General features: G+C 63.1%; 98 protein-coding genes, 1 pseudogene and 1 riboswitch. Of the genes and pseudogenes, 45 read left to right on the forward strand and 54 right to left on the reverse strand.

Features of this window, described 5'->3' with window-relative positions:
- Positions 1-507 precede the first annotated feature (507 nt).
- Positions 508-852: a RidA family protein gene (locus NKI38_RS16955; RefSeq protein ID WP_352659390.1), complete on the reverse strand. Its 345-nt coding sequence runs from the start codon at positions 850-852 to the stop codon at positions 508-510.
- 240 nt (positions 853-1,092) lie between these two features.
- Between NKI38_RS16955 and aztA the strand changes: the two genes are divergently transcribed.
- The 4 genes from aztA to NKI38_RS16975 all read left to right on the forward strand — a co-directional run bounded on the left by aztA (position 1,093) and on the right by NKI38_RS16975 (position 4,233).
- Entirely contained in the window at positions 1,093-1,899 is an 807-nt protein-coding gene (gene aztA, locus NKI38_RS16960) for a zinc ABC transporter ATP-binding protein AztA (protein WP_352659391.1), read from the forward strand.
- Positions 1,899-2,774, forward strand: coding sequence for a zinc ABC transporter permease AztB (aztB, locus tag NKI38_RS16965; RefSeq protein WP_352659392.1), 876 nt, complete (start codon positions 1,899-1,901; stop codon positions 2,772-2,774). Before aztA ends, aztB begins: the two co-directional genes overlap by 1 nt.
- A 29-nt stretch (positions 2,775-2,803) precedes the next feature.
- Entirely contained in the window at positions 2,804-3,745 is a 942-nt protein-coding gene (gene aztC, locus NKI38_RS16970) for a zinc ABC transporter substrate-binding protein AztC (RefSeq protein WP_352659393.1), read from the forward strand.
- 149 nt (positions 3,746-3,894) lie between these two features.
- Positions 3,895-4,233 carry a protein tyrosine phosphatase family protein gene (locus tag NKI38_RS16975; protein WP_352659394.1) on the forward strand — a complete coding sequence of 113 codons (339 nt, stop codon included), beginning with the start codon at positions 3,895-3,897 and terminating at the stop codon, positions 4,231-4,233.
- 20 nt (positions 4,234-4,253) lie between these two features.
- Here the strand turns inward: NKI38_RS16975 and NKI38_RS16980 are convergent, their stop codons facing one another.
- Positions 4,254-4,721: an Lrp/AsnC family transcriptional regulator gene (locus NKI38_RS16980; RefSeq protein WP_023762149.1), complete on the reverse strand. Its 468-nt coding sequence runs from the start codon at positions 4,719-4,721 to the stop codon at positions 4,254-4,256.
- 137 nt (positions 4,722-4,858) lie between these two features.
- Between NKI38_RS16980 and hppD the strand changes: the two genes are divergently transcribed.
- The 3 genes from hppD to NKI38_RS16995 all read left to right on the forward strand — a co-directional run bounded on the left by hppD (position 4,859) and on the right by NKI38_RS16995 (position 6,636).
- Positions 4,859-5,971 carry a 4-hydroxyphenylpyruvate dioxygenase gene (hppD, locus tag NKI38_RS16985; RefSeq protein WP_352659395.1) on the forward strand — a complete coding sequence of 371 codons (1,113 nt, stop codon included), beginning with the start codon at positions 4,859-4,861 and terminating at the stop codon, positions 5,969-5,971.
- Between the two features lie 66 nt (positions 5,972-6,037).
- Positions 6,038-6,262: a type II toxin-antitoxin system Phd/YefM family antitoxin gene (locus NKI38_RS16990; protein WP_352659396.1), complete on the forward strand. Its 225-nt coding sequence runs from the start codon at positions 6,038-6,040 to the stop codon at positions 6,260-6,262.
- Entirely contained in the window at positions 6,259-6,636 is a 378-nt protein-coding gene (locus NKI38_RS16995) for a type II toxin-antitoxin system VapC family toxin (protein WP_352659397.1), read from the forward strand. Before NKI38_RS16990 ends, NKI38_RS16995 begins: the two co-directional genes overlap by 4 nt.
- 234 nt (positions 6,637-6,870) lie before the next feature.
- Here NKI38_RS16995 and NKI38_RS17000 read toward each other — a convergent pair whose 3' ends face one another.
- From NKI38_RS17000 to hmgA, 3 genes are read right to left on the reverse strand one after another with little or no spacing between them, the layout of a single operon-like run.
- The gene (locus tag NKI38_RS17000; protein ID WP_352659398.1) at positions 6,871-7,884 is read right to left on the reverse strand and encodes a fumarylacetoacetate hydrolase family protein; all 1,014 of its coding nucleotides are present in this window, start codon (positions 7,882-7,884) and stop codon (positions 6,871-6,873) included.
- Positions 7,881-8,768 carry an MBL fold metallo-hydrolase gene (locus NKI38_RS17005; protein ID WP_352659473.1) on the reverse strand — a complete coding sequence of 296 codons (888 nt, stop codon included), beginning with the start codon at positions 8,766-8,768 and terminating at the stop codon, positions 7,881-7,883. Before NKI38_RS17005 ends, NKI38_RS17000 begins: the two co-directional genes overlap by 4 nt.
- 11 nt (positions 8,769-8,779) lie before the next feature.
- Positions 8,780-10,093: a homogentisate 1,2-dioxygenase gene (gene hmgA / locus NKI38_RS17010; protein WP_352659399.1), complete on the reverse strand. Its 1,314-nt coding sequence runs from the start codon at positions 10,091-10,093 to the stop codon at positions 8,780-8,782.
- Positions 10,094-10,180: 87 nt separating this feature from the next.
- On the opposite strand from hmgA, the gene NKI38_RS17015 reads away from it, so the two are divergent.
- Positions 10,181-10,648, forward strand: a complete 468-nt coding sequence (locus NKI38_RS17015) for a MarR family winged helix-turn-helix transcriptional regulator (RefSeq protein WP_352659400.1) — start codon at positions 10,181-10,183, stop codon at positions 10,646-10,648.
- Between the two features lie 30 nt (positions 10,649-10,678).
- Here NKI38_RS17015 and NKI38_RS17020 read toward each other — a convergent pair whose 3' ends face one another.
- Genes NKI38_RS17020 through NKI38_RS17030 form a run of 3 tightly spaced genes read right to left on the reverse strand, consistent with a single transcriptional unit; the run spans position 10,679 to position 13,615 of the window.
- Positions 10,679-11,305, reverse strand: coding sequence for a hypothetical protein (locus NKI38_RS17020; RefSeq protein ID WP_352659401.1), 627 nt, complete (start codon positions 11,303-11,305; stop codon positions 10,679-10,681).
- Between the two features lie 35 nt (positions 11,306-11,340).
- On the reverse strand, positions 11,341-12,375 hold the full coding sequence (tdh, locus tag NKI38_RS17025; RefSeq protein ID WP_352659402.1) for an L-threonine 3-dehydrogenase: 1,035 nt from the start codon (positions 12,373-12,375) through the stop codon (positions 11,341-11,343).
- 52 nt (positions 12,376-12,427) lie between these two features.
- Positions 12,428-13,615, reverse strand: coding sequence for a glycine C-acetyltransferase (locus NKI38_RS17030; protein ID WP_352659403.1), 1,188 nt, complete (start codon positions 13,613-13,615; stop codon positions 12,428-12,430).
- 318 nt (positions 13,616-13,933) lie between these two features.
- Here NKI38_RS17030 and NKI38_RS17035 point away from each other — a divergent pair, with 318 nt between their 5' ends.
- Together NKI38_RS17035 and NKI38_RS17040 are read left to right on the forward strand one after the other, a co-directional pair.
- Positions 13,934-16,000: a putative bifunctional diguanylate cyclase/phosphodiesterase gene (locus tag NKI38_RS17035; protein ID WP_352659404.1), complete on the forward strand. Its 2,067-nt coding sequence runs from the start codon at positions 13,934-13,936 to the stop codon at positions 15,998-16,000.
- A gap of 123 nt (positions 16,001-16,123) precedes the next feature.
- The gene (locus NKI38_RS17040; protein WP_352659474.1) at positions 16,124-16,864 is read left to right on the forward strand and encodes a polysaccharide deacetylase family protein; all 741 of its coding nucleotides are present in this window, start codon (positions 16,124-16,126) and stop codon (positions 16,862-16,864) included.
- 13 nt (positions 16,865-16,877) lie between these two features.
- Here NKI38_RS17040 and NKI38_RS17045 read toward each other — a convergent pair whose 3' ends face one another.
- Positions 16,878-17,306 carry a MarR family winged helix-turn-helix transcriptional regulator gene (locus tag NKI38_RS17045; RefSeq protein WP_352659405.1) on the reverse strand — a complete coding sequence of 143 codons (429 nt, stop codon included), beginning with the start codon at positions 17,304-17,306 and terminating at the stop codon, positions 16,878-16,880.
- Between the two features lie 120 nt (positions 17,307-17,426).
- On the opposite strand from NKI38_RS17045, the gene NKI38_RS17050 reads away from it, so the two are divergent.
- A complete protein-coding gene (locus NKI38_RS17050; protein WP_352659406.1) occupies positions 17,427-17,834 on the forward strand; it encodes a hypothetical protein in 408 nt (135 codons plus the stop codon).
- Between the two features lie 136 nt (positions 17,835-17,970).
- On the opposite strand, the gene NKI38_RS17055 is transcribed toward NKI38_RS17050, so the two are convergent.
- A complete protein-coding gene (locus NKI38_RS17055; protein ID WP_352659407.1) occupies positions 17,971-20,016 on the reverse strand; it encodes an oxidoreductase in 2,046 nt (681 codons plus the stop codon).
- A gap of 100 nt (positions 20,017-20,116) precedes the next feature.
- Here NKI38_RS17055 and queF point away from each other — a divergent pair, with 100 nt between their 5' ends.
- Positions 20,117-20,578, forward strand: a complete 462-nt coding sequence (queF, locus tag NKI38_RS17060; protein WP_292190578.1) for a preQ(1) synthase — start codon at positions 20,117-20,119, stop codon at positions 20,576-20,578.
- Between the two features lie 29 nt (positions 20,579-20,607).
- Here queF and NKI38_RS17065 read toward each other — a convergent pair whose 3' ends face one another.
- The 5 genes from NKI38_RS17065 to NKI38_RS17085 form a co-directional block, all read right to left on the reverse strand.
- Positions 20,608-21,792, reverse strand: coding sequence for a mandelate racemase/muconate lactonizing enzyme family protein (locus tag NKI38_RS17065; protein WP_352659408.1), 1,185 nt, complete (start codon positions 21,790-21,792; stop codon positions 20,608-20,610).
- Between the two features lie 6 nt (positions 21,793-21,798).
- Entirely contained in the window at positions 21,799-22,413 is a 615-nt protein-coding gene (locus NKI38_RS17070) for a hypothetical protein (RefSeq protein ID WP_352659409.1), read from the reverse strand.
- A gap of 4 nt (positions 22,414-22,417) precedes the next feature.
- On the reverse strand, positions 22,418-22,897 hold the full coding sequence (locus NKI38_RS17075; protein ID WP_352659410.1) for a DUF3828 domain-containing protein: 480 nt from the start codon (positions 22,895-22,897) through the stop codon (positions 22,418-22,420).
- Positions 22,898-22,993: 96 nt separating this feature from the next.
- Positions 22,994-24,643, reverse strand: coding sequence for an ABC transporter substrate-binding protein (locus NKI38_RS17080; protein ID WP_352659411.1), 1,650 nt, complete (start codon positions 24,641-24,643; stop codon positions 22,994-22,996).
- Positions 24,644-24,686: 43 nt separating this feature from the next.
- Positions 24,687-26,237 carry a trimethylamine methyltransferase family protein gene (locus NKI38_RS17085; RefSeq protein ID WP_352659412.1) on the reverse strand — a complete coding sequence of 517 codons (1,551 nt, stop codon included), beginning with the start codon at positions 26,235-26,237 and terminating at the stop codon, positions 24,687-24,689.
- Positions 26,238-26,329: 92 nt separating this feature from the next.
- Here NKI38_RS17085 and NKI38_RS17090 point away from each other — a divergent pair, with 92 nt between their 5' ends.
- Both NKI38_RS17090 and mutL read left to right on the forward strand, forming a co-directional pair.
- A complete protein-coding gene (locus NKI38_RS17090; RefSeq protein ID WP_352659413.1) occupies positions 26,330-27,232 on the forward strand; it encodes a LysR substrate-binding domain-containing protein in 903 nt (300 codons plus the stop codon).
- A gap of 106 nt (positions 27,233-27,338) precedes the next feature.
- Entirely contained in the window at positions 27,339-29,207 is a 1,869-nt protein-coding gene (gene mutL / locus NKI38_RS17095; protein WP_352659475.1) for a DNA mismatch repair endonuclease MutL, read from the forward strand.
- A gap of 23 nt (positions 29,208-29,230) precedes the next feature.
- Here mutL and NKI38_RS17100 read toward each other — a convergent pair whose 3' ends face one another.
- Positions 29,231-29,917 carry a hypothetical protein gene (locus NKI38_RS17100; RefSeq protein ID WP_352659414.1) on the reverse strand — a complete coding sequence of 229 codons (687 nt, stop codon included), beginning with the start codon at positions 29,915-29,917 and terminating at the stop codon, positions 29,231-29,233.
- A gap of 260 nt (positions 29,918-30,177) precedes the next feature.
- Here NKI38_RS17100 and NKI38_RS17105 point away from each other — a divergent pair, with 260 nt between their 5' ends.
- The gene (locus tag NKI38_RS17105; RefSeq protein WP_352659415.1) at positions 30,178-30,516 is read left to right on the forward strand and encodes a c-type cytochrome; all 339 of its coding nucleotides are present in this window, start codon (positions 30,178-30,180) and stop codon (positions 30,514-30,516) included.
- Here the strand turns inward: NKI38_RS17105 and NKI38_RS17110 are convergent.
- Both NKI38_RS17110 and NKI38_RS17115 read right to left on the reverse strand, forming a co-directional pair.
- Positions 30,513-30,820: pseudogene (locus NKI38_RS17110) on the reverse strand (IS1 family transposase); the annotation flags it as partial. The gene NKI38_RS17105 and the pseudogene NKI38_RS17110 sit on opposite strands and share 4 nt — an antisense overlap.
- A 44-nt stretch (positions 30,821-30,864) precedes the next feature.
- The gene (locus tag NKI38_RS17115; RefSeq protein ID WP_352633312.1) at positions 30,865-31,758 is read right to left on the reverse strand and encodes a DMT family transporter; all 894 of its coding nucleotides are present in this window, start codon (positions 31,756-31,758) and stop codon (positions 30,865-30,867) included.
- 91 nt (positions 31,759-31,849) lie between these two features.
- Here NKI38_RS17115 and NKI38_RS17120 point away from each other — a divergent pair, with 91 nt between their 5' ends.
- Positions 31,850-32,776 carry a LysR family transcriptional regulator gene (locus tag NKI38_RS17120; RefSeq protein ID WP_352659416.1) on the forward strand — a complete coding sequence of 309 codons (927 nt, stop codon included), beginning with the start codon at positions 31,850-31,852 and terminating at the stop codon, positions 32,774-32,776.
- Here the strand turns inward: NKI38_RS17120 and NKI38_RS17125 are convergent.
- Positions 32,773-33,147, reverse strand: coding sequence for a hypothetical protein (locus tag NKI38_RS17125; RefSeq protein WP_352659417.1), 375 nt, complete (start codon positions 33,145-33,147; stop codon positions 32,773-32,775). The two genes, NKI38_RS17120 and NKI38_RS17125, sit on opposite strands and share 4 nt — an antisense overlap.
- A 334-nt stretch (positions 33,148-33,481) precedes the next feature.
- Here NKI38_RS17125 and NKI38_RS17130 point away from each other — a divergent pair, with 334 nt between their 5' ends.
- On the forward strand, positions 33,482-33,721 hold the full coding sequence (locus tag NKI38_RS17130) for a DUF2093 domain-containing protein (RefSeq protein ID WP_352659418.1): 240 nt from the start codon (positions 33,482-33,484) through the stop codon (positions 33,719-33,721).
- 51 nt (positions 33,722-33,772) lie between these two features.
- On the opposite strand, the gene lpxK is transcribed toward NKI38_RS17130, so the two are convergent.
- The 6 genes from lpxK to NKI38_RS17160 form a co-directional block, all read right to left on the reverse strand.
- On the reverse strand, positions 33,773-34,798 hold the full coding sequence (gene lpxK, locus NKI38_RS17135; protein WP_352659419.1) for a tetraacyldisaccharide 4'-kinase: 1,026 nt from the start codon (positions 34,796-34,798) through the stop codon (positions 33,773-33,775).
- Position 34,799: 1 nt separating this feature from the next.
- Entirely contained in the window at positions 34,800-36,116 is a 1,317-nt protein-coding gene (gene waaA / locus NKI38_RS17140; protein WP_352659420.1) for a lipid IV(A) 3-deoxy-D-manno-octulosonic acid transferase, read from the reverse strand.
- Positions 36,113-36,904: a lysophospholipid acyltransferase family protein gene (locus NKI38_RS17145; RefSeq protein ID WP_352659421.1), complete on the reverse strand. Its 792-nt coding sequence runs from the start codon at positions 36,902-36,904 to the stop codon at positions 36,113-36,115. Before NKI38_RS17145 ends, waaA begins: the two co-directional genes overlap by 4 nt.
- Positions 36,905-36,909: 5 nt before the next feature.
- On the reverse strand, positions 36,910-37,155 hold the full coding sequence (locus tag NKI38_RS17150) for a DUF4170 domain-containing protein (RefSeq protein ID WP_056593794.1): 246 nt from the start codon (positions 37,153-37,155) through the stop codon (positions 36,910-36,912).
- Positions 37,156-37,257: 102 nt separating this feature from the next.
- On the reverse strand, positions 37,258-38,061 hold the full coding sequence (locus NKI38_RS17155; protein WP_352659422.1) for a 3'(2'),5'-bisphosphate nucleotidase CysQ: 804 nt from the start codon (positions 38,059-38,061) through the stop codon (positions 37,258-37,260).
- Complete coding sequence (locus NKI38_RS17160) at positions 38,048-39,391, reverse strand: TldD/PmbA family protein (RefSeq protein WP_352659423.1); 1,344 nt, start codon at positions 39,389-39,391, stop codon at positions 38,048-38,050. The genes NKI38_RS17155 and NKI38_RS17160 overlap by 14 nt, the downstream gene beginning before the upstream one ends.
- A gap of 166 nt (positions 39,392-39,557) precedes the next feature.
- Here NKI38_RS17160 and NKI38_RS17165 point away from each other — a divergent pair, with 166 nt between their 5' ends.
- On the forward strand, positions 39,558-39,974 hold the full coding sequence (locus tag NKI38_RS17165) for a VOC family protein (protein ID WP_352659424.1): 417 nt from the start codon (positions 39,558-39,560) through the stop codon (positions 39,972-39,974).
- 27 nt (positions 39,975-40,001) lie between these two features.
- On the opposite strand, the gene epmA is transcribed toward NKI38_RS17165, so the two are convergent.
- Positions 40,002-41,048, reverse strand: a complete 1,047-nt coding sequence (gene epmA / locus NKI38_RS17170) for an EF-P lysine aminoacylase EpmA (RefSeq protein ID WP_352659425.1) — start codon at positions 41,046-41,048, stop codon at positions 40,002-40,004.
- A gap of 114 nt (positions 41,049-41,162) precedes the next feature.
- Here epmA and efp point away from each other — a divergent pair, with 114 nt between their 5' ends.
- Positions 41,163-41,732, forward strand: coding sequence for an elongation factor P (efp, locus tag NKI38_RS17175; RefSeq protein WP_352633299.1), 570 nt, complete (start codon positions 41,163-41,165; stop codon positions 41,730-41,732).
- Between the two features lie 221 nt (positions 41,733-41,953).
- Here the strand turns inward: efp and NKI38_RS17180 are convergent, their stop codons facing one another.
- Positions 41,954-43,411, reverse strand: a complete 1,458-nt coding sequence (locus NKI38_RS17180) for an LVIVD repeat-containing protein (RefSeq protein WP_352659426.1) — start codon at positions 43,409-43,411, stop codon at positions 41,954-41,956.
- Positions 43,412-43,514: 103 nt separating this feature from the next.
- Between NKI38_RS17180 and NKI38_RS17185 the strand changes: the two genes are divergently transcribed.
- Positions 43,515-44,414: a LysR family transcriptional regulator gene (locus tag NKI38_RS17185; RefSeq protein ID WP_352659427.1), complete on the forward strand. Its 900-nt coding sequence runs from the start codon at positions 43,515-43,517 to the stop codon at positions 44,412-44,414.
- Between the two features lie 175 nt (positions 44,415-44,589).
- Here the strand turns inward: NKI38_RS17185 and NKI38_RS17190 are convergent, their stop codons facing one another.
- Together NKI38_RS17190 and NKI38_RS17195 are read right to left on the reverse strand one after the other, a co-directional pair.
- A complete protein-coding gene (locus NKI38_RS17190; RefSeq protein ID WP_352659428.1) occupies positions 44,590-45,684 on the reverse strand; it encodes an alkene reductase in 1,095 nt (364 codons plus the stop codon).
- Between the two features lie 58 nt (positions 45,685-45,742).
- A complete protein-coding gene (locus tag NKI38_RS17195) occupies positions 45,743-46,531 on the reverse strand; it encodes an SDR family NAD(P)-dependent oxidoreductase (RefSeq protein ID WP_352659429.1) in 789 nt (262 codons plus the stop codon).
- Between the two features lie 110 nt (positions 46,532-46,641).
- Between NKI38_RS17195 and NKI38_RS17200 the strand changes: the two genes are divergently transcribed.
- Together NKI38_RS17200 and NKI38_RS17205 are read left to right on the forward strand one after the other, a co-directional pair.
- A complete protein-coding gene (locus tag NKI38_RS17200) occupies positions 46,642-47,205 on the forward strand; it encodes a TetR/AcrR family transcriptional regulator (protein ID WP_352659430.1) in 564 nt (187 codons plus the stop codon).
- Positions 47,206-47,385: 180 nt separating this feature from the next.
- Positions 47,386-47,928, forward strand: coding sequence for a dihydrofolate reductase family protein (locus tag NKI38_RS17205; protein ID WP_352659431.1), 543 nt, complete (start codon positions 47,386-47,388; stop codon positions 47,926-47,928).
- A 48-nt stretch (positions 47,929-47,976) separates the two neighbouring features.
- Here NKI38_RS17205 and NKI38_RS17210 read toward each other — a convergent pair whose 3' ends face one another.
- The 5 genes from NKI38_RS17210 to NKI38_RS17230 all read right to left on the reverse strand — a co-directional run bounded on the left by NKI38_RS17210 (position 47,977) and on the right by NKI38_RS17230 (position 54,848).
- Positions 47,977-48,840, reverse strand: coding sequence for a patatin-like phospholipase family protein (locus NKI38_RS17210; RefSeq protein WP_352659432.1), 864 nt, complete (start codon positions 48,838-48,840; stop codon positions 47,977-47,979).
- 276 nt (positions 48,841-49,116) lie between these two features.
- Entirely contained in the window at positions 49,117-50,544 is a 1,428-nt protein-coding gene (locus NKI38_RS17215) for a M16 family metallopeptidase (RefSeq protein WP_352659433.1), read from the reverse strand.
- Positions 50,545-50,666: 122 nt separating this feature from the next.
- The gene (locus NKI38_RS17220; RefSeq protein ID WP_352659434.1) at positions 50,667-52,055 is read right to left on the reverse strand and encodes a M16 family metallopeptidase; all 1,389 of its coding nucleotides are present in this window, start codon (positions 52,053-52,055) and stop codon (positions 50,667-50,669) included.
- Between the two features lie 212 nt (positions 52,056-52,267).
- Positions 52,268-52,822, reverse strand: a complete 555-nt coding sequence (rsmD, locus tag NKI38_RS17225; protein ID WP_352659435.1) for a 16S rRNA (guanine(966)-N(2))-methyltransferase RsmD — start codon at positions 52,820-52,822, stop codon at positions 52,268-52,270.
- Between the two features lie 13 nt (positions 52,823-52,835).
- Positions 52,836-54,848, reverse strand: coding sequence for a pseudouridine synthase (locus NKI38_RS17230; protein ID WP_352659436.1), 2,013 nt, complete (start codon positions 54,846-54,848; stop codon positions 52,836-52,838).
- 235 nt (positions 54,849-55,083) lie between these two features.
- On the opposite strand from NKI38_RS17230, the gene NKI38_RS17235 reads away from it, so the two are divergent.
- Complete coding sequence (locus NKI38_RS17235) at positions 55,084-55,533, forward strand: nucleoside deaminase (protein WP_352633287.1); 450 nt, start codon at positions 55,084-55,086, stop codon at positions 55,531-55,533.
- Positions 55,534-55,581: 48 nt separating this feature from the next.
- Here the strand turns inward: NKI38_RS17235 and NKI38_RS17240 are convergent, their stop codons facing one another.
- The 3 genes from NKI38_RS17240 to NKI38_RS17250 form a co-directional block, all read right to left on the reverse strand.
- Positions 55,582-56,262 carry a hypothetical protein gene (locus tag NKI38_RS17240; protein ID WP_352659437.1) on the reverse strand — a complete coding sequence of 227 codons (681 nt, stop codon included), beginning with the start codon at positions 56,260-56,262 and terminating at the stop codon, positions 55,582-55,584.
- 211 nt (positions 56,263-56,473) lie between these two features.
- The gene (ileS, locus tag NKI38_RS17245; protein WP_352659438.1) at positions 56,474-59,437 is read right to left on the reverse strand and encodes an isoleucine--tRNA ligase; all 2,964 of its coding nucleotides are present in this window, start codon (positions 59,435-59,437) and stop codon (positions 56,474-56,476) included.
- 304 nt (positions 59,438-59,741) lie between these two features.
- Positions 59,742-60,548 (reverse strand): MipA/OmpV family protein, encoded by an 807-nt coding sequence (locus tag NKI38_RS17250; protein ID WP_352659439.1) that lies wholly within the window; start codon positions 60,546-60,548, stop codon positions 59,742-59,744.
- A 196-nt stretch (positions 60,549-60,744) separates the two neighbouring features.
- On the opposite strand from NKI38_RS17250, the gene NKI38_RS17255 reads away from it, so the two are divergent.
- The gene (locus NKI38_RS17255) at positions 60,745-61,299 is read left to right on the forward strand and encodes an HdeD family acid-resistance protein (protein ID WP_352633282.1); all 555 of its coding nucleotides are present in this window, start codon (positions 60,745-60,747) and stop codon (positions 61,297-61,299) included.
- Between the two features lies 1 nt (position 61,300).
- On the opposite strand, the gene NKI38_RS17260 is transcribed toward NKI38_RS17255, so the two are convergent.
- Both NKI38_RS17260 and NKI38_RS17265 read right to left on the reverse strand, forming a co-directional pair.
- Positions 61,301-62,281 (reverse strand): bifunctional riboflavin kinase/FAD synthetase, encoded by a 981-nt coding sequence (locus tag NKI38_RS17260; protein ID WP_352659476.1) that lies wholly within the window; start codon positions 62,279-62,281, stop codon positions 61,301-61,303.
- A gap of 6 nt (positions 62,282-62,287) precedes the next feature.
- Positions 62,288-63,148 carry a TIGR01459 family HAD-type hydrolase gene (locus NKI38_RS17265; RefSeq protein ID WP_352659440.1) on the reverse strand — a complete coding sequence of 287 codons (861 nt, stop codon included), beginning with the start codon at positions 63,146-63,148 and terminating at the stop codon, positions 62,288-62,290.
- Positions 63,149-63,420: 272 nt separating this feature from the next.
- Between NKI38_RS17265 and NKI38_RS17270 the strand changes: the two genes are divergently transcribed.
- Together NKI38_RS17270 and NKI38_RS17275 are read left to right on the forward strand one after the other, a co-directional pair.
- Entirely contained in the window at positions 63,421-65,406 is a 1,986-nt protein-coding gene (locus NKI38_RS17270; protein ID WP_352659441.1) for a pilus assembly protein TadG-related protein, read from the forward strand.
- Between the two features lie 233 nt (positions 65,407-65,639).
- Positions 65,640-66,272 carry a LysE family translocator gene (locus tag NKI38_RS17275; protein WP_352633279.1) on the forward strand — a complete coding sequence of 211 codons (633 nt, stop codon included), beginning with the start codon at positions 65,640-65,642 and terminating at the stop codon, positions 66,270-66,272.
- A gap of 10 nt (positions 66,273-66,282) precedes the next feature.
- Here the strand turns inward: NKI38_RS17275 and NKI38_RS17280 are convergent, their stop codons facing one another.
- Entirely contained in the window at positions 66,283-67,110 is an 828-nt protein-coding gene (locus NKI38_RS17280; protein WP_352659442.1) for a DUF2189 domain-containing protein, read from the reverse strand.
- A 278-nt stretch (positions 67,111-67,388) separates the two neighbouring features.
- Between NKI38_RS17280 and NKI38_RS17285 the strand changes: the two genes are divergently transcribed.
- A complete protein-coding gene (locus NKI38_RS17285; RefSeq protein ID WP_352659443.1) occupies positions 67,389-68,612 on the forward strand; it encodes a TadE/TadG family type IV pilus assembly protein in 1,224 nt (407 codons plus the stop codon).
- A gap of 146 nt (positions 68,613-68,758) precedes the next feature.
- Here the strand turns inward: NKI38_RS17285 and NKI38_RS17290 are convergent, their stop codons facing one another.
- Positions 68,759-69,469, reverse strand: a complete 711-nt coding sequence (locus NKI38_RS17290; RefSeq protein ID WP_352659444.1) for a glutathione S-transferase family protein — start codon at positions 69,467-69,469, stop codon at positions 68,759-68,761.
- A gap of 105 nt (positions 69,470-69,574) precedes the next feature.
- Here NKI38_RS17290 and NKI38_RS17295 point away from each other — a divergent pair, with 105 nt between their 5' ends.
- Complete coding sequence (locus NKI38_RS17295; protein WP_352659445.1) at positions 69,575-69,937, forward strand: winged helix-turn-helix transcriptional regulator; 363 nt, start codon at positions 69,575-69,577, stop codon at positions 69,935-69,937.
- A gap of 72 nt (positions 69,938-70,009) precedes the next feature.
- On the forward strand, positions 70,010-70,525 hold the full coding sequence (locus NKI38_RS17300; protein WP_352659446.1) for a CAP domain-containing protein: 516 nt from the start codon (positions 70,010-70,012) through the stop codon (positions 70,523-70,525).
- A 50-nt stretch (positions 70,526-70,575) separates the two neighbouring features.
- Here the strand turns inward: NKI38_RS17300 and NKI38_RS17305 are convergent, their stop codons facing one another.
- From NKI38_RS17305 to NKI38_RS17315, 3 genes are all read right to left on the reverse strand, one after another.
- Complete coding sequence (locus NKI38_RS17305) at positions 70,576-72,108, reverse strand: DHA2 family efflux MFS transporter permease subunit (protein WP_352659447.1); 1,533 nt, start codon at positions 72,106-72,108, stop codon at positions 70,576-70,578.
- A gap of 307 nt (positions 72,109-72,415) precedes the next feature.
- A complete protein-coding gene (locus tag NKI38_RS17310) occupies positions 72,416-73,597 on the reverse strand; it encodes an HlyD family secretion protein (protein WP_352659448.1) in 1,182 nt (393 codons plus the stop codon).
- Positions 73,594-74,073 (reverse strand): MarR family winged helix-turn-helix transcriptional regulator, encoded by a 480-nt coding sequence (locus NKI38_RS17315; RefSeq protein ID WP_023762286.1) that lies wholly within the window; start codon positions 74,071-74,073, stop codon positions 73,594-73,596. Before NKI38_RS17315 ends, NKI38_RS17310 begins: the two co-directional genes overlap by 4 nt.
- A gap of 213 nt (positions 74,074-74,286) precedes the next feature.
- Here NKI38_RS17315 and NKI38_RS17320 point away from each other — a divergent pair, with 213 nt between their 5' ends.
- Genes NKI38_RS17320 through NKI38_RS17345 form a run of 6 tightly spaced genes read left to right on the forward strand, consistent with a single transcriptional unit; the run spans position 74,287 to position 80,084 of the window.
- Complete coding sequence (locus tag NKI38_RS17320; protein WP_352659449.1) at positions 74,287-74,895, forward strand: CDP-alcohol phosphatidyltransferase family protein; 609 nt, start codon at positions 74,287-74,289, stop codon at positions 74,893-74,895.
- A gap of 39 nt (positions 74,896-74,934) precedes the next feature.
- A complete protein-coding gene (locus NKI38_RS17325) occupies positions 74,935-76,719 on the forward strand; it encodes a bifunctional alpha/beta hydrolase/class I SAM-dependent methyltransferase (RefSeq protein ID WP_502899327.1) in 1,785 nt (594 codons plus the stop codon).
- 5 nt (positions 76,720-76,724) lie between these two features.
- A complete protein-coding gene (locus NKI38_RS17330; protein WP_352659451.1) occupies positions 76,725-78,050 on the forward strand; it encodes a phosphatase PAP2/dual specificity phosphatase family protein in 1,326 nt (441 codons plus the stop codon).
- Positions 78,047-78,490, forward strand: a complete 444-nt coding sequence (locus tag NKI38_RS17335) for a hypothetical protein (RefSeq protein WP_352659452.1) — start codon at positions 78,047-78,049, stop codon at positions 78,488-78,490. Before NKI38_RS17330 ends, NKI38_RS17335 begins: the two co-directional genes overlap by 4 nt.
- Positions 78,487-79,149, forward strand: coding sequence for a lysophospholipid acyltransferase family protein (locus NKI38_RS17340; protein ID WP_352659453.1), 663 nt, complete (start codon positions 78,487-78,489; stop codon positions 79,147-79,149). Before NKI38_RS17335 ends, NKI38_RS17340 begins: the two co-directional genes overlap by 4 nt.
- On the forward strand, positions 79,149-80,084 hold the full coding sequence (locus tag NKI38_RS17345; RefSeq protein WP_352659454.1) for a phosphatidate cytidylyltransferase: 936 nt from the start codon (positions 79,149-79,151) through the stop codon (positions 80,082-80,084). The genes NKI38_RS17340 and NKI38_RS17345 overlap by 1 nt, the downstream gene beginning before the upstream one ends.
- 21 nt (positions 80,085-80,105) lie before the next feature.
- Here the strand turns inward: NKI38_RS17345 and NKI38_RS17350 are convergent, their stop codons facing one another.
- Genes NKI38_RS17350 through NKI38_RS17365 form a run of 4 tightly spaced genes read right to left on the reverse strand, consistent with a single transcriptional unit; the run spans position 80,106 to position 83,150 of the window.
- The gene (locus NKI38_RS17350) at positions 80,106-81,092 is read right to left on the reverse strand and encodes a FecCD family ABC transporter permease (protein ID WP_352659477.1); all 987 of its coding nucleotides are present in this window, start codon (positions 81,090-81,092) and stop codon (positions 80,106-80,108) included.
- A 29-nt stretch (positions 81,093-81,121) separates the two neighbouring features.
- Positions 81,122-82,069, reverse strand: coding sequence for an ABC transporter substrate-binding protein (locus NKI38_RS17355; protein ID WP_352659455.1), 948 nt, complete (start codon positions 82,067-82,069; stop codon positions 81,122-81,124).
- Positions 82,070-82,107: 38 nt separating this feature from the next.
- Positions 82,108-82,890: an ABC transporter ATP-binding protein gene (locus NKI38_RS17360; RefSeq protein WP_352659456.1), complete on the reverse strand. Its 783-nt coding sequence runs from the start codon at positions 82,888-82,890 to the stop codon at positions 82,108-82,110.
- Complete coding sequence (locus tag NKI38_RS17365; RefSeq protein WP_352659457.1) at positions 82,887-83,150, reverse strand: hypothetical protein; 264 nt, start codon at positions 83,148-83,150, stop codon at positions 82,887-82,889. Before NKI38_RS17365 ends, NKI38_RS17360 begins: the two co-directional genes overlap by 4 nt.
- 92 nt (positions 83,151-83,242) lie before the next feature.
- A riboswitch (cobalamin riboswitch) is annotated at positions 83,243-83,449 on the reverse strand.
- A 234-nt stretch (positions 83,450-83,683) separates the two neighbouring features.
- On the opposite strand from NKI38_RS17365, the gene NKI38_RS17370 reads away from it, so the two are divergent.
- Positions 83,684-84,517, forward strand: a complete 834-nt coding sequence (locus NKI38_RS17370) for a GyrI-like domain-containing protein (RefSeq protein WP_352659458.1) — start codon at positions 83,684-83,686, stop codon at positions 84,515-84,517.
- A gap of 4 nt (positions 84,518-84,521) precedes the next feature.
- Here the strand turns inward: NKI38_RS17370 and NKI38_RS17375 are convergent, their stop codons facing one another.
- From NKI38_RS17375 to NKI38_RS17385, 3 genes are all read right to left on the reverse strand, one after another.
- Positions 84,522-85,661, reverse strand: coding sequence for a DSD1 family PLP-dependent enzyme (locus NKI38_RS17375; protein ID WP_352659459.1), 1,140 nt, complete (start codon positions 85,659-85,661; stop codon positions 84,522-84,524).
- Positions 85,658-86,959: a D-arabinono-1,4-lactone oxidase gene (locus NKI38_RS17380; RefSeq protein WP_352659460.1), complete on the reverse strand. Its 1,302-nt coding sequence runs from the start codon at positions 86,957-86,959 to the stop codon at positions 85,658-85,660. Before NKI38_RS17380 ends, NKI38_RS17375 begins: the two co-directional genes overlap by 4 nt.
- Positions 86,960-87,026: 67 nt before the next feature.
- Positions 87,027-88,214, reverse strand: a complete 1,188-nt coding sequence (locus NKI38_RS17385) for an MFS transporter (protein ID WP_352659461.1) — start codon at positions 88,212-88,214, stop codon at positions 87,027-87,029.
- Between the two features lie 125 nt (positions 88,215-88,339).
- Between NKI38_RS17385 and NKI38_RS17390 the strand changes: the two genes are divergently transcribed.
- Complete coding sequence (locus NKI38_RS17390; protein ID WP_352659462.1) at positions 88,340-88,972, forward strand: TetR/AcrR family transcriptional regulator; 633 nt, start codon at positions 88,340-88,342, stop codon at positions 88,970-88,972.
- Positions 88,973-89,015: 43 nt separating this feature from the next.
- On the opposite strand, the gene NKI38_RS17395 is transcribed toward NKI38_RS17390, so the two are convergent.
- Complete coding sequence (locus NKI38_RS17395; RefSeq protein WP_352659463.1) at positions 89,016-89,867, reverse strand: ATP-grasp domain-containing protein; 852 nt, start codon at positions 89,865-89,867, stop codon at positions 89,016-89,018.
- 86 nt (positions 89,868-89,953) lie between these two features.
- On the opposite strand from NKI38_RS17395, the gene NKI38_RS17400 reads away from it, so the two are divergent.
- The 3 genes from NKI38_RS17400 to groL all read left to right on the forward strand — a co-directional run bounded on the left by NKI38_RS17400 (position 89,954) and on the right by groL (position 92,959).
- Positions 89,954-90,751 (forward strand): class I SAM-dependent methyltransferase, encoded by a 798-nt coding sequence (locus NKI38_RS17400; RefSeq protein WP_352659464.1) that lies wholly within the window; start codon positions 89,954-89,956, stop codon positions 90,749-90,751.
- A gap of 184 nt (positions 90,752-90,935) precedes the next feature.
- Positions 90,936-91,232, forward strand: a complete 297-nt coding sequence (gene groES, locus NKI38_RS17405; protein ID WP_006203049.1) for a co-chaperone GroES — start codon at positions 90,936-90,938, stop codon at positions 91,230-91,232.
- Between the two features lie 71 nt (positions 91,233-91,303).
- Positions 91,304-92,959, forward strand: coding sequence for a chaperonin GroEL (gene groL / locus NKI38_RS17410; RefSeq protein ID WP_352659465.1), 1,656 nt, complete (start codon positions 91,304-91,306; stop codon positions 92,957-92,959).
- A gap of 169 nt (positions 92,960-93,128) precedes the next feature.
- On the opposite strand, the gene NKI38_RS17415 is transcribed toward groL, so the two are convergent.
- On the reverse strand, positions 93,129-93,737 hold the full coding sequence (locus tag NKI38_RS17415; RefSeq protein ID WP_352659466.1) for a TetR/AcrR family transcriptional regulator: 609 nt from the start codon (positions 93,735-93,737) through the stop codon (positions 93,129-93,131).
- A gap of 98 nt (positions 93,738-93,835) precedes the next feature.
- Here NKI38_RS17415 and NKI38_RS17420 point away from each other — a divergent pair, with 98 nt between their 5' ends.
- The 5 genes from NKI38_RS17420 to NKI38_RS17440 all read left to right on the forward strand — a co-directional run bounded on the left by NKI38_RS17420 (position 93,836) and on the right by NKI38_RS17440 (position 96,228).
- On the forward strand, positions 93,836-94,012 hold the full coding sequence (locus NKI38_RS17420) for a hypothetical protein (protein WP_352659467.1): 177 nt from the start codon (positions 93,836-93,838) through the stop codon (positions 94,010-94,012).
- 5 nt (positions 94,013-94,017) lie between these two features.
- A complete protein-coding gene (locus tag NKI38_RS17425) occupies positions 94,018-94,845 on the forward strand; it encodes a zinc-dependent alcohol dehydrogenase family protein (RefSeq protein WP_352659468.1) in 828 nt (275 codons plus the stop codon).
- A gap of 34 nt (positions 94,846-94,879) precedes the next feature.
- Complete coding sequence (locus NKI38_RS17430; protein WP_352659469.1) at positions 94,880-95,326, forward strand: OsmC family protein; 447 nt, start codon at positions 94,880-94,882, stop codon at positions 95,324-95,326.
- A 17-nt stretch (positions 95,327-95,343) separates the two neighbouring features.
- The gene (locus tag NKI38_RS17435; protein WP_352659470.1) at positions 95,344-95,730 is read left to right on the forward strand and encodes a nuclear transport factor 2 family protein; all 387 of its coding nucleotides are present in this window, start codon (positions 95,344-95,346) and stop codon (positions 95,728-95,730) included.
- Between the two features lie 219 nt (positions 95,731-95,949).
- Positions 95,950-96,228 (forward strand): hypothetical protein, encoded by a 279-nt coding sequence (locus NKI38_RS17440; protein WP_352659471.1) that lies wholly within the window; start codon positions 95,950-95,952, stop codon positions 96,226-96,228.
- Between the two features lie 124 nt (positions 96,229-96,352).
- Here NKI38_RS17440 and NKI38_RS17445 read toward each other — a convergent pair whose 3' ends face one another.
- Positions 96,353-96,964, reverse strand: coding sequence for a LysE family translocator (locus tag NKI38_RS17445; RefSeq protein ID WP_352659472.1), 612 nt, complete (start codon positions 96,962-96,964; stop codon positions 96,353-96,355).
- Positions 96,965-97,135: the final 171 nt, after the last annotated feature.

Raw genomic sequence — 97,135 nt, forward strand, 5'->3', positions numbered from 1 at the left:
TTGGGTCTCCTCTTCAAAGAGAAGGCCCCTAAAGAATCAACCTTTCCACTCAACGCAAGACTTACTCTTACTCATATGCGATTCCCCTGCCCTCGTGGGGGAGATGTCCGGCAGGACAGAGGGGGCGCCGTAGAGCGCCAACTTCTGTCATGGAACTTGCTAGAAGAGCATCAATCAGACTGAAAGGCTGGCGGGACAGCGCCCCCCTCTGCCTTGCCAGGCATCTCCCCCACAAGGGGCAGGGCTGTCCGGGGAAAGTTTTTTGGTTGCAGATATGGTGTCGGAGGACTCGCGCCGATTGCATTTCTCGCGTTCGAGGCACCCATCCGCCGTCCTTCGGTGGCGTTTGCAGGAGGTCCAGCGGAGTTCGCAGAAGGCAGACATCGGAAAGGACGCAAACTGCACCCATCTTTGATTGCAATGCGGCGTCCAAAGACTCGTCTGCGTTGCGCAAAAACTTTCCCCGGACAGCCCTGCACAAGGGGGGAGATTGGCAGCTTCAACGCCTCAGATCGCGGCGGTAACAATAATCTCGACCAGATATTCCGGTCCGGCGAGCTTTGCTTCGCCGGTGGCTCGGGCCGGCGTGTTGCCTTGCGGCACCCACTTGTCCCATTCCGCGTTCATCTCGGCAAAGGTGCTCATGTCGGCCAGCCAGATGATCGCCTGCAGAATTTTGGTCTTGTCCGAGCCGGCCTTGGCCAGCAGTTCGTCGATGGCCGCCAGGATATCCTGGGTCTGCGAAGCGACGTTGCCGCCCGGCTTACCGACCTGACCGGCTAGATAGACGGTATCTCCGTGAATGACTATCTGGCTCATGCGCGGGCCAACATCGATGCGACGAATGCTCATTGGATGGTTCCTTGCTGTGTCGGTCGTGCCTCTTTAGAGTTGCCGCCGGCTTCGGGCAAGGTCGCCCAATCAAATCCCTTGGCGAATCCCCTTGGGCCAAGGGCATAAGATATCCACACACGGCAAGTTGACCCGCCAGCCGCAATTCCGCCGGATTGGCTTGTTGACTAATGTAATAACATCACATATCCAATCGGCCGCTGCCCGCAGCCGGATTTCGCCGCCCTCACGGATCGCAGAATGACAAATACCTGCCTGACATTCCGCGACCTGACGCTTGGCTACGGCAGCCATCCGGCAATCCATCATCTCGACGGCACCATCCGCAAGGGTTCGCTGACGGCTGTCGTCGGCGCAAACGGCTCCGGCAAATCAACGCTGATGAAAGGCATTGTCGGCGTCCTGAAACCGATGGCCGGCGAGGTCATCCGCGCGCCTGGCGTGCGTGCCGCCTACCTGCCGCAGCAGTCGGAACTCGACCGCTCTTTTCCAGCGCGGGTGGTCGATCTGGTCTCGCTCGGCCTATGGCCTCGACGCGGCCTGCTTGGCCGCTACACCAGGCAAGATCGTGATGACGTCGCCAAAGCACTGATGGCAGTCGGCCTCGGCGGCTTCGAGAAGCGGCCGATCGATACGCTGTCGGGCGGCCAATTGCAGCGCACGCTTTTTGCGCGTGTCCTGCTGCAGGACGCCGACCTCATCCTGCTCGACGAGCCGTTCAACGCTGTCGACGCCAAGACGGTCGGCGACCTTATTGCCCTGATCAAACACTGGCACGGCGAGGAACGCACCATCATGGTGGTCGTCCACGATCTCGATCTGGTTCGGCAGAATTTCCCCGAAACATTGCTTCTCGCCCGCCAGCCGATCGCCTGGGGCGAAACCAGGGAAACGCTGAAGCCGGAAAACCTGTTGCGCGCCCGCCGCTTCCACGAAGCCTGGGAAGAGAATGCGCCCTGGTGCGAGCCAGACGAGCATGATCACGGCCATGGGCACGATCACGACCATCATGATCATCCCCATGGCGTTGGGCCGAGGGCTGCCTGATGGATACGCTCTACAGTCTTTTCATCGCGCCCTTCGCCGATTTCGGCTTCATGCAGCGGGCGCTGATCGGCTCGCTGATGCTGTCGCTCGGCGCCTGCCCGGTCGGCGTCTTCCTGATGCTGCGGCGCATGAGCCTGTCGGGCGACGCCATGGCGCATGCCATCCTGCCCGGAGCTGCCGCCGGCTTCCTGCTCTATGGACTGGAGATTCTGCCGATGACCATCGGCGGCCTGATCGCCGGCATCGTCGTCGCGCTCGGCGCAGGTGCTGTATCGCGCTTCACCATCCAGCGCGAAGACGCCTCGATGGCGGCGTTCTATCTGATCTCGCTGGCCATCGGCGTACTGATGGTGTCGATCCGCGGCTCCAGCGTCGATCTCATGCATGTGCTGTTCGGCACCGTGCTGGCGCTCAACGATGAAGCGCTGACGCTGATCGGCGGCATCGTCGCGGTGACGCTGGTCAGCCTTGCCATCTTCTGGCGGGCATTGGTCGCCGAATGCCTCGATCCGCTGTTCCTGCGTTCGGTCAGCCGGTTGGGCAGCCCGGTGCATTTCATCTTTCTCGGCCTCGTCGTGCTCAACCTCGTCGGCGGCTTCCAGGCGCTCGGCACGCTGCTTTCGGTCGGACTGATGATGCTGCCGGCCGCCGCTGCCCGCTTCTGGACGGTGCGCGTCGAGCCGATGTGCGTGCTGGCGGTGCTGATCGGCTTTGCCTCCTGCGTCGCCGGGCTGCTTTTGTCCTATCACGCGTCGCTGCCGTCCGGCCCGGCCATTATCCTGTCGGCCGGTGTCGTTTATTTTGCCTCGATCCTGTTCGGCACGCGCGGCATTCTGCGCGCGCGCATCGTTCATCACCGTCACAGAACGGCTTAATCCCCCGCCTCAAAAGGAGAATCCCGCCCATGCTGAAATCGATCCGCACCGCCCTGACGATGAGCGTTATAACATTAATCGCCTTTGGCGCGTCGTCGGCCTTCGCCGCACCGCTGAAAGTGGTCGCCAGCTTCACCGTCATTGCCGATTTCGCCAAAAATGTCGGCGGCGACCGCATCGATGTCACCACCATCGTCGGGCCGGATGGCGATGCCCATGTCTACGAGCCGAGCCCGGCCGATGCGGTGACCATGGCCAAAGCCGATATCGTGCTGGTCAACGGCCTGCATTTCGAAGGGTTTCTGCAGCGGCTGGTCGACGCCAGCGCCACCAAGGCCTCGATCATCACCTTGACCAAGGGTGTTAAGCCGATCGATTTCAAGCCTGAATTCGCCGATGCCGACGCGGCCGAAGGTGCCGGCACCGGCGGCGGCAAGACGGTCACCGACCCGCATGCCTTCCAGTCGATCGCCAATGCCAGGATTTACGTGAAGAACATCGCCGAAGCCTTCTGCGAGGCCGATTCGGAAGGCTGCGTCAGTTATCAGACCAATGCCGCCGCCTACACCAAGAAGCTCGATGCTGTTGAAGGCGAAGTGAAAGCGGCGATCGCCTCGATCCCGGAGAGCAAGCGCGTCGTCATCACCTCGCATGACGCCTTCGGCTATTTCGAACACGCATACGGCCTGACCTTCCTCGCCCCGCAAGGCATCTCGACCGACTCCGAACCGTCCGCCGCCGACGTCGCCAAGCTGGTTACCCAGGTGAAACAGGACAAGGCGGCTGCGATCTTTGTCGAGAACATCACCAACCCGCGCCTGATCGAGCAGATCGCCAGCGAGACAGGCATCAAGGTCGGCGGCACGCTCTATTCGGATGCGCTGTCGCAGCCCGACGGCCCGGCCTCGACCTATATCGACATGATGCACAACAACATCGCCCAGATCAAAGGCGCCATTCTCGGCAGCTGAGTTTGAAGGTCATCCAATCGGGCCGCATCGGCCCGGTTGGATTTTCTGGCATGCAGTGTCTATTTGGCAGAGAATTCCTTCGGTGCGGATTGCCGCACATGTCGGGGAGTGGCAAGACTGCCGCCTGACCAGTTTGCGAGGATACTGCCATGGAATACCGCGAAATCAGCGAAGACTATTCGGTCTCGGGCCAGATCCAGCCTGAAGACGTCGACGCCATCAAGGCTGCCGGCTTCAAGAGCGTCATCTGCAACCGGCCCGACGACGAGCAGCCCGGCCAGCCTTCGGCCGATACGCTCAAGGCGGCCGTCGAAGCCGCCGGCCTCGCCTTCCGCTACATCCCCGTCATCAGCGGCCAGATCACGGCCGAGAATGTCGAGGATCAGGCCGAAGCGCTGGACGAACTCGACGGCCCGGTCTTCGCCTATTGCCGTTCAGGCGCCCGCTGCACCAATCTTTATGGGCTGATCCAGCAGTCGAAGGGATAGATCGACTCAAGGGTCAAAGGTCAAATCGGCAGCGCGCCGGTTTCCTTGAGCGTCTCCAGCACGATCGCCGTTTTCACATGCTGCACGGATTCGTGCGGCAGGAGCACGCCGTTGACGAACTCCGACAGCGACTTCAAATCGGGCGTCACGACCTTCAGGATGTAATCCATCTCGCCGGTCAGCGCGTGCGCCTCCTGCACCTCCGGCAGCCGCGCCACCAGTTCGCCGAAGCGCCTCGCATTGTCTCGGTTGTGGGTGGCCAATGTCACCGAGATGACATTGACCAAGGAAAAACCGAGCTTGTCGCGGTCGAGAACAGCGCGATAGCCCTTGATAAAACCGTCCTCCTCCAGCCGCTGGCGGCGGCGCGAGCATTGCGACGCCGACAGGTTCACCCGCTCCGAAAGATCATTGTTGGTCAACCGCGCATCGCCCTGCAAGAGCGCCATTATCTTGCGGTCAAACTGGTCAATGCGCGTCTCATCCATGGCTTTGCCCCACATCATGCATACTTCGCGCATGAGATGACCATTTCAAGCGTTTGAATGCAAGCACCATGCACCGCGTCCGCGTTATGATGGCGTCAGATGGCCTGTTCAGGCCAAGCCAGATTCGGAGGAATACCATGGGCCCCTTCCCGCACGACGCCCCGCCCGCCAAGATCAGCAAGGACAATCCCGCCGGCACGGATGGGTTCGAGTTCGTCGAATTCGCGCATCCGGAGCCGCAGAAGCTGGCCGAACTGTTCACCCGCATGGGCTATGTCCCGGTTGCCAAGCACCGCACGAAAGACATCACCGTCTGGCGCCAGGGCGACATCAATTATGTCGTCAATGCCGAGCCGGGCTCGCATGCGATGAAGTTCGCCGACAAGCACGGCCCCTGCGCTGCCTCGATGGCCTGGAGGGTGGTCGATGCCAAGCATGCCTTCGACCACGCCGTCGCCAAGGGCGCCACGCCTTACGAAGGCGACGACAAGGCGCTCGACGTGCCGGCAATCGTCGGCATCGGCGGCTCGCTGCTCTATTTCATCGAGACCTACGGCGAGAAGGGTTCGGCCTATGATGCCGAGTTCGAGTGGCTGGGTGCGCGCGACCCGCGGCCGGAAGGCGTCGGCTTCTATTATCTCGATCACCTGACCCACAATGTCTATCGTGGCCAGATGGACAAATGGTGGGATTTCTACCGCAATCTGTTCGGATTCAAGCAGATCCATTTCTTCGACATTGATGGCAAGATCACCGGCCTGGTCAGCCGCGCCATCACCTCGCCCTGCGGTAAGATCCGCATTCCGCTCAACGAGTCCAAGGATGAGACCAGCCAGATCGCCGAGTACCTGAAGAAGTACAACGGTGAAGGCATCCAGCACATTGCGGTCGGCACCGACGAGATTTATGCCGCCACCGACAGGCTGGCCGAAAACGGGCTGAAATTCATGCCCGGCCCGCCGGAAACCTATTACGACATGTCCTATGCCAGGGTGAACGGCCATGATGAGCCGATCGATCGGATGAAGAAGCACGGCATCCTGATCGACGGCGAAGGTGTCGTCGACGGCGGCACGACCAAGATCCTGCTGCAGATCTTTTCGAAAACCGTGATCGGCCCGATCTTCTTCGAGTTCATCCAGCGCAAGGGCGACGAAGGCTTTGGCGAGGGCAACTTCCGCGCGCTGTTCGAATCGATCGAGCAGGACCAGATCAAGCGCGGGGTGATCAAGGTTCAGGCGGCAGAGTAGACCGACCTCGACATCTTGTGTCGCGATCCATTATGACCTAAATTATGGTCACAATGGATCGCAACCATGAATGTTTCCATCGCCGAGGCCAAGGCCAAATTGTCGGAACTCGTCAGCCGCGCGGAAGCCGGTGAGGAGATCGTGCTCACACGCCACGGCAAGGTGGCCGCGCGCATCGTACCGCCAGCAATGGCCGAACCCCTGCCGCGCATCGGCGCGTTGAAGGGCAAGATCTGGATTGCGGACGATTTTGACAAACTCGGCCCCGAATGGGACGAGTACGTGAAATGACGGTCGGCCCGTTTCTCGCCGACACCCATATCATCCTCTGGTCGATTTCGGACGATCGACGTCTCAGCGAGCAGCACCGCGCCATCCTGGCCTCGGAAGCGGTGGTGTTCGCTAGCGCGGCAAGCGTTTGGGAAATTGCCATCAAACGTTCGATCAGAAAACTCGATGCGCCGGACGATCTGCCGACGCTGCTTCCAAGGATGCAATTTCAGCCGCTCGCCATAACCTTCCAGCATGCCAATGCCGTCAATGGCCTCCCTCACCACCATGGCGATCCATTCGACAGGCTGCTGATTGCGCAGGCGCAGGTGGAGAAACTCACCATTCTTACATCGGACCCACATTTTGCCCGCTACGACGTCGCTTTGATCTGACTAGCCAAGCGACTGGTCTCGCGAGCCCAGCCGCTCAGCCTCCGCCGTCTCAACTTCAAATCATAGTCTTGCAGGAACTCGCAGAGTGGCGGCTTGACCGTGGTGCCAGAGAGCATGGCATGCACCTTGTGGCGTGCGCGCCTCGATGCGGTAACTCAGCCGGATGCCTGGGTGACGACCGCCAGCAAGGCGAGTGCCCAAACCCCGGCCAGCAGATAGTCCCCCGTCATTCCCTCACCTTTCGTATTTCTCGACCTTCTGCTCGATGGCGCCGAAGATCGAATGACCCGTCTTGTCCTTCATCTCGATGCGCACCGTGTCGCCCAAGCGCAGGAACGGCGTCTTGGGTTCGCCTGATACAATGGTCTCGATCATGCGCAGTTCTACGATGCAGGAATAGCCGGCGCCGCCGTCCGAGACAGGCTTGCCCGGCCCGCCGTCGAGCTTGTTGGAGACAGTGCCAGAGCCGATGATCGTGCCGGCGGCCAGCGGCCTTGTTCTGGCGGCATGCACGATCAGCGCCGGAAAATCGAAAGTCATGTCGACGCCGGCATTGGCCCGGCCGAACGGCTTGCCATTGAGATCGGCGAGCAGCGGCAGGCTGACCTTGCCGCCGTCCCAGGCGCCACCCAATTCGTCCGGCGTCACCGCGACAGGCGAGAACGCCGAGGATGGCTTTGACTGGAAAAACCCGAAACCCTTCGCCAACTCCGGTCCGGTCAGCGCGCGCAGCGTCACGTCGTTGACCAACATCACCAGCCGGATCGCGGCGCGCGCTTCATCTGGGCTTGCACCCATCGGCACATCATCGACAATGACAGCCACCTCCGCCTCCATATCGATGCCGAAGGCTTCGTCTGCCATGCGGATCGGATCGCGTGGCGAAATGAAGGAGTCCGAGCCGCCCTGGTAGATCAGCGGGTCGGTCCAGAAGCTCGCCGGCATTTCGGCGCCACGCGCTTTGCGCACCAGTTCGACATGGTTCACATAGGCCGAGCCATCGGCCCATTGATAGGCACGCGGCAGCGGCGAATGGGCGTCATGCTCGTGGAAGCGTTCCGACGGCATCGCATTGTTTTCCAGCGATTCCGCTATTGTCGCGAGATGTGGGGCGATGCGTCGCCAGTCGTCGAGCGCCGCCTGCAGCGTGCGCGCCAGGAACGAGGCGTCGGTGAAGCGTGTCAGGTCGCGCGAGACGACGACGAGTTTTCCGTCGCGCGTCCCGTCCTTCAATGTGGCAAGCTTCATGCGGTTTCCTCTCCTGCTGCAGCTTTGGTGCTGCTTAATTCCACAACAAGGCCGTCGCGGGCGATCGTCAAGTCGCCGGCCCATGTTTTCCTGGCAGTGGCAGTCCAGTCGGCCTCGCCGATCTCGGGGTCGTCGGCCGGGATGAGGTGATTGAGCACCAGACTCTTGACCCCGGCATCGCTGGCGATGCGCCCGGCCTCCTCGGCAAAACTGTGGCTGGCAAGAAGATGCTCTTTCAGCCGCGCGCCATTGCCGGTCTTGGCCACCAGCCGCTCGATGCCTTCTTCCAGCATGGCTTCGTGGACCAGGATGTCAGCGCCCCGGGAAAAATCGGCGAGCGGTGGAAAGAAGGCCGTATCGGCGGAGAACACCACGCTTTTCCCACCATGCTCGAAGCGCAGCGCAAAACAGTCGGTCACCGGCGGATGGTCGACGCGCAGTGCCGAGACCGTCAGGCCGCGTTGCTCGACCACCTGGCCTTCGCCGAATTCGACGGTCGAAACCAGATCGCGGATATCCGGCCGGCCCTCGTCGACGATACGGATTTCGATGTCGAACTCCATCGCCTGACAAAAGCGCCGCCAGTAGTGGTCGATGCCCGGCGGACCGAACACGCCGATGGGCGTCGCCAGGCCCGCTGTCCACGCGGTGTGGATCAGCGGCCCCAGTTCCAGCACATGATCGGAATGCAGATGCGTGACGAAGATCAGGTCGAGCGCCTTCAGGCTGATGCCGGCATCGACCAGACCGCGCGTCACGCCAAGTCCGCAGTCGACGACGATATTGCGGCCACCGATCTGCAGCAGCGACGAACTCGGCCATGGTCCGCCTGGCCGCAGCGCCGGGCCACCCTTCGAGCCCAAAATCACCAGCCGATCCGGCATTGGCGCGCCGCTCAAGACCAGTCGCCCTCCGGCGTGCCGTTGAAACGCTTTTTCAGGTCCGCCCAGCAGTCGATGTAATTGTCCTGCCGGGTTTCCAGTTCGGCGCCGTAGCGGGTCAGCATCTGCGGAAAGCGGGTCTCGAACATAAAGGCCATGGTGTTGTCGAGCTTGACCGGTTTCAGGTCCGCGCGGAAGGCCTTTTCGAAGCCAGGCGCATCCGGTCCATGGGCCAGCATCAGATTGTGCAGGCTTATGCCGCCGGGCACAAAACCCTCTTCCTTGGCGTCGTACTGGCCGTGGATCAGCCCCATGAACTCGCTCATGATGTTGCGGTGATACCAGGGCGGCCGGAGCGTATCTTCGGCCACCAGCCAGCGCGGCGGGAAGATGACGAAGTCGATGTTGGCGGTGCCCTCCTCGCCGCTCGGCGCGGTCAGCACGGTGAAGATCGACGGGTCGGGATGGTCGAACAGCAGCGCGCCGACCGGCGAAAAGGTTGCCAGATCATATTTGTAGGGCGCGTAGTTGCCGTGCCAGGCGACGACATCCAGCGGCGAGTGACCGATCTCGGTGACATGGAAATTGCCGCACCATTTGACGATCAGCCGGCATGGCGTTTCCTTCTCTTCGAACCAGGCGCAAGGCGTCTTGAAATCACGCGGATTGGCCAGGCAATTGGCGCCGATCGGGCCGCGGTCGGGCAGCGTCAGCTTGGCGCCGTAGTTTTCGCAGACATAGCCGCGCACTTGCGGGTCGACCAACTCGACCTTGAAGACCAGACCGCGCGGCAGCACGGCGATCTCGCCGGGCCGCAGCTCGATGACGCCCATCTCGGTGACCAAGCGCAGGGCGCCGACTTGCGGCACGATGAGCAACTCACCGTCGGCGTTGAAGAAATGATCGTCAACCATCGAGCGGTTGGCGACGTAGACATGCGCTGCCATGCCGGTCTGTCCCAGCACATCGCCTGATGTGGTGATGCTGCGCATGCCGACGATGAAATTGGTGGGTTCTTTCGGCATCGGCACCGGATTCCAGCGATACTGGCCGAGCGCCAGTTCGTGATCGCCGACATTGGGCGCGCTCTTCCACAAGGGATAGCTCGCCGGTTTGAAGCGACCGGTGTGCTTGACGCTCGGCCGGATGCGGTAGAGCCACGAGCGCTCATTGGTGCCGCGCGGGGCGGTGAAGGGCGAGCCTGAAAGCTGTTCGGCGTAGAGGCCATAGGCCGGCCGCTGCGGCGAGTTACGTCCTTGCGGCAACGAGCCAGGCAGCGTCTCGGTTTCGAAGTCGTTGCCGAAACCCGGCATATAGGAAAAGGTCATCGCTTCCTCCCGGAATGGATCCTAATTGACCAAACTGGTTTCATTTGTAACCATCGAAAATGTAACCATCAATGACGGCTTTGAAAAATGGCGATCAAGAGCGAAGTGTCCGACGCGCCTGAAATTCTCAATCTGGAAAATTTCCTGCCCTACCGGCTCTACCGGCTTGCCGACGCCGTCAGCCGCGAATTTTCGCGAATATACAAGGACAGTCACGGCCTGACGCGGCCGGAATGGCGTACCCTTTCCGGGCTTGGGCAACATGGAACGATGACCGCGACGGCGCTCGGCGAACAGTCGGCCATGCACAAGACCAAGGTTTCGCGAGCGGTGGCAGAGCTTGAGCGGCGGCGCTGGCTGGTCAGAAGCCCCGACGAGAACGACCGCCGCGTCGAACACCTGACGCTGACCAAAGCAGGCCTTGCCGCCTACAGCGAAATGGTGCCGCTGGCAAAGTCGTTCGAGCGGGAGTTGCTGGCGCGGCTTGGTGAGGAAGAGCGTGCGGCGATTGTCAGCGGGGTGGCGGCGCTGGAGGCAAAGCTCACCCTGGGTTGAAATCCTCCCATGGATTCGACTGTCGCAGAATCAGATGACTACGGCGGCAGGCAACACTCCTAAACCGTAGTAGGCGCGTTCGGCTTCAATGATGCCTCTGACATGGCTTCGAAATGTTACTGGGTCATCAATGTAGGCCAGGAGTACCTGCGCCTGCGAAGCCGCATGTCTTCGAACGCTTTCAAACAGCCGCCTGGCCGTTTCAAAGTCACCAGCCAGGCCGGCCGCGACCCCGGCATGGAAAGCTGCCCATTCTCCGTACGCACCTAGCTGCAATTCATTCATAAGGATTGTCGCTGTCGCCTGCACGGAAGGGAACATTGATCGGTGAACTTGGTCCATTTCGACTGCCTCTCTGGCCATTTGACCTACCAGGGGCACAAACTGTTCGGGGCTCTGGAACTCAACGAACCCGCCACCGACGCGTTCAGAACGATCGAAGGTCAGTGTTTGCGGCAGCGAACCCCAAAGCCAGTGAACCGCTACGTTCAGGTAAGTGCCTCTCGACCAAGAGCTGGGTTGAAACTCGACGACGCTTAGCCAGAAACCACGATCAGCAAGCCAGGTTCGCGACTGACCCTTCCGCCGAAATCCGGAAGGTTGCAATGCGATCTTTGCCTGTGAGGCAATGATGCGTCCGTGCTCGTTATCTGCCATCTTGGGTCCCCACCTGAAGGCAATGGGCCTGGTGGCTACCAGTTCATCACCACCTTGCCGGAACTGCCGCTTCTCATCGCATCGAACCCCGTCTGGAAATCGTCAATGCCTATGCGGTGCGTGATAAGCCCGGAGACATCCAGCGGCCCCTGCACCAGCGCGATCATCTTGTACCAGGTCTCGAACATCTCTCGGCCGTAGATGCCCTTCAGATGCAGCATCTTGAAGATGACCTTGTTCCAGTCGATCTCGAAGCCGGTGGGCGCGATGCCCAGAATGGCGATCTTGCCGCCATTGTTCATGGTGTCGATCATGTCGCGAAAGGCCGGTGCGGCGCCCGACATTTCGAGGCCGACGTCAAAACCCTCGGTCATGCCGAGCGCCGGCATGACGTCGCGCAGTTTTTCCTTCGAGGCGTCGACGACATGCTGAACGCCGAGCTTTTTCGCCAACGCCAACCGCACCGGGTTGATGTCGGTGATGACCACTTTTCGCGCGCCGACGCACTGCGCCACCAGCGCACCCATGATGCCGATCGGCCCGGCGCCGGTGACCAGCACGTCCTCGCCGACCAGATCGAAAGACAGTGCCGTGTGGACGGCATTGCCCAGGGGATCGAAGATCGCGGCGATCTCGTCCGGCACATCGTCGGGGATCGGCACGACATTGTGCTGTGGGATTGCCAGATACTCGCCGAAGGCGCCGGGACGGTTGACGCCGACGCCGAGCGTGTTGCGGCAGAGATGCCCTCGCCCCGCACGGCAGTTGCGGCAATGGCCGCAGACGATGTGGCCTTCGCCCGACACGCGCTGGCCGACCTTGTATTCGGTGACCGCGGCGCCGAAATCGGCGACCGTGCCGACGAATTCATGCCCGGTCACCATCGGCACCGGCACCGTCTTTTGCGCCCACTGGTCCCAATTGTAGATATGGACATCGGTGCCGCAAATCGCCGTCTTCTTGATCTTGATCAGTACGTCGTTGGGGCCGATCTCCGGTACCGGCACCTCTTCCATCCAGATGCCCGGTTCGGCCTTGGCCTTCACCAGCGCCTTCATCATGTTCGACATGCTTCTGTCCCTTGAATCTCTAGATCCGGAATCGCTTTTAGATACCGGCCTTTCAGGAAATCACGCCCAATTCCTTGCCGACCGCTCCGAATGCGTCCACCGCGCGATCGATATCAGCGGCGGAATGCGCAGCCGACATTTGCGTGCGGATGCGCGCCTGGCCCTTCGGCACCACCGGGAAGGAGAAGCCGATGACATAGATGCCGCGCTTCAGCATGCGCGCCGCCATCTCCTGCGCCAGCGTCGCATCGCCCAGCATCACCGGAATGATCGGATGGTCGGCGCCCACCAGCGTGAAACCGAGCTTGCCCATCTCAGTCCGGAACCGCGCCGCATTGGCATAGAGGCGCTCGCGCAAGGCGTCGCCATTGCGGATCAGGTCGAACACCTTGATCGAAGCGCCGGCGATCGCCGGCATCAGCGTGTTGGAAAAGAGATAGGGCCGCGAGCGCTGGCGCAGCCAGTCGACCACCTGCCTCTTGCCCGATGTGTAACCGCCGGATGCGCCGCCGAGCGCCTTGCCGAGCGTGCCGGTGATGATGTCGACCCTGCCCTCGACGCCGCAATGTTCGGCCGAGCCGCGGCCGTTCCGGCCGACGAAGCCGACGGCATGGCTGTCGTCGACCATCACCATGGCATCGTACTTTTCAGCGAGGTCGCAGACACCCCTGAGATTGGCGATGATGCCATCCATCGAAAACACGCCATCGGTGGCGATCAGCCGGAAACGGCAATCCTTCGCCTCCTTCAATCGCGCCTCGAGGTCGGCCATGTCGTTGTTGGCGTAGCGGAAGCGTTTGGCCTTCGACAGCCGCACGCCGTCGATGATCGAGGCGTGGTTCAGCGCATCGGAAATGATCGCGTCGTCCTCACCGAGCAACGTCTCGAACAGGCCGCCATTGGCGTCGAAGCAGGAGCCGTAAAGGATGGTGTCTTCCAGGCCGAGGAAGGACGAAATCGTCGCCTCGAGCTGCTTGTGCTCCTCCTGCGTGCCGCAGATGAAGCGCACTGACGCCATGCCGTAGCCATAGCGGTCGAGCGCCTGGCTGGCCGCCGCACGCAGGTCGGGGCTGTCGGCGAGGCCGAGATAGTTGTTGGCGCAGAAGTTGAGCACCTTCTGCCCGCCGACCTCGATCTCCGCCGATTGGGTCGAAGAGATAACCCGCTCGGATTTGTAGAGGCCTGCCGATTTGAGCCCCGCGAGCTCGCTGTCGATGTGGGAGAGGAATGCTGCGGTCATGATCGGGCCTCGTTTGATGTGGGTCGACTGTCGTCTCGTCCGCGCGAAAAATCCATCGCAAAAACGACCGGATCGGTGGCAAGCGACCGATGTGGCCCCGATGCGGATTGTCATACGGCCGCGGAAGCGAGGCGACGGCAAATGCGGCCGGCCGATGACCGCTCAAATGCCGATACAGCGCTAAACGGGCCGATAACCATTTCCCGATCTTTCCACGGCTCCCCCTTGCCGGCCGGCTGTCGATTTCCAGTCCTGTTAACGTTTGCAGTTCAATGGTGCTCATACAGAAATCCGTTGGCGAGAGGGCCGCCCCCGAACATGTCGCAGCAGCCGGTGCAAACCGTTTCAGGCAAGCTCATACTGCTGATCAAGGCTGGCTATTGGCTAGCCCTGCTGATCATTGCGGCCATGGTGATAGCCTCCTTCATCCTGCTGCAGCAGATGATGGCCACCCAACAGCACAACCACACCTTGCTCGACATCGTCAGCACACAAAAGACGTTGTCGCAGCGCATCGTCTTCCTTGCCAGCGCAACGGGTGCCGCTTCGCGCGACAAGCAGCCGGCGCTGGTCAGCGCGCTCAAGCAAGCAACGGGGGAGTTCGAGACGAACTACGATCTGCTGCTCGAGCAGACGGGAGCCGATCCGCAATCGCCGGCCAAGCTCGACCCAAAGTCGATCGAGAGCGTCCTTTTCGCCAAGCCCTTTCACCTCGACTATTTCTCGGTCGGGCTGATCGCCAATGGCGGCCGCCTGATCTCGGCTTATGAATCCCGGTTCACCGGCAATGGCGGCTACAAGGGCGGCGACGAACGCGTCAATCTCGATGCTTCTGTCGCCAATGCAACCTTGTCGGGCTATGCCGCGCTTGGCCAGCGCATCAGCGCCGATGCCGACGAGCGCTCCGAGAAGCTGCTCGCCCTCCACCGCACGCTGTTCTACGCCACAATCGGCGTCATCATATTGGTGGCGCTCTTCATCTTCAGGCCGATGTCGAACGCCATCCTGCGCAAGACGCATGAACTGATCGACGCGCGCAATTCCATGGCCTTCATCGCGGTGCATGACGGCCTCACGGGCCTGCACAACCGCACGTTCCTGACCGATCATTTCGATACGCTGATCAAGGGCACGCACAGGCGTCGTGAGCGTCTTGCCGTCGTCCAGCTCGACCTCGACCGGTTCAAGCAGATCAACGACACGCTCGGCCATGCCGCCGGCGACTATGTGTTGGTCGTCACGGCACAGCGCATGCGCGATTCCTGTCGGGCGTCGGATCTGTGCGTGCGCCTGGGCGGCGACGAGTTCGTCATGATCCTCGGCGGCGCCGGCGGCACCGAAGACATCAACATGCTGGCGCGACGCATCCTGGCGCACATCAACGAGCCGATCGTCTTCCAGGGCACGACCATTCTCCCAGGCGCCAGCGCCGGCATCGCCGTCTATCCGATCGATGCCGACAATGCTCAGGATCTGCTGGTTCACGCCGATCTGGCGCTCTACTCCGCCAAGAAGCTGGGCGGCGGCAACTTCTCGTTCTTCTCCGAAGAGTTGCGCCGCGAGCTCGACTATCGCAAACAGCTCGAGCACGACATCAAGGTCGCCATCGCGGAGCGGGCCTTCCAGGTCTATTTCCAACCGCAGGTTTCGCTCACCAACGGCACAATCAGCGGCATTGAAGCGCTGGTGCGCTGGAACCATGCCGAGCGCGGCATGATCCCACCCGGGGAATTCATTCCGGTCGCCGAAAAATGCGGCTTCATGCCCGAGATCGGCCGCATCGTCATCACCAAGGCGATCAACGAAGCCGCCGAATGGAACCGCGCCGGGATCGCCTTCGGGCGGCTTGCCGTCAACGTTTCCGGCACGGAACTGCGCGAGCCCGATTTCGATGCGTTTTTGTTCGGGACGCTGGAAAAGGCCGGGCTGCCGCCACAGAAACTGTCGCTGGAAATCGTCGAATCCGTCATTCTCGACGACGAAAAGACGGGCATCGCCGCCAAGCTGCGCCACATCAGAGCGGCCGGCGTCCATCTGGAACTCGATGATTTCGGCACCGGTTATGCCTCGCTCAGCCATGTTAATCCGAACGAGATCGACCGGCTGAAGATCGATCGTCGCTTCGTCCAGAACATCCATGAGAATGGCGACAATTCGAAGATCGTGCGCGCCATCACCGAGCTTGCCCGTGGCCTCGGCATCTCGATCGTCGCCGAGGGCGCCGAAACCGAAGCCGAACTCGATTCGCTGATGGCCATCGGCTGCGACCAGGTGCAGGGCTACTCCATCGCCTTCCCGATGCCGCACGACAAGGCGCTGGAATGGCTGACCGCCCGCATGCCGAAGAAGGCCAAGCTGACGGTGCTGCAGGGGAGCCTGGCATAGGCTTGCCTTTGTGCAGTCGTTGTCCCAAAACCGCTGCGCACTTTGGGCGACATGCACCGGCCGCCTTGGCGAGCCATTATTGACATGGCGGCCTGCAATAATCGCACCCGGATATTGCGAGTGATGACACTGTTTCGGCTTGTCTTGGCGGCACTGTTGATTTTTGTGGTCCCCGCCCATGGGGCCGACCGCACCATCTATCTCACCTTCGACGATGGCCCGCTGAACGGCACAAGCAACATCCTCGATGTGCTGGAAGCCGAGCAGGTTCCGGCAACCATGTTCATGGTCGGCATGCATGCGCAGGCGAGCGCCGCCAACAGAGCGCTCGTCCAGCGCGCCAGGCAGCTTGCGCTGGTGACGCTCGGCAACCACAGCTACAGCCACGCCAACAACCGCTACCAGCATTTTTACGCCGACACCGAAGGCGTCGTCGCCGACATGATGCGGGCAAACGCTGTGCTTGGGCTCAAGCCGGTGGTGCATGCGCGGCTGCCGGGGCGCGACGTGTTCAGGCTGCCCTCGATGTCGAAGAACGATACCTCGCTTGGCCTCGCCCAGGAGGGCCGTGAGGAGCCAGACTACGAGTTTGTCGCCGCCTCAGGCTTCTATCTCTATGGCTGGGATCACGAGTGGGTGCACAAGGACAGCGGCGAGCCGGTGCAGAGCGTCGACCATCTGGTCAGCGAGATCGATCACTTGTTCGGATATGGCCGCTTCGTCAAGCCCGGCAAGCTGATCCTGTTGATGCATGACGAGATGTTCCAGGACGGCTTCGACGGCAAGACGAAGCTGACCAATTTGATCACCGCGCTGAAGCTGCGCCACTACACTTTTGGGACAATCCGGGGCTACGACGACTGAGCCCTATCCTGCCCTAGCTTTCCACATTCGCCCGCAATGCCGCCAGCACCTGCGCGAACTCCGCCAGCCGCTCGTCAGACAGTCCGACCCGCAGCCGCTTGTCGAAGGACAACGCGGCCTTGCGCAATGTCTCGAACATCGATTCTCCGGCCGCGGTCAGTTCGACCAGATGAACCCGGCGGTTGACGGGATCGCGGCGGCGCATCAGCAGGCCCTGCGCCTCCATCGCGTTGAGATGGTGGGTCAGCGTCGCCCCCTGGATGCCGATCATGCCGGCAAGCTCGCGCTGATTGGCAAGCTTGCTCGATTTGACAGACAGCAGAGTGAGCCAGACCGGCAACGTACCGCCCGCTTCGACAAGAGCAGCATCGAAGGCTTGGGCGACAAGTTTGGCGGTGCGGCCAAGATTCATGCCGACTGGCGGGCGGTCAAAGGGCGTCATCGTCAGACACTAGGCGGTGTTCTCCGTAGAGGGAACTGAGTGATAGGCTTATACATTGACATCTAATCATTTGATATCTAATTATATGCGAACGGCGGGCAAAAAAGAGGAAATGCGGTCATGCAATATGTCTACATCGTCGTCCTCGGTCTTCATGTCATGGCCGGCGTGTTCTGGGCCGGCACCACCATCGCGGTCGGCCGCGATCCGGAGATCCGGGCAGAACGGTTCTTCCGGCCCCAAATGGGCGCGGCAGGCCTGGTTTTCCTCACCGGCATACTGCTTTGGTATTTCTTCCATGAAGGCCTTTTCGGCCCGATGGAGAAGGTGCTGGCGCTGGGAATCGCCACGGCTCTAATTGCCGCCGGCGTACAGGGCGCGCTGGTGGGTTCTGCCACCAGGCAGCTTGCCGGCACCGATGCGGCGACGGAAGCCCGGTTGCGCGCGAAAATGACAAGAGGCGAGCGCATCGCCGGCGGTCTATTGGTTATCACCGTGCTGTGCATGGCCGTCGCGCGGATGGTCTGAGACGCAGCACAATTTCACGGAATCGCATGTTGTCTGGCGACGAGCCAATGACGTGCGGGCGCGCGGTCGGACCGAAGTACACGGGCTCTCGTACGCAGGCCCGACCGCGCGTCACCGATTCTCGCGATAACGAATTTCAAATCCGCAAGCCGAACCTGATGCCGTCATAGATGGCCGCATGAATGTTGCGCGAGGCGACCGCGTCGCCGATGCGAAACAGCACGAAGCGCGCTTCCGGGTTGCGCGCCGGAAAAATGTCGCCACCGCTCACCAGCCGCTCGTAGTCCACCGCGCCACCGTTCTTCGACAGCGGTTTCAAGGACAAATAGAGATCGTCGAGCGGCAGCGTGCCGTGCTCGACCACCACCTGGTCGACCCTGCGCTCGCCGCGCCAGCCATCGGCGAAATCCGAGGCCAGTTCGGCGACCAGCAGGTTGCCCTCGCGCCGCACCGAGCGCAGCCTTGTGTTGATGGTGATGGTGACGCCCTTCTCCTGGAAGGCGCGCATATAGGGCACGTGGTTCATGCCGCCCATTTCCGGGGCAAAGAACCGCTCCGGCGAAACGAGTTCGAGTTTCGAGCCGGCATTGGCGATCAGTTCGGCCGCGCCCATGCCCTGATGGCCGCCATTGTCGTCATAGAGCAGCACATTTTCGGCCGGCTTGACGCTGCCGGCCATGATGTCCCAACTTGAGGTGACCAGGTTGTCGCCTGCCGTCAGCGGCGGGTTCTGCGGCAGGCCGCCGGTGGCAACCACCACAATGTCGGGCGACAGGGCCAGAACGTCGTCCTTCTCCGCCCAGGTGTCGTAGCGGATCTCGACGCCGAGCCGATCGAGTTCGGCCAGCCGCCAATCGATGATGCCGATCAATTCCTTGCGCCGTGGGTTCTGCGTCGCCAGCCGAACCTGGCCGCCGGCCTGTGACGATGCTTCCAGGATCGTGACCTTGTGGCCTCTCTCGGCTGCGACCCGCGCCACCTCCAGCCCGCCGGCACCGGCGCCGACGACGACAACTTTCTGCTTCGGCCCTTCGGTCTTGACGATGATGTGCGGGATATCGGCCTCGCGGCCGATCGCCGCATTGTGGATGCACAGCGCTTCGCCGCCTTCGTAGATGCGGTCCAGACAATAGGTGGCGCCGACGCACGGGCGGATCTCGTGCTCGCGGCCCTCCATCACCTTTTTGATGATGTGCGGATCGGCGATGTGGGCGCGGGTCATTCCGACCATGTCGAGCTTGCCGGTGGCGATGGCGTGCCGCGCGGTGGCTACATCGGAAATCCGCGCCGCATGGAAGGTCGGGAATTTTGTCGCCGCCCTCACCTCGCCCGCGAAATCGAGATGCGGCGAAGAGCGCATGCCGGTCACCGGGATAACCTTGGTCAACGCCGCGTCGCTCTCGATCGAGCCACGGATGATGTTGAGGAAATCGACCTTGCCGGAGCCGGCCAGCCGCTTTGCAATCTCGACGCCCTCCTCCTTCGATAGGCCTTTTTCGAAATCTTCATCGGCGACCATGCGGATGCCGACGACGAATTTATCGCCGACCGCCTCCCGCACGGCATCAAGCACCATGTTGGTGAAGCGCAGGCGGTTGTCGAGCGAGCCGCCGAATTCGTCGTCGCGATGGTTGGTGGCCGGCGACCAGAAGCCGTCCATCAGATGGCCGTAGGCTTCGAACTCGATGCCGTCGAGGCCGGCGGCCTGGCAGCGCTCGGCCGCCGACGCATAGTCGGCGACGATGCGCTCGATGTCCCAGTCCTCGATGGTCTTGGGAAAAGCGCGATGCGCCGGTTCGCGCACGGGCGAAGCCGAGAGCACCGGCAGCCAGTCGGCCTTGTTCCAGCCAGTACGGCGGCCGAGATGAGTGATCTGGATCATCACCTTGCAGTCGTGCTCGTGACAGGCGTCGGCGAGTTCGGCCAGCCACGGCACGATCCTGTCTTCATAGACATGCAGGTTGCCGAAGGCGGCCGGACTGTCGCGCGATACGATCGCCGAGCCGGCGGTCATGGTCAGCGCCATGCCGCCCTTGGCCTTTTCGGCATGGTAGAGCCGATAGCGTTCTTTCGGCATGCCATCCTCGGAATAGGCCGGCTCATGGCTGGTCGACATGACCCGGTTCTTCAGCGTCAGATGTTTGAGCTGGTAGGGCTGGAGAAGCGGATCGTTGCTGGTCATCGTCTTCCTGCGGTTTCAAATTGTGCTAATGAGCGGCAAAATTCGTTTTCAAGCATGTCGTCCCACACGCAATCCGGGGGCATGCGATAAGGATCCCGCCATGATCGACACCAAGACCCTCACCCAACTCGGCGCGCACGTCGAGACGCCACAAAGCCCCGAAGCAGCAGTCCTGGAGACCGTTCCGTTTTCGCGCGGCGACGGACCGCCGGCGATCGTGCGCTTCACCTGCCCGGAATTCACCTCGCTGTGCCCGGTCACCGGCCAGCCGGACTTCGCCCATATCGTCATCGACTACGCACCCGATGCGCTGCTGGTGGAATCCAAGTCGCTCAAACTGTTCATGACCTCGTTTCGCAACCATGGCGCCTTCCATGAAGACTGCACGGTCATGATCGGCCGCCGCATCGTGGCGGCAACCAAGCCGCTGTGGTTGCGCATAGGCGGCTATTGGTATCCGCGCGGCGGCATTCCGATCGATGTGTTCTGGCAAACCGGCGCTCCGCCCGAAGGCGCCTGGCTGCCCGACACCGGTGTCGCGCCCTATCGCGGGCGCGGCTGAACAAGGACGTCTTGACGATCGAGACCGCATCAGTTGAGCGGCAGACGCCGGTAGCGGCCAGGCTTGTTCGGATCGCTGAAATGGCCCATCGGCCCATGCTCGGCGAAGTGCCCCGCCCAACGCTTCATCGCGGCGGGGTCGAGCTCGACGCCCAGCCCGTGGCCTTCCGGCACACGCACCGTATTGCCGGTTTGGCGGGACGGACCGTCCTTGATGACGTCGCCGATCTGCCAGGCAAACAGTGACTGCGATGCCTCGGTGATCCACTGCGTCGCCGCCACGACATGCAGATAGGCTGACGTCATGATGCCGAGATCATTCGAGTAGCACCAGAAGCCCTTGCCCATCGCCTCGCAGGCAGCGATGAATTTCAGGGTTTTGGACAGGCCGCCGAGGGCGGCGAAATTGCAGACGAAGTAATCCGGAGCGCCAAGCGCCACCGCTCGTCTGAGGTCTGGAGTGTGCGTGGAAAACGGGATGCGCGAGTGCTGGCGCAGTGCTGCCATCTCCTCGAAAGTGGCGACCGGGTCCTCGTAGTTGCGGATGTTGAACGGCTCGATCTCGCGCAGCACCCAGCGCGCCGTGGTCAGCGACCATTGCATGTTGGAATCGAGCTTGATCTGCGCCTTTTCGCCCAGCGCCTCGCGCAGCATGCGCACGGTCCTGATTTCAAGCTGGGGATCGCCCATGATCAGCTTGCCCTCGAAGATCGTCGAGCCGTGCTCTTCGCGCATCTTCAGGCAGTAATCGACGATCGCTTCGGGCGTCATCTCGCCGCCCGCCCCATTCTGTGCCGCGCGAAAGGAGAAATATTCCGAAAACGGAATGTCCTTGCGCACCGCGCCGCCTAGCACCTTGTAGAGCGGCATGCCGAAGACCTTGCCTCTGATGTCCCAGAGCGCCAGTTCGACGGCGCCGAAGGCGACAGAGGCGGCGTTCTCGCCGGTATTGGCGGTGATCTGCCACGGCGGCACGCAGCGCGCCTCGCAATCGGCAATGTCGAGCGGATCGGCACCAATCAGCGCCGGCGCGATCTCGGCCTTGATCACCTCGCCGAAGTGCCACCACGGGGCCTCGCCCAATCCGACGACGCCTTCGTCGGTCTCGACTTCGATAATCGACTTCGAGGCGCCGCCATAGAGACCGGCCGTCCACCAGAACGGCGCATCGAGCGGAACGTTGACATGGGTGACGCGGATATTGGTGATCTTCATCGGTACCTATTCGCACTGATATTGGCTGAGGGCCCACTCGCCGGTCACCGACAACAGGTCCGTGATCTTCCAGTCGCCGTCGACCTTCTTGAATTTCCATTCCAGCCGGTGCGGGTTGCCTGATATGACGAAGGCGACGATGACCTTGGCCTGGTCGCCGTTGATCGCTTCAAGCGTCTTCAGGCTCTTGTCGATCTCGGCCTTGTCGTAGTCCGCATTGTCCAGCGCCATGTTGGGGTCGAGGCACTCGCCCTGCCCGGACTTGCGCAAGGCGTCGCTCTTGTCGAGCACGGTTTTCGCCGGATCGGTGAAATGGCTGCGCTCTGACGGATCGATCTCCAGCCCGACCCGATCGTAAAACGGCCGCACCACCGCTGTCGGGGATCCCGGCTGGACAGGTGCTGCGGGCGCTGCCTCGGCTGGCGACCATCCGACCGGCGGCGTTGTTGGTTCCACAGCCGCTCCGGGCGCATTTGCGGGCGGCGGCCCGCTGTCGCCCGGCGTAGTGTCGGCCGGGGCGTTTGCCGGCGGCGTACCCAACAAACCTTGCGCGGTGGCGCCACTCAGACCCACCGCCAGCAGGCACATGGTCGACAGTGCCGGGAACGGGCGATGGGCCATCGCATCACTCCGGTGTCTGGCCGGCCACGCATTCCAGCGCGCTGAGCGTCCAGTCACTGGTCTTGGACGCGATGTCCGATATCTTCCACTTGCCGTCGATCTTCTTGAGCGACCAGACCATTTCGCGCTTGGAATCGTCGCCCTCGGAGAAAAGGCTGAAGGATGCTGTAACCTCTGCGTTGTCGCCATCCAGCTTCTCAGACAGTTTCAGCGTTTTCGAGACGGTCTTCTGATCGAAATCCTGGGCGTCCAAACCAGGATCGAAATCGATGCAGGCGACCTGGTCCGGGTTCTTTTTCGTTGCCTGGTCGTTCAGGTCGAACAGTTTCGTCACCGGCTCGGTGAATCGATCCCGGTATTGTTCGTCGGCCTCGAACTTGACCGCCGGAACATAGAAGAACTTCACGGCATTGGACGCCGGACCGGCGAAGGCGGCCGCGGGCAAGGCTATCGAAAGGGCGGCAGCGAGCACTGTCAGTCTCATGCAGAATCTCCGGCTTTTGATGGCTTGAGCCTATCAATACCACGTATCCTGCATATCGGCTTTTTTGCGGCTCATGAAGTCCTGCAGCACCCTGATTCAGCCGTCCAGCCAGACGGTTTGAAGGTCCATCTCGAAGGTCTGGTGGACACCGTAGTTCTTCACCTTCTTGTTCATATGGCTGTAGAGCTTCTGCCAGAACGGTTGAATGATGACGCCCGAATCCTGCAGGATCTGTTCGACATCCTTCATCACCTCCTTCCGCTTCTCCACGTCGATGAGCGAAAGCGCCTGCTTGAGCTTGGCGTCGAAATCGGGATTCGAGTATGCCGATTCATTCCAGGCCTCGCCGGTGCGATATCCCAGCGCCAGCACCTGGACGCCGAGCGGGCGCATGTACCAGATCGTCATCGAATAGGGATATTTCGTCCAGTCGTTCCAGAAGGTCGAACCCGGCAACACCGTGCGCTTGACCTTGATCCCGGCATCGCGCAACTGGCCGGCAATCGCGTCGCCCGTATTTTTCTGCCAATCGTCCTCGATGGTGATCAGCTCATGCTCGAAGTCGGCCTGTCCGGCTTCCGCCATCAGCTTCTTGGCGCCGGCGGCGTCACGTGTCTTCTTGGGCAGCGGGTAGTATTCCGGGTGGATCGGGGCGACGTGGTGGTTTTCACCAGGTGTGCCTCGCCCGGCATAGCCAAGTTCGAGCACCGCATTGTTGTCGACGGCCATCTGCAGCGCATTGCGCACCCGCTGGTCGTCATAGGGCTTGTGGGTGATGTTGGTGCGGGCAACCAGCGTCGTCGCCGTCGCCACTTCCGATTTCACCAGATCCATCTTGTCGAGGATGTCGATGAAGTCGGCGGGCGTCTCGAAATTGAGGTCGATCTCGCCGGAGTCGAATGCATTGATCGAGGCGTTGAAGTCGGTGCCATAGTCGATGAATTGGACACCGTCGAGCGGCGCTTCACCACCCCACCATTTGCCATTCTCGCGGCGCTTGACGACCGCCTTCTGGCCGACATCGTATGAGACCAGTTCGAACGGTCCGGTGCCAATCGGCTTCTTGATCGGATCGGCACCGTCGGCATCGAAGTTGCGGTGCACGACGAGCGCCGGATAGTCGGTGAAATTCGGGATCAGCGAGATGTCGGGTTCGCTGAGCTTCAGCTTGACCGTGTTGTCGTCGACCTTGGTGATCGCGCCATCCCTGGCCTTTTTGGTCTTTGCGTCGATCAGCGCGCCGACACGTGCGGCCATCGAATTGCCGGCGACGCCTTTCTCGCACCAGCGCGTCAGATTGTAGGCGACGTCATCGGCGTTGAAAGCATCGCCGTTGTTCCAGGTGATGCCCTTGCGCACATGCAGCACATATTCGGTGGCGTCGTCGTTGATGTCCCAGCTTTCGAGCAGGACCGGCTCGAATGTGAATTGCCTGGTGTAGCGGACCAGCGGCTCCAGCCAGCAGCGCGAAATGTTGGCCAGTTCCACCCAGTCGTAAGTGCGCGGGTCCTTCTGTCCCTTCACCGACATCGATACACGCAGCGTTCCGCCTTTCTTCGGCTCCTGCGCCACCGCCCGGTCGGGTACGGCAAGGCCGATCATGCCGTAGGCAAGCGCCGTCGAGGCGCCGAAGGCGCTTGCGAGCGCCAGGAATTCGCGCCGGTCGACACGACCGGCACGTGCTTCGACCGCCATCGCCTCGATAGCGCTCGGCACGCGATCACCATTGCTGCTGAAGAGTGTCATTTTTTCCTCCCGTCTGGTTCCCATTTGGTCTTCGTGCGTCGCCTCAACTGACGCTGTCCGGCAGCCTCTCCTCGCGCCGCGCGATGAAGTCTGTCAGGCCATCGGCGATGCCTTCGTCGAGCTTCGGCTCCTCATAGTCCGCCAGCATGTTGCGTGCCTTCTCGCGGCCGCGCGTGTCGTGGTCCTTTGCCCCTTCGGCCTTCCACTGCTCGAACGAGTTGAAGTCCATGATCGAGGGCATGAAGAAGGCGGACTCGAAATGGTCGAGCGTGTGCTGGGTGCCCAGGAAATGGCCTTGCGGTCCCACCTCGCGGATCGCCGCCATCGCTTCCTTGAAATCGTCGAACGGCAGCCCGCCGGCATATTTGTACCAGCCGATCAGCTGTTCGCAGTCGGTCGCGAATTTCGAATAGCCGCAAGTCAGGCCGGCCTCGAGCCATCCGGCGGAGTGCCAGATGTAGTTGGCGCCGGCCAGGATGGCGGCATGCATCAGCATGTTCGCCTCGTAGCCCGCCTGCGCATCGTTGAGCTTCGACCCGACATGGAAACCGGACGTGCGCCACGGCAGCCGGTATTTCCGCGCCAGGGCTCCCATCAGATACATCATCTGCGCCGCCTCCGGCGTGCCGCCCATGGGAGCGCCGGTCTTCATGTCCACCGTCACCATGAACTGCCCGTAGATCTGCGGCGACCCCGGACGCAGCAGTTGCGTGAACGCGATGCCCGCCAGCGCTTCCGCGTTGACCTGCGCCACCGCGCCCACGGCGGAGGCCGAGGTCGAGGCGCCGCACAGCGCGAAGGGCGCGAGGATCAGCGGCTGGTTGCTCCGCGCATAGACCTTCATCGCGTCCAGCATGGTGGCGTCCCACACAAGCGGCGAATTGCAGTTGGTGATCGACACCAGGACCGGGTTGTCGCGGACATAATCCTCGCCGAACACGATGCCCGCCATCGCCATCGTGTCTTCCGCCCGATCCTTGGACGTGACGATGCCCATGAACGGCTTGTCGGAGTGCTTCAGTGCCGAATGGATGATGTGGAGGTGACGCTTCGGCACCGCGATTTCCATCGGCTCGCAGATGATCGAACTCGATGAGTGCAGCGCCGGCGCCATGTAGGCGAGCTTGTGGAAATTCTGCAGGTCGGCGAGCGTGCCATAGCGCCTGTTGTTGTCGAGGTCGCGCACATAGGGTGCGCCGTACATCGGCGCGAAAATGGAGTTGTTGCCGCCCACGCGCACCGAACGCTGCGGATTGCGCGCATTGAGCGTAAACTCCGACGGGACCTTCGAGACGAGTTCCATCAGCAAGGCACGGTCGATGCGGACACGTGTCTCCGAAACGTCTGCCCCCGCGGCCTTCCAGATCGCAATGGCCTCGTCGTCGCGGAACTCGCACCCCACCTCTTCGAGGATGCTGAGCGACTCCTGGTGGATCAGTTCGACCGCCTCGTCCGGGACCATCTGATAGACAGGTATCTGGCGGACCAGCGTCGGAAACGACGTTACGGGCGCTCCGCGCAGCGCTTTGCGCCCGAGGCGGCCGCCACTTCGACGATTAACGTGTTCGGTCACTTCAGGGGCCGGTGCGTTCATGGCAACTCCATTCCACTCATTGGGACCAGCCTAACGGGACAAAATGTGGATGTGACGCTGGAAAATCCTGATCGCTTGTATAAGCTGAGCTTATGCGAAGCCTGCGCCATCTCCTGCCCTCGGCCGGCAGCCTGATCGTCTTCGAGGCCGCCGGGCGGCTGTCGAGCTTCACCGCCGCCGGGCGCGAGCTCGGCATGACGCAGGCCGCCGTCTCCTATGCGGTGCGCGGGCTGGAAGAACAGCTTGGTGCCAAGCTTTTCCAGCGCCGCCACCGCCAGGTCATCCTGACCGAGGCCGGTGAGCGCTTCCACGCCGACGTCTCGCTCGGCCTTTCGCATATCCGAAAGTCGGCGGAGGATCTGCGCCTGCAGGCAACCGGCGGCCACGTTACGCTGGCCGCCTCGACGGCCTTCGGTTCCTTCTGGATGATGCCGCGCCTGCAGCAGTTTCGCGACGAACTGCCCGGCATCGACCTGCGCATCCAGACCGCCGACCGCGACCTCGACATCATCGCGGAAGGCATCCCGCTCGGCGTGCGCGGCGGCGAGCCGAGGGACTGGCCGGACTATCACTCGCTGCCGCTGGCGGACGAGGAGATATTTCCCGTCGCCGGCACCAGCTATGCGGCAAAGTTCGGCCTGCCCAAATCCGTCGCGGAACTGGCCACGCACCGCCTCATCCATCTTGAAGAGCCGTATCGCGAGGCGGCCAGCTGGGACGAATGGTTCCTGTCGGCCGGCGCCAATCTCAGCGACACCGCACGCGGCCTGCGCATCAACGACTATGGCCTGGTGATCCAGGGCGTCATGGAAGGGCAAGGCATCGCTCTGGGCTGGCGGCACCTCGCCGAGCGGCTGCTGGCATCGGGCCTGCTGGTGCCGGTGACGGATCATGTGCTGAGGACCGGCAAGGCGTTCTACGTCGTCTGGCCAAAGAACCGGGAACTGAGCGAAAATGCGCGCAAGGTCAGGGATTGGCTGGCGGCGCAGGCGTGAGGGAACAGTGCCTCCCAGTTCCTTGGAAGTCGGCGGGACAGCACCGCGCTATTCCGCCTACATCGAATGCTTCCTCATCGCCTTCGAATCCGCCTATAGTGGCGCCATGCCCATCCGCCAGCTTTCCGAAACGATGATCAACCAGATCGCCGCAGGCGAAGTCATCGAGCGTCCGGCAAGCGTGGTCAAGGAACTGGTCGAAAATGCGCTCGATGCCGGTGCTTCGCGCGTCGAGATCGTCACCGCCGGCGGCGGGCTGAACCTGATCCGCGTCACCGATGACGGCTCCGGCATTCCCGAACCGGAGCTGGCGCTGGCGATTGCGCGTCACTGCACCTCCAAGCTCACCGAGGATATCAACGACATCCGCTCGCTCGGCTTCCGCGGCGAAGCGCTGCCGTCGATCGGCTCGGTGTCGCGGCTGTCGATCCGGTCGCGCACGGCAACAAGTGACAGCGCCGCCGAGATCGGTATCGACGGCGGCCGCGTTTCGGCCATCAGGCCGGCGGCCGCCAATCGCGGCACCACGGTAGAGGTGCGCGACCTGTTCTTCGCAACGCCGGCCCGGCTGAAATTCATGAAGGGCGAGCGCGCCGAAAGCTCCGCGACCAGCGATGTGATCAAGCGCATCGCCATTGCCTTCCCCGCCGTGCGCTTCACGCTGGCCGGCTCGGATCGCTCGACACTGGAACTGCCGGCGGCCGACGACGGCGCGGAAGGCAGTCTGCGCCGCATCGCCCAGGTGATGGGCGCCGACTTTCCCGACAATTCCATTGCCATCGACGCGATGCGCGAAGGCGTGCATCTGACCGGTCACGTGTCGATCCCGTCCTTCACCCGCGCCAATGCGCTGCAGCAATATGCCTATGTCAACGGCCGCCCGGTGCGTGACAAGCTGATCGCCGGCGCCATTCGCGGTGCCTATGCCGACGTCTTGCCGCGCGACCGCCATGCGGTAACGGTGCTGTTCCTGTCGCTCGATCCGGCTATCGTCGACGTCAATGTCCACCCGGCCAAGGCCGATGTGCGCTTCCGCGACCCTGGCTTGGTGCGCGGGTTGATCGTCGGCTCGATCCGCCAGGCGCTTGCCGATTCCGGCATCCGCGCGGCCACCACGGGCGCTGCCGGCATGATGGCCGCTTTCCGGCCCGGCCCCGCATCCTACGGTCACGGCGGCCCGGCGAACGGCCACCGCAGCTACGACGCGGCCTACCGCGCGTCGGGCTCGTCCGGCTTCGATGCTGCCCGTTCATCCCAGCGCCCTCTCGACATGGGTTTCGAGGGAGCGGGCTTCGAGCATCGCGGTTTGCGCGAAAACGAACAGGCGGCGTTCGATGCCGGCGCCAGCGCCGATGCGCGCGCCGGCCAGACCGAAGCGGCCGAGACTTTGCTTGGCGCGGTGCTGGGTGCGGCACGCGCGCAGGTGCATGAGAACTACATCGTCGCGCAGACTAGGGATTCGCTCGTGATCGTCGACCAGCACGCGGCGCATGAGCGTCTGGTCTATGAGGCGCTGAAAAATGCGCTGCATTCGCGCCCCGTGCCCTCGCAGATGCTGCTTCTGCCTGAAATCATCGATCTGCCCGAAGAGGATGCCGAGCGGCTTGCCCTGCATTCCGAGACGCTGGCACGTTTCGGGCTCGGTATCGAGCGCTTCGGCCCTGGCGCCGTTGCGGTGCGCGAGACGCCGTCGATGCTCGGCGAAACCAATGTCGGGCAATTGGTGCGCGACCTAGCCGACGAGATCGCCGACAACGACACGGTCGAGACACTGAAGGAGCGGCTGGACAAGATCGCCGCGACCATGGCTTGCCACGGCTCGGTGCGCTCCGGCCGCCTGCTCAAGGCCGAAGAGATGAACGCGCTGCTGCGGCAGATGGAGGCGACACCAGGCTCCGGCACCTGCAACCACGGCCGCCCAACCTATATCGAACTCAAGCTGGCGGATATCGAAAGGCTGTTCGGGCGGCGTTGAGGTCTTGCTATCGGCGTCCCGCTTCATTTCCTCTGGCGGTATTTTTTGGTCTTGCGGTCAAAGGCATAGTCCATCGTATATCCGGCGCCGCCACCTCGAAAATTCACCGAAATGATGTCCTTGCCTCGCTCGGCCCACTTCTGGACGTTCGCATAGATGGACGTCATCAGCATGCCGGCATTGCAGTTATCATCATCATCGAAGGCGATCTCCTGAACGACCTTCCTGCTGCTCTTTTTGATGACCCGCATCTTCGCCATGCAAGTGCCTGAGTCGGTGTTCGTATAAAGTCCGGCAAACCTGTGGGCCGCTGTTTCGGCCCAGAAGGGAATCTCGACGGTTCCGTCGAGCTTTGGGTCGCCAGTATCGTCCAGACTCGCGACCTTCTTGAGCGTGACGGGATACGTGTCTGCCCCCTTGCTCCAGGTGCCGGTCGCGCCGCTTTCAGCCATGTCGAGGGAAAATGGGCATCCGGTGGTGTCGACGGGGATCTTTGAGCCAACCACCAATATCCGGTCGAATTCCTTGTCGTTCGAAATCTCGCAGAGCGCGAGCCTGGTGCCGTTGAGCTTGCCGAACACGGCTATCGGGCTTTGTTTCGCGTCGTAGAAGTAGCTTCCCTCGACGGTCATGCCGCTGCCGAAGCCGTCATATGTCTGAAGCGAGACATGAACGGGCTGGGAGCCGATGGACCCTTCGTAATTCTCCACGTGATACCAACCCGCGGCGGCCTTCCCGCTCAGCAGAAGCACACAAGAAATTACGGATATGGACCATCTTCCCATCCCGACCCCGCTGTGTTCCACAAAAGCGGCCCACCATAGCCGCCCGCCTGGCGCATGTCTGCATCACAGCGGGCACGGGTAGTGTCTCAGTTTGAATTTCCGATCTTCGACCTTGGAAGATTCGCTACGCCGTCTCGCCGGGTGTAGGGTCGTCAGATCTTACGGAGCATTTCACGGAGGATAGTGTGCGTAGTTTGATCCTTGGCATGGCTGCCCTCGTGCTCACCTCCTCATTTGCGCAGGCAGCAGGCGACATCACCGCCGGCCGGGCAGTCACGGTGAAATGCCAATCGTGCCACGGCAAGGAAGGCCTCGGCAGAGCTCTGGCCGGCGGTGGCGAAGCGCCCAATCTCGCCGGGCAGAAGTACGACTATCTCGTCCACTCGCTGATGGCTTACAAGGCCGGAGAGCGCAAGAGTTATATGATGTCGTTGGTCGTCAACCACCTGAGCGATGAAGACATCGCCAATGTTGCGGCTTACTATGCCGCGATCAAGATTACCGTCGAAGCTCCGCCGCCTTAAGCCACCTTTTTGTACGGTCCGCGCTTGCCCGGCTTCGGCGCAACGGCATCCATCTTCTCGCAAAGATCGTCCATCGACCAAGCGTCTGAGACACGCCAGCGGCCATTGCCGGCGTCATTTTCAACGTCTTGTGCATTTTGATGAAGTTGTACCAGACGGTGTAGATCGCGACCATGTGGATATGGTTTTCGAACTTCTTTGAGAACGCATTGGTAAGGCGCGTGAAGCGGCGGTTTGCCATGCGCATGGTGAGGTTGGCGCGCTCGATATGCGACGTGCTGACATGCACCGGATCGGGATTGCCTTCGGCTCGGGATTTGAGTCCGGAAACAGCTCCAATCTTTTGCTTTAACGCTTCAAATTCACAACGATGACGCCGCCGAGCGCCAGCGCGCCGCCGAGGATGCCAAGCAGCGTCGGCACTTCGCCCAGCCAGAAGAAGCCGATCAGGGCAGACATGGGCGAAACCAGATAGAGGAAGTTCGACGCACGTGCGGCCGGCAGACGCGACAGAGCGGTTGCCCATGCGGCATAGGCGATGAGGCTGGGCACGATGCCGAGAAAGATCACAGCGCCGAGACCGGCGGTGTTGGCAACCGCTGCCTGCGCAAAGCCGCTCGGCAGGAAGGGTGCCAGGCAAAGTGCGCCAAGCACCATATTGGAGGCCGAAATGGTCAACGGATGATGGCGGGCAAACAGCGGCTTCTGGACGATGGTGTTGACGGCCGAGCACAAGGCCGAGCCAAGCACCAGCAGGGCACCGGTGTTAAAATGCAGGCCATGCCCGTCGGCCATGGCGATGACGCCAATGCCAGCGAAGGAGATCACCGTGCCGGCCCAGGCCATGCCCGAAAAACGCTCGCCAAGCAACGCCATTGCCATGATGGCGGTGAAGATCGGGCTGACATTGATAATGAAGCCGGCGGCACCGGCCGAGACGGTCAGTTCGCCGAAATTGAGCATTACCGTGTAGAGCGCGACGAAGATGGCGCCGCCAAAGACCAGGCGCCACACTTCGTCGAGCCTGGGCAGCGCCGGGCGCTTGACGGCGAGGAAGATCGCCGCCGGCACGGCGGCGATGGCAAAGCGCAACGCACCGAGTTCCAGCGGTCCGAAGGCGGCAAGACCGGCACGGATCGCCGGAAAGGCCGATGCCCAGCCGACCACCGTCAGTGCCACCGCGATGGCTGCCGTGGTGTCCATCCGCTGTGTCGGATTCAACGTACTGGTCATTGCGCTCATCTCACTGCCCTCGTATTCTTCGGTCCCGAAAGGCAGAAAACGCCTTTTCGGGCCGGTTGACAAACGACCAAATCGAGGATCACCTGTGACTATGGATCACAGCTCGTACACAATGGTACCGCTCGAAACGCTGCGCGCCTTCGACGCCGCGGCGCGAACGGGCAGCTTTTCGGCGGCGGCAGAAAAGCTCAACATCACCCACGGCGCCGTTAGCCGGCAGATCGCCAAGCTCGAAGACTGGCTGGGATTGAAAGTGTTCGATCGCGGCGCGCGCGGCGTCTCGCTGACCATCGAAGGCAACCGGTTGCATCTGCGCACGGCCGAAGCCTTCGCGCTCATATCGAGCCATTCCGACCGCTGGGTCGAGCCGCGCGGCACCGCCGTGGTGAGGCTGACCTCGATCCCCTCGGTCAGCGGGTTGTGGCTGATGCCGCGCATGGCAGCGCTGGAGAACGATCCTTCCAAGCTGCGCATCGTACTTGACGTCGACATCCGCCAGGCCGACCTTGCCGATGAGGGTATCGATCTCTCGATCCGCTGCGGCCGCGGCGGCATTCCGGGCCGCATTTCGGTGCAGCTTTTCGAGGAACATGTCTTCCCCGTCGCGTCACCCGAGCTTGCCCGCGAGATCGGGCGCGGCGACCCTGCCCGGCTGCTCAAATATCCGCTGATCAACGATTCCGACGCGTCGGCCTGGCGCGCCTGGTTTGCCGCACAAGGCATGGACTACCGCCCGCGCCCGCAGGACCGCCGCTTCGAGGATTACAATCTGGTGCTCGACGCCGCCGCCTATGGGCTCGGCATCGCGCTGGCGCGCCCGCCGCTGACCGGGCATCAGTTGGAGTCGGGCCGCATCACTCCCGTCGACGAGCGTACCGCGCTCAATCCGGTGTCCTACTGGCTCGACCGACCGATGGGGCGGCCACGTGCCGCCGCGGCGGAACTGGCGCGCCGTATCGCTGTGCAGGCAGGCCTGGCGCCGGAAAAGATGGAAGCCTTCATCGACGCCGAGGGTTAGCGCAGCACCAGGAGAACGAACCCGACGATCGCCGCTGCCAACAGCCCGGCAGCCAACGATGTCAGCCCCACGCTCATCTGCCTGCTTCCGGGCCGCACGTTGCTCGACCGGGAAGCCGCCTGCCCTCGTCCCGCAACCGCATTGGCGTCGGTCGCGCGGCGCAGGGCCGGAACCTCAGGTGAGAGAAGCGCAAGCCATGGCAGTGCGGCAGGCCTTGCGGCGGCTCCCTCATCGACCCTTGCCAGGGGCGGTGTCAGGCCACGTTGCGTGGTGTCGCCGTCGGCCGGTCTCCTCGCCGCAGTCGGTGCCGGCGCTGCATCACCGGCTGTTTCACCGTCCGGTTCCGCGAGCGCCAGATAGGCCTGCACCATGTCTGCTGGGCTCTCGCGGTCGCCGGTAATAAGAGCACAGGCAGTGTCGGTGTCGCTGCCGGACGCACGGGCGCGCCGGATGGTGGCGGCGGCGCCACCAGCGCCTTCACGAGAGCGGCTTTTACTGGATCGGCCTTTGCCGACGGCACGGCCTGCGGCGTCATCGCTTCCCTGAGCAAGGCGGCAAGACGAGCAGAGGAAATGTCCATTGTGCCCCGGCAACAGCGTTTTTCTCCCCAACAATAGGGGTTCAGCATTGTCTCAGGCTTGTCACATGCTTGACCTCGCCGGGAATTTATGGCGATGAAATCCCCATGAACCTCAGCGTCCCTGCATGATGAACCGTTTCGAAGGCCCCGGCGGCAAGGAAGCCCGCATCCGCTATCTCGATGGCGACTTCCAGGTTACCAGCCCCGGCGCATTCGTGCGCTGCGCGGTGACAGGCGAAAGCATTCCGCTCGATGAGCTGAAATACTGGAGCGTCGCCAGGCAAGAGCCCTATGTCAGCGCAACTGCATCCCTGCGCCGCGAAATCGAGGTGCATCCGGAGTTGCGTAAGCGCTCCACCTCTTGATTTAGCGCAATTCCGGACGGAAAACCGTTTCACACTTTTCCTGGAATTGCGCTAGCCCTTCAGCTTTCGCTGACGCCAGGCATCGAGCGTTTCGTCGATGATGCGTTCGGGCACGTGATCCAGCTCGAAAACCGTGTCGATCTCCAGCACATCGAGCCGGTCGAGAAAGTCCTGTGAGGCGCCATGGCGCATCCGGGCGGCGTCCTTGGCGGTGGTGATGAGGCCGAGCCCTTCGGCACGGGCCGTTGCCGCCAGTTCGGCAAGCTCGTCCTCGGCATAGAAATGATGGTCCGGAAACGGCCGCGTCAACACCAACTCGCCGCCGGCCTCGCGCACCGTGTCGAAGAATTTCTCGGGATGGCCGATACCGGCGAAGGCGAGGAATCGCTTGCCGGCAAGCCCTGCCCTACCGCTTGGCTCGGTATGGGCTTCGAAGATCGCCCGGCCGGCGCGTGCCGCCTGGCGGACGACGGCGTCGGCGGCGATGCCCTCGCCCATCTTCAACAGCCCGCTGGTGAAGACCAATTGGTCGACGACCTTGGCCCTGAGCGGACCGCCCGGAATGACGCGGCCGTTGCCGATCCCGTAGCGCGCATCGACGACGACCAGCGCGTAGTCGATGTGGATGCGCGCGCTCTGAAAACCATCGTCCATGATCAGGAAATCGCAGGCATGCTTTTCCAGCAGCAGCCGGGCGCCGGCGGCGCGGTTCGGCGTCACCGCCACCGGCGCATGTTCGGCGAGCAGCAGCGGCTCGTCGCCGACATGCCTGGCGCTGTCATGACTGATATCGACGACATGCGGCTCGGCAAAGGAGCCGCCATGGCCGCGCGACAGGAAGCCCGGCTTGAGATGCATGCGTTTGGCCTGTTCGGCGAGCGCGATGGCCACCGGCGTCTTGCCAGTACCGCCAACAGTGAAATTGCCGATGCACAGAACCGGTGCCTCGATCTTCTCGCGCTTGGCCCGCCGCATGCCGCGGCCGGCGGCGAGCGCATAGATGGCCGATAGCGGCGACAGTGCCAGGACCCGCCAGTCCGGCTCTTCCCACCAGAATGGTGGTGCTTCGGAAGCCACGCTAGCGCCCGTTCGCGCCCTTCAGGCGCGACTTGACGACCAGCGGCTGGATGTAGGGCTCAAGCGATTTCAGCGTACGGGCCAGCGCACCGCGCATCTCGTCGACGGTCGCCACGCCCGCCGCCATCATCTCGTGGCGCGCCACTTCGTTGGTCAGGAGGAAATTGACGGCGCCGGCCAGCATGTCGCGATCGCGCACCAGCTTGGCGCCGCCGCTGTCGAGCAGACGCTGGTAGGCCTCGCGAAAATTCTGCACGTTGCGGCCGGCGAGAACCGCCGTGTCGAGCATGGCCGGCTCCAGCGGGTTCTGGCCACCCTCGGAGGTCAGCGAGCGGCCGACGAAGGCGATTTCGGTCAGCCTGAGATAGAGCCCCATCTCGCCGATCGTATCGCCAAGCAATATGTCGGTGTCGGCAGTGATCCTGTCGCCTTTGCTGCGCCGGGCGACTTTCAGGCCCATGCCGGAAATCTGCGCCGCCAGCGCCTCGGCGCGATCGGGATGGCGTGGAACGACGATCGTCAGAAGACCAGGGTGACGCTTGTGCAGCGTCGCGTGGACTTCCGCCGCGACCACCTCCTCGCCGTCATGGGTCGAGATCGCCGCCCAGGTCGGGCGCGCGCCGATCTGCCGCCGCAGCGTCGCCAGCACCCGTTCGTCGACCGGCGGCGGCGAGGTATCGACCTTGAGGTTGCCCGACACGGTGACCGGCCGCGCGCCGAGCGCTAGAAACCGTTCGCCATCGACATCCGACTGCGCCACCACATGAGCCAGGTTCTCGAACAACGCCTCGGCGATGTTGGCCCGTTTCTTCCACGACCTGAACGAACGGTCGGACAGCCTGCCATTGACCAGCACCTGCGGCACGCGGCGCGCGCCAAGCTCGAGGATGGTCATCGGCCAGATCTCGGATTCGGCGATGATCGCCAGATCCGGCTGCCAGTGATCGAGGAACCGGCTGACCGCCGGCTTGAGGTCGAGCGGCACATACTGATGGATGATGCGGCCACCGAGCCGCTCGTCGGCGACTTGCGCCGAGGTGACCGTGCCGGTCGTCAGCACGATGTTGACGCCGTAGTCGAGAATGCTTTCGACCAGCGGCACGACGGCTATGGTCTCACCGACGCTCGCGGCATGGATCCAGATCACCGGACCCTCGGGCCGCGGGCGGCCCGCGACGCCATAGCGCTCGCGCCGGCGGTAGCGATCTTCCTTGCCGCGCGAGGTGCGCCAGGCGACATAGGGCCCAACCAGCGGATAGGCGGCCGCCCCCGCGAAACGGTATGCCGACAGCATGGCTCGCGCCCAGCGACCGCTCATCGCGCGGCATCCACGAGACGGTAGGCCTCGGCGGTCGCGGCATTGAGCGCAACCGTCACTTCCTGGCGCTTGCGCTCCATTTCGGCGTCATCGGCGCCGGCCGCCACGAAGATCGGCGACCCGATGACGATCGACGATCGGCCGAACGGCAAGTTGATGGTGGTCTTGTCCCAGCTCTTGTCCAGCACCTTGCGGCGGCTGGTGGTGATGGCGACGGGCAGTAGCGGCCGACCCGAGAGGCGCGCCAGGAGAACGATGCCAAGCCCTGCGTCTCGCGGCGTACCGTGCGGAATGTCTGCGATCATGGCGACGTTCTTGCCGACAGCGAGCGACTTTTTCAGGGCGATAAGCGCTTTTGCCCCGCCCTTGTCGAGATGCCTGGCATTTTCTCGCCCGCCCGAACCGCGCACCGCCTCGATACCGAATTTCTCCAGCATCAGCGCGTTGAGTTCTGCATCGGCGCTGCGCGAGACCATGGCGACCAACGGCTTGCGCTTGGGGTAATAGGCCGGCGTCAGCAGATGCTGGCCGTGCCACAGAACGATGATACCGGGCTCGAACTCGGTATAGGCATCGCCCGAAAACCGCGCCGATCCCTCGACGACACGGTTGGTGAGGCGGACGAACCGGACGAACTGGGCGAACAGGCTGGCGATGGCGTTCTTGACGAATCGCGACTCCGCCAGCGGTTGGCGAATCTTGCGCCAGAAGGCCTTGGTCGTGCGGCTGCGTCCCCTGCCCGTGGGCGCGGCATCGCTTTCTGGCCCTTTCGCCAGGTCATGCTCCATCGAAGTCAACCGGCAGCCTTGTTGTCAGGGTCAAGCAGCCGGTGCAGATGAACGACGAAATAACGCATGTGGGCATTGTCCACGCTGGCTTGCGCCTTGGCTTTCCACGCCGTGTGCGCGGATTGATAGTCCGGATAGATGCCAACGATGTCGAGCCCGTCGAGATCGCGGAAATCGGTGCCGCCAAGCTTCTTCAGCTCGCCACCGAACACCAGATGCAAAAGCTGTTTCTTTCCGTCTTCCGCGGCCATGTCGGTCCTTCACATATCGTGAGTTTGTGACAGGTCTAGACCAAAGCCGCCGACTTTGGAACCTTAGAGCCTGATGAATTCATCTCGTTTAGGAAAGCGCTTTCACGCATCCAGCCCGGCGATGACGTCGGCGAGCACGGCCAGCAGTTCACCGCTGCCGGCGGCAAGCGCGCCGTGGCGGGTCACCTCGCCGGCATAGAGCGGGGCGCGGCCATGCTGGTCGAGCAACTGGCCGCCGGCCTCGCGCAAGATGAGATCGGCCGCCGCAATGTCCCAGTCATGCGCATTCGGCTTGACGAAAGTGGCATCCAACGCGCCATTGGCGATCATGGCCAGCCGATAGGCGAGCGAAGGGCTATAGGGCGCCCGCTTCAGCCGCGCCTGCCATTCGGCCGGCATCAGGTCGGTCAACTGCTTCAGCCCGGAAATCTCGGCCGTATCCGCCAGCTTGCGCACCGCAATGCGCTTGCCGTTGCGGAAGGCGCCCTGGCCGGGCAGCGCCCAATAGGTCTCCTCCATCGCCGGGCATTCCAGCACGCCGGCCAGCGTGCGGCCATGCTCGACGACGGCAACGCTGACGCACCAGGTGCGCTGGCCTTCCAGGAAACCGCGCGTGCCGTCGATCGGGTCGACGACGAAGGTGCGGCGTGCCGAAAGCCGAACCGGATCGTCGACTGTTTCTTCCGACAGCCAGCCATAATCCGGCCGTGCCGCCAGCAGCGTTTCGCGCAGATAGGCGTCGGCGGCGTGATCGGCCTCGCTGACCGGCGAAGTGCCGCCCTTCATCCAGACTTGCGGGCTGTTGCCGAAGTAGCGCATGGCGATGATCCCAGCCTCGCGGGCGGCATCACGCAGCAGCGGCAAATCTTCGGTGGCGCCGGCAGTGGTCAGATCATGCTCCGGCAAGGGTCATGCCTTCGATCAGGAGCGTCGGGGCCGCAGTGCCGAAATTGCGGTCGAGGTCATCGGCCGGCACCATGTTGAGGAACATGGTCTTCAGGTTCGAGGCGATTGTGACCTCGGCGACCGGATAGGCCAGTTCACCATTCTCGATCCAGAAGCCCGAGGCGCCACGGCTGTATTCGCCGGTGACCATGTCGACGCCCTGGCCGAACACTTCGGTGACGTAGAAGCCGGTCTTGAGCGATTTGATCAGCTCTTCCGGCGAGCGCTCGCCAGGCTCGATGGCGAGATTGGTGGAGGATGGCGAGACGGAAGAGCCGCTGCGCGCCCCGCGTCCGTTGGTGACGAGCCCAAGCTCGCGCGCCGCCGATGTCGACAGGAACCAGTGGTTGAGCACGCCCTTTTCGACCATTAACAGCTTTTCGCCCTCGACGCCTTCGCCGTCGAACGGACGCGAGGCCTGGCCACGCCGCCTGAGCGGCTCGTCGGTGACGGTGATGGCGGACGCGGCCACCTGCTTGCCCATCATGTCGCGCAGGAACGAGGTCTTGCGCGCGACCGAGGCACCATTGATGGCGCCGGCAAGATGGCCGGCGATGCCGCGCGCGACGCGCGGATCGAACACCACGTCGACCGGTCCGGTCGCCGCCTTGCGCGCGCCGATGCGGCGCACCGCGCGTTCGCCGGCCTTGCGGCCGATGTATTCGGGTGTATCCAGATCGGCAAAATGCTGGCGCGAGGAGAATTCATAGTCGCGCTCCATGCCCGTGCCCTCGCCGGCGATGACGCTGGCCGAGCGCGAGAAACGCGAGCCGACATAGTGGCCGAGGAAGCCGTGCGAGGTGGCCAGAACCAGACCGCCCAGGCCGGCACTGGCGCTGGCGCCAGCCGAATTGGTGACGCCCTTGACGGCAAGGGCCGCCGCTTCGGCTGCAAGTGCGGCCTCTTTCAACTGGTCGGCCGACACTTCGGTAGCGTCGAATAGGTCGAGATCGCGCGTCTGGTTGGCGAGCAATGCCGGGTCGGCCAGCCCCTGATAGGGATCCTGCGGCGACACTTTCGCCATCGCAACGGCGCGCTCGGCCAGCACCTTCGGATCCGAGGCCGCTGTCGCCGAAACACTCGCCACCCGACCACCGACGAAAACGCGTAGCGCGACATCCTCGCTCTCGGAGGCCTCTGTACCCTCGACCTTGCCGAGACGCACCGACACCCCGGTCGAGCGGCCGCGCACGGCCACCGCGTCGGCGGCATCGGCGCCGGCCTTTTTGGCAGCCTCGACCAGAGCCGCGACGCGGTCGGTCAACTTTGCTGCGTCTGATATATCGGTCATACCTGAAATCCTGCTGGTGCGGCCGGCGTCCGGTCGTTGCCCACCCATCTATTGTTCCGGTCCGGCTTGTGCAATGGCATAGCCTTCAATCAAAATGCAGGGTTGACGGTTCAAATCGCGAACCCTGCGACGCAAAATCAGTCCGCAGCCTGCTCGGAGCATTTCGATGACGCCTTTCCATCTCGCCTTTCCTGTCCGTGATCTCGATGAAACCCGCGTTTTCTATGGCGAGGTGCTGGGCTGCGCGATCGGCCGTTCGTCGGCGACCTGGGTGGACTTCGATCTGTTCGGCCACCAGATGTCGGCGCATCTGCGGCCGCAGGCAGCACAAGCCCCCAGCGACGGCAAGGTCGACGGCATCACCGTGCCCATCCCGCATTTCGGCGCCGTGCTGCTGATGGACGACTGGCAGCGCCTGGCGACGCGGCTGGAGGCGCGCGACGACATCGACTGGCTGGAACGGCCGATGGTCCGCTTCAAGGGCGAGCCCGGCGAACAGGCGACACTGTTCATCCGCGACCCCTCGGGCAATGCCTTGGAATTCAAGGGCTTTCGCTCGCTGGAGCAGATTTTCGCGCATTGAACAGGTCAGGACCGGCCGAAGAGCGATTCAGGGCGCCGTGACCGGCGTCCAGATCACATCTTCGATCTTCTGCGCGCCGGTCGCCAGCATCGCCAGCCGGTCGAAGCCGAGCGCGATGCCGCTGGCCGGCGGCATGATGGCCAGGGCGGCGAGGAAATCCTCGTCCAGCGGATAGCGCTCGCCATAGATGCGCTGTTTCTCGTCCATCTCGATGACAAAGCGCCGGCGCTGCTCCTCGGCGTCGGTCAGTTCGCCAAAGCCGTTGGCGAGTTCGACGCCGCAGCAATAGAGCTCGAAGCGCTCGGCGACGCGCGGGTCGCGCGGGCTCGGCCGCGCCAGCGCCGCCTCGGCCACCGGATATTCGCACAGGATGGTCGCCCGCCCCTGCCCGAGGAACGGTTCGATCTTTTCCACCATCACCCGGCTGAACAGGTCGGCCCAGCTGTCGTCGGGCGCGGTGCGCAGGCCGGCCCGGCTCAAGGCGACGTACAGCGCGTCGCGGTCGGTGTTGCCATCGGCGGCGACCGTGGCCAGCAGGTCGATGCCGGCATGGCGAGAGAAGGCATCCGCCACCGTCAGCCGCTCCGGCTCGGCGAACGGATCACAATCTCGGCCGCGGAAGGAAAAGCGCGTCGCCCCTGCCCTTGTCGCGGCGAGCGCCAGAAAGGCCGCGCAATCCTGCATCAGGCTCTCATAGGCCTCGCCCACCCGATACCATTCGAGCATGGTGAATTCGGGATGGTGCAAGGCGCCGCGCTCGCGGTTGCGGTAGACCGGACCGAAGCTGAAAATCCTGACTTCACCGGCGGCGAGCAGCTTCTTGCAGGCGAATTCCGGCGAGGTGTGGAGATAGAGCGGCGACCGCGCGCCGTCCGGTCCTATCGCTTCCGTGGCGAAAGCCGCCAGATGCGCCTCGTTGCCGGGCGAGACCTGCAGGGCCGCCGTTTCCACCTCGACGAAATCATGGGCGGCGAACCAGTCGCGCAGGCTGGCGGCGATGGCGTTGCGCAGCATCAGCCGCGGGCGGCGGTCGGCATGGACATGCGGTGTCCACCAGGGCGAAGCTTCGGTCATGGGGCCCAGATCATGGTGGAAGGGGGCTGGCGGCGGCGGCCAAGATGCGGTAGGCCCCCATCCAGCGCCGCACAGACCGGCAAACGCCAATCAACTCTCGCAGGATTTAAAACCGTGGTGAAAGTCATCGCCAGTTCGCTCCGCAAAGGCAATGTCGTCGAAAAGGACGGCAAGCTTTATGTGATCCTCTTTGCCGAAAACATCCACCCAGGCAAGGGCACGCCGGTGACGCAGCTCGACATGCGCCGCATCGGCGACGGAGTGAAGGTCTCGGAGCGCTACCGCACCACCGAACAGGTTGAGCGTGCCTATGTGGAAGAGCGCGAGCACACCTTCCTCTATCGCGACGGCGAAGGGTTTCATTTCATGAACCCGGAAACCTACGACCAGGTGGCGGTGTCGGAAGCCGTGGTCGGCGACATGGCGCCTTACCTGCTGGAAGGCATGGCCGTGCAGGTGTCGCAGTTCAACGGCATTGCCATTTCCCTGGTGCTGCCGCAGCGCGCCACTTTCGAAGTGGTGGAAACCGAGCCGACGACCAAGGGACAGACGGCCTCGTCGTCCTACAAGCCGGCCGTGCTGTCCAACGGCGTGCGCACGCTGGTGCCGCCGCACATTGCGCCAGGCACCCGCGTGGTGGTGATGACGGCGGATGGGGCTTATGTGGAGCGGGCGAAGGACTGAGGGCGCGGCTTTTAGCTCCACGGATAGCGGGCGAAGGCGGTTATTCCTCAGCGATCGTTTCGCGCCATGAGCGACACCTTAGGGGCAGGGGATCGAATGACCGCCGTTGGCCCGAGAGCTGACAGACGGCTTTCGACATCAGAAAGCGGCAGCCTGAGTTTCAAGTCATCGTGGGTCCGCGTTTGCCAAAAACCTCGGTGCCGTGGAGCCGGAAAGCACCTTCACGGTCCGACACCATCGGGTTTCGGCCCCGTGTAGCGGAGTATCCAGAGCCCCTGATTCTTGTCGCTGATATACATGAAGCCGCGACGATCCACGACGACATCCTCGGTCTGCAGGACCAGCTTGTCCTCAGGCATTGGCCCGTAGCGGCGGGTGGGTTCCGGCGGGATGAAATAGCCGACCTCACGCGGAAGCCGCGTGTTCGAAACGTCGTAGATCCTGAGCCCAGCATTGAAGTGCGCGATATAGAACAGGTCGCCCTGTTTCTGGACATCGGGATGGTGCTGATGGTGGTTGATGTTGTGCGGCCCGCGCCAGCCGCCACGCGTTGTGAAATCCGAATAGGGAGCGCCTTCGGGCGGCACGGGTTCAGGCAACAGCGACAGTAGAAAGGGCTCGCTCGGATCTGAAATGTCGACGATCGACGCGTGATGCATCGGACCACGTCCATAGGTGACGTTCTCCGAATTGGCGAAGGCAATGCCGCGCTCGGGAATCGGCAGCACGCCATGCACGCCAAAACGCGAGTGGAAGGGAGGGCTGAAGCTTAGGCCGCCGACCTGCCTCGGCCGGGAGACGTCGCTGATGTCGAGCACAATTATGCCGGCCGCTCCATAAGGCAAATAGACGAGATCGCCGGTGACATAGGGCGGGCCGTGCAGCGAGACATCCGCGCCCGTGCTGGCGCAGAAGGCGCCGCACATGCATTGCGGCTTCAGTTGCAATTGGTAGCGATCGGAGGTCTCCTGATCGGCGGCGGGTTCGGCAGCCGCGAAGCTCTCGCCGCCGGTCTCATGCTGGCCCGGCACCCACCAACGTCCGGCTTCGCGCGGATTGGAGCGGTCCGATATGTCGAGAATGACGTAGATGTTGCCTTTGTATCCCGGCATGCCGGCGGCAAGGTGAACGTAGCGCCCGCCCGGATAGAGATTGCGGTGTGTGCCGTTTCCGCCGGTGCGGTAGTGGCTAAGTTGTTTCGGATTGACGGGATCGGCGATGTCCCAGATCAGAACCCCTTCGCCGAACGGCGCATCGGGATCTCCGCCGAAATTCGCGAACGGCTTTTCGAGTGCGGTCACCATCGTGTCGCCGGACAAATCGATCTGCAGGGTCCAAGTGTTCGTGCCGGGATAAGGCACGAATTTGACGACCTCCGGCTTTGCAGGATCGGTCACGTCGATGATGCTCCATCCGGAGTGCCAGAAGTGCCCCGTATAAAGATACCATCGCTCGCCTACCTGTCTGATCGCCATCTTGAAGGCCGGGCGATGATCGAGATCGGTATAGCCAACCGCTTCGACATTATGGGCGAAGGCGCCGGGCGGCGCCGGCGACGAAGCTGGAACCGGCTGTGCAAGTGCCTCGCAGACAAGTCCGGATTGAGAAGCCGCGGCGATCGCCGCCCCGGCAAGCGGTACCTTGAGCATCTGGCGGCGTGAAATCTCGGAATTCTTCAAAATCCTGCCTCCTTGTTTTTGCGGCTTTTCAGACTTTGCAGGCTCCAATATTTTCAGTCCAATATCGATTGGAGCCGCAGTAATTCGATTTGGGAAACTAGGAATGGACCACAAGCTCATGCAGTCCTTCGTGGCTGTAGCGGAGGAACTGCATTTCGGGCGCGCCGCAATACGCCTGCACATCTCCCAACCCCCTCTGACAAAGCAGATCCAGCAGCTGGAGCAGGCCATCGGCGTGCGCCTACTCGATCGCACCAAGCGCAAAGTCGAACTGACTGCTGCCGGCCGTGTGTTTCTAGACGAAGCGCGGGCAGTGCTTCATCAGACGGGGCAAGCGGTGGAGCTTGCCCGCAAAGCCGATCGCGGTGAAACCGGCCATCTGTCCGTCGGGTTCATCGATGCGGCGATCTACAGTGTCGTGCCCGCAATTGTTCAGCGCTTTGTTGAAGCTTATCCAGAGGTAGAACTGAGCCTGACGGATCTGCGCATTCCCAGTCAGATCAAACTCGTGGCCGAACGCCAACTCGATATCGGCTTTGTTCATCCTCCCATTGTTCACAACGCTCTGCAGGTCGAAAGTATCTTGGTCGAACCTTTGATCGTAGCCTTGCCGGAAACGCATCGGCTGGCCTCGGAAGCCGAGGTGGCGCTGGCGGACTTGGCACCAGAGGCACTGATTCAATTTCCGCGCGGCATCAATCCATCCCTTTATGACGAGATCGTCGGGCTGTGCCGGTCGTCGGGCTTCAGCCCAAGGATCGTGCGGGAAGCAACACCCAAGCAGACGATCATCGGCCTTGTGTCTGTCGGGCTTGGTGTCTCACTGTTGCCGGCCTGTCTTCAGAACCTGCGGCGATCCGGCGTGGTCTATCGCCCAATTCGGGGCCGAAACCTGGCTATCGACACCTCCATCATCTATCGGCGCGAACAGCCCTCACCGGTTCTGAAGGCATTCCTCGACGTCGTGCGGAGCACGACGCAGACCAATGGCCATGGGCGGTAGGTCTCAGCAATCACTTGGCTCGCGCGACCTTGGCTGCAGCCTCTTCGACGAGGGTGCGATCGCCGCTTTCCTCGGCCAAGTGAAGGGTCATCCGCGATACCTGCCAGCCGTTGCCGGTGCGGATAAGCGCGTTAACGCACGAGGATCAGACTGCTGCTGCACGGGCCTCGAAGGGTCAGGGGCGGCTTGCGGCTGCGATGGCGGGATAGTCGGTATAGCCAGCGGAACCGCCGCCATAGAGCGTCGCCGAGTTGAACTCCGTCAGCGGCGTGCGCGTCTTCAGCCGTTCCACAAGGTCGGGATTGGCGATGAACGGGCGCCCGAAGGCGAAGAGGTCCGCCTTGCCCTCGGCGAGCCGCGACGCCGCGAGTTCGAGGTCATAGCCGTTATTGGCGACATAGGTACTGTTGAAGCGCCGGCGGAGTGATCCGAAGTCGAACGGCGCGACATCGCGCGATCCGCCCGTGGCGCCCTCGACGACATGGATATAGACGATGCCCAAAGCGTCGAGTTGATCGACGATATAGTCGAACTGCGCCTGGGGGGCGCTGCTCGAGACGCCGTTGGCGGGCGAGACCGGCGAAATCCGGATGCCGGTGCGCTCTGAGCCGATCTCCTCGACCACCGCAGTCGCAACCTCCAGCATCAGCCGGGCGCGGTTCTCGACCGATCCGCCATAAGCATCTGTGCGGACATTGGCACCGTCCTTGGCGAACTGGTCCAGCAGATAGCCGTTGGCGCCATGAATCTCGACGCCATCGAAGCCGGCCTCAATGGCGTTCGCGGCTGCTTGCCGGAAATCGTTGACGATCCCCGCAAGCTCGTCGAGCGCCAGCGCGCGGGGCTCCGAAACCTCGACAAAACCGTTGTTCACGAACGTCTTGGTCGCGGCCCGGATTGCCGAGGGCGCGACGGGCGCGGCGCCGTTCTCCTGCAGATCAACGTGCGAGACGCGGCCGACGTGCCAGAGCTGCAGGAAGATACGCCCGCCCTTGGCGTGCACGGCTGTCGTGACCTTGCGCCAGCCGTCGATCTGAGCCTGGGAGTAGATGCCAGGCGTGTCCTGGTAACCTTGTCCCTGCTGCGAAATCTGCGTGGCCTCGGAGATCAGCAGGCCGGCGGAGGCCCGCTGGCCGTAATACTCGGCGGCAAGATCGCCCGGAACGAAGCCCTGGCCAGCGCGATTGCGCGTGAGGGGCGCCATGACGATACGATTGGAGAGCGTCAGCGAGCCGAGAGAATAAGGCTCAAAAAGTGCTTTGTTGGTCATAGGTCACCTTGTTTGTCCCCGCCGCGACGAGGTCGCTATCAAATGGATTCGTTGGTGCTCAGGCGACCTTGCGGTACCGCTCGGCGGGATGTTCGTTCCGATAGTTCGGAAGCATGGCCTGGCGCGCGGCCTGAAGCGCGTCCCACTGACCGGCATCGGGGAGTGGCGGGATGGTCACCGGTTCGCGGCGGTCGAAGCCGACCAGCGCCGCGTCAACCAGATCGTCCACCTCCATGACGTTGGAGAGCGTGTTGACGTCGGCGCCGACGTGGCCCCAGATCTCGGTTCGCGTCGTGGCGGGAAGCACGGCCTGGACGTAGACGCCCTTCGGCTCAAGCTCGAGGCTGAGCCCCTGCGACAGAAACAGCACGAAGGCTTTGGTTGCGCCGTAGACCGTCATGCCGAACTCCGGCGCCAGCCCGACCACGGAACCGATGTTGATGATCGCCCCTGCACCCGCCTTCGCAAGTCGCGGGGCGATGGCGCTGGCAAGCCGCAGCAGTGCGGTCGTGTTGAGCGCAACGAGCCGCGCCACGTCATCGGTGCTCTGTTCGACGAAGCTTCCGCCGATGGCCGTTCCGGCGTTGTTGACGAGGATTCCGATGCGGGCGTCGTCGCGCAGCCGCGTCTCCACCGTTGCAAGCTCGGCAGGTTGGGTAAGATCAGCCTGGATGATGTCGATCGCCACGCCGGTCTCCTCAACCAGGCGCGCCGACAGAGCCTCCATTCGTGCCACATCACGGGCAACCAGCACGAGGTCGTGTCCGCGGCGCGCGAAACGCTCGGCATAGGAAGCTCCGATGCCGGTGGATGCGCCGGTGATGAGGACTGACGGCATGACGGTCATGGCATTGCTCTTTTCTCTGATGGAACCTACATTCATGACGATCATCATGATTGCGGCTAAATATGATGGCGATCATGTAAATGTCAACGGGGACTGTGGAGAATTTTGAAATGAAGGTCAGTCGAGAGCAGATGGCGGAGAACCGTCACCGGATATTGGATGCGGCCAGCCGGCTGTTTCGCGAGAAGGGGTTCGACGCGGTCAGCGTGGCGGAAGTGATGAAGGCCGCCGGGCTCACCCATGGCGGCTTCTATGGCCATTTCAGTTCGAAGGACGACCTGATCGCGCAGACCCTTGCCCACGTCCTCGCCGCGGACTCAGGCGGAGGGGGCGATCTTCGCGCTTATGTAGGTTCCTATCTTTCGCCCCGGCATCGCGACAATTGCGCCGGCGGTTGCCCGACGGCGGGCCTTGCCGCAGCCATCCGCCATCAGACCCCGGCTGCACGCTCGGCCATGACGGAAGGCCTACGATCGCAGATCGACCGTATCGGCAAGGCGCTCCCGGAGTTGGATCCGGCAGATAGACGCCGCGCAGCGATCGGAAGCTGGGCAGCGATGGTGGGGGCAGTGATCCTCGCCCGGGCGATCGACGATCCCGCGCTCTCGGATGAAGTGCTTGAGCAGACGCATGCCTGGGTCGATGCCGGGATCAGCCAAGTGTCCGCCAGCTAGGTGGTCTGCGGCAGGAGTGCTCTTGTCGAGAGCGATGCGGCTATCGTCGGTGGTTGGGTGGCAATCTTGCAGAATATCGCACCGCATTGACCGAAAACGACAAAGCGCAGCGATATTCTTCACGAAGCATGTCGTAACGACCCTCCGCGGTTCGTCCTCTGACCAATGAAGGAGAGCGCCATGCGAAAACTTATCGTCACCGAATTCATCAGCGTCGATGGCATTGCCGAGGTCGAGAAGCTGCCCAGCGTGATCTGGAACGATGAGATGAACAGGTTCAAGGAGGACGAGCTTGCCGACAGCGGCGCCATGCTTTTGGGGCGCACTACCTATGAGATTTTTGCCGGCTCATGGCCCAAGGAAACCGGGGATTTTGCCGACCGGTTCAACGCGCTGCCGAAATATGTCGCCTCGACCAGCCTGAAGGCGCTCGACTGGAAGCCGGCCGAATTGTTGAAGGGCTCCCTGCCGGACGCGGTGAGGACGCTGAAGCGGGGCAGTGGCGGCAACATCTATGTGCATGGCAGCCTTAGCGTTGCGCAGGAATTGCTGCGCCATGGCCTGGTCGACCGCGTCAGGCTGCTCAGCTATCCCGGCACTGTGGGCCAGGGCAAGCCGCTGTTTCCAGTCGGCGAGCCGATCTCGCTCGAATTGGTTTCCGCCACGCCGTTCAGCAACGGTGTGGTGGCGCTGGAGTATGCGCCGGTGGCGGCGAAATCGTAAATCGGTTGGAGCTTCTTTCCTTCCAGATCGAGTCGGGAAGATGCACCCTCACCCGACCTGCTTTCCCCGCCTCGCTTTGACGGCGGCGCCGGCTCGCGCCTCCAGCACCTTCTCCACCTGCCGCTTCAACTCGTCCTTGATATCCACCGTCTCGTTCATCAAGGCGTCGATCTTCAGGAAATCGAGCACGCGGTATTTCGACACCGCCGGGCGGACCAGGATGTCGGGGCGGCATTGTCTCAGCTTGTTGGCGATGATCGACTGCATCATCAGCTGCGTGGCGCCGAATATCAGGTCGACGGAGGTCGGGTGCTTGCGGTCGAGCTCTTCCGGCGCGCCCACCACGTCGACGCCGATGATGATATCGGCATCGTTCTCGATCAGGTCGAACGGCACGGGATTGTAGATGCCGCCGTCGATCAGCAGCCTGCCGTCGCGCATCACCGGGCGGAACACGGCGGGTATCGCCGCCGACGCCGCCAGCGCCGAGTGCAGGTCGCCATCGTCGAACACGGCCAGCTTGTGGCCGAAATAGTCGGTCGCCGTGACCTTCAGCGGGATTTTCAGCTCGGCAAAGGTTTCGGGAATGGCTTCGGGCAGAAAGGCCTTGAGGATGCGCTCGACATTGAACTGGCTGACGCGGACCTGCATGGCTTCGGCGATGGTGCCCGGCCGTGCCCGCCACATGCGGCTCGCCACCTCGGCGCGGCGGCCGAGGATCGAACGGGCATAGTCGTGGATGTCCCTGCCGGTCATGCCAGCGGCCATGCCAGCGCCCATGATGGCGCCGATCGACGAGCCGGCAATCGCCACCGGCTTGATGCCCAACTCGTCCAGCGCCTCGATGACATGGATATGCGCCAGCCCGCGCGCACCGCCGCCGCCAAAGGCGATGCCGAAGCTAGGCGCCATTTTGTGTGACTCCTGCCCCGTTTCCGGCCGGTGTCGGAGACAACCAATTGTCGAAGTTGGCGCTGCCCCTCATTGCCCTGCCGGGCATTTCTCCCCGTATAGTGACGGGGAGAAAGAAGCTGGCCGCAACGTCGGCACCTATCTTGCAATGCTGGTGATTGGCGAAACCGGCGACAGCAGCGTCCCTCTCCCCGTCGCTATACCGGGAGAGGATGCCGGCAGGCAGGTGAGGGGCAGCGCCGGCGCCCTGAAGAAAAGAGAAATACGCGCCGCCGCTCATCCCTTGCCGGCTCCGGCCAGTTTCGGGCCGATGACCATGATGGTCGGTTCGGTGGTCAGCAGCTTTTTCGCCGCCGCCTTGACCTGGTCGAGCGTCACCGCGTTGATGTAGCCGGCGCGGCGCTGCATGTAGTCGATGCCGAGATCATCGAGCTGCAGCTCGACCAGCGTCGAGGCAATGGCACTCGACGAGTCCAGGTTGTTGATGGCGTAGGCGCCGATCATGTATTTCTTGGTCGCCGCCAGCTCCGCCTCGGTCGGGCCTTGCTCGGCCAGCTGTTTGACCACGTCGCGGACGATCCCTAGCGTCTCGGCCGCGCGGTCCGACCGGGTGCCGGTGCTGATGACCAGGGCATTGGCGTGGTCCTGGTTGATCAGCGAGGAGTTGACGCTGTAGGCCAGCCCGCGCTTTTCGCGCACCTCCTGGAACAGGCGCGAGGTGAAGGTGCCGCCGCCGAGGATCTCGTTCATCAGCACGGCGGGAAAGAAATCCGCCGCCTTGCGCTTCACACCGGGATAGGCGAGCTGCAGGGAGGTCTGCGGCAGGTCGTAGTCGACCTCGACATGCTGAGCCAGCTTCGGGTCGATATCGGCCACCGGGCTCAGTGCCTGGTTCTGCGGCAGGTTGCCGAACACCATGTCGAGCTTCTTCTTCAGCGTCTCGGGGTCGATGGCGCCAACCACGGCGACATGCAAGCCGCCGCGCGCAAACACCGCCCGATGCAAGGCTTTCAGATCATCCGGCGTGATGGTGGCGATGCTTTCCTTGGTGCCCTGGTCTGAGCGGGAATAAGGATGGTCGCCATAGAGGGCGCGCGCCCATTTGTTCTGCGCGACCGTGTCGGGGTCGTTCTCGCCGGCGATGATGCCGGACAGGATCTGGGAGCGGATGCGGTCGATCGGCAGCTGGTCGAAGCGCGGCTCGTTGACCGCCAGCCGCAACAGGTCGAACGCCTGATCGCGCTGCTCGGCCAGCATGCGCATCGAGCCATAGAGGCCGTCGCGGCTCTCCTCGAAGCTCATCTCGGCGCCGGCATCGTCAAGCTTGATCTGGAAATCTTCACTGTCGAGCGGGCCGGCGCCTTCGTCGAACAGGCCGGTCATCAGGTTGGCCAGCCCCTCCTTGCCGACCGGATCCTGCGTCGAGCCGCCGCCGAAGACGAAGCGAATGGCGACGATCGGCACGGAATAATCCTCGACCAGCCAGGCGGTGATGCCCTTTGGCGAGGTGACGGACTGGATGTCCATGGCGCGCGCGGTGAGTGCCGGCAGGATCAGGAAGACGATGGAGAGGAAGAGGGTCGCGAGGGCGGCGCGCGCCTTCCCTTCTCCCCTTGTGGGAGAAGGTGGATCGGCGCGCAGCGCCGAGACGGTTGAGGGGTGCGTGACGGAATGCTGTCGGCGCCAAGCTGGAACACCCCTCATCCGACCGAGCTTCGCTCGGCCACCGCCCTGGGGCGAGCCACGGGTCTCGCCCCGTCCTTCGGACCCCACAAGGGGAGAAGGTAAGGGCGCGCCGGCGTGCATCGCGTTCGTGCTTCTCATGATCAATTCCCCGCCTGTTGCTGCGGCAAGAGATAACCGGTCGTCGACCGGGCGATCACCAGGTAGCGCGCGGCGGCGGCCTTGACCTCTTCGGCGGTGACCTTGCGGATGCGGTCCGGCCATTGCTGGACGTCCTGCACATTGCCGCCGGTGGCCAGTGTCGAGCCGTAGATGTTGGCCATGGAATCCTGCTTGTCGCGGGCAAAGATCATCGACCTGACATAGCGGTCCTTGGCCTTTTCCAGCTCCGATGGCGTGACGCCATCCCGGACGATGCGCGCAACCTCCACGTCGACCGCCGCTTCGATGTCGGAGAGCTTGGCATCGCCGCGCGGCGCGCCGTAGACGGTGAAATTGGTGTCGTCGAGCATGGTGCCCTGGAAATAGGCGCCGGCGTTGGAGGCGATGCCTTGCTGGACGACGAGCGCCTGGTAGAGCCGGCTGCGGTTGCCGCCGCCGAGGATTTCCGCCAGAAGATCGAGCGCTTCCGCCTCGCCCGGCTTGCCCGAATGATAGGACGGCACCACCCATTGGGTGGAAAAGCTCGGCACGCTGACCCGGGCATCGGCGAGCATGACCGTGCGTTTGGTGTTCTGCTCCGGTTCGACCGGGCGGATGCGCGGCGGCAGATCAGGACCGCGCGCCACCTTGCCATAGGTCTTCTCGGCCAGCGCCCGTACCGTGTCCGGTTCGACATCGCCGGCCACGATCAGCACGGCGTTGTTGGGCCGGTAATATTTGTCATAGAAGGCGACAGCGTCGGTGCGGTTCAGCTGCTGCATCTCCTGCATCCAGCCGATGACGGGAATGCGATAGGGTTGGTTCTGCCAGAGCGTGGCGTCGACCTCCTCGTCCAGCACGGCTTGCGGATTGTTGTCGATGCGCGAGCGGCGCTCCTCCAGGATGACGTCGCGCTCGGTTTTGATGACGTCGTCGGTGAGAATGAGGTTGCGCATGCGGTCGGCCTCGAAGCTCATCATCAGCTCGAGCGCCGACGGCGCCACCGTCTCGTGGAAGGCCGTGTAATCGTAAGAGGTGAAGGCATTGTTGGAGCCGCCGATGTCGGAGACGGCGCGGTCGAACTCGCCGGCCGCATGGTGGGTCGTCGCCTTGAACATCAGATGCTCGAAGAAATGGGCAATGCCGGACTTGCCCGGCGGCTCGTCGGCGCTGCCGATCTTGTACCACACCATGTGGGTGACGATCGGCGCGCGGTGGTCGGGAATGACGACGACCTCCATGCCGTTGTCGAGCAGGAAGTCGGTGACCTTGAATTCGCCCGGCACCGTATTGGGCAACACCGGGCTGTCGGCCAGCGCCGGGCCGGCCATGACAAAAGCCAGCGACGTCGCCAGCAGCGTTTCACGCAGCCATTCAGCCTTAGATGTCATCAATGGCTCCGATTTCGCTGTTCATCGTTTCACGGAAACGTTGAACCGCTTTATCTCTTTGTTTTGGCGCAATTCCGGACGGAAAACCGTTTCACACTTCTCCTGGAATTGCTCTCGGCAGGACGATAGGCAAGGTGCTGGCGACAAGCAAAGTGAATTGTTGGCCATGTTGCCGTCAAAGGCGGCGGCAAAGAGGCCGGGAGCAAAACGTATCAGGCCGCCTCGATGAAGCGGATCACCGTCTCGCCGTAACTGCGCTCGTCCAGCACGGAAAAGCCGGGGCCTGGCTCGAAGGGCGCCACCGCGGCCTCCTCGACCACGCACAGCGCGCCGGGGCGGAGCCAGCCGCCGGCCTTGGCCGACAGCAGGGCGCGCTCGCCAAGACCCTTGCCGTAGGGCGGATCGGCGAAGACGAGGCCGAACGGCGCCAGCGTGCCGGCCTCGCCCAGGCCTGTGGCATCGCGACGGAAGATCTTGGTGCGGCCGGTCAGGCCGAAGGCTTCGACATTGTCGCGGATCAGGCCACGGCCTTCGGCCGATTCCTCGATGAAGACGCCGTAGGACGCACCGCGCGACAGCGCTTCGAGCCCGAGCGCGCCGGTGCCGGCGAACAGGTCGAGCACGCGCGCGCCATCCAGTTTCTCCGCGAAGCGATGCGCCAGCACGTTGAAGACGGCCTCGCGGGTGCGATCGGTCGTCGGACGAATGGCGCTTGAGCGAGGCGTCGCCAAGGGACGCCCGCGAAACTCACCGCCGACGATCCTCATCTTAATCCGGGTCTCATTTCGTCCTGGGACCCTTCGGGCCGCCGCGCGGCCGCTCGCCGCCGCCCGGCTCGCCACGCGGCTTGCCGAACGGTTTTGCACCGGCCGGTTTGCCATAAGACGGCTTGAACGATGCCTTGCGTGCCTTGGCGTCAGCCGCCTTGGCGGCGTCGGCCTCTGCCCTGCCCTTGCCGATCGGCCGCGCGCCAGGCGCCATCCAGACATTGGCCTTGCGCTGGCCGGGCGGCTCGATCGGCCGCTGCTCACGCTCGGATTTCTTGCCACCGCCGGGCTTGCCGCCAAAACTGCCACGAGGCTTGTCGCCGAAACCGCCGCGCGATTTGTCGCCAAAGCCGCCGCGGGGTTTGTCGCCAAAGCTGCGTTCGGGACGCGGGCCGCGTTCGCCGAAACTCTTTTCCGGTCCAGCACCTCTGTCGGGACTTGTCGACAATTTGCCCAGCGCCTCGTCGCGGCTGCCTTCGCGGCGTTTGCGGTTCTTGATCAACCCGCCCTCGCCGATCGGCCGGCGCTCGCCGTCACGGGTGAACTTCGGCCGTTCCGGCTCCGGCTCGCGAACTTCAGTGCGCCGCACCGGCTTGTTGGAAAACGGCTTGGTGACCTCGGCGTCGAAATTGGCGCCGGATTCCTCGACCAGGCGCTCGCCAAGCTGATCGCGCAGCACCCTGCCCTTGATCTCCAGCACATGGCCCTCGGCGAGATCATCGAGCTGGAACGGGCCGTAGGAGATGCGGATCAGCCGCGTCACATCGAGGCCGAGCGAACCGAGGATGTTCCTGACTTCGCGGTTCTTGCCCTCGCGCAGGCCGATGGTCAGCCAGGCATTGGTGCCTTGCTCACGGTCGAGCGTCGCTTCGATTGCGCCGTAAAACACGCCGTCGACGGCAATGCCTTCACGCAGGCCGGCAAGCGCGCTCTCCTCGACCTTGCCATGGACGCGCACGCGGTAGCGGCGCAGCCAGCCGGTGGCCGGCAGTTCGAGCACGCGCGACAGGCCGCCATCATTGGTGAGCAGCAGCAGCCCTTCGGTGTTGATGTCGAGCCGGCCGATGGTCATCAGCCGCGGCAATTCAGCCGGCAGCACGTCGAAGACGGTCTTGCGGCCCTCGGGATCGCGGTTGGTCGTGACGACGCCGGCCGGCTTGTGGAACAGGAACAGCCGGGTGCGCTCGATCGGCGGGATTTCCATGCCGTCGAGATGGATGATGTCATCAGGCATGACGTTGAAGGCCGGCGAGGTCAGGGCGCGGCCATTGACCTTGACGCGACCGGCGGCGATCAGCTCCTCGGCATCGCGGCGCGAGGCCAGGCCGGCACGCGCCAGCCGCTTGGCGATGCGTTCGCCCGCCTCTTCCGTCGCTTCCGCGGAATGTGGGCGCGGCCTGAAGCTGCCGCCTGACGCGCCTTGCGGCCGCTCACCAAAGTCCCGCTTGGGACGATCAGCGAAGTCGCGCTTCGGGCGGTCAGCGAAGTCGCGCGGCGCATAGGGTTTGCGCGGCCCTTCGCGCTTTTCATAGGGCTTACCCTCCGGGCGCGGGCCTTTGTGGAATGGTCTTTCGGCGCGCGGGGCGCCACCCTCACCGGCTTCGCGCGGCTTGTAGTCACGCTTCGGCCGTTCGCCCGCAGCCGCCATCGGCCGATCGCCGCGCGGTGCATAGGGCTTGCGCGGCCCTTCGCGCTTTTCATACGGCTTGCGCTCGCCGTCAGTCGCCATCGGCCGGTCGCCGCGCGGTGCGTAGGGCTTGCGTGGCCCCTCACGCTTCTCAAAAGGCTTGCCGTCGGGACGCGGGCCTTTGCTGAATGGCTTGTCGCCGCCCTTGAAGTCGCGCTTCGGCCGCTCGCCATCGGCGGCCATCGGGCGATCGCCGCGCGGTGCGTAAGATTTCTTGGCGCCAAAGGACGGCTTGCCGCCCTTGCCGGCGGCGCCATCACGGCTGCGCGGTCCCGCCGCTTTCGGGCCGCTCCTGGCCGGACCCTTCTTGGGTCGGAATTTCTTGTCGTTGTCGTCCATGTGGCCTTTGTCCGTTTGCGCTGCTACAGCGTGGCGCATCCTTTCGGGCGCGCAACGAACGCAGTAGCACTTTGATTTGGCGCATGATCATTTCCGAAAATCGAGTCCGATTTTCGGGTTGATGCGCTCAATAACAGGATCATCAGAGTTTGTCAGGGAAAAGTGGAGACCGGTTTTTCCGGCAGACAAACGAAAAGCCCTGGGGCGGCGAGGAGATAATCGGAATGGAAACCGCGTGAAGCGACCCGATTTCATGGCGATGGCGCTGAAAGAGGCCGAAGCGGCAGCCTTGCGCGGCGAAGTGCCGGTCGGCGCCGTCATCGCCAGCGGCGGCACGGTCGTTGCCAGTGCCGGCAACCGCACACGCGAACTTGCCGACCCGACCGCGCATGCCGAGATGCTGGTCATCCGCGAAGCCTGCCGTAAACTGTCAGCCGAGCGGCTGACCGGGCACGATCTCTATGTGACGCTGGAGCCTTGCGCCATGTGCGCCGGCGCCATTTCCTTCGCCCGGCTGCGCCGGCTCTATTTCGGCGCCGCTGACGACAAGGGCGGCGCGGTGGTCAATGGCGTGCGCTTCTTCGCCTCGCCAACCTGCCACCACACGCCCGACATCTATCCGGGCATGGGCGAGACCGAGGCGGCCCTGTTGCTCAAAGGATTTTTCCTGGAACGGCGCGGCTGAACCGAGCGCAAAGCCCGCCAGCACAAAAGCAACGAAACGCAGACGTTTTTAGAGCGACGGCATCCAGTCGAACCAGCCGCTGCCCTTCTTGCCTTGCGCCTCTTTCTTGAGACGGCGTTCCTTCCTGTACTCGTCCTCGCCAAGCTCGTTCTGCGGCGCGGTGCCGGCTGCGACACGATACTGCACCGGCGGTTCGCTCAGATATTTGCGGGTGTTCGGGTCGCCTTGCTTGCTGTCGGCAAGGCGGCGCTGGATCTCGGCAGCGCGGCCCTTGTCGGAATCGGCGGGGCTCCACGCCGGCGGGTGGCTCGAGCCTGATTCCGCCATCGCCTTCTTCACCGAGGCCGGGTCGGTCTGCACGTCGTCGACGATATCCGACTGGTAAGCCGGGTCGTTCTGATGGGCGGTGGCGTCGGCACGCAGGCGGGCGCGGCGCTGCTCGGGCGATTCAGGCCATTCGGCGCTCGCCGTCTCGATGCTGTCCTGCGGCGCCGGCAGCGCTTCCTTCTGGCCTGGCGCCGGCTTCACCAGCGTCGGACGCGGCTTGTAGTCGATCTGTTCCTTGCGCTTCGGCGCGAACGAAAAGGCGCCGCTGATATCGCCGGCCAGCTGTTCGCCGGCGGTCTTGTCGGTGCCATAGGTCGGAGAGCCCATGCAGCCGGACAAAGCCAGGCCCGATGCGACAAGCGGCGCCAACAGCGCCAGGCGCGCATTATATCTCTCGGTCATGCCAAAAAGTCCCACTCTAGACAGCCTCTCGATTGCCACCGGCCTGATGGCCGGTCCCCATCGTCCAAGCACTTGCGACGGAAATCCGGCGACAATTTGTCTTCCGGAGTTTCGCGTGTTTACCTCAACCACTCGTTAAGGGCAACGCGCGGGCGGTTTTCGCCCGCCCGGCGTGGCATTTGTGCACCGATCCGGCTGGCTGGACGGCCTGTTAAAGCCGGCCAAGCGCCTTCAATTCGTGCAGCACCGCCGCATCGCGCGCCGAAACATCCGGGAATTCCGGATCCTCGCCGACATCGGCGGTGTAGCGCCAGGAGCGTGCGCATTTCACCAGGCCGCGATCCTCGGCCTTTTCGACCACCACGGCGACACCTCTGACGTCGTCAAGCGTGAAGGCACCCGCAGGCGCTTGCCCATCAGCGATCACCAGATCGCTGGTGATCGCCATCTCGGCCATGTCGACATCCGATATCGCCGCTTCGAGCGCCGCATCGTTGATGGTGACGACCGGCACCGCTTCCAGCGACGAGCCGATCACCTTCTGGGCGCGCGCAATCTCCAACGCGCCGGTGACGACGCGTCGCACCTGCCGCACCTTGCGCCACTTTTCGGCCAGCGCCTCGTTCTTCCAGCCCGCCGGGATTTGCGGGAACTGGTCGAGATGCACCGAGACGGCATCCGGATGACGGTCGAGCCAGGCCTCCTCCATGGTGAAAGGCAGCATTGGCGCCAGCCATTTCACCAGACAGTCGAAGAGATGGCGCACCACTTGCACCGAAGCCTTGCGCTTCACGCTCGACGGTGCGTCGCAGTAGAGCGCGTCCTTGCGGATGTCGAAATAGAAGGCCGACAGCTCGACCACCATGAAATCGAGCAGCATGCGGGTGATGCGCTTGAACTCGAAAGCGTCATAGCCCGAGCGCACGACCTCATCGAGCTCGGCCAGCCGGTGCAGCATCAGCCGCTCCAGTTCCGGCATTTTCTCCAGCGGCACGTCCTCGCCATCGTCATGGGCGAGCGTGCCCAGCATCCAGCGGATGGTGTTGCGCAACTTGCGGTAGGCGTCGATATTGGTCTGCAGCACATTCTTGCCGAGCCGCTGATCCTCCCAGTAATCGGTCGTCACGACCCACAGACGCAGGATGTCGGCGCCCGACTGCTTGATGACGTCCTGCGGCACGACGGTGTTGCCGAGCGATTTCGACATCTTGCGACCATCCTCATCCATGGTGAAGCCATGGGTGACGACGGTGTCGTAAGGCGCCCTGCCCCTGGTGCCGCAGCTCTCCAGCAACGAGGAGTGGAACCAGCCGCGATGCTGGTCGGAGCCTTCGAGATAGACGTCGGCCGGCCATTTCAGGTCAGGACGATCCTCCAGCGTGAAGACGTGCGTCGAGCCCGAATCGAACCAGACGTCGAGGATGTCCATCACCTGCTTCCACTTGAAGGCATCGTGATTGCCGAGGAAACGCTCGCTGGCGCCGGCGGCGAACCAGGCGTCAGCGCCCTCCTGTTCGAAGGCATCCATGATGCGCTGGTTGACCGCCTCGTCCTTCAGCACATTGCCGTCGGCATCGGCGAAGACGGCGATCGGCACGCCCCAGGCGCGCTGGCGCGACAGCACCCAGTCCGGGCGCTCCTCGATCATGGCACGGATGCGGTTCTGGCCGGCGGCGGGCACGAAACGGGTGTCGTCGATCGCCTTCAGCGCGCGGCTGCGCAGCGTCGAGCCGTCGCCGAGGTCCTTGTCCATGTAGACGAACCATTGCGGCGTGTTGCGGAAGATGATCGGCTTCTTCGACCGCCAAGAATGCGGATAGGAGTGTTTCAGCCGGCCGCGCGCAAACAGCGCGTTGCGCTTGATCAGCTCGTCGATGACGGCCTGGTTGGCGTTGCCCTTCTTGCCGTTGTCGTCGATGACACGCGCCGGTCCACCCTCGCGGTCCGGGCCGAAACCCGGCGCGTCCTTGGTGAAGAAGCCGCCATCATCGACGGTGAACGGGATGGCGCTGTCGATGCCGCGTGCGCGCAGATCTACCGCCGCATCCATCCAGGCGTCAAAGTCCTCGCGGCCGTGGCCGGGCGCGGTGTGGACGAAGCCGGTGCCGGCATCGTCGGTGACATGGTCGCCGGCGAGCATCGGAACGGCAAATTCGTAACCGCCGCCAAAGCCCTTGAACGGATGTGAAAGCGTAAGGCTTCCAAGCTCTTGCGCCGAAACGCTGCGGAGACGATTCAAGGTGACCTTGGCCTTGGCCGAGGCGTCTTCGGCCAGTGCGTCGGCAAAGATCAGCTTTTCTCCCGGCTGCGGGCCGAACGCGTTCTCGGCCGCCGTGACCTCGTAGAGGCCGTAGTTGATGCGCGGCGAATAGTTGACGGCGCGATTGCCGGGGATGGTCCAGGGCGTCGTCGTCCAGATGACGACATGGGCCTGCAGCAGGTCGAGGGCTCCCTCCGTCAGTTTGGTCTCACCATCGTCGATGGGACGGACCAGGCTGGCGACCGGAAACTTCGCCCAGATCGTGTCGGACTCGTAGTCCTGGTACTCGACCTCGGCCTCGGCCAGCGCCGTGCGCTCGACCACGCTCCACATCACCGGCTTGGAGCCGCGGTAGAGCTGGCCCGACATGGCGAATTTCAACAGCTCGCCGGCGATGCGCGCCTCGGCGTGGAAAGCCATCGTCGTATAGGGATTCTTGAAGTCGCCGATGACGCCGAGCCGCTGGAACTCACCACCCTGCACCGTGATCCAGTGCGCTGCGAATTCACGACATTCCTTGCGGAATTCGTTGACCGGCACCTCGTCCTTGTTCTTGCCCTTGGCGCGATACTGCTCCTCGATCTTCCATTCGATCGGCAGGCCGTGGCAGTCCCAGCCCGGCACATAGTTCGAGTCATAGCCGCGCATCTGGAACGAGCGGGTGATGACGTCCTTGAGGATCTTGTTCAGCGCATGGCCGATATGGATGTTGCCGTTGGCGTAGGGCGGGCCGTCATGCAGCACGTATTTCGTGCGGCCGGCAGCACTTTCGCGCAGCTTGGCGTAGAGGTCCATGTCCTGCCAGCGCTGGACCAGCAGCGGCTCCTTCTCCGGCAAGCCGGCGCGCATCGGAAAATCCGTCTGCGGCAGGTAAAGCGTCTTGGAATAGTCGATCGTTTCTTTGGTGTCGGTCATCAGGGAATCGGTCATTGGTCTGCCATGTGCATTGCCCGGCCGCAAAGGAGCTCGGGCGTTGAACTTTACTTCTTGCGCATGTCGTTTTCCCAAAACCGGGGCCACTTTTGGGCGACATGCCTTATGATCTGGAAAAAGCGCGAGAGGCCGCGCGCAACATTCCCGGCGGCTCCGGCGACCCTCAGGCCGCCCGGAACACCGGGCTTATAATTCGTATCGTCAGCCTGCAAAGGCGCGAAAAGCTCGTCATGCCCCGGCTTTTAGCGGAGATGAGCGCAGGAATAAAGCGTCTCGTTCGATTCACTTACATCGTGAAATCGAAACGATAGGTGGTCGAGACGCCGACCATGAACTGGTTGCGGTCGCCGCGTTGCCTTACCAGGCTGGAATCGGCCGCCGGTCCCATCAGACGGGAATATTCGCCAAACAGGCTGGCGGTCATCGGCTCGGTCACCTTCCAGGTTATGGCGCCGCCGAGGCCTGTCGATTTCAGGCCGCCACCGGGATGATATTCGCTCAAGCCCGAAGCCACGGCTTCCTGCGCGTCGACGCCATAATAGGCGTCGAAATATTTGGCCGAGGCGAACGACACGCGCGGCCCGCCCGAAATCCGCACGGTTGGCGTCACATCGTAGAAGGCGTCGGCAGCGATGTCGGCGACAAAGCCGTTGTGAGCACGGATGCCGTGGCGAAGCTCGGCGCGGGCGCGCAGCCAATCCGTCGGATAGAATTCGAAGAAGCCGCCGACTTCGCCGCCCCAGCGCACCGGATCGAGGCCCTTCAGTTCATCGGCGTTGTCATCGTCACGGGAAAACAGGAACTTGCCGGTCAGGCCGGCACGGACACCGCCATCGTCGACAAGCGCCAGCGAGATGTTGTCGTTGCGCGAAGTGAAGCGTGCCGCGGGTCCGGCCTTGCCCAGCGAGATGATCGGTGAGGCGCTGAGCAGGTACTTCTTGCCGCCCTCGAAATTCGGCGCCACCATGCCGGTGGCGCCAACGGTCAGATACCAGTCGCCGGACAGCCAGCTGCCCTCGCCCGCCTTAGCAGCGCCCGCGCTACCCAGCAGCATAGCGGCCAGCACCAGAGAGATTTTTCCGACCGGACTCATGGCCACTCCACTAACACAATGCACACGGTTACCGATGACAGCTTTGACGGCCGTTTGGTAAAATTTGATTTAAACCAGAGACATCTGATCGCGGTTTGCTCGATCCCCCAGTGCCGGTCATCAACTGGACGTTGGCCAGCGCCGGGACTAACTTCCATCCGGTAGTATTCCGCAGCCCTCGATGGAGACCGCGACAATGACCCTGCATGGCGACGCCTTGAAAATCGCGATCGAACAGACACGGACAAAATGGGGGTGGTTTGTCGCGCTCGGCGTCCTGCTGCTCATTTTCGGCGGCATTGCCTTCGGCAATCTGTTCATCGCCACGGTGGCTTCGGTCTATGTCGTGGGATGGCTGATGCTGATGGCCGGCGTAATCGAGATCGTGCATGCGTTCGGCGTCAAGACGTGGGGCCGCTTCTTCTACTGGCTGCTCAGCGGACTGCTCTACGCCGTCGCCGGCTTCTTCGCTTTCGACAATCCGCTGCTTGCCTCAGCGGTACTGACGTTCCTGCTGGCGATCGCGCTGGTCGCGTCAGGCGTGCTCCGCGCCTGGGTCGGCTACAGCCACCGGCCGCAGCGCGGCTGGGGCTGGATCGTCGCGGCCGGTGTCATCAGTGCGCTTGCCGGCCTGGTCATCGCCATGGGCTGGCCGGTCAACAGCCTGTGGGTGCTCGGGCTGTTCCTGGCGATCGACCTGATCTTTCAGGGCTGGACCTTCATCGCCGTTGGTTTGGCGCTGAAAAAGTAGTTCAAAAAGCCATAGCGGCGTCGAGATCGGAGAGCGGCTTGACGCCGGCAAGCAGCGCGCGCGCCTCGGCTTCATCGCGCTTCATCTGCGCGACCAGCGCATCGAGCCCTTCGAACTTCACCTCGGGGCGCAGGAAACCGAAGAAGGAAACCTGGCAGATCTCGCCATAGAGGTCGCCGGAGAAATCGAAGACGAAGGTTTCCAGCAGCGGCGCGCCATTGTCGTCGACAGTCGGGCGGCGGCCGAAGCTGGCGACGCCGTCGTGAAGTGTGCCGTCGGCGCGGCGAAAGCGGACGGCATAGATGCCCTCCTTCAGAGCGGCTTCGGCTGAAAGCCTCATATTCGCGGTCGGAAAGCCAAGCGTGCGGCCGAGCTGCTGGCCGCCGACCACCTCACTTTCGACCGTGAAGCGATAGCCGAGCAGTCCGGCGGCCTCGGCCACCTCGCCCTCGCTCAACAATCCGCGGATGCGGCTGGATGAGACGACCTCGGCGCCCTCGTCACGGAAGGCGTCGACGAGCGTGACTCCGAAGCCGTGACGCTCGCCGGCTGCCATCAGATAGGCTGGACCGCCTTGGCGATCCTTGCCGAAATGGAAATCGAACCCGGTCACGGCGTGGGTAATGCCAAGGTTCTTATCCAGCACATCGGTCACGAATGCTTCCGCCGACAGCGAGGCGAAGTCGCGCGTGAACGGCTGTTCGACGAGCGCGGCAAAACCGAGCAGCGACAGGAGCCGCGCTTTCATCGGCGGCGGCGTCAGCACGAACAGCGGTATATCAGGCCTGAAGATCTTGCGCGGATGCGGTTCGAATGTCAGCACCAGGGCCGGCACCCCGCGCCGCGCGGCTTCAGTCAAGGCCCGCTCGAGCACCGCCTGATGGCCACGATGGACACCATCGAAATTGCCGATCGCCACCACGCCGCCGCGCAGATCGGCGGGCAGCGGCGTGGTTGCCAGAACGTGCTGGAAGCCTGTCATCATCATCTACCGCAGTCTGGGAATGACGGCCACCGGACGATAACCATGCTTTTCCAGGAAGGCCGCCAGCCTTGCCGGATCCGGTTGCAGTGCATCGCCATAGTCGCGGGCATGGATACCGCCGGAGACATAGAGGACATCGAAGCCATTGTCGGCGGCGCCCTTCACATCCGTCATCATGCCGTCGCCGATGGCCAGCACCTGGCCGCGCTCGACCGGCCGGCCGAGAAGCTCCGCAATTTCCTTCATCGCGACGTTGTAGACCGGCGCGTAAGGTTTTCCGGCAATCAATGTGCGGCCGCCGAGATGGGCATAGTCGCGGGCCAGCGCGCCGGCACACCAGATGATGCGTTCGCCGCGCTCGACGACGATATCCGGATTTGCACAGATGAAAGGCAGGTTCCTGGCGCGCAGCCGCTGCAGAAGCTCGGCGTAATCCTCGGGCTTCTCGACTTCGTCATCGAACAGACCGGTGCAGACGACGCCGGACGCCTCGAACTCCTCGACAAGCTCGACGTCAAGACCTTCATAGAGCGTGAAGTCACGGTCAGCGCCGATATGGAAAATCTTGCGCGGGCCTTCGGCGATCAAATCCCGCGTTACGTCGCCTGACGTGACCACCCGGTCGTAGGCTGAGGGCGGAACACCGATCGCGTTCATCTGCGCCACGACATCGGCACTTCTGCGCGGCGAATTGGTGATCAGGACGACGGGGATCTCCGCCTCGCGAGCCCTCGCAAGCGCCGAGGCCGCCACGGGGAAATGCCTTTCGCCATTGTGGACCACGCCCCAGACATCGCAAAGGATTGCCGAATAGGCCTTCGACACGTCTTCGAGCGAGCCGATGATTTCAGGCGAATCCGCCATGCCGTTTCCTTCAGTCATGATCATTGCGAGCACCACGGCCGACGGTTCGCCGCAGCCGGTTCGGATTAGCCGAACCGCCCCGGCCTGTCACCAGCTTTCGCCAGGCAACCGCATAGCGCGGCACTTCCCCATCTGTAACGCTCCAGTGCCGGTTGGTTAGCGGTTGGTGAAGCGCCGGCCCGGCAATCGAGCGATTTCCCAAACGCCACCTTCAGCGTTTTGTGGAAAAACTGGCGCCAATCGAGAATCCGCCGGCGGGGGCCGCTGCAGACATGCATGAACTTTGGCGTCAGTTCTGCCGCGACAGACGCGGCAACTATGCTCTTATGACGGTCGTTGCGATGGTTCCGCTGATGGGCGGCCTGGCGATGGCGGTCGATTTCACCGAGATGAGCCGTGAAAAACGGACGGTGTCGAATGCGCTAGATGCCGCCAACTTCGCCACTGCGCGCCGGCTGACGGAGGGTGCGACCGACGACCAGTTGAGAGCCTATGCGCTCGACTTCTTCAACGCCAACCTCAACAAGATCGATCCCGCCAACACGACGCTGAGCGTCACCTTGCCGAGCAACACCACCGGCGGAGGCTTGCTCAAGATGAGCGCGCGGCTTGATTACAAGCCTTATTTCTATCCGGTCTTCGGCCAGATGATCGGCAAATCCGCAACCGACGCAAATCAGAAGATCAGCTTCAACGTCACTTCGGAGGTGCGGCTGAAGAACACTCTGGAAGTCGCCCTGGTGCTCGACAATTCCGGGTCGATGACCACGCCGGGAACGGGCTCGGGACAAAAGCGCATCGACCTTCTCAAGACCGCGGCCAAACAACTGGTCGACACGCTGGCCCAGCAGGCGGCCATGATCAAGCAGGTCGACAAACCGGTGCAGTTCGGCCTCGTACCGTTTGCCGCCTCGGTCAATGTCGGGCCCGGCAATGGCAATGCATCCTGGATGGACACCGAAGGCCTGTCGCCGGTATCGAACGAGAATTTCGACTGGTCGACGCTGAACACGGCCGTCAAATACGCCCAAAAGACCAATGGCATCTGGTACAAGCGCGGTTCCGGGTGGGGTGCCGAGGAAGGTCAGATGCTGACCCGATTTTCGCTCTACCGCGACATGAAGGTCGTCACCTACCATGAGCGCGTCATCAACAGCAAGCGCGTGGTTTGCGACGACTACAACTCGAACAACACGTGCAGCGACAGCCACGATGAATATGACTATGTCGATACCTACGGTCCGTTCGCCAGCTGGCAAGGTTGCGTCGAGGCCCGCCCCTATCCCTACAATGTCAACGACGCCGCGCCTTCCGGCGGCTCGGCGAATACCGGCATAGGCATCGGCGATCCGGCGACGATGTTCGTGCCGATGTTCGCCCCGGATGAGCCCGGCAACCATTGGAAAATCACTCAGGACCCTGACGAGGCCGAGCCGGAAACCGACGGTGCCGTGAACAGCTGGTGGAACGACGACGCATCGAGCACCACCGGCCAATCCCGGCTGCGCAATATGGCCAAATATTTTCAGCCGCGGCCGATCAACGCGCCGGCGTTGCCGGCCGGCAACGGCCCAAACTACAGCTGCTCCACCAACCCGATCACGTCGCTTACGGACGTCAGCGTCGCCGATGGGCTCACCGCGATCAAGGCCGCAATCGACCTGATGAAGCCGAGTGGCGGCACCAATGTTCCCGAGGGCATGGCCTGGGGCTGGCGGGTCGTTTCGAGCGGCCAGCCGTTCACGCAAGGACGCCCGGAAACAGAAAGAGGCAACGACAAGGTCGTGATCGTGCTGACGGACGGTGCCAACACCTATTACACGCCTTCGTCGCTGGGCTATTCTGACCCCGCTGATTCGAAGTCGACCTATTCGTCCTACGGCTATCTCAACCCCGGCTACAACGGCACTTCGGTCGGTCGCCTGTTCATGGGCACATCGAGCACCATTGGCCAGTTCGACTATTCGAACGGCAATTATACCAGCGCGCTCAACGAGCAGATGGCGACGCTTTGCAACAACGCCAAGGCAGCCAACATCATGGTGATGACGGTGGCGCTCGACCTGTCCACGACCAAGACCGCCGACAAGCAGGCGATCGATGCGCTGAAATCGTGCTCGTCGAACTCGCGCTTCCGCAAGGATCCGACGGACGCGAGCAAGCCGGCGAAGCTGTTCTGGAACGCGACCGGCGCCACCTTGTCGAACGACTTCAAGGAAATCGGCAACGAATTGTCGAACCTGCGCGTCGTCGGCTGATCCAAAGGCACTAAAGCGCGTCGCGTTTGAACGGATTCAGCCGACGCGCTTTAGGTTTTTGTTTTTATGCATGTCGTTCTCCCAAAACCGGGGCCCTTTTGGGCGACATGCATTGGCAACCAACTGGCGCAACGGCTGGCGCTGCCATGCTCTTGCGCGCGCCTGCAGGCACAGGCACATGTTGGCCGCTCGCGGGATCACGTATCCACGGCAGCCCGCTGGGGAACGAACCGATGCCCGAAACCGCCAATCATCTCGCCTTCGCCCTGGTCTGCCTCGGCATGGTGCTGACGCCGGGTCCCAACATGATCTATCTGATCTCGCGATCCCTGTCGCAAGGACCGAAGGCCGGGCTGATCTCGCTCGGTGGCGTGGCGCTCGGCTTTCTCTTCTACGTGCTGGCTGCGGCCTTCGGCATCACCGCACTGCTGCTCGCCGTGCCCTATGCCTATGATGCGCTGCGCTTTGCCGGTGTGCTCTATCTCTTGTGGCTGGCCTGGCAGGCGGTGAAGCCGGGCGGGCGTTCGCCGTTCCAGGTGCGCGAACTGCCGAGGGACCGGCCGCGCAAGCTGTTCGCCATGGGCCTGATGACCAATCTGCTCAATCCGAAGGTGGCCGTGCTCTATCTGTCGCTGCTGCCTCAGTTCATCAGCCTGGGCAAAGGCCATGTCCTGTCGCAGCTTCTGGTGCTGGGCGCCACGCAGATCACAATCAGCCTCAGCGTCAATGCCATCATCGCGGTGACGGCCGGCTCGATCGCCACCTTCCTCGCCGGACGGCCATTGTGGCTGGTCATCCAGCGCTGGATGATGGGCACCGTGCTGGCGGCGCTCGCGCTGAAGATGGCAACCGACGCGCAGCGCTGAGAGCGCCTCGTTACATCGGCCGCCTTGTCTGCTCCGCCCGCTCCGGCTCGACCACCTTGCGGTAGAGGTGCCAGGTGGCATGACCAAGGATCGGCATGACTACGGCCAGTCCGGCAAACAGCGGGATGGAGCCGATCACCAGAAGCACGGCGACCGTCAGGCCCCACAGCGCCATCTGCAGCGGATTGGCCATCACGGCGCGCGCCGAAGTCTCGATCGCCGAGACGGCGCCGACATCGCGATCGAGTAGCAGCGGGAAGGCAACAACCGTCGTCGCCAGCACGACCACGGCGAAGACGAAGCCGGCGGCGTTGCCGGCAAGAATCAGCATCCAGCCCTTGCTGGTCGTGAGCACCTCGCGGAAAAACCCGCCGATCGATGCCGGTGCTTGATCGCCGAACAGGCCGATATAGATCGACTGCGCGGTGTACAGCCACAACAGGAACAGTACCACCAGCATGATGCCGATCACCGCGATCGACGGAATCGCCGGCGAGTGGCGCACGTCAAGGGCATGCCACCAGGAGGTGTTCATGCCGAGCTCGCGCCGGCGGCTGATCTCGTACAGACCGAGCGCGGCGAACGGGCCGACAAGTGCGAACCCCGACATCAAGGGATAGATAAGCTGGATGGCATTGGCGCCAGCCGACGTCCACCGCGTCAGGATCAGGCCGACAATTGGATAGATCAGACACAGGAACACGTAGTGCGACGGTTTTGCCCAGAAATCCTCGAAGCCGAGACGCAGCGCATCCCAAAGCTGCGACGTGGTGATGCGGCGCACTGTTGGCCGCACATGCATTCCACGTGCGTCCGCCATGACATGAAAGCCGGCCATAACCTTCCTCCCGTATGTCGGGGCGGTCACCGCCTGGATGGCCGCCCGCAGCTGCCACTTCAAGAACACGATAACAGATTTGGCGGCGATTGTCGCCGCGTCAATGGCCTGGGAGCCTCGTTGTGCTCATCTCTCGGTGTATGGCGTGCCTTGGCAGGCTTTCGTTTTGGTCAACCATTGTGCAGCATTTTAGCATTTACGCATTTTAGCATTTACTTAAATGGCTCATAGAGACCCCTGGCGTATCACCTGAGCTTTACGAGTTTTGGCGAGGGGCGATGTCGGCATTGAAAGGCTTCTGGTCTTCGGAGCGTGGCAACTTTGCCATGGCGACCGCCATTGCGATGCTGCCGATAATGATTGGTTTGGCTGGCGCCATGGATCTGCTCGGCACGAGCCATGACGCCTCGCAACTACAGAACTCGCTGGACGCGGCGGGGCTCGCCATCGGCACGAAGTTCTCTCCGGAAATGGCGGCTGGCGATGTTCAGCAGCTTGGGCTGCAATTCTTCGCCGCAAATATGAGCGCGGCCGACCAGCAGGAATATTTGGGCAGCGTCTCCGCGTTCGCGGCAACTGCAAGCGGCAGCCCAAGCGCCTACTTTATCTCGCTGTCGTCGAGTATAAGCCGCCCAAGCTTCATCAGCGACTCGGCCCCCTGGCAGGCCTACCGCTCGGCCTCGGTCAAGATAAAGCCTGGCGCGCAGGCCTGCGTGCTGGCGCTCGATCCGCATGCGTCAGCCGCCGTGAATCTGCAGGGCTCGACCAACGTCTCGATGGACAGTTGCGTGATCGCGGCGAACTCGGACGCATCCGACGCCGTCAATAGGGGCGGCTCCGCGCTGGTTTCAGCGGGCTGTGTCTCAACCGTGGGCGGCACCAGCGGGCTTTTGCCGCCCAGCGCCAGCCTCGCCTGCGGAACGCCGCACGAAAATCAATACGCGTCTTTTGATCCACTGGCCGACGTCATTCCTCCCCCCTACACATTGTGTTTGCCGGTCCCGAACGGCAAAACCTACACGCTGTCGCCCGGCACGTATTGCGACAAGACACTGTCGGGAAACATCACGCTCAATCCGGGCGTCTACATCATGCGCGGCACCACCATCAAGCCCGGGGGAAACGGCAGCCTGACTGGTCAGGGCGTGACCATATTCCTCATGGAAAGCGCGCAGATCTACATAAATGCCAATGAGAGGGTGAACCTTTCCCCGCCCAGCAGCGGCCCTTATGCTGGTATCACCATTTTCCAGGATCACGGCAACACGTCCGCCTTGACGTTGAATGGCGGCGCAAACTCCCTGGTCAGCGGCTTCATCTACGCGCCGGACGCGCCCATTTCCTACGCCGGCAACTCCGATATGAGCGGCCAGGGCGACTGTCTCAGGCTTGTCGGCAACACGGTGCAGATGACCGGAAATTCATCCGTCGAATCGGACTGCTCGGCAGCGCTTGGAAACCGCGCAATGTTTGCCGGCCGGATGATCACTCTCATGAAATGAGACGCCTCCAGTCAACCAGCGCGGCACGGCTCCATCGACCTTGGCTGTCGCTTGGTGTCGGCGCGTTCAACAATTCCGGAGTGCGGCGACCGCACTCCGGCAGATGAGTAGCTCTCATATCCAGGTGAAAATGCGCATCGCCATGGTTACGCCGGGGCGGCGAAGCGCTCGATCACCTCGGCGAGCGGGACATGGCCGAGACAGGCGCCCGACCCGGCAGGCTTTTTGCCATCCTCTACAGCCATGGCGTACCGGACAGCGGCATCAGCCTCGATGCGGCGGCGCAATGCGGCCAATTTGGGATAGGCAGCGCCGTCGACGGCCTGGTGGAACTCCGCCCAGCGGGCCACACCGATCAGCGTGGTGTCCGCCAGCGTCAGCCGATCGCCGACCAGGAAGTCCGTATCGGCGATCATCGCTTCAAGGCGGTCGTGCCGTTCGGCGACGGCCTTGCGGCCGAAGTCGCGCAAGGTCGCCTTGAGCGCCGGTTCATCCGCGGCCATTTCCAATGCTACCCAGAGCGGGCTGAAAGCGGCGGTGAACCCGGTGTTCACGAAGGCCATCAACTGATGCATGCGGTCGGCCTGCGGCGTGCGCGGTTCGAAGCTGATGCGACGTTGCGTGTCGCGGGCTTCGAGCCATGCGGCGATGGCCATGGTCTCGGTCAGCACCGCGCCTTCGTCGGTGATCAAAACCGGTGTTTCCTGACGACCGTTGATGCTGGCGTAGGCGTCGTTCTTCATCTCGGAGAGCATATCGACACGGCACAGGCGATAGGGATGCCCGACGCGTTCAAAGGCGGCGACGAGTCCCATCGAGCTTCCCGCCGGGAAGCCATAAAGGAGGATAGGTTCCATTTGTTTTCTTCCATGATTGAAGGGATCACGCCGCGCAGCGAAACTTGACCCTAAACGCTGGTCGCCCCATGTAAATTACGCACAATTCTGTAACCAGGACCGCCCATGAAAGACGTCGTCTCACGCTGCCCGATCGAAGAGACCATGCGCGTGCTCAGCGGCCGCTGGCCCACCTTGCTGCTCTATTATCTGAAGGACGGGACCAAGCGGTTCAGCGACCTGAGGCGCAACAACCCAACCGTGTCGCACCGCATTCTGACGCTGGAACTGCGCAAGCTGGAGGACGCCGGTATCGTGCGGCGGACGGTGTATTCGGGCTATCCGTTGCGCGTTGAATACGACCTTACCGCGCCGGGTCGCAGGCTTGTGCCGCTGATCGATGCGCTCGGCGCCTGGTGGGTGCATACGGAAGACGATCGGATGGGCGGTAATCCAACCTCGGACACAAATCTCGACACAGCAGCCTAGGATCGTCGTTTCGACCGAGATTTTCGCCGCCCTGCCCGGCAAAAGCCATGATCGCCACTATCTCAGGCGAGCATGACCATTGCGAAAATCGAAAACCACCCGATCCCGAATCTGAACAGGCGCATGCTGCTTAAGGGCGCCGGCCTCGCAGCCCTGGCCGGGCTCGCCGCCTGCAGCACCGTTTCATTGCCAACCGGCGAAGGGGCTGGGGCTTCCGCATCCGCCACCAGCACACTGGCCGGCATCCGCGCCTCGGCCGGGCTTGCGGTGCTGGTCCCAGACCGGCAGCTCGAACAGGCCGCGCTGCAGCAGGCCGGCTACATGGCGCAGCGCCGTCGCATGAGCCACACCACCGGCTGGGGCAAGGATTTCGCCTCGCGCGTCAAAGGCAATGGCATTGCGGGTGCGGCGGCCGAGAATATCGCCGAGGGCCGTTTCGACCTGCAGAAGCTTTTCGATATCTGGGTGCATTCACCCGGCCATCGCCGCAACATGCTCGACCCGCGCTTCACCCGCTTCGGCCTTGCCTATGTGCGCGACGGCAGCGACAGCAACCTCCGCTACTGGAGCCTCGTGCTCGGGAAATAAGAGGCGTCCCGGTTGCGTGCGCCACCGCGAAGACGACCTGTTGGCTTCATCTAGTCCATATGCGCGGCCGGTGCGCCACCGGCAGGCGCCTGCTTCGGCTTGCGCAGCAGGAAAACGAACGGGATGGCAAGCAGCGTCATCACCATGAGTATTTTGAAGTCGTTGACATAGGAGATCATCATCGCCTGGAGATTGACCATGCGATCGACCTGCGAAAGCGCCATTGGATCGCCGCTTGCGGCTGCCGGAGAGGCCGCCCACAGGTTTGGGTTGAACGGGTTGACGAAGGCCGAAAGCTCGGTGTGATTGACCTGCGTGTTGCGCACCATCAGGACCGTCACGACCGACACGCCGATGGATGAGCCGAGATTGCGCACCAGGCTGAACAAGGCCGTGGCGTCGGTGCGGAAGCGCACATCAAGCGTGGCGAAGGCGACGGTCGACAGCGGCACGAACACCATGCCCATGCCCAGGCCCTGAATGACGCCAGAGCTGAGGATCAGCCAATTGTCCATCTGCGGCGTGAAGCTGGACATGGTGTAGAGCGACTGCGCAGTCAGCAGAAAGCCGATGACGACAAGAATCCTGGCGTCGATCCTGCTCATCAGCCGCCCGACGACAAGCATCGAAATCATCGTGCCGACACCGCGCGGCCCCAAGACGACACCGATGGTGACGGTCGGATAGCCGAAGATGGTCGACAGCATCGGCGGCAGCAGCGACATCGAGGCCAGGATCAGCACGCCCATGACGAAGATGAATGCCAGCCCGGTCACGAAATTGCGGTCGAGGAAGATCTTCGGGTCGATGAAAGGACGTTCCGCCGTCAGCGTGTGGATGATGAACACCCAGAATCCGGTGATCGAAAGAGCAAGCTCGATCCAGATCTCGACCGAAGAAAACCAGTCAACCTCGCCGCCGCGGTCGAGCAGCAGCTGCAGCGCACCGACACCGAGCGATAACATGGCGAAGCCGAAGAAATCGAAGCTGCGCACCCGCCGGGCAACCGCCGGCAGATAGGCGGCCATGCCGAGGAAGGCGATGATGCCGACCGGCAAATTGATGAAGAACACCCAGCGCCAGTTGAAATTCTCGGTCAGCCAGCCGCCGAGCGTCGGGCCCAGGATTGGCCCCAGCATGATGCCGGCGCCCCAGATGGCCATTGCCTGGCCGTGACGTTCCCTGGGGTTGATGTCGAGCAGGAAGGTTTGCGACAGTGGCACGATGGCGGCGCCGAACACGCCCTGCATCAGCCGGAAGAACACTATGCTCTCCAGGCTCCAGGCGATACCGCACAGCATCGAGAACACGGTGAAGCCGACAACCGCCCCCAGGAACAGTTCCTTGCGGCCGAAGCGGTCGGCCAGCCAGCCGGTCACCGGCGTCATGATGGCGGCGGCGACGATGTAGGAGGTCAGCACCCAGTTGATGTTGTCGGGTGAGGCGCCGAGATCGCCGGTCATGGTCGGCAACGCGACGTTGGCGATCGTCGTGTCGAGCGCCTGCATGATCGTCGCCAGCATGAGCGCGACCGTGATCAGGCCGCGATGCGGCACTTCTTTGAAGGGTTCGGGCGTGCTCATGACGTGGAACTTCCAGCAGGTAACAAAAACGTGTACAACGGGTTTCCGGGCGGCAACGCCTTCCGTTAAGAGACCCTCGTCGCGGTGGGACGCGATTGTCGATGTGGGGGTTACATCGACTGAAAGTCTCTGATGAGCGGATGCCTGCCGCCCGGAAACATGAGGACCGACGGGTCCGTGCCGAAGATTTCAGATTCCGGTCAAGCCGCGCGGCGGCTTCACCCAGACGCTGATCCTTCCCACTCCTCCATCAGACCAATCCTGCTACTCGCTTCCACCCGCAGGTCCCCGCGGGATTCCGCTGCCTTTACTGCGTGGCCTCGCCTGCCGTGGCGTGGCCGAAGATCGACGGCAGGCCACGTGCCACGCCGGTGTCGACGGTAACGGTGGCGCTCATGCCGGTGCGCAACGCCATCTTGGCGTCGGCATCGGTCAGTTCGAGGCGCACCGGAATGCGTTGCGTGACCTTGACCCAGTTGCCGGTGGCATTCTGGGCCGGCAGCAGCGAGAATTCGGCTCCCGTGCCGGCGCCAATCGCCTTGACCGTCGCCTCGAAGGTGCGCCCCGGGTAGGTGTCGACCACGATATCAGCCTTCTGCCCGGGCTTCATGTGGGTGAGCTGCGTTTCCTTGAAATTGGCGGCGATCCAGGTGTCGCCGGTCTCGACCAGAGAGAACAGCGGCGTGCCGGAACCGACATACTGGCCAACCTTGAATGAGGAAGCCTGGCTGATGACGCCGTCGGCCGGCGCCTTGACCGTGGTCTGCGCCAGGTCGTAGGCCGCCTTGTCGCGTGCGGCGAGCGCGGCCATCACGGTCGGGTGCTTGTCGGTCTCGATGTCGGGATTGCCGCCAAGGGCTGCCTTGGCGCTGATGATGCCTTGCTCGGCAACGGCGAGCTGCTGCTTGGCCTTGTCGAGATCGTTCTTGGCTTCGTCCAGCGACGACTTGGCGTTGATGCCCTTCTGGGCAAGGTCGGCAGCGCGGTCGAACTGCGACTGGGCGAAGGCGACCTGACTGGTGTCGGACTTTTGCTGAGCCATCGACTGGCCATAAGCCGCGCGCAGCTGCTCGACGTTGAGACGCGCTCCCGCAACCGCCGCGTCGGCCTGGGCCAGCGCGATCCGGTAGGGCTCGGGGTCAATGGCAAACAGCACGTCACCCTGCTTGACCAGCTGGTTGTCGGCGATGTCGACCTGAACGATACGCCCGGCCGTGTCGGACGCGATCGACACCTTGGCCTGCTGCAGATTGGCGTTCTCCGTCTCCTGGTAGCGGCCCCCGGTAACCCAGACGTAACCGCCGCCGACAGCCAGTGCCGCAGGCAGCGCGACCATCAGCAAAAGACTGCCCAGCCGGCGCTTTTTCTTCACAGGCGCCAGGGCCGGCTGCACCGGGGGAGCAACCATCACCGGGGCCGCGGCCGGCTTCTCCGGCGCTTCCATTTCCAGCTCGGTCACTTTCTCGTCTATCTTGGCTACCGCGTTCATGCTGCTGTGCCTTCTGTAGTCTTCACTTTTTCAATGGATGGCGTCTCGTCGTCGGTCAGGTTCCGGACCATCGCCTCAAGCCCCTCGATGAGGACACGACGGGCTTCCGGCTTCACGCCGACGAGTGATTCCTCGTAGACTTCCCCGGCAATGCTCTTGATCACGGCGTAGGCATCGCTCGCCTTGGGCGTCAGGAAGATCATGCGGACACGGCGATCGGCAGCGTCGGGACGACGCTCGATCCAGCCGCCCTCCTCCATGCGATCGACCAGGCGAGAAACGCTGATCGGCTCGATTTCGAGAAGTTCGGCCAGCCGCGCCTGCGCGACCCCGTCTTCCTTGGCAACGCGGACCAGAAGCCGCCATTGCGCCGAAGAAAGCCCCAAGCCGCTGGCCCTCGCCTCGAAGCGCTTGCGCATCAAGCGCTGCACGTCGTGGATCAAGAAGCCCAATCTGTCGATACCATCGGAAACCATGAGCGGGATATATAATAAGCGTGCTTACTATTCAAGATGCCGCGTTGCACAAGAAGCCGGCAAATGTGCATGACAGCCATGCGATGCAGTCATGGTTAGCGATTGGTAAGCGCCTGGTCGCATGCCGGTCGGCATAGCCGCTCCGCCATGTCATGCTGGTCGTGTCCGACATATTGATGTACAGCCGTTGGTCAGGATCGGGGGATCACGAAAATGCCGACGCTTTACGCTCTCAAGCCGGCTTTCCAGGGAAGGCTGCGGCCGCTGGTCAACCGGCTCGCGGCGATCGGGGTCACCGCAAACAGCATAACCATCCTGGCGGCCGTGATGTCGATCGCGGCCGGTATGACCATCGCGATCTTGCATGAATGGCGCTGGCTGCTGTTGCTTGTCCCCGCAGTGATGTTCGTGCGGATGGCGCTGAATGCCGTGGATGGCATGCTGGCGCGGGAACACGGACAGGCCTCGACGCTCGGCATGTATCTGAACGAGTTTTGCGACGTCGTTTCGGACCTCGCGCTGACACTCCCTTTTGCCGTCTTTCCGGAATTTGGCGCATGGGGCGTCATCGCCTTCGCGATATCGGCCGTGCTGACCGAGTTCGCCGGTGTGCTCGGCATCGCCGCCAAGGTCGGGCGAAACTATGCCGGGCCGTTCGGCAAGAGCGACAGGGCATTGGCGCTGGGCGTGGTCGCCGTTCTGTGCGCGGCCGGGCTCTGGCCGGCATCCATCGCGCCATTTGTGTTTCCGGCCATGGCAACGCTTTCGCTGCTGACCGCCATAAACCGGATACGCGCCGGCCTTATTGGCAGCGCCAGCTGAGCACGAGGGCTCGCCATGCCGCCAGAGGGAAAGACCATGATGCACGAACCGATCGCCGCCGCGGCCACGGAAAGCCTTGAGCGGCACGCGCAGGAACGGGTCTTCCGCAGCCATGACGGGACGGAGATCTTCTACCGCTTCTGGCCCGCGGCCTCCGCCGATGCCAAGGGAGCGGTGGTGCTCTTCCATCGCGGTCATGAGCATGGCGGCCGCATGGCCCATCTGGTCGACGAATTGCAGATGCCGGACCACGCCTTCTATGCCTGGGATGCGCGCGGCAATGGCCGTTCGTCCGGCGAGCGCGGCTATGCCCCGTCCTTCTCGGCCCTGGTGCGCGACATCGACTGCTTCATGCGCGAGATCGCCGCCAGGGATGGCTTCACCACGCAGGATATCGCGCTGATCGCGCAATCCTTCGGCGCCGTGCTCGCGGCAGCCTGGGTGCACGACTATGCGCCGAAGCTGCGCGCCATGGTGCTGGCCTCACCGGCCTTTTCGGTAAAACTCTACGTGCCCTTCGCCAGGGAAGGCATCGCGTTGTGGCAGAAGATCAAGGGCCGCTTCTTCGTCAATTCCTACGTCAAGGCAAAATTCCTGACCCATGATCCCCTGCGCATCGCCTCTTTCGAGAGCGATCCGCTGATCACGCGGCCGATCGCCTCTAACATCCTGGTCGAGCTCTACCAGCACGCGGCCCGGATTGTCGCTGACGCCCGCGCCATCACCCTGCCGACGCAGCTGCTGCTCTCGGGCAGCGACTGGGTGGTGCGCCACGGCCCGCAGCACGAGTTCTTCGTCAATCTCGGCAGCCGCACCAAGGAACGCCATGTGTTGCCGGGTTTCTTCCACGACACGCTGGGCGAGCGCGACCGGGCGCAGGCCCTCGACCTGATCCGGCCGTTCCTGGCGAAGCAGTTTGCGGCGCCGGATGCGCCGGTCGACCTGAAGCAGGCGGATATTGCCGGCTACACCCGCGACGAGGCCGACAGGCTTGCCTCGCCGCTCGATCTGTTGTCGCCCAAGGGTCTCTTTTGGGCATTCAGCCGTGCCTCCATCCGCATGGGCGCCTGGGTCTCGCAGGGCATGAAGACCGGCATCGCCACCGGCTTCGATTCAGGCTCGACGCTGGATTACGTCTATGAGAACGACGCGCGGGGTCTTACGCCTCTTGGCCGCGTCGTCGATCGCGTCTTCCTGGAAGCCATCGGCTGGCGCGGCATTCGCCAGCGCAAGCTGCATCTCGAAGAGCTGATCGGCTCTTGCCTGGCGACGCTCAAGGCCGCAGGCCGGCCGGCGCACATTCTCGACATCGCGGCCGGCCACGGCCGCTATGTTCTCGATGCCATCGTGAAGAGCCCCGACCAGCCGGCGAGCGTGCGCCTGCAGGATTATTCCGACCTCAACGTCCAGCTTGGCCGCAAGCTGATCGCCGAACGGCAATTGCCGGCTGATGTCTCGTTCCAACGCGCCGACGCCTTCGATGCCGGCGGGCTCGCCAAAGCCGATCCGGCGCCCGACCTCGCCATCGTCTCCGGCCTCTACGAACTGTTCTCCGACAATGCGATGATCGGCCGCTCGCTCGGTGGGTTGGCCCGCGCCATGCAGCCGGGCAGCCTGTTGCTCTACACCAACCAGCCCTGGCACCCGCAGCTCGAGATGATCGCCCGCAGCCTGACCTCGCATCGCGGCGGCGAGGCCTGGGTGATGCGCCGGCGCACGCAAGGCGAGATGGACCAGCTTGTCGAAGCCGCCGGTTTCGAAAAGCTCGACCAGCGCATCGACCAATGGGGCATCTTCACCGTCTCGGTCGCACGGCGACGCTGAACAGCATGGTGTCATCGCTTGCATCGACCGCACGCACCGAGCCTTATGGACGGGTGGTTGTCAGGGCAGCCCTGTGGCTGGCCTTTCTGGCGCCGTTCTTCTACCTCAGCTACGGCTTCGCCAACTGGCTGGCGTCGCGGCGCGACGATGTCGGCAGCATCGTTTTCTCCTGGGAACACAGCATCCCGTTCATCGCCTGGACCATCGTGCCCTACTGGTCGATCAACCTGTTCTACGGCCTGTCGCTGCTGCTCAACGACAACAGGCAAGGGGTCGACCGCCTGGCCGGACGTTATCTCACCGCGCAGATCGTCGCCGTTGCTTGCTTCATCCTGTTCCCGCTGACCGCGACGTTCGTGCGGCCCGCGACGACTGGGCTGCCGGGCTTCCTGTTTGCCGTGCTCGGCGGTTTCGACAAGCCGTTCAACCAGGCGCCTTCGCTGCACATCGCCCTGCTGGTGATCATCTGGGATCACTGGCGCCACCGGCTCGGCGGCTTTCTTCTGCCGCTCTGGCATGGCTGGTGCTTTCTGATCGGTGCCTCGGTGCTGACGACCTGGCAGCATCATTTCATCGACATCCCGACCGGAGCACTGCTCGGTGTTTTTGCGCTGTGGCTGTTTCCGTGCAGCGGCGTGTTGCCGTTTTCAGGCTTCCGGCTGACCAGCGGTGCGAAGGCACGGCGGCTGGCGCTGTTCTATGCGCTGGGCGCCGCCCTTGCGCTGGCCGGTGCCGCGCTCGGTGCGTTCTTTTGCGCCGTCGCGCTCTTCCTGCTTTGGCCGGCGCTGGCGCTGGCCATCGTCGCCTTCGCCTATGCCGGAGCAGGCGCAAAAGTATTCCAGAAATTCGCCGATGGCGGCATCACGCTTGCAAGCCGTATTCTGCTCTTGCCCTACCGTCTCGGTGCCAGGGCAAACATGTGGGCCTGGACGCGTAATCTTGCTCCCCAGGTGGCGGTTGCCGATGGCGTCTTTCTTGGGCGCTATCCCACAGCACGCGAGGCCAACAGCTTCGGCACGGTCATCGACCTCGCCGCCGAACTTGAAAAGCCGGCGGGGGCCGATTGCCGCTGGATCAGCTTTCCGATTATCGACCTGTTGCCGCCCGAAATGGCGATACAGCAACTGGCAACCAGCGCGCTGGAGAGCGCGCGCCGCGACGGCACTGTGCTGGTCTGCTGCGCGCTCGGCTTTCAGCGCAGCGCCGGCGTCGTCGCCGAATGGCTGGTGGCGACCGGCAGAGCCAGGACGTCGACGCTTGCCCGCGAGATGCTGATGGCCGCCGGCCGGCCGATCCATCTTGCCGAGGCCACGGAGCGGACGACGTCATGACCGACAATGCCTACCAGGACCGCGTCGATCGCTTCGCCCGCATGCTGATGCAGCAGGCAGCATGGCCGGCCGCGGTCGTGGTGGCCGCAAATATCCTCGCGCCCCTGGCCGCTTCGGCGCGCGGCGCTTTCGAGACCTTGCCTGCGGCCGTCGCGCTGTCGATCACTGCCGCGAGCGCTGTCGCCGTGCTGGCGCTGTCGGCACTGCTGGTGTTCGACGCGCTGCTGTTCCGGCTGATGGCCAGCCACGATGAAGAGGCCTCCGGCGGCGCTGCGGTGGACGACATGCTGGCGCGCATGCGCCTGAAGCCCCTCCCGTCCACGACACGCACGCTCGATGACCGCATGACTGGCACACGCCGCCTGCTGTTCAAACAGCGCGTCGTCTTCGGCTTGTTCCTGGCGATGCTTTTCGCGGCGGGATTCTGGGCGCCGCGATGAACAGGCTTTCGCTGAAAACCTTCACCTTGCTGCAGACGGTGACGTCCGTCGGCCTCTCGGCACTGGCCTGGATGGTGACCGGCGTGCGTCCGATCTGGAGCGGCAGCATGCCATCCGACCGGCAGCGCATCTATTTCGCCAATCACACCAGCCATGGCGACTTCATCCTGCTGTCGGCATGCCTCAGCGAAAGGGAGCGCGCGATCACGCATGCGGTTGCCGCCGGCGAATATTGGGGAAAGTCGCGGCTGCGCCGCTTCATTGCCGAGGACATGCTGTCGTCCGTGCTCATCAACCGGCAATGGACGAAGCCTGAGGAAAACCCGATCGAGATCATGCTCTCGGTTCTCGACCAAGGTCATTCGCTGATCCTGTTTCCCGAGGGCACCCGCAATATGACCGATGAGCCACTGCTGGCCTTCCGCTCCGGGCTCTACAATCTGTCAATGGCGCGGCCGGAGGTCGAGCTGATCCCGTGCTGGATCGAGAACATGTCGCGCGTGCTGCCCAAGGGCCAGTTCCTGCCGGTGCCGCTGCTGTGCCGCGTCGTCTTCGGCGCACCGGTCGCGGTGGCGCCTGGCGAAGAACGCCGCGCCTTTCTCGAGCGCGCCCACGCCACGCTTCTGGCGCTCAACCCGCGTCCCGAGCGAGACGATTGATGCGCCACGAGATCTCCATCCTGATCATCGGCCTGCTGGCGGTTTTGACCACCGCCAGCATCGTCGCCGCCATACTTTCGGCGCGGGCGCCGAAGCCGCTGAGTTCGACGCTGGTCAATCTCACCCAGCGCATCAACGCCTGGTGGGTGATGGTGGCGATGATGACGGTCGCCTTCTTCTTCGGCCGTTACGGGATGACCATCCTGTTCGCGCTGATCTCCTTCGCCGCGCTGCGCGAATTCGTGACGCTGACGCACACTCGCCGCAGCGACCATTGGGTGCTGCTTGGCATGTTCGGCATCATCATCCCGTTTCAATACTGGCTGGTGTGGACCGCCTGGTACGGGCTCTTCGTGATCTTCATTCCGGTCTACTGCTTCCTGTTGATGCCGGCCATCACCGCGCTGCACGGCGACACCGAACGCTTCCTCGAGCGGATCGCCGCGCAGCAATGGGCGGTGATGATATCGGTCTATTGCGTCAGCCATGTCCCTGCCCTGCTGACGCTCGACGTGCCGGGCTTCGAAGGCCGCACCCTGTTGCTGATCGCCTTCCTGATCATCGTCGTACAAGGCAGCGACGTGCTGCAATACATCTTCGGCAAGCTGTTTGGAAAACACCGCTTTTCGCCGAACGTCTCGCCGTCGAAAACCTGGGAAGGGCTGATCGGCGGACTGGTGTCGGCGAGCCTGCTCGGCGCGCTGTTGTCGTTCGTGACTCCGTTTTCGCCGCTGCAGGCGGCGGCCGTGGCCTTCGTCGCCTGCTCGATGGGATTTCTGGGGGGGCTGGTCGCCTCGGCCATCAAGCGCGACCAGGGCGTCAAGGACTGGGGCCACCTGATCGAAGGCCATGGCGGCATGATGGACCGCACCGACAGCCTGGTCTTCGCTGCCCCGGTGTTCTTCCACATTGTGCGCTATTTCTGGACGGTCTGAGCAAGCCGTTTCCGACCGCAATCAAAGCCGGTTGCGGATCAGCATGGTGACGACGAAGAACGCACCAACCGAGCTGGTGATGATGCCGATCGGCAGTTCCTGCGGCGGCAGCAGCGTTCGTGCCAGAAGATCGCTGGCCAGCAGAAGCACCGCGCCGAAGACGGCACAGCTGGCAACCAGACGCAGATGCAAGGGACCCGCCAGCGGCCGTGACAGATGCGGGATCATCAGCCCGACGAATCCGATGACGCCGGCGACAGAGACAAGGATCGCCGTCGAGAAGGCGGCGACGAGAAACGTCATCCGGCGCATGCGCGCCACTGGCACGCCCAGGCTTTCGGCGGCATGTTCGCCGGCCAGGAAAGCATCGAGCCGGCGGTGGTTCCACAGCGCGTACGCCAGGATGGTCCCCGCACCCAGTGCGCCCAGCCAGATATTGTCCCAGCGCGCCAGGCCAAGGCCACCCATCGTCCAGAACAGCACCGAATGAGCAGCGCGCTGGTCGCCGGCAAAGACCAGATAGTTTGTCAAGGCGGTGAACATGAACGAGACGGCAAGGCCGGCGAGGATCAGCCGCTCCGGGCCTTGCCCTTTCACCCGCGCGACCAGCAGCAGGACGACCCCGGCAGCCAGTATGCCGCCGGTAAAAGCCGCGACCGGCAAAGTCCAGATGCCAAAGCTATCGCCGAAGACGGTGATGACGGAAACCGCGCCGGCGGCGGCTCCCGACGACAGTCCGAACAGGAACGGATCGGCGAGATCGTTGCGGGTCACCGTCTGCAGCAGCGCACCGACGACGCCCAGTCCGGCGCCGATGCAGATGGCCAGGATGGTGCGCGGCAGCCGCAGGTCGACGACGATCTTGCCGACCGGCCCGGACACGTCGTGCCCACTGAAGCCGACCGCACGACCAAGCGCGGCAACGACGTCGCTCAACGGGATCAGCGTCGAGCCATAGGCGATCGACAGCAGAGCGAGAGCGGCGATCGCCGCCGCCCCCACCAGCATGGCCAGTGCAAATGCCGGGTGGCGCAAGCTCAAAAAGCTTCCGGGTGCATCGCCTTGGCGATCTTGTCGATCGCTTCGATGTTGGCGGGTCCCGGCGTCAGTTCGGCATAGCGCAATGCGACGAAGCGCTCGTTCTTGACCGCATCCGTCTCCTTCATCGCCGGATGCGCCTTCAGGAAATCGAGCAGTTTCCTGTAGCCGCCGCCGTCCTGGTAATCGAGCAGGATGAGGAATTGCGGATTGCGCGACGCCACCGTTTCCCAGTCCGTATTGCCCCAGCTGGTGTCCATGTCGGCCATGATGTTGTCGCCGCCGGCGGCTGATATCATGGCGCTCGGAATGGCGAACTTGCCTGCGGTAAACGGCTTGTCCTCGCCGGAATCGTACAGGAACACCCTCGTGCCCTTCGCGCTGCCGACCTTCGCGGTGATGTCCGCGAGCTGCGTCTTCCAGCCCGAAACAAGCTTTTCAGCCTCGGCCTCCTTGCCAAAAATCTTGCCCAGCTTTTCGACGTCGCCATAGAGCAAATCCATCGAGGCGGCGGGCCTGTTCTTGTCGAGATGGACGCAGCTTTCCGTCAGCACCAGCGTCTTGATGCCATGCGGGGCAAGCGTGTCGGGCGTCACCTCGCCACCCGGCTTCATGCCGTAATACCAGCCGGCGAAGAAGAAATCGGGCTCGACGGCGACGAGGTTTTCGAGCGTCGGATACTTGGGCGCCAGTTCCGGGATCGAACCCTGCTCGGCCTTGAATTCGGGGCCGACCTTGTACCATCCGGTGATGCCGGTCAGGCCGACGATCGACGGCTGCAGTTTCAGCGCGAAAGCCATCTCGGCCATGTTGAGATCATGGATGACGGCGCGCTTCGGCGGCGCGTCGAAGGTCAGCGGCTTGCCGCAGCTGTCGACGGTCACCGGGAAGGCCAGGGCTGTCGAGGCCAGCAGCGAGAAGGCAAGCGAAAAAGCGAGGCGTTTCACGGATGTTGCTCCTTTGTTGGAATGCGGAACGGCTTCAGTCAGGACGGCGGCGCGGCACGATTCGGAACCTCGAAAACCGTCAGTTCGCGGTCCTCGGTCGGATGGCGCAGACGCAGCACATCGATGCCGAAAATCTCGCGGATCAGCTGTTGGGTCAGCGCTTCGCGCGGTGCGGCGAGCGCTTGCAGACGGGCATGGTTCATCACCGCCACCCTGGTGGCGAAGGGTGCGACCAGCGCCAGATCGTGCAGCACCGCGATCACCGTCATGCTGAAGCCGGCCACGAGTTCGAGCAGTTCGCCGCGGGCGCGCGGGTCGAGATGGTTGGTCGGCTCGTCGAGGAACAGGATTTTTGGCTGCTGCGCGATGGCGCGCGCCAATTGGGCGCGCTGGCGCTCGCCGCCCGACAGCGAGCCGATGGTGCGGCCAAGCAGCGGCAGCAGACCGGTTTGGCGCAGCGCATCCACGACAATGTCGCGCTCCTCGCTCCTGCGCTGCCCGGTATGCGGGACCCGGCCAAGCTCAACATAGTCGATCACCGCCAGCCGCGGATCGGGCTGGTCAGTCTGGCCGACCACGGCGATATGCAGTGACCGCTCGGCGGCCGAAATCCTGTCCAGCCGCCGCCCGCCAAGCTTCACCTCGCCTGAACTCGGCCGCAGCATGCCCGACAACATGCGCAACAGCGTTGTCTTGCCGGCGCCGTTGGGACCAATGATGGCAAGGCGGTCGCCAGCGGCCACCGACAGGCTGACCGCCTGGACCAGATCCCGGCCATTCGCCATGGCGCAGAGATCGCGCGCTTCGAGAAGCGGCGTCATCGGCTGCTGCCTGCCAGATTGCCCGGAGCCGGGATGCGGGCCAGCGTCTTGCCGGCCAATCCAGCCGGACGCTGCCCGGAATTGCACCAGCCATCGGCGAGCGAGGCGATCGCGTAGCCGAACGCCAACGCGCGATCTTCATCCACTGAGAGCCGACCATGCAAATCGGCACACAATTGCGCGCCAGGTCTGACCCCGGTCACGGGATCGCGGTAAAGTGTGCACACGATGATGCAATGGATGGCCTTCGAGGCTTCCAACTTCCGTCACTTTCCAAAACTGGCGACGGAAGGACGCTGGCGAGCCGGCCGACAAGACCGAGATTCGCGTTTCCTCCCGGCATACCCCGTCCGGTCAACTCATGCTGATGGCAGGTCTCCTGGCTCGCGGGTCGTTGCGCCATCCTGCCTTCCCAGCCTTGCCGGCCAGTGGCATTCACGGATTTTGCTCGCCGCTTACAGTTGCGGGGGCAGCCACGGTCTCGACCTGAGCAGGCCTCACCGTGTTCCCTTTTCACCCCTCGCCTTTCGACTCGGGGACCATCGCGGGTCCAGCGTAGATTTCCCCCAATCGCTTCGCAACGGATTTCTCGGACGGAGTGATGGGCCACTCATGTGTGGGGGAAACAGGCATTGCGCGCTCTCATTATGTAATAACATAACGCTCTAGAAGATGCCGCCTGACGCTGTCAAGCGAAGCCCAGCCGATGCTATCGTGCAGATTGCGCAATTTCGATCAAACTGGCTTTGCGGGAAGGTGGCAAGGTAATCCGCCCAATGCGAAAAGGAGCCCCATGAACCCGACCGAGAAAGCGCTGTGGTTCGTCGAAAGCCATCTGCCGGAGGCGATCTCGCTCGACGATGTCGCGCAAAGCAGCGGCGTGTCGCGCTTTCATGTGACGCGCGCGTTTGGCGCTGCCACCGGCCGGTCGGTGATGGGCTACATGCGCGCGCGCCGGCTGAGCGAAGCGGCGCGCAAGCTGGCCGGCGGCGCGCCCGACATTCTCTCGCTCGCGCTCGATGCCGGCTACAACTCGCATGAGGCGTTCACCCGTGCCTTCCGCGACCAGTTCGGCACCACGCCGGAACTGGTGCGCGCGCAAGGCACACTCGACAACCTCGACCTCGTGGAGCCGATCCTGATGGACCAGTCCTTTCTTACCAACCTCGAACCGCCGCGCTTCGAGACCAGCCGGCCGTTCCTGATCGCCGGCCTCGGCGAACGCTACAGCTGTGAAACCAGCGCCGCCATCCCGATGCAGTGGCAGCGCTTTGGCCCCTATATCGGCAACATTCCGGGTGAGACCGGCGACGTCGCCTATGGCGTCTGCGTCAACGGCGACGATGCCGGCAATTTCGACTACATCGCCGGCGTCGAAGTATCGGACTTTTCCGACCTGCCGAAGGAATTCAGCCGGGTAGGGGTACCGGCACAGAAATATGCGGTCTTCGCCCACCGCGAACACATCTCGACCATCCGCCGTACGGTCAACACGATCTGGAACAAATGGCTGCCGGCCTCCGGCCACGAAATATCCGATGCGCCGGAATTCGAACGCTACGGCCCCGATTTCGACCCGCGCAGCGGCAATGGCGGACTGGAGATCTGGATTCCGGTCAAGGGATAGGCGATCACGCCATCGGCAGTGCCGGCCAGCGATCAACGATCCTGCCGCTGGAAAACACTGCGATCGATCCGAATTGTTGCAGCACGGCCTCGCTCTGCGTCGGACGCAGGAAAGCGTAGTCGCCTGGCCTTGCGGTCGCATCGGCCGGCAAGCCCATGAATTGCTGGTTGGAGGACAGGCCGAGCACGCCGTTCGTCATCATGCCTTCGGGGAACACCGGCTCGGCCATCCACTTGCCGCCATAGAGATAGCAGCCCTTGCGCGGAAATCGGCCGAGCGCCTGCAGCAGGCGGGTGACGGCCGGCGGGCCGGGCAGCATCGGCTCGACGACTTTCAGGATCGACGTCGTGATAAAGGCCGCCGGCTGGAAGCCTTCGAGGCCGGGCGTGTCGAAATCGCTGGGCAGCACGAAGGCCGAGCCCATCGACACTTCATTGGCGACGCTGCCATGATGGAGCAGTGCTGTCTTGCTGCCGCCGATGTTCAAGATGCGGCGCTGGTCCGCGCCGAGACAAGCGACGAACGCGGTGGCCTGCGCCGACGCCTTTGCCAAGGCTTTCACCGGCCCGCCGAAAAGGCCCGGAATGTGCGGCGCATGCGCCTCGTAGGCCATGACGCCTTCGCAACGCAGCCGGGACGGCAGCGCGCTCAACGCCTTCGACAAGGCATCCGGGCTGGCAAAGCCGCCGCGATGCAGTCCGACATCGATCTCGAAAGCGATACGCAGCTCGATGTCGAGTTCGTCAGCGAGTGCGCCATATTCCGCCAGCCGCTGCTGCGTATCGATCAACCAGCAGACACGCGACCAGTCAGCCGCGCCCTTCGAAAGCGCAGCCCTTGCCGCATCGACCGGCATCGGTTTGCCATACAGCAGATCGGCATCCGGAAACGCCTTCAGCACCGCCTCGCTGATCGGCGGGTGGAAGGTCATGACGTGATTGGTGCCAAGCGCCTTGCCGATATGGGCAAGCAGCGGCATGCAGGCGAGCGATTTGTCGACCAACCGCACGGCAAGGCTGGGATCCAGTCTCCCCTTAACCAAGGCGATGTTGCTGTCCAGCCGATCGCGATCGAGCAGCAGGCAGGGCTGGAGGATGCCGGCTTGCTTCAGCGCGTCCGAAAGAATGGCAAAATAGGAGCTCATCGTTCGATGCCAAAAGGACTGGGCTCGATGCCGAACAGGCCGGCCATGTAGGGCGAGACGAAGCGGTTTTGCGGATCGATGTCGCGGCGCACCGCCATGGCGTCGTCCCAGCGCGGGTAGAGCTTCTTCAGCTCCGCCGCTTTCAGGCTGTGCATCTTGCCCCAATGCGGCCTGCCGCCATATCTGCGGAAGATCGGCTCGACTGCCCGCATGAACGGCAGCGGATCGTTTGCCGCGTCATGGTGGATGGCGATCGAGCAGGTTGGCCTCCTGTAGAATGGCGACAGCCAGAATTCGTCGGGCGCAACGGCGCGCACCTCCATCGGGAAATAGACCTCGGGAAAGCGCTTCTCCGTCAGCTCGATGATTTCGGCCAGCGCCTTCGGACCCTCCTCGAACGGCAGATGATATTCCATCTCGTTGAACTTGGTCTGCCGGTCGCTGGCATAGACGTTGAGCCAGTCCTGCACGTAGTCCTCGGCGGCCACTTTCGCGATGGCGTCGCGGATCAGCCGACGGCGCAGCGATGGCAGCCAGGCAAGCCCGGTGCGAAGCCTGCGCAGCGTCCTCAAACCAGCCTCGTCTTGCTCCGGCGGTCGCGCGGAAGGCGCAGCGCCGCTGAGATCGCTGGCGATGAACTGCGCATAGCCGGAAAACGGAATGTAATAGAATTCGGCCGAGCGATGCGCGGCCATCATCGTCTCGAACTCGCGCAGCATATCGGCGATCGGCAGCACCCATTTGCGGCGGCGCAGCCGGTAGGTCGGGATGTTGTTGAGCGTCACTTCGGTCATCACGCCGAAGGCGCCGAGCGCGACGCCGATGGCATGGATCATCTCCTGGTCCCCTGCCCGCCTGAAATCGCGGACCTTGCCCAGCCCGTCGACGATCTGCACCGTCTCCAGCTGCGTGTGATAGGCGCCGAGCGTCGGTCCCGAGCCGTGCGTGGCCGTGCCCAGCGCGCCGCCAATCGCCTGACGGTCGATGTCGCCCATATTGGGCAGGCCCTGGCCAATGCCTTGCAGGATGTGCATCAGCGGGCCGAGCCGGGTCCCTGCCCGCACCCGCGCCTGATGTTTTTCGGCGTCGTGCGAGACCAGCCCTTCCAGTCTCTCCAGGGACAGAATGGTGCCTTCGGATTTCACCAGCGGCGTGAAGGAATGACCGGCGCCGACGACACGCACCGGGCCGGGCGCGGCGCGCACGAGATCGCCAAGCTCACCGGCATCGGCGGGACTGGCGATAAGCTTCGGTTCGGCGCGCACGAAACCGGACCAGTTGCTCCAATTGCTCGACATGGCGCCCCCGCTCAGGCTTTTTGTTGGATCATGATCTCTACCGAAAACCGGCCTCCACTTTTCGGGATCATGATCTGGCGCGGCGACGCCGCGTCACCAGGATGAACAGACCGAGCAAAAGCACGCTGGCAACGGCGCTGGCGGCGGCGAATTCCGCCACCGGCCGGAAATCCTTGCCGTCGATCAACAGCGACGCGGCGATCGGTCCGATCGCCAGGCCGAACAGCTGGGCTGCCGGCACCAAGAGCACGGCGGTGCGCGTCTCGTCGGCGGTGATCGCCAGCCGGATCTGGTAGGGCACGATGAACAAGAGGATGAAGCCCATGACCAGAGCGGCTATCCAGAATGTCGTGAGGCCGGGCCCGCTGGCGAGGATCAGCGAGCTGACAAGTGCGACGGCGCCGATCGCCGCGATGGCCAAGCGATAATCGATGCGCGCCTCGAAGACGGTTGCTGTCATCGCGCCCAGGACCTGCGCCGCGAGGCTCGCCGAGACGATCAGGCCGACAGTGCGGCCATCGATGCCGTATTGTGCGCCAAGCGGTTCCAGAAAGGCCCAGACCGCGCCGAAGAACATGAAGTAGCAGAACACCGACAGCAGTGCGGTGAGCGAAGGCACCGTCAGCACATTGGCCAGGTTTTCTTCTTTCGGGAGATCGGCATAGTCCCCGGGGACGGTGACGGCCACCGCCAGCGACGCGACACAGACGACGGCAAGAACGATGAAGCCGCCTGCCGATCCGGCTGCCGGGATGACATAGAGCGCCAGCAACAGGGCAAGCGCGCATTGCGCCAGCGTCTGCATGGTGACGAAATAGCCGCCGATGCGCTCGGCGCGCCGCGAACGGGCGATCAATTCGGTGGCGACCGCGACCAGACCGCCCTCGGCAAGGCCGGCCAGGGCGCGGGCCGCGATCAGCGTGTTGGCGGTTGCGGCATAGGCCGTCCACACATTGGCCAGCGCCAGCAGCAGCAGGAGGGTCGCACTTTTCCAGCGCATCTTGTGCGCCGAAAGCAGCATCGCCACGACAGCAGAACCGATGGCAATGGCGATCATCTCGGCGGTCGCGACCAGCGCCAGTTCATCGCCGCTGACATGGCCCTCGGTGTAGAGCGCGCCGAGCAACACGGGCTGCAGGCCGAGGATGAGCAGGCCGACCGAACCGATCCACAGAGCCGAGGCAAGCTGCCAACCTGTCGGATTGCCGACCAGCCAGTCGCCATTGCCCGAGTGCCCGGCATTTGTCGAAGTCAAAGGCGCCTCCCCAACGTCCTTGCCGCGCGGCGAAAAAACTGACAACCTGTCAGCATTTCTAGAAACTGATACTTGATCATATTTCTTGTCAACCGGAATCTGGAAACCGTGCGAAAGATCGGTGCATGACGGAAGTGAAGAGAACAGCCACCGAGCCCAGGCGCAGGCCCAAGCAGGAACGCAGCCGCGAACGCATCGATGCGATCCTGTCGACGACCATGCGGCTGATCGGCGAGAAGGGCATCGACGCCGTCACCATGAAGGAAGTCGGCATGCTGGCGGGTGGGCCGATCGCCACCGTCTACCATTATTTTCCCAACAAATCGGCGATCCTGGCGATGCTCTACGAGCGGTTTTCAGAGGTCAGCCGTGCACGGCTGACGGCGATCATCGCCGACATCCGCGAAGCCAAGGACGTGATCACCGCCGCCGACCGGCTGCTTGACGACTATCTCAGCCGCGTCGCCGGCGATCCGGCCATCCAGGATCTACAGAACGCCATCCAGGCCGACAAGGCGCTCAAGAATCTCGACATCGCCGAAACCCGACATCAAGCCAGGATGTTCTGCGACCACGTCATCACTCTGCTCGGGCCCGAGAAGCGCGAGCAGTTCGAACGCATGGTTCTGCTGATCTTCCAGCTCGCCGGCGGCGTGGTGCGCCTGGCGCTCGCCGAGGGCGAAGCAGAAAGCCGCCGCACGATCGAAGATTATCGTTCGATCATTCACACGCAGCTGGGCCTGTTTTTTAACGACTGACTCAGGGGGGACGGCGCGACGACGATCTCGGCCAGCTATCGGCCTATCTCGCCCGATGGATGAGGCTCTCGAAGCCGTCGGCCAGATCGGAAGCGCCGGCAGCGAACATCTTCACGAGGTTTTTGGGACGGCCCGGGGTGTTGTTGGCATCGAGGAGGATGGCCCGGCCCTCATGAATGACGAAATCGAACTTCCCGTAGTCAAAGCCTAGCTCACGTCGCCGCTCGCGCATTTCGTCAGGAACGGGAACGGGCTCACGTCGGATCGTTTCCGATGCCTTGACCAGGCGGTTTGGCGATATATAGCGGGTGCAACGCTCGCGCTCTCCGCAAAACACCCAGAAGCGTGCCGCGAAGCCGTCGGGTTCTCTTTCTGGAATGAACTTTTCCACGACCAGATCATCGCGCTCGAAGACGCCATCTGGAACGTCGCCGAGAGATCCGTAGATCTGATAGGGCGGCAGGGTCTGCATGTGCGGAAAAGGCGGCGGTTTCCCCGCGCGCTTCGATCGCCGGTTGAGGAGCGTCTCCGGAATACCCTGGTTGTTGAGGTCGCTTTTGACGATGACCGGGCCTTGCCAGGAATCGCCGTCGACTATCAACGCTCCACTGACCCGTCGCTTGGATATGTCGGACGCCCCCAGATTGAGACAGAATGGAAAACTCCGTGCACAGTCGACATAGTCCGCGGACGTCACCGTGGCATCAACGTGCAGAACCGCGATGTCGGCGCTGTGTGCCTTCGACGGACCTTGTTGAACCCGGACCGAATGGCCACGCCTTTTCAGTTTCCCAAGAATATCGAAAAGCAAATAAGGGCTGTCCCTGCGCAGCAGGAGGTTGCGCTTGCCCAGAAACCGGTCATGCTCATGCGTTATGACAACGATGCGCGACACAGCTAACCTCCTTGGCTTCATCCCCACTTCTATTAAGCGGCTATGAGCATTCGGCGCCAGACTTTCTTAGCCTCCGGCGAATTTGCATGACAGATCATTGGGACAATTATCATCGGCACTGGCAGCTACTGGACGCGCCGTTGCGGCCGCCGCCGGAAACAGTTGGCATTGTCAAGCGCGAGCTCGATCTGGACGAGGCCGATGTTCTGCTGTTGGGCGTTACTCCAGAGCTGGCGGGCCTGGGCCGGACGATGCTGGCGGTCGATGGATCCGCTGCAATGGTTTCCGGCGTGTGGCCGGGCGACGACGCCTGTCGCAGAGCGATGACCGGGAATTGGCTGGACCTTCCAATCGGCAACGCCAGCCTCGACGCAGTCATTGGTGACGGTTGCTTGACCGTCGTCGATTCCGCACGCTCTCGCCGCGCCCTGTTGAGCGAGATCGCCAGAGTCCTGAGGCCGCGGGGGCAGGTAGCGATCCGCGTTTTCGCCGGCCCGGAGACGTTTGACGATTTGCGCAGCATCGAGGCCCAAGCCTTGGCCGGCGAGGTCGGGAATTTCCACGCCCTCAAATGGCGCATAGCAATGGCGTGTACGACGAACGATTGCGACCGCGCCATAAAGGTGCAGGCAATCCGCGATGCTTTTGACAAGAACTTTCCCGACCGCACAGCCCTTGCCGCGAACACGGGATGGAGCATGGCCTCCATCAACACCATCGATGTCTATGCAGGTTCCGAAACGACTTATTGCTTCGCGACGCTGGCCATGCTGATCGATGAGGCGAGCGGCTGTTTCGGCGACGTGCGTGTCGTGCCGAGCGGCTCGTACCCGCTGGCGGAACGGTGCCCGCTTCTGGTGCTTGGATCACCAAGGCGCAGGTAAGTTCATTGTCGGGCGCGGCAGGGCTTCGATCGAGCAATTCATGGCTCCGAGCGCCTTGACTCCGGCGAGCCGCCAGCCTATTTCAGCGCCACGTTAGCACTCGCTATTGGTGAGTGCTAACTCATATGTCCGGCGTCGCCGGACGGAGGAACTGTTTCTCACCGTTCTCATCGAGGAAGAAAAAATGGCAAAGTCGAAGTTCCGCCCGCTTCATGACCGCGTGGTCGTTCGCCGGGTCGAATCCGAATCCAAGACCGCCGGCGGGATCATCATCCCGGACACGGCAAAGGAAAAGCCGCAGGAAGGCGAGATCATCGCTGTCGGTTCCGGCGCTCGCGACGAAGCTGGCAAGCTGGTCCCCCTGGACGTCAAGGCTGGCGACCGCATCCTGTTCGGCAAGTGGTCGGGCACCGAAGTCAAGCTCAATGGCGAAGACCTTCTGATCATGAAGGAATCCGACATCATGGGCATCATCGGCTGAATATCGGCCTTTCCGTCAACTGAATCCCCTGAATCCCCGGGCTCAATCAAAGCCCCTGCCAGGAGCTAAAAATGGCTGCCAAAGACGTAAAATTTTCCCGTGATGCCCGCGAGCGCATGCTGCGCGGCGTCAACATCCTCGCCGACGCGGTGAAGGTCACGCTCGGCCCCAAGGGCCGCAACGTCGTCATCGACAAGTCGTTCGGCGCCCCGCGCATCACCAAGGACGGCGTCACCGTCGCCAAGGAAATCGAACTTGAAGACAAGTTCGAGAACATGGGCGCGCAGATGGTCCGCGAAGTTGCTTCGAAGACCAACGACATCGCCGGCGACGGCACCACGACCGCGACCGTTCTGGCGCAGTCGATCGTCCAGGAAGGCCACAAGGCGGTTGCCGCCGGCATGAACCCGATGGACCTGAAGCGCGGCATCGACCTGGCCGTGATCGAAGTCGTCTCGGCTCTCGGCAAGGCTGCCAAGAAGATCAAGACCTCCGAGGAAGTTGCCCAGGTCGGCACGATCTCGGCCAATGGCGACGAGTCGGTCGGCAAGATGATCGCGGAAGCGATGCAGAAGGTCGGCAACGAAGGCGTCATCACGGTTGAGGAAGCCAAGACCGCCGAGACCGAACTCGAAGTCGTCGAAGGCATGCAGTTCGACCGCGGCTATCTCTCGCCCTACTTCGTCACCAACGCCGACAAGATGGTTGCCGAGCTTGAGGACGTCTACATCCTCCTGCACGAGAAGAAGCTGTCCAACCTCCAGGCCATGCTGCCGGTTCTCGAAGCCGTCGTGCAGACCTCGAAGCCGCTGCTCATCATCTCGGAAGACGTCGAAGGCGAGGCCCTGGCCACGCTGGTCGTCAACAAGCTGCGTGGCGGCCTGAAGATCGCCGCCGTCAAGGCGCCGGGCTTCGGTGATCGCCGCAAGGCCATGCTGGAAGACATCGCCATCCTCACCGGTGGACAGGTCATCTCGGAAGACCTCGGCATCAAGCTCGAGAACGTTGGCCTCAACATGCTCGGCCGCGCCAAGAAGGTGTCGATCTCCAAGGAGAACACCACCATCGTCGACGGCGCCGGCAAGAAGGCCGAGATCCAGGGCCGCGTTGCCCAGATCAAGCAGCAGATCGAAGAGACCACTTCGGACTACGACAAGGAGAAGCTGCAGGAACGTCTCGCCAAGCTGGCGGGCGGCGTTGCGGTGATCCGCGTCGGCGGTGCGACGGAAGTCGAAGTCAAGGAAAAGAAGGACCGCGTCGATGACGCCCTCAACGCGACCCGCGCGGCCGTGGAAGAAGGCATCGTTGCTGGCGGTGGCGTTGCCCTGCTGCGCGCTTCGGCCAACATCAAGGCCACCGGCGTCAATGCCGACCAGGCCGCTGGCATCAACATCGTTCGTCGTGCGCTGCAGGCTCCGGCCCGCCAGATCGCGGCCAACGCCGGTGCGGAAGCATCGATCGTTGCCGGCAAGATCCTTGAGAACAAGGGCGCGACCTTCGGCTACAACGCCCAGACCGGCGAATATGGCGACATGATCGCCATGGGTATCGTCGATCCGGTCAAGGTCGTTCGCACGGCTCTCCAGGACGCGGCCTCGGTCGCCGGCCTGCTGGTCACCACCGAAGCCATGATCGCGGAGGCTCCGAAGAAGGAGTCGGCTGGCGGCGGCATGCCTGGCGGCATGGGCGGCGGCGGCATGGGCGGCATGGGCGGTATGGATTTCTAAGAAATCCATAAAGCACGCCCATGAACTAACATTGCTCAAGCCCGAAAGCGGGCTTGAGTGGCGGCATGGATTTCTAATCCACGCTTCCATCAGCTTTCAGCTACGGAAAGGGCGCCGAAAGGCGCCCTTTTTGTTTTTGAGGTCGAACGGCTCAAGCTTGGAGGCCAATCTAGATGGCGGCATCCGCGCGCTGCCGTACCTCTCCGGCCAGCACCGCGGCTTCGATCAGCGCCGCGACCTCGTCGGCCACGGCCTGTACCGGGGCGCGGTCGCGGGTGGCGCGGGCGATGACCATCAGCCCTTCCAGCGACGATTCGACCAGCAGCGCCAAAGCGTGGGCGCGGCGTTCGGCCACCCCTGCCCTGACGAAGGCGTCCCGCAGCAGGCCTATCCACTGCTCGAAGGCCGAACGGCACAAATCCGCCAGTTCCGGCACGTCGGTCGGCGCATCCAGCACGACAGGCGCGATCGGACAGCCGAGCGAAAACTGATTGTCCTCCAGCATGCGCCCGACCGACTGGTAGATATGATGGACGGCCACCGCCGGATCGCGCTCCGCGGCAAGCGCCTCGCCCAACCGCGCCGTCACATCGGCGACGCTGGCACGCGTCACCTCGATGACCAGTTGGTCCTTGCCGCCGGGAAAATGGAAGTAGAGCGAACCGCGCGGCGCGCCGCTGGCGCTCAAGATGTCGTTGAGCGAGGTGCCATGGTAGCCACGTTGCCGCAGCAGCAGTCCCGTCGTCTCAAGTATGCGGGTACGGGTGTCGTTCGCCATGTCAACCTCTGTCAGCAGTGAGCATTATAGGCCTTGCGTCGAATATGACAATCGGTCTACATAATATGTAGATCAGTCTATATATTCGAGGCGTCCGAATGCAGACCTATCGACTTGAAGGATTCGGCGGAACCGAATGCCTGGTGATGCGCGATGAGGCGCGGCCCGAGCCAAAACCGCATGAGGTCGTGGTGCGCGTTCGCGCCACCTCACTCAACCGGCGCGACACGATGATCCTCAACGGCACCTATCCGCTGCAGCCGCGCCAAGGGTAGTTCCGTTGAGCGACGGGGCCGGTGAAGTCGTCGCCGTCGGCGTTGCCGTCACCCGCTTTGCCGTCGGCGACCGTGTCACCGGCAGCTATTTCGCGCGCTGGATCGACGGCCGCATCAATGCCGGACTCATCGACCAACTTGGCTGCACGCTGGACGGCATGCTGACCGAATATGCCGTTCTCGACGAACAATGGGCGGTGCGCTTGCCCGATCATCTCGATTGGCATGAGGCGGCGACACTGACCTGCGCTGGCCTGACCGCCTGGAATGCCGTGACGGGCGCTCAAATTCGAAAGCCCGGCCAATGGGTTCTGATCATCGGCTCGGGCGGCGTCGCGCTCTTTGCACTGCAGTTCGCCAAGCTACTCGGCTGCCGCGTCGCCGCCGTCACCTCGCGCGGCGAGAAAGCCGACAGGCTACGGGCGCTGGGCGCGGACCTGGTGATTTCGACATCGGATATGCCGCAATGGGGTGCGACCGTCCGCGACCAGACCGGCGGCATCGATCTCGTCGTCGAGACCGGTGGTCCGACGACTTTCGCGCAATCGCTGATCGCCAGCACGCTTTACGGGCACATCGTGCTGCTGACTCTACAGGATGCGAAAGGCGGATCGATTCAGCTGCCGGCGGCACTCTACCAGCGCAGCCTCGCCACCATCAGCCGCCTCTTCGTCGGCAACCGGACCAATCTCGAAGCCATGCTGCGCGCTGTCTCACAGCACCGCCTGCGGCCCGTCATCGACAAGGTCTTTGCCTTCACCGAGGCCGGCGATGCCTACCGCTATTTCCAGCAAGGCGACGTCTTCGGGAAGGTGGTCGTCGACGGCGCCTGACCCCATCGATTCCTCAAACCAAGGGAGAAGGACAATGACGATTCGAGAAGCATCGGCCGAGTGGCAAGGGACCCTGAAAGAGGGCTCGGGCAGGCTGCGGCTCGGCAGCGGCGTCTTCGAAGGCGCCTACTCCTTCCCGTCGCGTTTCGAGAACGGTCCGGGCACCAATCCGGAAGAGCTGATCGCCGCAGCGCATGCCGGCTGCTTCTCGATGGCCCTGAGTGCCATACTGGGCCGGGAAGGCCATATCCCCGACAGCATTCGCACCGTGGCGAAGGTGCATCTCGGCGCCACCGCGGCCGGGCCGACGATCACCCAAATCGAGCTAGAGACAGAGGCCAGCGTCGCCGGGCTGGCCGGGGAAGACTTCGAGCGGCTGGCACAGTCCGCGAAGACAACTTGCCTCGTCTCGCGGGCGCTGGCCGGCGTGACCCAGATCACGCTGAAAGCGAGCCTCGTCCAGACCGCTACCGATCACTGAAAGGAAGGAGCAATGCAATGACACAGGAAGTCATCATCGACCACGCCACGGCTCGGCGCTCCGCCGAAACGGCCGAGATCATGCGTCGCTTCAACGACGTGTTCCAGCGCCACGACCCGTCGGCACTGGACGGGCTGGTGGCGGAAGACTGCGTGATCGAGAACACTACGCCGGCGCCGGACGGTGCCCGCCACGCCGGCAAGGCCGCCTGCATCGAACTGTGGTCGGCGATCGCGACCGGACCCGGCACGCGCTTCCACCTCGAAGAGACCTTCGTCGCTGGCGACCGGGCGACGATCAGCTGGCGCTACTGCATGGCAGACGGCAACTCGCTGCGTGGTGTCAATTTGATGCGTGTGGCGGCCGGCCGCATCGTCGAGGCCAAGGGTTATGTGAAGGGGTAGTGCCGGCAGGCGCTACCGATCCGCCAGCGCAAGCTTGGCACCGAAGGTGCGGCGCAACAGGTCGGCTCCATGCGTCGGCAAGCCTCCGCTAATCCAATTGACGCACGAGGACGCCCGACCACAGCCATATGAGTAACTCCTAAGGTATTTCGGCCTGTGCTAGAATCCAGCACGACCGCCATTCGACGATCGAGAAGACCATTAGGGAGGACTCGTGTGATGAACATCAGAACCGCCTGCCTTGGAGCACTCGCATTGGCTATCTTCAGCGGCACGGCGCTTGCCGGGGCGCTCGACTCGCCCAAGATGATGGAACCGTTCTTCACCGATTCGAGCATGAAGACGATGAAATCCGACGATGAAATGAAGGCCGCTTGGGCAGCGATGTCCAAGGACGATCAGGCCATGATGATGAAGGAATGCCAGGACGCCGCGATGAGCAAACCATACGCACCGTTCTGCGAAAAACTGAAGGCTCTCGGCGGCGCCAACAAGTGATTGTCCCCGCCCGAGGCTGAAGAGCAGATGAAGGCGGGCCCCCTGGGCTCGCCTTCTCGCCGTCTGGGCATGGCCGTCTGGGCAGGGATTTTGCGCGGAGACGACACGACCCGTGAACCGGGTTCTACCGGTCGGCCAGCGCCAGCTTTGCGCCGAGCATGACGAAGGCGCCGGCGAAGGTTCGGCGCATCCAGGTCAGCACCATTGGCCGCGACACGACATGGCTGCGGATCGAGGCTGCGAAGATGCCGTAGCCGACGAAAACCACGAAGGTCAAAAGCATGAAGACGGAGCTGAGCTCCAGCATCTTCGACAGAGCGTTGGGCTCGGTGGTGCTGACGAATTGCGGCAGGAAGGCGAAGAAGAAGATCGACAGTTTTGGGTTGAGCACGTTGACGAGGATGCCGGTGGCAATCACCTTGCCGGTCGAGCGCGGCGCCACATCCTGTTCGACGCTGAGGCCACCCTTTTCCTTCAGCGTGTTCCAGGCCATGTAGAGCAGGTAGGCGACGCCGAGATATTTCAGCGTCTCGAAGGCGACCGCGCTGGTGTGCAGCAGCGCCGCCAGGCCGGTGATGGCGGCGGCCATATGCGGGATGATGCCGAGCGTGCAGCCGAAGGCGGCGATGATCGAGGCCCGCGCGCCGCGCGAAAGGCCGGCGCTCAGCGTGTAGAGAACGCCGGTGCCGGGCGAAGCCACGACGATCAGCGACGTCAACAGAAATTCGATGCTCATGTAATCCTCCGGTGCCCTGCCCCGCGCGGAAGATATCGGGACGGACAATGGCGCACAAGCGGCGGTGGGCTTAATGCAGGGCAATCGCTTCGGGTTAACGGGAGGTGCGTATGGGATGCGAATGTGATTCATGAGGGGCTTCGTGATTTGCGGAGCCCTCGATGTCGCGCC

It is taken from the genome of Mesorhizobium sp. M0621, from assembly GCF_040320745.1.
Classification (GTDB): domain Bacteria; phylum Pseudomonadota; class Alphaproteobacteria; order Rhizobiales; family Rhizobiaceae; genus Mesorhizobium.

Bases quoted from the DNA above. Each gene is read 5' to 3' on its own strand.
- NKI38_RS17430 (WP_352659469.1), top strand. From the start codon at position 94,880: ATGACGATTCGAGAAGCATCGGCCGAGTGGCAAGGGACCCTGAAAGAG.
- NKI38_RS16990 (WP_352659396.1), top strand. From the start codon at position 6,038: ATGAATGTTTCCATCGCCGAGGCCAAGGCCAAATTGTCGGAACTCGTC.
- NKI38_RS17085 (WP_352659412.1), bottom strand. From the start codon at position 26,237: ATGAACGCACCGGCCCCTGAAGTGACCGAACACGTTAATCGTCGAAGT.
- NKI38_RS16955 (WP_352659390.1), bottom strand. From the start codon at position 852: ATGAGCATTCGTCGCATCGATGTTGGCCCGCGCATGAGCCAGATAGTC.
- aztC (WP_352659393.1), top strand. From the start codon at position 2,804: ATGCTGAAATCGATCCGCACCGCCCTGACGATGAGCGTTATAACATTA.
- NKI38_RS17160 (WP_352659423.1), bottom strand. From the start codon at position 39,391: ATGACCGATATATCAGACGCAGCAAAGTTGACCGACCGCGTCGCGGCT.
- NKI38_RS17040 (WP_352659474.1), top strand. From the start codon at position 16,124: ATGACACTGTTTCGGCTTGTCTTGGCGGCACTGTTGATTTTTGTGGTC.
- NKI38_RS16975 (WP_352659394.1), top strand. From the start codon at position 3,895: ATGGAATACCGCGAAATCAGCGAAGACTATTCGGTCTCGGGCCAGATC.
- NKI38_RS17080 (WP_352659411.1), bottom strand. From the start codon at position 24,643: ATGACACTCTTCAGCAGCAATGGTGATCGCGTGCCGAGCGCTATCGAG.
- NKI38_RS17305 (WP_352659447.1), bottom strand. From the start codon at position 72,108: ATGAGCACGCCCGAACCCTTCAAAGAAGTGCCGCATCGCGGCCTGATC.
- NKI38_RS17220 (WP_352659434.1), bottom strand. From the start codon at position 52,055: ATGACATCTAAGGCTGAATGGCTGCGTGAAACGCTGCTGGCGACGTCG.
- NKI38_RS17370 (WP_352659458.1), top strand. From the start codon at position 83,684: ATGAACCCGACCGAGAAAGCGCTGTGGTTCGTCGAAAGCCATCTGCCG.
- NKI38_RS17185 (WP_352659427.1), top strand. From the start codon at position 43,515: ATGGACCACAAGCTCATGCAGTCCTTCGTGGCTGTAGCGGAGGAACTG.
- NKI38_RS17295 (WP_352659445.1), top strand. From the start codon at position 69,575: ATGAAAGACGTCGTCTCACGCTGCCCGATCGAAGAGACCATGCGCGTG.
- NKI38_RS17215 (WP_352659433.1), bottom strand. From the start codon at position 50,544: ATGAGGGGTGTTCCAGCTTGGCGCCGACAGCATTCCGTCACGCACCCC.
- NKI38_RS17360 (WP_352659456.1), bottom strand. From the start codon at position 82,890: ATGACGCCGCTTCTCGAAGCGCGCGATCTCTGCGCCATGGCGAATGGC.
- NKI38_RS17375 (WP_352659459.1), bottom strand. From the start codon at position 85,661: ATGAGCTCCTATTTTGCCATTCTTTCGGACGCGCTGAAGCAAGCCGGC.
- groL (WP_352659465.1), top strand. From the start codon at position 91,304: ATGGCTGCCAAAGACGTAAAATTTTCCCGTGATGCCCGCGAGCGCATG.
- NKI38_RS17005 (WP_352659473.1), bottom strand. From the start codon at position 8,768: ATGCCGGATCGGCTGGTGATTTTGGGCTCGAAGGGTGGCCCGGCGCTG.
- NKI38_RS17240 (WP_352659437.1), bottom strand. From the start codon at position 56,262: ATGACCGAGAGATATAATGCGCGCCTGGCGCTGTTGGCGCCGCTTGTC.
- NKI38_RS17265 (WP_352659440.1), bottom strand. From the start codon at position 63,148: ATGGCGGATTCGCCTGAAATCATCGGCTCGCTCGAAGACGTGTCGAAG.
- NKI38_RS17400 (WP_352659464.1), top strand. From the start codon at position 89,954: ATGACAGATCATTGGGACAATTATCATCGGCACTGGCAGCTACTGGAC.
- aztA (WP_352659391.1), top strand. From the start codon at position 1,093: ATGACAAATACCTGCCTGACATTCCGCGACCTGACGCTTGGCTACGGC.
- NKI38_RS17190 (WP_352659428.1), bottom strand. From the start codon at position 45,684: ATGACCAACAAAGCACTTTTTGAGCCTTATTCTCTCGGCTCGCTGACG.
- NKI38_RS17090 (WP_352659413.1), top strand. From the start codon at position 26,330: ATGCGAAGCCTGCGCCATCTCCTGCCCTCGGCCGGCAGCCTGATCGTC.
- NKI38_RS17045 (WP_352659405.1), bottom strand. From the start codon at position 17,306: ATGACGCCCTTTGACCGCCCGCCAGTCGGCATGAATCTTGGCCGCACC.
- NKI38_RS17145 (WP_352659421.1), bottom strand. From the start codon at position 36,904: ATGGAGCATGACCTGGCGAAAGGGCCAGAAAGCGATGCCGCGCCCACG.
- NKI38_RS17050 (WP_352659406.1), top strand. From the start codon at position 17,427: ATGCAATATGTCTACATCGTCGTCCTCGGTCTTCATGTCATGGCCGGC.
- hppD (WP_352659395.1), top strand. From the start codon at position 4,859: ATGGGCCCCTTCCCGCACGACGCCCCGCCCGCCAAGATCAGCAAGGAC.
- NKI38_RS17120 (WP_352659416.1), top strand. From the start codon at position 31,850: ATGGATCACAGCTCGTACACAATGGTACCGCTCGAAACGCTGCGCGCC.
- NKI38_RS17315 (WP_023762286.1), bottom strand. From the start codon at position 74,073: ATGGTTTCCGATGGTATCGACAGATTGGGCTTCTTGATCCACGACGTG.
- NKI38_RS17075 (WP_352659410.1), bottom strand. From the start codon at position 22,897: ATGAGACTGACAGTGCTCGCTGCCGCCCTTTCGATAGCCTTGCCCGCG.
- NKI38_RS16980 (WP_023762149.1), bottom strand. From the start codon at position 4,721: ATGGATGAGACGCGCATTGACCAGTTTGACCGCAAGATAATGGCGCTC.
- NKI38_RS17260 (WP_352659476.1), bottom strand. From the start codon at position 62,281: ATGACAGGCTTCCAGCACGTTCTGGCAACCACGCCGCTGCCCGCCGAT.
- NKI38_RS17335 (WP_352659452.1), top strand. From the start codon at position 78,047: ATGACCGACAATGCCTACCAGGACCGCGTCGATCGCTTCGCCCGCATG.
- mutL (WP_352659475.1), top strand. From the start codon at position 27,339: ATGCCCATCCGCCAGCTTTCCGAAACGATGATCAACCAGATCGCCGCA.
- NKI38_RS17420 (WP_352659467.1), top strand. From the start codon at position 93,836: ATGCAGACCTATCGACTTGAAGGATTCGGCGGAACCGAATGCCTGGTG.
- NKI38_RS17150 (WP_056593794.1), bottom strand. From the start codon at position 37,155: ATGGCCGCGGAAGACGGAAAGAAACAGCTTTTGCATCTGGTGTTCGGT.
- NKI38_RS17200 (WP_352659430.1), top strand. From the start codon at position 46,642: ATGAAGGTCAGTCGAGAGCAGATGGCGGAGAACCGTCACCGGATATTG.
- NKI38_RS17350 (WP_352659477.1), bottom strand. From the start codon at position 81,092: ATGCTGGTGGGGGCGGCGGCGATCGCCGCTCTCGCTCTGCTGTCGATC.
- NKI38_RS17310 (WP_352659448.1), bottom strand. From the start codon at position 73,597: ATGAACGCGGTAGCCAAGATAGACGAGAAAGTGACCGAGCTGGAAATG.
- queF (WP_292190578.1), top strand. From the start codon at position 20,117: ATGATCGACACCAAGACCCTCACCCAACTCGGCGCGCACGTCGAGACG.
- NKI38_RS17195 (WP_352659429.1), bottom strand. From the start codon at position 46,531: ATGACCGTCATGCCGTCAGTCCTCATCACCGGCGCATCCACCGGCATC.
- NKI38_RS17125 (WP_352659417.1), bottom strand. From the start codon at position 33,147: ATGGTGCAGGCCTATCTGGCGCTCGCGGAACCGGACGGTGAAACAGCC.
- NKI38_RS17380 (WP_352659460.1), bottom strand. From the start codon at position 86,959: ATGTCGAGCAATTGGAGCAACTGGTCCGGTTTCGTGCGCGCCGAACCG.
- NKI38_RS17280 (WP_352659442.1), bottom strand. From the start codon at position 67,110: ATGGCCGGCTTTCATGTCATGGCGGACGCACGTGGAATGCATGTGCGG.
- NKI38_RS17115 (WP_352633312.1), bottom strand. From the start codon at position 31,758: ATGAGCGCAATGACCAGTACGTTGAATCCGACACAGCGGATGGACACC.
- NKI38_RS17340 (WP_352659453.1), top strand. From the start codon at position 78,487: ATGAACAGGCTTTCGCTGAAAACCTTCACCTTGCTGCAGACGGTGACG.
- NKI38_RS17000 (WP_352659398.1), bottom strand. From the start codon at position 7,884: ATGAAGCTTGCCACATTGAAGGACGGGACGCGCGACGGAAAACTCGTC.
- waaA (WP_352659420.1), bottom strand. From the start codon at position 36,116: ATGAGCGGTCGCTGGGCGCGAGCCATGCTGTCGGCATACCGTTTCGCG.
- NKI38_RS16995 (WP_352659397.1), top strand. From the start codon at position 6,259: ATGACGGTCGGCCCGTTTCTCGCCGACACCCATATCATCCTCTGGTCG.
- NKI38_RS17435 (WP_352659470.1), top strand. From the start codon at position 95,344: ATGACACAGGAAGTCATCATCGACCACGCCACGGCTCGGCGCTCCGCC.
- ileS (WP_352659438.1), bottom strand. From the start codon at position 59,437: ATGACCGACACCAAAGAAACGATCGACTATTCCAAGACGCTTTACCTG.
- NKI38_RS17320 (WP_352659449.1), top strand. From the start codon at position 74,287: ATGCCGACGCTTTACGCTCTCAAGCCGGCTTTCCAGGGAAGGCTGCGG.
- NKI38_RS17270 (WP_352659441.1), top strand. From the start codon at position 63,421: ATGCATGAACTTTGGCGTCAGTTCTGCCGCGACAGACGCGGCAACTAT.
- NKI38_RS17290 (WP_352659444.1), bottom strand. From the start codon at position 69,469: ATGGAACCTATCCTCCTTTATGGCTTCCCGGCGGGAAGCTCGATGGGA.
- NKI38_RS17275 (WP_352633279.1), top strand. From the start codon at position 65,640: ATGCCCGAAACCGCCAATCATCTCGCCTTCGCCCTGGTCTGCCTCGGC.
- NKI38_RS17390 (WP_352659462.1), top strand. From the start codon at position 88,340: ATGACGGAAGTGAAGAGAACAGCCACCGAGCCCAGGCGCAGGCCCAAG.
- NKI38_RS17300 (WP_352659446.1), top strand. From the start codon at position 70,010: ATGACCATTGCGAAAATCGAAAACCACCCGATCCCGAATCTGAACAGG.
- epmA (WP_352659425.1), bottom strand. From the start codon at position 41,048: ATGACCGAAGCTTCGCCCTGGTGGACACCGCATGTCCATGCCGACCGC.
- NKI38_RS17255 (WP_352633282.1), top strand. From the start codon at position 60,745: ATGACCCTGCATGGCGACGCCTTGAAAATCGCGATCGAACAGACACGG.
- groES (WP_006203049.1), top strand. From the start codon at position 90,936: ATGGCAAAGTCGAAGTTCCGCCCGCTTCATGACCGCGTGGTCGTTCGC.
- NKI38_RS17015 (WP_352659400.1), top strand. From the start codon at position 10,181: ATGGCGATCAAGAGCGAAGTGTCCGACGCGCCTGAAATTCTCAATCTG.
- NKI38_RS17020 (WP_352659401.1), bottom strand. From the start codon at position 11,305: ATGGCAGATAACGAGCACGGACGCATCATTGCCTCACAGGCAAAGATC.
- NKI38_RS17030 (WP_352659403.1), bottom strand. From the start codon at position 13,615: ATGACCGCAGCATTCCTCTCCCACATCGACAGCGAGCTCGCGGGGCTC.
- NKI38_RS17345 (WP_352659454.1), top strand. From the start codon at position 79,149: ATGCGCCACGAGATCTCCATCCTGATCATCGGCCTGCTGGCGGTTTTG.
- NKI38_RS17445 (WP_352659472.1), bottom strand. From the start codon at position 96,964: ATGAGCATCGAATTTCTGTTGACGTCGCTGATCGTCGTGGCTTCGCCC.
- NKI38_RS17210 (WP_352659432.1), bottom strand. From the start codon at position 48,840: ATGGCGCCTAGCTTCGGCATCGCCTTTGGCGGCGGCGGTGCGCGCGGG.
- NKI38_RS17065 (WP_352659408.1), bottom strand. From the start codon at position 21,792: ATGAAGATCACCAATATCCGCGTCACCCATGTCAACGTTCCGCTCGAT.
- NKI38_RS17415 (WP_352659466.1), bottom strand. From the start codon at position 93,737: ATGGCGAACGACACCCGTACCCGCATACTTGAGACGACGGGACTGCTG.
- NKI38_RS17035 (WP_352659404.1), top strand. From the start codon at position 13,934: ATGTCGCAGCAGCCGGTGCAAACCGTTTCAGGCAAGCTCATACTGCTG.
- NKI38_RS17165 (WP_352659424.1), top strand. From the start codon at position 39,558: ATGACGCCTTTCCATCTCGCCTTTCCTGTCCGTGATCTCGATGAAACC.
- NKI38_RS17330 (WP_352659451.1), top strand. From the start codon at position 76,725: ATGGTGTCATCGCTTGCATCGACCGCACGCACCGAGCCTTATGGACGG.
- NKI38_RS17070 (WP_352659409.1), bottom strand. From the start codon at position 22,413: ATGGCCCATCGCCCGTTCCCGGCACTGTCGACCATGTGCCTGCTGGCG.
- NKI38_RS17055 (WP_352659407.1), bottom strand. From the start codon at position 20,016: ATGACCAGCAACGATCCGCTTCTCCAGCCCTACCAGCTCAAACATCTG.
- NKI38_RS17325 (WP_502899327.1), top strand. From the start codon at position 74,935: ATGCACGAACCGATCGCCGCCGCGGCCACGGAAAGCCTTGAGCGGCAC.
- rsmD (WP_352659435.1), bottom strand. From the start codon at position 52,822: ATGAGGATCGTCGGCGGTGAGTTTCGCGGGCGTCCCTTGGCGACGCCT.
- aztB (WP_352659392.1), top strand. From the start codon at position 1,899: ATGGATACGCTCTACAGTCTTTTCATCGCGCCCTTCGCCGATTTCGGC.
- NKI38_RS17230 (WP_352659436.1), bottom strand. From the start codon at position 54,848: ATGGACGACAACGACAAGAAATTCCGACCCAAGAAGGGTCCGGCCAGG.
- NKI38_RS17285 (WP_352659443.1), top strand. From the start codon at position 67,389: ATGTCGGCATTGAAAGGCTTCTGGTCTTCGGAGCGTGGCAACTTTGCC.
- NKI38_RS17205 (WP_352659431.1), top strand. From the start codon at position 47,386: ATGCGAAAACTTATCGTCACCGAATTCATCAGCGTCGATGGCATTGCC.
- NKI38_RS17130 (WP_352659418.1), top strand. From the start codon at position 33,482: ATGATGAACCGTTTCGAAGGCCCCGGCGGCAAGGAAGCCCGCATCCGC.
- NKI38_RS17250 (WP_352659439.1), bottom strand. From the start codon at position 60,548: ATGAGTCCGGTCGGAAAAATCTCTCTGGTGCTGGCCGCTATGCTGCTG.
- tdh (WP_352659402.1), bottom strand. From the start codon at position 12,375: ATGTCGAACATGATGAAGGCGCTGGTGAAGGCCAAGGCCGAACCGGGC.
- NKI38_RS17440 (WP_352659471.1), top strand. From the start codon at position 95,950: ATGAACATCAGAACCGCCTGCCTTGGAGCACTCGCATTGGCTATCTTC.
- hmgA (WP_352659399.1), bottom strand. From the start codon at position 10,093: ATGACCTTTTCCTATATGCCGGGTTTCGGCAACGACTTCGAAACCGAG.